The sequence below is a fragment of the Bacteroides sp. 2_2_4 genome, from assembly GCF_000157055.1.
Taxonomy (GTDB): Bacteria; Bacteroidota; Bacteroidia; order Bacteroidales; family Bacteroidaceae; genus Bacteroides; species Bacteroides ovatus.
On the sequence record NZ_EQ973366.1, the window covers coordinates 1 to 93,257 of the forward strand.

Genomic DNA, 93,257 nt, shown 5'->3' on the forward strand with positions numbered 1-93,257 from the left:
ATCCAAATATATTAAACTCTTTTTTCGAAGTTTTTTTGAAAGAATCTGCTAAAGTGCTGAAGGATAATGATGTTGTAGAACATATTTTTTTTATCATGAGTGGATTGGGGGCGGAAACGGTACACATGAGACACATTATTATATCACACGCGGGCGCGTAGGCGCACGCAAAAGAGAAAAAGATGCAGAAGAAAGAAATAACAAAATTACAGTCGAATTACAGCTGAGAAAAAGACAACAGGAAGAAAGAGACAAGAAGATGATATAGAAAGAAAGCAAGAAAAAGAACGAAATGTAAAAAGAATACTAGGGATATACCACAAAGGGACATTACAAAAGGAGATTATTAAAGGGGATTATTAAAGGGGATGGATTAATTGGAATGGTTAATTGGGCATGACCAGCAGAATACAGGATATTCAGCGACGCAGCGCCACTAGAAATGATTTGGTTCTTAATCAAATTCCGTGCTACTTATTTATGTTCAATTACCTTATTCATGGCTATTCTGGAGTACTTTAAGATGCATATAGTTTGGATAATTTATTTGTTATTTCTAATATGCCGATATCCCTTTATCCATCGGCCTTTCAATGAGCTTTACTAGCACGGAATTTGATTAAGAACCAAATCGTTTGCAGAAGAAAAGAACAAGAGGAATCATTCACCAGGCAGGGAGATGTGTAAATTAAACTATGTATGCTTTATTCTCATTCAATCTCATCGGTCGGTGAACGGCCAGCGCCAAGGAGCAGGACTACCCGTCCCAACGGACGTAAAATTGCAACATTTTAAACCTATCTACAAATTTTATCGCCAGTTGTCGTGCACTAGCTCCCCAGTTAGCCAGTATGACATGGTCCATTTCTTACATATATTGCGATAAGCGAGGTAAAACAGTTTTTTAAGGGCGGTGTTGTTAGGGAACACGCCCTTGTTTTTTTGTCACTTTCCGTATCTGATGATGACAGTCCTCAACTGTATTTATGGTATAAATCATACGATGTATATCCGATGTGAACTGAAAGTATTCAGTAAGTTTTCCCTACGTTCATAATCCTCACATATGACATTCAGTTCTTTCAAAAGCAGAGAAATATTATTCATATTTTCTTTACCTCAAAAATTCATTTTTCGATTAAGACTACAAATAAGTTTTTCACAGTAAAATCAAACGAGAAACACTCCAGCAAAAGATCCTAAAAACAGACTTATCTCTATTATTATTGATATCCCATTTCTTGAATATTTATATTCAAATATCGGCCCAATTTGAGCCGATATTCTTAATTTAAAGGTATACGCAATATCCAACAACCTATCATTCCCAAGATAACTTTAATTGGAATTATATTCTAACCACTTCTTTATAGTTTTTTTGGTTGTTTGTTGTAATCCTTCAAGTTGGTGTGGATCATCGTTCGCATATCGTATTATCAGATTAGGATTATCTTGTAGATCTTCATACAATCTTATTGCAAAGAAATTATCCTCTTCTGTTACCATCTTCTCAATCAATAATGGAATGATTTCTTTTCCCATAGCCTTTAAATCGGCATATTGAGGTAAATTTCTTGTAGTAGCAGTGTTATTACTAAGCGAGTAATGCCATGCTTCCTTCCATTCATTAAACAGAGATTCAAACCTTGAACTATCTCTACATGTTTTTACTTTTCTAGCAATCATCATCAACTCATCCGGTGAGAAGATTATATTTTCGTGAATATCCTCACTTATTTCTTTCATTGCATTAGCATCTATTTCACTTAGACTACGGGTAGGAGAAACTGCCCCATAGGTTTCCACAGGAACTCCATACATTCCATTAGAAAACACACTTACAAGGTGCCACAATAGCCACATACGCCCCATCTTAGAATAAGGTGCCTCGCAATGGGGACTACCTCCAAGAGATGCATGCAGAGGGGTATTTCCCCAACCCCAAACTACAGGATAGTATCTTGATATTGAGGTTGCCCCTTTCATGTAATCATAAGCGGCATGATACACGGAACTCGCATTTTCATATCCATATCTTACTTGATCCCAAGTACTAAACTCTATCCACTTATTATTAAACCCCAACGAATAGGCAAAACAATTATATCCAGATGACGGATAATTCATAACAACTGTATTGGAATATTCAACTAAAGGAAACGATTTCCTTAAAGCATTCCTTTCAGCAGAAAAGAGAGGTCGTGGGAAAGAGTTCCTGATCAATTCGCGCTGTTCATCTGTTAATTGAGAATCCCAATTATCAGGAAGAATATACCCTCCCCCTGGTAGATTTGATCGTGTCTTAGCCATCGGTCCAATAATGCTATAAATATAATCCATAATTTCAAGGCTATCAAGCAAATTAACAGTTTGTATAGCCACTTCATTAGCCGGCTTTACAGATTCCTCAACGGTACTTACAATATCTTCGCTACTACAAGCAAAAATACACAACAGAGCGAATACTACAGTTAATTGCTTCATATCACAAGTATTTAAGGTGAATATTATACGAATGTATATATTTTTTTCGAGCATTCCTAACACTTTTCTGTTTTCTTACTCAATAATATTCCATTCTTTTGTTATTAAATGATATAGATGCTAGTGACTTTAAAAACCTTTTGAATATTTTAAAATAGCAGCAGCCAGAGGAGATGCAATCGCATGGTTAAATCTTGGAAATATGTATATGACTGGACAGGAGCATCCTTAAAATAGATGACTTCACCTTATCATTTTCAATAATAAGGTGAAATCAGCATACGATTCAGACTGAAATTATTCAGGTAAAATCTGTTCGATCTCTTTCAACTCATCTGCCGAGAACTCCAAATGATCCAACGCTTTTAAATTGTCGGCTAACTGGTTGACAGAGCTTGCGCCCACAATCACCGAAGTCATCCGTTCGTCTTTCAATACCCATGCCAGTGCCATTTCAGCAAGTGTTTGTCCACGTCGGAGGGCTATTTCATTCAACTGGCGGGCGGCTTCTACCTTTTCAGGCGTCACTTGCGAAAGCTGGAGAAAACCCGAAGAACGTGCGGCACGAGAGCCTTCCGGAATACCATTCAAGTATTTATCTGTCAACAGTCCTTGCGCCAAAGGAGAAAAAGCGATGAAACCGGAACCATATTCTGCTGCCAGCGGAAGTGTTTCGGCCTCCACCTCACGGTCGAACATACTATACCGATACTGGCTGATGAGACAGGGAACACCGGCTTTTGTCATCATTTCGTAGGCCATACGTGCTTGTTCGGGAGGATATTTGGAGATTCCGATATACAGCGCTTTCCCTTGTTTCACGATATCAATCAATGTCTGAATGGTTTCTTCGACCGGAGTAACTCCATCATAACGATGGCTATAAAAGATATCGAAATACTCCAACCCTGTCCGACGGAGACTTTGGTCAATGCTCGCCATCAGATTTTTACGAGAGCTATTTCCGCCATAAGGGCCAGCCCACATGTCATGTCCGGCTTTGGAAGAGATGATCATTTCATCCCGATAACCCTGGAAGTTCTCTCGCAAGATTCGTCCGAAATTGGTTTCAGCACTTCCGGGAACAGGACCGTAATTGTTTGCCAGGTCGAAATGGGTGACACCATGATCGAACGCATACTTAATCATGTCGGTTGCTACATCGAAATTGTCCACACTACCGAAGTTGTGCCACAACCCCAAAGAGATTAAAGGTAACTGCAAGCCGCTCTTGCCACAATATTTATAGGGCATCCGTTCGTAGCGTCCGGCTGCCGGCTGATAACTAAAAGAGTTTTCCATAAAACAGAATGTTTATATTTTCCTTTCACAAAGTAAGGAAAAATATTCCAATTACAGCTTTAGTCGAATATTAAAAAGAATACTCTAATTAAAAGCAGGATGCCACATTAACCATACAACCAATCAGAACTGGAAATAAATAAACGGTTGAATTTCCGAACTCTTCATCTGAATAACCAGATAAATCAAAGCGACCATCAATACTGCTTTTCCTAGGAACGGCAAACGGATCACTCCTCGACAAGCTACATTTTCCCAACTATCAGGAGCAAAATGAAGCAGGAAGCCAAGCAACATCAACGCAAATACTTTCCAATATCCTTCTAGTAATTGCGGGAACAGTTGCGGACGGAAAGTAGTGAATATCTGTCCCAGCATATCCATTGAATTCTGAAAATCGGCATTACGGAAGAAAATCCAGCAGAAGCAGACGAAATGGAAAGTGATAATCACTCCAAACACACGCCGCCAACCGTGACTTTCCTCTCCTTTCTTACGCCCGGTGATAGACATCCACATTTTATGTAATGCCAGAGCTACTCCATGAAAAGTTCCCCAAAGAACGAAGTTCCAGGAGGCACCATGCCACAGACCGCCCAAGAACATGGTAATTATCAAGTTGAGATATTGCCGGAATTTACCTTTTCGGTTTCCTCCCAAAGAAATGTATAAATAATCTTTTAACCAACTGGATAAAGATATGTGCCAACGACGCCAAAATTCCGTAATAGAGGCAGACTTATAAGGTGAATTAAAGTTGAGATTGAAATGGAAACCTAACAATAAGGCGATACCGATAGCCATGTCGCTATATCCAGAAAAGTCACAGTAAATCTGCAAAGCATAACCATAGACTCCCATCAGATTCTCAACACCGGAATAAAGAGTAGGGTTATCAAAAATACGTTCCACAAAGTTGATGCTGATATAATCGGATATGATAGCTTTCTTGAAAAGACCGGAAACGATCAGAAAAATTCCGCGCCCGAACATTTCCTGCGAGACGAATAAGGGTTTCCGGATTTGCGGAATAAAGTCGCGGGCACGCACGATAGGTCCTGCCACCAACTGGGGGAAGAAAGATACGTAAAAGGCATAGTCCAAAAGATTGGTCAATGGTTTTATGTCTCTTCGGTAAACATCAATGGTGTAGCTTAGCGACTGGAAAGTGAAGAAGGAGATACCAACCGGCAGGAATATATCGAGAGCGGTAAATTCTCCTCCCATCAATGATGCAATCACTCCACCCAGAAAATTGGTATATTTGAAATAGGCAAGAAGTCCTAAGTTAACTCCCAAACTCAAAGCGACCAATCCTTTACGTTTCCAATAGCCCTCTGCACGGTCCATTAGTTGCGCAAGGAAAAAGTCGGCAACGGTGACTATGGCAAGCAGGAAAAAATAGGTGCCGCTACTCTTATAGTAAAAATAATAGGAGAAGAGAGTAACAAACATGATACGGGCGGTGTATTTGCGTTGTAACAACACATACACCACCATGAAAGCAACGAACAACCAAAGGAAGATACCGCTGCTGAATATCATTGGCGCTTGCGGATCGTAGGTAAGTACCTCTTTCAGTCTACTGAAATCTATATCAATGGGAAACATAGTCATTATATGCTTTGATAAGTGCTTGGTATAATAAATTTCCTTGCAGGATGTATCCTTCGGGTAAATAATGTACATGATCGGGGCGCATCAGTTTTGCGTCTGTCCAGTTCGTGCAGGCACGACGCTTCCCTCCGACTACCTCATACATATCCCACACGAGCAGACGATGGTCTTTTGCATAACGACGAATGGTTTCCGCTGCTGTTGCTGTACGTGGATTGATGGCATACGTGCGTCTACGCCTTCGTTGCCGGAAACTTTCATAAGAACCGGGAGGGGTAGTCAGAAGAATAGGTACGTTAGGAAGACTGTCGTGCAACAGTTTCACCAGTTCATCCATCTGATTGTAGTGCACATTTATATTATAACGCCGGTTATGGCTTTCATTGGTTCCGAAAGAGAGAATCAACAATTCGGGCTTCAGGGCGGCAATTTCGGCAATACGATCCGGATGGGTAAAGGTAAGGCAAGTAGCTCCGTTGACGCCTTTATCTATATAAGAAACAGCACCGAAAGTTTCTGTCAAACGGGCACCGATGGTTTGAGGGTAGATATGTCCACGTACATGGCTGTCGCCAATATGAACGATACGGACTGTATCTTCGGAGAGTCCGGCACGCACCTGGCGAAGATGTTCGAAGACGGGAGCTAGCAGAGCGATACTGTCAATAATCTCATTCCGACCGGTTTCGCGGAAAGCTGAAGGGAAGGATATTTGTACAGTGATCGTATCATTCGCCCAGTTCATTTCCCGTAAAGGCTTTATAAGTTTTGCGGTCTTTCCCAGTGGAGGACATACAGGGATACGGTCTTGCGCGATTGCTTCTGCAAGGAAACAAGGAACACTCAACATACCGGCGAGAATAAGAATAAAGACAGACTGCAGATTATTCTTGCTCATAAGCACGCCTCCTGTCGTATTGTTCCTTACCATAGATCATCGTTTCATAAAGTAGTCCCGCCAAATGCTTGCCGCCACGGAAGTTTATATGCGTATAATCGTAATTTGCCATAGAAGGTTTGGCATGCACCAGTTTTGCCATGCTGCCTTCTCCGCCCATTGCTTCAAACATATTCCAAAAGGCGATGCCGCTTTCGGCTGCAATGTTCTGCTGATAACGAATCAGATTCTTCACACCGGGCATGGTACGAAGTTCACCGTTCTCGTTTTTAGAATCACGGTCGCCGACGCTCAACAACAGGATTCCTGCTTGTGGGAAACATTCTTTCAAATGCTCGATAGCTGTGAGCAGTCCTTTTTGATAGTTATCATAATTGCGTCCCCGTTCGGTAGCTACATTCAAACCATATTCGAGGATAATGAGGTCGTAAGGACGTTGGCGGTTAAACTGTTTCAACATCTGTGAAGGAATGCCCCGCAGAGAAAGACCGGAACTGCCACGCAACGAGAAGTTGTCGAGAATGATTCCTTTCTTTCCATCCATTGCCAAACCATAGAACAATGTAGAGTCTGCACGGTCTACTGTCCAACGGATAGAGCCGATGCGTCCGTCTACCTGAATTTGCTGCAATCCGTCGGAAGGGCCTAATGAATAATTCTTGTTTTCTCCTTTGTTCACACGAGCAGAAAGGAGAACGGAGTCTCTGTTATGGAAGAAGATGGAGGCACGCTGGCAAGTATCGAGCAGGGAGGCATATTTATTTTGCCCGCGCAGTTCTACATAAGCTCCGTTGCGGGGAACGAAATAATGACCGGATATGCCTTGTTTCTTCTTATCGAAATAGACGCTGTCTGTTACCGCATGACTGGACCATCCGCCAAACGTATGTCGCACCGTAGGACGGTAACCGCTTGTCATGGAAGTGATGGTAACAAAACCTACACCACAACCGCCGAATTGTTTCTGAAGCATTTCGCGTAAGTCAGCCGTAAAGATATCCGCTTCGATAAAGGAATCTCCGAATACGGCAATACGCACCTGTTTGTCATCGGAGTCATCGGAAGAGACACGGTCAAGTGCTTTATAAAAAGGAGTCATCCCCCGGAGAGTGGAATCACTGTAATCTTCAATGCAAGTCATACCTGTACGACAGGTATCTACAAAGGCAGGTTTTACAACAGGAGGCAAAGGGATGCTGTCCGAATCAGCTGCGGCAGTCTCTGATTCCGGATAACGAAGGTCGCTCAAAAGGTCTACACGCCTCATCGTGTGCCCGTCAATAGTCAGCGCCGGAAGCCAATGAAGCCCGAGTAAGACTGCAAACACAATCAGTACGAACCACAACGAATATTTCAAATAATTCTTTATTATCTCCATCTTTACAAGTAGATATAGGCACTATTTTAGTTCTTGTTTTTACCCGGTGCCGAGCTACCTCTTCCTCGGTGCCGAACCATCTCCTCATCGGTGCCGGAGGAGGCCTTCATCGGTGCCGGACATTTTCAGGCTGCAAAGATAGAGAAAAGCAATAAAAAAGAAGGGAGAATCTACATTATTTATGAGATTCTCCCTTTTTACTTATTTACATGCCGGACATCGGTCAGATCGTCCGTTCAATGTTCCACACAAATGCACGCAAACCTAATTGTTCGGTTTCCAAGTCCATTATATGCAAGGTGTCGAGCAACGGATCGACTTTGCTGTCGTCTACTACCGTCAAGATAGCCGAGCACATACTTGGCCAAGCATGGCTTCCGAAATGCGGATCGCCTGTTTTCGAACCACGTCCCTGCACTTTCTCAAGGTATGTAAAGCCACGACAACCCAAACGGTCGAGTAATGCCATGATTCGTTCGTAATAAGCCTGATCGAATGTTATCAATACTGATTTCATATTTCTTTTCTTTATTATTTCTTAATAATACTGTCTTTATTCGCCTGGAAGTAAACATCCAATTCACGTTGACGACGGAGCTTACGACGACGGTTCTTAATACCTGTTCCTGCAAATACACAATATAAAGTAGGGATCAAAATCAATGTCAAAACAGTAGAGATCGTCAAACCACCGATTACGGCAATCGCCATCGGACTCCACATTTCAGAACCCTGACCGCCACCGATAGCCATCGGAATCATACCAAGAACGGTAGTGGCAGTGGTCATCAATACGGGACGGAGACGGCTCTTACCAGCGGTTACTACAGAGTTCAACACTGCCAGTCCACGTTCGCGACAAAGGGTAATGTAGTCGATAAGCACGATACCATTCTTCACCACAATACCAATCAACATGATACCTCCCAACAAACTCATGACACTCAATGTACTGTTCGTAAAAAATAGTGCCATCAAGACACCGCTAAAAGCAAACGGCAAGGAGAACATAATAATGAACGGATAGGTCAGTGACTCGAACTGTGCTGCCATCACGATAAATACAAGCACAACAATCAGGATGGCAAGCGTTCCCAAATCGCGGAACGAATCCTGCTGGTCTTCGTATGAACCGGAAATCTGAATGGTGACATCTCCCGGAAGATCCATTTTATCTATCACCTTATTACCGGCAGCTACTACGTCGCCCAACGGAGCACCGGAGATTACTGCGGAAACGGTCACGATACGTTCGCGGTCTTTACGTTCGATGGTAGGAGGCGCGAAACGTTCGACTACCTTTCCGACGTCTTTCACACGAACGGATTGTCCTTGCGCATTGTAAATGAGAATATTTTCGAGACTCTCCAGACTTGTACGGAATTCGGGCGCATAACGCACTTTGATATCATACTCATCTCCGTCTTCACGATATTTAGATGCTACCGCACCATTGACACGATTACGCAGATAGTTACCGGCTGTTGAAAGATTCAAGCCATGCATCGCCAGTTTTTCACGGTCGAAGTCTACCTGATATTCCGGCTGGTAATCACTACGACTGATATTTACCTCGGTCACACCTTTTACTTTCAGCAATTCACGTTTCAGACGAGCGGCTACGCTATCGGTCATTGTCATGTCGTATCCGTAAACCTCAAAGTCGGCACTTGCCTGTGCGGACATACCCGTGTTACTACCACCGAGAATTACCTGTGCTTTACTGAATTCCGGATAGGCTTTCAAATCTTCACGCATCTCATCACAGACTGCTTCCAAAGTGATATCACGATCGCCCGGATCAACCAAACTGATGTTGAACGAGATAATATGCGAACCGTTGTCCTGCATAGATGCCCAAGTATTATCGGAGTCAGCCTGCCCGACGGTGTAGTTGCAGACTTTCATGATGTCTTTATATTTCGTCAGCCATTGGTTGGTTAATTTCTCCGAAAGTTCCTGTGCTATCTCTTTTCGTGTACCAATCGGAAGCTCCAACTGTACAGCAATACGAGCATTATCCTGTGCCGGGAAGAACTCCGTACCGATGCCCTTTGCACACAGCAAACTGACAATGAAGAAAGCAATACATCCCACAATAACAATCGGACGATGACGTACAGCCCAGTTCAGCATCTTCGCATACCAGGTATCGAGCCCGTCGAGCGCTTTCTCTATCGGAGTAAAGAAGAGCTTGAACATCTTCGACGGTTTCTTCTGCAAGCGAAGCAACTGGGAACAAAGCATCGGAGTTAAAGATAGTGCAGCGACCGTAGAAATAAACATGATGGCACACATCATCCAACCCAACTGTTTGAAAAGTACACCGGACATACCGCTTACCATTGTCAACGGGAAGAACACGGCAATCATAGTCAGCGTAGAAGCGATTACAGAAATTGCCACCTCATTGGTTCCGTGCACGGCTGCCTGTTTCGGATCGGAGCCACGCTCGATATGGGTCGTTACGTTTTCAAGTACCACAATCGCATCATCCACCACCATACCGATAGCGATAGAAAGCGACGAAAGCGAGATGATATTAATCGTATTTCCACTAACAGCCAGGTAAATGAACGAGGCAATCAACGAAAGCGGAATGGTGATACAGATAATCAATGTTGCACGCCAACGTCCCAGGAAAAGGAACACGACGATGACAACGAAGAGCAAGGCATAAACAACGGTTTCCGTCAAACTGTCGATGGTGTTCAAAATGTTGTCGGAGGTATCGACAATGACACCAATCTTCACGTCACTCGGCAGGTTCTTCTGAAGCCTCGGCAATGCGTCGGCCACTTTCTTGGAGATTTCTACCGAATTGGCTCCCGACTGCTTCTGAACAACAATCATAGCACCTTGCACACCATTGTTATAGGTTTCCTGTGCACGTTCTTCCACGGTATCGACAATTCGGGCTACATCACGCAAAAAGACATTTGCCCCATTATGCGTACCTACCACTACATCTGCCAACTGTCGGGAATCATCGAACTCACCTTCTACACGCAACGCGTATGTTTCGCTACCAATATCGAAGTTACCACCGGGAATGTTCTTGTTCTCGGCGCCGATAATGGAACTGATTGTTTCGATAGTCAGGTGATAGGCTTCCAGTTTATTGGGGTCGCAATAGACCTGAATCTCACGTTGCGGCGCACCACTGATAGACACGGTTCCGACTCCCGGAATACGTGCCAGCGGGTTTACCACACGGTCGTCCAATATCTTATAAAGCGCTGACTGACTTTCATTGGCCTGTACGGAAAGCAGCACGATCGGAATCATGTCCGTACTAAATTTGAAGATGATCGGATTCTCGACATCATCGGGAAGCTGCGAACTTACCATGTCGAGTTTATCACGCACATCATTGGTCAGAACGTCAATATCGTTACCAAACTCGAACTCCAATGTAATCAATGACATATTCTCGGAAGAACGGGAGGTAATATGTTTCAGGTTGCTCACCGCGTTCAACGTATTTTCGAGCGGGCGAGTCACATTATTTTCTATATCCGAAGCACTTGCTCCGGGATAAGCGGTCATTACCATGATTGTATTCGTGTCAATGTCCGGATACAAGTCGATAGGTAACTTGGACAAAGAGAAAAGACCAAAAATCACCACTGCCAGGAAGCAGAGGGAGGTCATAATCGGTTTCTTAACCGCACCTTCGTATAAACTCATGTTATTTTATTTAAAAGCCTCTCCCCGCTCCTCTCCCCAAAAGAGGGAGCCGGAAGATCGTTTTGAAATCAGGTTAATTAATAAAAGCATCGGGCGAAAGGTACTGAACACCTCTTATTTGGAAGAAGACTGGGAAGAGGCTTCCACCTCTACTTCCATACCGTTCACCAAACGTGACTGTCCGGCAACTACCACCTGTGAGTTATCCGGTACACCGGATTTCAACTCATACTCCGTACCCATGCGTCTACCCAGTTCGACCTTATTATAAGATACTTTACCGTCTTTATAAACGAATACATAACGGTCGCCGGAACCTGCCTGCTTAACGATTGCCAAATCGGGAACAACGACGTTTTCTGCTGTACCGAAGTTCAATGTCGCACGGGCAAACATTCCCGGACGCACACGCTGGTCTTTATTATCCAGTCTGATCTCTACCTGGAATGTACGGGTAGTAGCATCTATGGTAGGGTAAATCAGATTGATGGTTCCTGTAAATACTTCATCGCCATATACATCGAGTTTCACATCGACGGGGGTACCTTTTTTCACTTTCGTGAAGTAGGTTTCGGACACGTTAATCAGGAGTTTCACCGGAGTGATCTGTTCTACTACAAGTACGGGTTCTCCACCGCTGTACATATCGCCATTATCATAGTTGCGTGCAGTGACCACACCGTTGATAGGGCTTTGCAAAGAGGTATTCTCCAGCAGATTCTTATAAGCGGTTTTCTTCACATCGAGTTGCATCTTCGAAGCATCCCACTCTGATTTGGACGCACCGCCCACTTTATATAATTCGTCGATACGGTTGAATTCTATTTCCTGATTATCTAGTTGCAGCTTCGTCTGTTTCAGGTTGGCTGCATCCATCTGCACAAGTTTCTGGCCTTTGGATACGCGGTCGCCCACTTCCACAAAAATCTGGTCAATACGTACGGGAGACGAAGGGGCTATATTATTCTTTACTTCAGCTTCCACCGTCGCTGTGTAATCTTGTATTTGATCTACGGGACGGGCTTTTACGTCTGCCAGCTTCACAATGGGCTTCGCGTCCACATGTTCCGCAGCCGCTTTGTCTTTTCCACCTGTACATGAGCCCATAAACACAGTTAACAGCAGGGCTACCAATTGGATACTTCTTTTCATATTCCTTAATTGTAATTTTTTAGTTGTCTATCTTTATTCTTTTCCCAGAACCTGATCGAGGTCTGCCTTAGCAACCAGGTAATCGTATATGGACTGATTATAGGTGAGTTGCGCCTGTGTCAGCGACACTTGGGAACTGTTCAGTTCGAGCACCGTGCCCTTACCTACATCATAACGTTTTTCGGCAATCACTACCGCTTTCTTTGCCTGCATCACATTTTCCTTGTTGCTGACTACCTGCTCTGTGCTGGCACTCATATTATTGCGACAACTGACAATCTGCATATTCAATTGTCTTTCCGTATCGATACGGTTCCAATCGAGCTGGCGCATCTGTATACGGGCGGATTTCACTTTCGTAAAGTTACTTGCCTTATATAAAGGTATACTAAGATTGAACATCAGGCTGGAACTGTTGCTCCAGTTGTAATTGAAAAAATTGATATTCGGATTATACAGTGATTGATATTGATAGGAGAAACTCATTGAAAGAGTCGGCATAAAGTTTGTCTTTAAAGACTTTACGTTCTTTTCAAGCAACTTCATGTTCAAGTCCAACTGCTTCATGGTGGTATTGTTGTCCAGATTTACATTTTCTTCTCTCAACTGGTTGGCAAACATCGCCGTCTCATAGTTGGTCAGACTATCGTTAATCTTTATCTCCACATCGGCTGTGATGCCCATCAGGACTTTCAACTGCAACTTAGCCAAAGTCACCGCATTAGCTGCCGAAATCAAGTTCGGTTTAATACTGCGCATCTGCACTTCCGCACTGATCTTGTCATATTCGCTCACGGTTCCCTGCTGATATTTGGCATTCACTACATTGTAGTTATCTTCTGCCAGCTTATAACTGCCTTGAAGCACTTCATAGCTGTCCTGCGCAAGCATCAACTGATAATAAGCCTTGCTCACCTGATTCACGAGATCCAGTTTGGAAGCGCGTGACTTCTCTACTGCCAGTTCAATATCCGTCTTTGTCATCGACATGGCACGATAAACGCCCGGCACAAAGAGTGGCAGATTAATACTCAACCCTGCATTCGCGGTGTTCGTACCGTCTTGTCCCATCTTGAACGACATATCGTTCAATTTCATTTCAGCCGCTTTAATGGTATGGTCTACTGAACCGGCAATACTAGCCTCCGGCAACAGACTTTGCCAGGCTTCTTTGCTGGCAACTTTCTTTAATGCAACTTCTTCTTCTGCCACTTTTATTGTCGGATTCTCATCCAATGCAATTTCCAGGGCTTTGTCTAAGGTTAAGGTTAGTATATTCTTCTCCGCCTGTGTGTCCTGCGCCTTTGCAAAACCAAATGCACAGAGTGCCACAGCTACCAGAAGAATCTTCTTACCTGCCAATCTTTTCATCTTGTTCATAAACTGAATTTCTAATTTAATCTTACTTGTTTGTCAATAAAACCTCACTCTTGCTCTAATCTGCGATGCGGTTCTTACGATATTCTTGTATAAAGTCTTCCAGTACCTTTGCTCCTTTTTCGGTGGAGATGCCGCGTATATAAGTAAACATGATGGATTCGTACACTTCAATGAAAGGATATTCATTGCAGATATCCGTATTCAGAAGTACGTCAAACTGCTCTCGTACCAGCAAATTAACGATAGCGAAGTTCACATCCGGACGAAAGATACCCTGCTCTACTCCCGTCTTGAAGAAGGACATCGTTTTCTGCGAATCGCTGTCCTGCCGATTCTTCATCATCTCATATACTTTGGGATATTTCTTAATGTCTTCAAAAAAGCGTTTGTTCGTCTGATGAAACATCTCAATGCTTTTCTGAAAGACTGCAAGTATCACTTCCAACACATTGTGCGACTGTTCAAAGACTTTCTGCAAATACTTGTCTCTGTCTGCCTGTGCCTTCAGTATGCATTCTTTCAACAACGATTCTTTATCCGAAAAGACTTCGTAGAGCGTACGTTTGGAAATTCCTAATGCTGCTGCAATGTCATCCATTGTAATACTCTTGATGCCTTTTGAAGTAAAAGCTTCTGTTGCCGCCGTTATGATCCGTTCTCTTAACTCTACCCGTTGGGAAGCGTCCTTTCCATGCTCTGTCATCATCCGTTTTTCTATTTTATTAAAATGCAGTTTTCGTTTTCTCTTCATTTCCAAAGGAAAAACGGAACAAAGATATATAGAAAACTCAATTAACAAATTAAGTTTCCAGCTATTTATAGTCCATTTGGGATTTATTATCATTCAATAGAGTGAAATGAAAACAAGTGTTAATAGGAAATTTGGAACAAACACAAAGGAAAGGTAAAAGGAGGGAATATAGGAAGTAAAGTTTTATCGCTAATAGAAGAGATGGGAGCCAATAAATGCCGGATAAATATCGATAAGAATCGACACTTACCCGGCAATAACAGTCACCATTATTAACGAAAAGCAAAAAAGGGTCAATTTATTGTCAGTATTCAATCTGTGTCCTCTTCAGGAAGGCGACTGTTTTATGTATTTCCTTGTACATCACAATGTCATCTTTTACAAAAGGCACTTCTTTCCGATAGGCATGGAGGAAACGCTCAAGAACGGGAGAGGTTTTCTGCGGGCGGCGGAAGTCGATGCCTTGTGCGGCGTTCATCAGTTCGATGGCAAGGATATGTTCCAGGTTGTCCATCACTTTATAGAGTTTGGTGGCGGCATTGGCACCCATGCTTACATGGTCTTCCTGTCCGTTGGAGGAGACTATGGAATCGCTAGAAGCTGCATAGCAGTACATTTTATTCTGGCTGACCATGGAGGCGGCGGCATACTGGGGAATCATGAAGCCGGAGTTCAGACCGGGGTTGGCTACGAGAAATTCAGGTAGTCCACGGAGTCCCATAATCAGTTGGGAGACACGGCGTTCGGAGATATTTCCCAATTCGGCCAGGGCGATGGCGAGGAAGTCATAAGAGATGGCAAGCGGTTGCCCGTGAAAGTTTCCACCGGAGATGATCCGGTCTTCATCGGGGAAGATGGTGGGGTTGTCCGTGACGGAATTGATTTCGGTCAGCAGTACGGAGGCAACGTAGCGGATGGCATCTTTGGTGGCGCCATGTACTTGTGGGATGCAGCGGAAGGAATAGGGATCTTGCACATGTTCCTTGTGGCGTTCGATTAGTTCGCTGCCTGCCAGTAGTTTGCGGAAGGCTTCGCCTGTCTCAATCTGTCCCTGATGGGGACGGATTTGCTGGATGCAGTCCATAAACGGGTCGATACGGCCGTCAAAGGCTTCGAGGGAAAGGGCGGCTATCAGGTCGGCCTTTTTCGAGAGGCGAAAGGCTTTGAGCATAGCAAACACACCGTTGGCACTCATAAATTGGGTGCCGTTCAGCAGGGCTAGTCCTTCTTTGCTCATTAGTTTGACCGGTTCCCAGCCAAACTCGTCGAGTACGCTGATGGCTTCGCACTTTTTTCCTTTATAGTAAACATCACCGACACCTATCAGAGGAAGGAAAAGATTGGCGAGCGGTGCCAGGTCGCCGGAGGCTCCAAGGGAACCGCGGTCGTAGACAATTGGCATGACGTCATTATTGAAAAAATCGAGGATGCGTTGCACGGTGATAACTTGTACGCCGCTATGTCCCAATGAGAGGGCGTGGGCTTTGAGAAGCATCATCAGTTTGATGATGACGGGGCGGATTTCTTCGCCTACGCTGCAAGCATGGCTTTTTATCAAGTTCTCCTGGAGGGTTCCCAGTTCATCGGGAGATATATTTTTAGTGCATAGAGAGCCGAAACCTGTTGTTATGCCGTATAATGGTTCTTCGGAAGAAGCTATTTTTTGGTCGAGGTAGTCACGGCATTTCTGGATGCGTAACTTGGCTTCGGGGGCTAGTTCCAGTTTCAGGTTTTCGTTTATAATTCGTTCGATGATTTCGAAGGTCAGTGCTCCGGAACCGATATGGTATACATTCTTACTCATACGCGCAGGTCTTGATTTACGGCATCCAACAATTCTTTTTCTCTCTGACAGGCGGTTTGCTCGATGGCATCGGCTTCGGTTTGCAGCTGGAGGACAAAATCTCTGTCTTTGAGCGAACCGAGGTTAATACGAACATTCAGCAAGGCTCCCAATACGGCGGAACGGGCAGACATCATGGCTACACAGGCGTCTGTGACGGCATTACGGTTACCCAAACGGGCAACATCTGCTATGACGGACATCATATCCAGTGCTTTGCGGGCTACTTCTAACGGGACGAGGGCAGCTTGTTTGGTTGCTTCCTGAATGGCGGCACTTCGGACAGCTTTCTCTTCGTCGGTTGTTTTAGGAAGTTTGAAGCAGGCAAAGACTTCGTTGTAGGCAGCGGAATCTTTATCAATAAGTGCAATAAATTCGTCCAGTAAGCGGAGTGTGATTGTTTGTGCGTGTTGCATTACTTCTTCACTGGCTTCGTATCCTTTTTTTCCTACGGTGAGCCGTGCCACCATCGTGGAAAGCGCGGAAGCCAGTGCTCCATTCAAAGCGGCAATACTGCCACCACCGGGCACAGGGTCACTGCAAGCTACTTTATCTAAGAAATCTTTTACGGTTAAATCTGCTAACATGGTATTCAGTTTTAAGTGATTAATGAATGAGTGGGGTAACTATTAAGCGACGGGATATAACATGCCGCCTTTAATAGTCATGATTACACAGTTCATGCCTATATAATAAGGTAGAATATGATAGTTGTCGGAATTGAGAATGATGAAATCGCCTTGTTTGCCAACTTCGATACTTCCAATACGGTCGGCTCGTTGAAGGGCGGCGGCTCCGTTCAGGGTCAGGGCGGTGATGGTTTCTTCGATGCTCATTTGCATATAGATGCAGGCCAAAGCAATGGTCAGCGGGATGGAACCGGAGAAACAACTGCCGGGATTCAGGTCGGTAGCGAGTGCCACAGCACAACCGGCGTCAATCATTTCACGACCTCGTGCGTAGGGTTCTTTCAGGGCAAAAGCTGTCAAAGGCAACAGGGTAGCCACAACTCCGGCATCAGCCATTGCACGGATGCCGGCATCGGAAGCATGCAGGAGGTGGTCAGCAGATAGTGCTCCCAGTTCGGCTGCCAGTTCGGCCCCACCGAGGGAAACGATTTCATCAGCATGGAGTTTCAATATGAAACCGTGCTCCTTGGCTGCCTGAAGCAGGCGACGGGATTGTTCGATAGAAAAAACACCTTGTTCGCAAAAGACATCACAACATTCTGCCCACTTACCGGAATGGATAAGGGGAAGCATTTCACGAATCAGGAAGTCGATGTATTCGTCGCTTCTCCCTGCATATTCTTCGGGAAGGGCATGGGCGCCGAGGAAAGTGGAGACTATATCGACGCGTTTATGCTCAGCGTTATTCAGGCTGCGCATTACTTTTAGTTGTAGTAATTCTGTGTCCCGGTCCAGGCCATAGCCACTTTTACCTTCTACGGTGGTTACTCCCATAGTACTCATCTTCTTCAGGAAGCTTTCGGCGGCTGAACGAAGTTTAAGGTAGTTCATTTGCCGGGTGGCTTTTACGGTACTTGCAATTCCCCCTCCCCGCTCCATGATTGACATATAGCTTTCGCCTTTCAGACGCCAGGAGAATTCTTCGGAACGTTCTCCACCAAATACAAAATGGGTATGGGAATCGACGAAACCGGGTAAAAGGCAATGTCCGCGAGCGTTATAATGCCAATAGTGCTGGTAGTAACCATCCCGGTCTTCACCACGGTTTTCACCAACGTAAGTAATGATTCCTTTGGTCACTTCCACGGTTCCGTTTTCTATGATTTGCAGTTGAGACATTTCCTCTCCTTTACGGGCGGAAAAGCCGATGGGGGTTACGATACGGGCGTTAAATATGATTAGGTTTTCACTCATAAATAGTTCATCATAATTAGTTCATATAATAAATGGAGATATGAATAGCACGTTTTTTAGAATGATGTTTGCCATAAAGCAATTGTGATTCATTTTATTTTCTTATTGACTATTCCATGATACGAGCTTCGAGAACTTGCTGCATGGTAAAGTTTTCGAGTCCGAGATAGTAGGAAGCGGTATCAATCAAAGCTTCCATCGGTACAAGGCCGATTATTTCGCTACCTACAATCGTAACACCGTAACGACGGGCTTCGATACGTACTAATTCGAAGGCACGGTAAAGTGCGGTACGGGTATAGTCGGTCATGTTAATGGATACTTGGGTAATGTTTCGCTCTTTCAGTTCCACCCCCATTGCTTTTACATAACGAAGTCCTCCATTGATATGGCGGATACTTTTCGCAATCTTAGTGGCTATCTCCAGATTATCTGTACTTAGATTAATATTGTAGGCTACGAGTGGCATACGGGCTCCGATTGCTACGGTACCTGCGGTCGGATGTCGTTCAGCAGGTCCGAAGTCAGGTTGCCATTCGGGTAGTTTGATCTTTTCGGCCATTCCTTCAAATTCACCTTTACGAACGGAGGCGAGATTTTCCCGATGTGGCGCAGTAGCGGACTTTTCATACAGGAAGACGGGAAGATTATATAGCTCCGCAACTTTCGCTGCTACTTTTTTAGAGAGTTCGATGGCTTCTTCCATACTGGTATTCTTAATCGGGATGAAAGGGATCACATCTACCGCTCCCATACGAGGATGTTGCCCGGTGTGCTGATTCAGGTCGATCAAACAGACAGCTGCACCGACGGCTTCAACTATTGCTTCATACAGTGCTTCCGGTTCTCCCACAAGTGTGACGACCAGACGATTATGGTCTTCATCATTACTATAATCAAGCAGTTTTACTCCGGCTTTAGCACGGAAAGGGGCTACTATCTGATCTATTTTCTCCAAATCACGTCCCTCGCTAAAATTGGGGACGCATTCAATAATCTTATTCCAACTCATACCAAATATCTATTATTATAGAGGTTATACTTTACTGAATAACTATATGTTTTACATCAAATAGCCACATGGTTTATTCAAAATAACCGCATGTTTAAACTGTTCCATATATTGTGGGAATTTACTCCCTCATATTATGGGAATGTTTTCTCTTATATTGTGAGACTACTTTCCCACAATAGATGTAACCATCTTCTTTATTAATTCTTCGTCCGCCACATACGGCATTGTTATCTGATAATCTCCAGCATGGGACTCATTAAATGCCTCACTCGTTTCCATCGCATGCGGATTACGCGCCCACGAACGGCGGGCTACTCCTCCCATTACGTCCCAAAGCATTGCCGAACGAAGTATTTCATCTACCCGTTCGCTACCGTCGCATACCATACCAAAACCGCCATTGATTGCTTTACCAATGCCGACGCCACCTCCATTGTGTAAGGCTACCAGACTCATTCCACGGGCACAATTTCCGGCAAAACATTGCACAGCCATATCTGCCATCACATTACTTCCGTCTTTGATATTCGACGTCTCCCGGAAAGGAGAATCCGTACCGCTTACGTCGTGATGGTCTCGTCCCAGCATAATAGGGCCTACTTCACCCCGGCGAACCATCTCATTGAAACGGAGGGCAATGTTCATTCTCCCAACTGCATCCTGATACAGAATACGTGCCTGTGTACCCACCACGAGCTGATTCTTTTCTGCATTATGTATCCAATTGTAGTTGTCAAGATCCTGTCCGCGCCGGTTGACGTCGATACATTCCATAGCCGCATGGTCTGTTTTTATCAGATCTTCGTGTTTGCCACTCAAGCAAACCCATCTGAACGGACCGTAGCCGTAGTCAAAGAGTTGGGGTCCCATAATATCCTCGACATAACTTGGCCAGATAAATCCGTCTTTTTCATCAACACCATTATAGGAGATTTCTTTTACTCCGGCATCGTATATGGCTTTCATAAAAGAATTTCCATAATCAAAGAAATAAGTTCCGCGGGCTACCAATTTCTTGATGACTTCGAAATGACGGCGCAGAGATATGTCTACCAAGTGACGGAATTGCTCCGGCGATTCGTGAAGAAGGCGTGTGCGTTCCTCGAAAGTCAGTCCGGCTGGGCAGTATCCGCCTTCGTAAACGGCGTGACAGGAGGTTTGATCGGATAATAGTTCGATCAAAATCTTTTCGCGCTCGGCATATTCGAGCAGGTCTACTATATTTCCATGATAGGCAATGGAACAAGGTTCACGACGTCGCATTGCTTCAGTTGCCATCCGGTATGCTTCTATGATATCTGCAGTCACATGCCCTACCCATCCCTGGCGGTAGCGTGTTTCAATGCGTGAACGATCTACTTCGGCTATGATGGAGACTGCTCCTGCTATTTCGGCTGCTTTAGGTTGTGCACCACTCATTCCTCCCAAACCGGAAGAAATAAATAAGTGTCCCCGCAAATCTTGGTCTTGTGGAATTCCGAGTTTCAATCGTCCGGCATTCAGGAGGGTGTTGAAAGTGCCATGCACAATGCCTTGAGGACCGATATACATCCAACCACCAGCTGTCATCTGTCCGTAATTGGCAACTCCCATCTGGGCGGCAATATGCCAATCATGTTGATTGTCGAATTGTCCGATCATCATCGAATTGGTAATTATAACGCGGGGAGCATCGGGACGGGAGCGGAAAAGCCCCAATGGATGTCCGGATTCAATAACCAGTGTCTGTTCCTGGGTAAGTTCTTCCAGATATTGCTTAATCAGTCGATATTGCATCCAATTTTGGCAAACTTGCCCGGTTTCACCATAAGTAACAAGTTCGTAGGGATATAAGGCTATATCGAAGCAAAGGTTATTGTCAATCATTACCTGAAAGGCTTTGCCTTCAATACATTGCCCCTGATATTCATCAATCGGCTTTGCTTTCAAGTCTCCGGCAGGACGGAAACGGTATCCGTAAATCCGCCCGCGAGTGCGTAGTTCTTCCATAAATTCAGGAGCCAGTTGTTCGTGCCACTCGGAGGGAATATAACGCAAAGCGTTTTTTAAAGCTGTGATGGTCTGCGCCGGGGTAAGTGTATAACCACGGTCGGGAGCTCTCCGGATACCTTCTACAAAATCCGGATAAGGAGGTAGCGTGTTGCCAAGAGTTATTCTCATAATAAACAGAATTAAGGATTACAAACTGTAAGCAATACAGTCTTATAACTCTTCGCAATATAGAAAAAAAGAAGATAAAAGACAAGAGAAATAACAGATTTATTATCAGAAAGGCATTATTACATTTACTGCTTAATAGAATGGTAAGATACAGGCAATGTCAGGAGTCTCTTATGCTTTTATACAGATACAAATGCAGGTCTTTTATCCAAACGGACTAATAGGGCTTTTATTAAAATGGATAGCGGATTTTTCCATTAAATCAAAGCCATGAGTTCTGTGTTATTTGCATAATCCGCACCCTAATCATATCACTATGACCATGATTGTATTATGAACATACTCTTTCTCTGCTATACCAACAGAGATCGACAAAATTACTTTTTTTGTTTATTCCGCAACTCCAACAAATATTTAAAGGTATGCTTCGCCTCCTGACTATCATCTTTCAAATATGCCTGTTTCAGTTCCGGATAATTCTCCAATAATTGAAGCATTTTATCTTTTCCTAGAAAATCGACTTTTCCTGTTTCACCATTTAGCTCATAACAGACGCGTTTCGTAACCAAACTTGAAGCGGCAAGAGCATCGCCAATATTCCCTCCCAGTTTTACGTCATCCTCTTCTACAAAGTTTCCTCCGATAACCGAGCCTAGAGGCATGGCACAAAAATAGATATTTTTACCCAATTGAACGGCAGGGGCATACCATGCTCCAAAGCGTAACTTTTTATAGCGCAACTTACGACAATTCAAATATAAATCTCCTTTTTCGTCACGCACGGCAAAACAACGCTTCTTCAAGCGTCGACACATCAACTCGTCATCACCGGCCGTTATCCGGTAATCAGCCCCTCCTGTCAATACAATCTGATTTCTGGAACGTTTTTCTACACGCAACACGGCTGTGGTATCACCATGTTGAGCCAGCAACTCTTTCAGGTTGGAATAAATAATATTCTGCGCAATTAACGGAAGGCTAATCACGCTTATCAGCAAACATAAGATACATCCTTTCTTCATAAGCATCCTCCTTTCCTGTCTAACGCCTTTTCGAGTGGAAAGTTATAAATTTTAGCGGATAAATGCAAGAATGAGAAAAGAAATATTGAAAAAAAGCTGCTATCAGGAAATGCCCCCTACTCTTATTAAACGGAAACAGAACTTATATACCCCATTCCTTACAGCTAATAAAGGCATTATCCAAACAAGTCATAATATGAGCTTGTTATTCCTTTCTATCTTCCGTTAATAAACAGTAAATCTGCTCTCGACAAAAACAAGCTCTTATCCCGACCGTCATGAATTATATTACCTTTGTGGAAAAGAATTAAATTTGTCATGGAAAAACAAGAACAGATCATTACTACATATCAGCAAATCATTCAGAAAACAGAACTGGAGTTACAGAATGCACGGAAACGTATCTATTATATCAGTCTTCTCCGCCTGATCTTATTCGTAGGAGCTGTAGCAAATGCTATTATCTTTTGGTCTGATGGGTGGCTATGTCTCTCTGCTTTCGCTATCTTACCTTTTATCTTATTCATCTGGCTGGTAAAACGCCATAATTTCTGGTTCTACCGAAAAGACTTTCTGAAAAAGAAAATAGAAATCAATGAGCAGGAGCTACGCGCCATGCAATATGACTTTTCTGATTTTGATGATGGAAAAGAATTTGTTAATCCATCTCATCTCTACACTCTTGATTTAGACGTATTTGGCGAACATTCTCTTTTCCAATACATCAACCGCACTGCAACGCCTATTGGCAAACAGCATCTTGCAAGCTGGTTCAATGCACATCTGGAAAACAAAGAAGCTATTGAACATCGCCAGGAAGCTATACATGAATTGTCCACAGACCTAGAATATCGCCAACAAATCCGCTTGCTCGGCTTACTCTATAAAGGAAAACCTGCCGATACCACCGAAATCAAAGAATGGGCAAACAGTCCAAGTTATTATCGGAAGCGTACGCTTCTACGCATCCTCCCGACAGCGGTAACGATCATTAATTTCTTATGTATAGGTCTAGCCATTTTAGGTATTATCTCGGCCAGTATTGCAGGAGGAGTGTTTGTTGGCTTTGTATTATTCAGCACTATTTTTTCTAAAGGAATCACTAAACTACAAACGACCTACGGAGAAAAGCTACAAATTCTTTCGACATACGCTGACCAGATTCTTCTCACTGAACAGAAAGAAATGCAAAGTCATATACTGCAAAAGTTAAAAACGGAACTTACAAGTCAGAATCAAACCGCTTCTCAAGCAGTACGCCAGCTTTCAAAACTGATGAACGCGCTCGATCAACGAAGCAATCTGCTAATAAGCACGATACTCAATGGACTGATATTCTGGGAGCTGCGCCAAGTGATACGAATCGAGAAGTGGAAAGAAATCCACGCATCTGACCTTCCCCGCTGGATAGAAACCATCGGAGAAATTGACGCTTATTGTTCTCTGGCAACATTCGCATATAATCATCCGGATTACATCTATCCTACCATTGCTGCTCAATCTTTCCATCTGCAGGCTGAAGCTTTGGGGCATCCTTTAATGGATCGCAACAAATGTGTACGCAACGGAATAGACATTGAAAGACGTCCTTTCTTTATTATTATCACAGGAGCCAATATGGCAGGAAAAAGCACGTATTTACGTACTGTAGGAGTGAATTATCTACTAGCATGTATAGGGGCTCCCGTTTGGGCAAAGCGGATGGAAATATATCCGGCTCGCCTCGTCACCAGCCTTCGAACCAGTGACTCCTTAGCCGACAACGAATCTTATTTCTTTGCCGAACTCAAGCGACTTAAATTAATCATAGACAAGCTTGAAGCAGGAGAAGAACTTTTCATCATCCTTGATGAAATATTGAAAGGTACAAACTCTATGGATAAACAGAAAGGTTCTTTCGCCCTCATCAAACAATTCATGCACATGAACACCAATGGCATCATCGCCACTCATGACTTGTTGCTAGGAACTTTAGTGGACTCTTTCCCACAAAATATCCGGAATTACTGTTTCGAAGCTGACATCACGAACAACGAACTCACCTTCTCTTACCAAATGAGAAACGGAGTTGCGCAAAATATGAATGCCTGCTTTTTAATGAAGAAAATGGGGATCGCCGTCATTAACGACTAATCCCCATCCTTGTATGAAAATCAAAGTTTTCTATTGCAGTAACATCCAAAACCTGCTTTATTTAGTAGCAGCAAACTGAATATAAAATTTCAAGCTACCTGTTTTAATGTGTCGGAAAAAACAAAGTTAAACAGGTTTTGTAGATATACTTTTACTGCATTTTACTTTTTGCCAGAAATGCTATTACCGCTGAAGCTTGTTCATCAGTGAAATACTGCACTGATGTTATTGGCTGATATGTATAAGGTATAAACTGGAATAACTGTACAGCTGCAAACTTTTTATCAGCAGAAAGTATCACATCCATACGTATATTACCACTAGCCTCACTCTTTATATTCGAACCTGCAGAGAATGAACCCGAATTCACAAGATTCCTCAAAGCATCCATGTGTTTCAAATCAAAGAATATACTATGCTCTTTAGCCACACTTTTGGTTGGCAAATAAATAACTTCTTTTGATTTCCAGAAGAGACGGAAAATCCCCATAAGGAATAAACCTGTTCCCAGAACCATCAAAGCCATACTAACCGTAGAAGACTTATCTTCCAATTCGAAAGTAGAAGCAAAAGCTAAAATACCGACCAATAACATTACAGAAGAAATTAAAACTCCTGAAACACTTGTACGTTTTGCGATATCGGGGTGTGAAGATGCGAAGATAGTAGCATCAATCGTTTGAGTAGTTGCCATAATATTTAAAGTTTAAATTATTAGTAAAAATATAAAGATAAAAAGGATATAGTCACCGGTATTACAGAAGATACCAGTAACCACAAAATAAACAATACCAATAAATATACTACTAAATAATTATACGCCTCAAAGTATATACATAGTATTCACTTGATGGCTGGCAATAATAGGAAGTTGTTGTACCATAAATCCGCCCCCAGTGTTGTGAAAGTGAATTATCACGATCAGCACAACATTGTAGCGCATTTTTTAAAGAAAAGAAATATTCTCCAAGTTGTACACGTTGAATACGTGTTACAGATATCTGATGGCTTTGCAAGTTGTTCAGTTCAGCCACTGGCTTACCAGGAAGATCCGGTGCGCTGATTTCCCCATGCTGTCTCATTGCATATGTAATAGCACGCTCCTGTTCATCCACCACTTTCGCAGTAGAAACATTGCCTGCTATGCTATGAAAAGCAACAGTCAGCAACAGAAACAATATTACCTTTACAAATTTTGCCATATTCACCTGCAAATATAACAGATTCTCTCTATGAAAAGTTCTATTAAGATATATTTTAATGTATCTTAGTATTAGTAAACGGCAGACAAACAAAAAAGGCTACCTGTGAGGGTAGCCTTTTTTATATCTATAAGAATAACTGTAAAATTATTCAGCTGATTCAGCTTTTGGTTCTTCAGCCTTAGGAGCTTCAGTTGCAGGAGCTTCAACAGCAGCAGGAGTAGCTTCAGCAGCTTTCTTCGAACGACGAGTACGAGTAGCTTTCTTAGCAACTTTTTCCTTAGCCATGTTTTCATTGTAGTCAACCAACTCGATGAAGCACATTTCTGCATTGTCACCCAAACGGTTACCAGTCTTGATAATACGAGTATAACCACCCGGACGATCAGCAATCTTAACAGAGATTTCTTTGAACAGCTCTGTTACTGCAATCTTATCTTGCAAGTTGCTAAATACAACACGACGAGAGTTCGTAGTATCTTCTTTAGACTTAGTAATCAAAGGCTCAACAAACTTTTTCAAAGCTTTCGCCTTTGCAACAGTCGTAGTGATTCTTTTGTGCTTGATCAAAGAGCAAGCCATGTTAGATAACATAGCGCTTCTATGAGAAGCAGTACGACCTAAATGATTGAATTTTTTATTATGTCTCATTTTTTATTCTTTATCTAATTTATATTTAGAAATGTCGGTTCCAAACGACAGATTCAGACTTTCCAGCAAATCATCAAGCTCGGTAAGCGATTTCTTTCCGAAGTTTCTGAATTTTAGCAGGTCAGTTTTGTTGAATTGTACCAAGTCGCCGAGAGTTTCTACGTCAGCAGCCTTCAAGCAATTGAGGGCACGAACTGACAAGTCCATATCAACGAGTTTAGTTTTCAACAGCTGACGCATGTGCAATACTTCTTCATCAAACTCTTCATTGCCATCAGTATCATTACTTTCAAGCGTGATCTTCTCGTCAGAGAACAACATGAAGTGATAAATCAGAATTTTTGCAGCTTCTTTCAGCGCTTCTTTCGGATGTATAGAACCGTCGGTACTAATTTCAAGTACTAGCTTTTCGTAGTCAGTCTTCTGTTCTACACGGAAGTTTTCTACAGCATACTTGACATTACGTATCGGTGTATAAATAGAGTCGATTGGAATTACATTAACATCCGTGCAATACTCGCGATTCTCATCAGCAGGTACATAACCACGGCCTTTGTTAATTGTAATATCAATCTGCATAGTTGACTTAGAATCTAAATGACAAATAACTAATTCCGGATTTAACACTTCAAATCCAGTCAAATACTTACCTATGTCACCTGCTTTAAATTCACTGGAATTCTCGACAGTGATGCTCACTTTTTCGCTCTCGAACTCTTCAACTACTTGCTTGAATCTCACTTGTTTCAGATTCAAGATAATGTTGGTAACATCCTCTTTTACTCCAGGTACACTAGAAAATTCATGCTCCACACCATCGATTCTGATAGTAGTGATAGCAAAACCCTCTAATGAAGAAAGAAGGATTCGGCGTAATGCATTACCTACAGTAATACCAAAACCCGGTTCCAACGGACGGAATTCGAATTTACCGAATCTGGAGTCCGCCTCCAACATTAATACTTTATCAGGTTTTTGAAATGCTAATATCGCCATGAAATTAATTATTATTTAGAATACAATTCAACGATCAAATGTTCTTTAATGTTCTCAGGAATGTCTGCTCTTTCAGGTATGTGCAACATTTTACCAACCTTAGAAGCTTCGTCCCATTCCAACCAAGCATACTTGCTATGATTGAAACCTGCAAGAGAATTAGCAATTACTTCCAAAGATTTAGATCTTTCACGAACACCAATCAATTGTCCTGGTTTTACTGCAAATGAAGGGATGTTTACCACTTCACCATCTACAGTAATGTGCTTGTGACTAACCAACTGACGAGCAGCAGCACGTGTAGGAGCAATTCCCAAACGGAATACTACGTTGTCAAGACGGCCTTCCAGCAATTGAAGGAGTACCTCACCGGTAATACCTTTAGCAGTAGCTGCTTTTTCAAACAAATTGCGGAATTGTTTTTCTAAAACTCCATAGGTGTATTTAGCTTTCTGCTTTTCACGAAGTTGCACACCATATTCAGAAGTTTTTCTTTTTCTTGAATTACCATGTTGTCCGGGAGGATAGTTCTTCTTTGACAAAACTTTGTCAGCTCCAAAGATTCCTTCACCGAATTTACGGGCGATTCTCGATTTTGGTCCAGTATATCTAGCCATTTCTTTTAAATATTTAATTGTTTATTCATGAACTTAATTTGTTGCAGCCGCGATTACAGAGAGAAATTAAATGTAATCCAAAAACAAAATCAAGATCATTGTGTAAGTTAAAGGTAAATTAAACTCTACGTCTTTTCGGAGGACGACAACCATTATGTGGAAGCGGAGTCACGTCAATGATTTCAGTAACTTCGATACCAGCACCGTGGATAGTTCTAATAGCAGACTCACGTCCGTTACCTGGACCCTTCACATATGCTTTTACCTTTCTCAGGCCAAGATCGAATGCAATCTTTGCACAATCCTGGGCAGCCATCTGCGCTGCATAAGGAGTATTCTTTTTAGAACCTCTAAATCCCATTTTACCAGCAGATGACCAAGAGATAATCTGCCCTTCACTGTTTGCAAGAGAAACAATAATATTGTTGAAAGATGAATGAACATGCAACTGTCCATTAGCGTCTACTTTCACATTTCTCTTTTTAGCTGCAACTGTTTTTTTTGCCATATCAACAATTATTATTTAGTAGCTTTTTTCTTATTAGCAACGGTTTTCTTTCTACCTTTACGAGTACGTGCATTGTTCTTAGTGCTCTGACCTCTAACAGGCAGACCAATACGGTGACGTACACCACGATAGCAACCAATATCCATTAATCGCTTAATGTTCAATTGGATTTCAGAACGAAGATCACCTTCCACTTTATACTCTGCACCGATAATCTCACGAATCTTAGCAGCTTGATCATCTGTCCAGTCTTTAACCTTCAGATCTTTATCTACACCAGCTTTATCTAAAATTTTTGCTGAACTACTGCGACCTATTCCATATACATAGGTCAACGCAATTTCACCTCTTTTGTTCTGAGGTAAATCTACACCAACTATTCTTATAGCCATATACTTAATTATTTTTTTTGCAAAAATAACAAATTATCCTTGACGTTGTTTATACTTAGGATTTTTCTTGTTAATAACATACAAACGGCCATTACGTCTAACGATCTTACATTCTGGCGTGCGTTTCTTTAATGATGCTCTTACTTTCATATCTTATTTTATTTATATCTAAACACAATTCTTCCTTTCGATAAGTCGTAAGGAGACATTTCGACTCTCACTTTATCTCCCGGCAAAATCTTGATGTAATGCATCCGCATCTTACCTGAAATATGTGCAGTAATCTCATGTCCGTTTTCTAATTCAACACGAAACATTGCATTTGACAATGCTTCAACTATAACTCCATCTTGTTCTATTGCAGATTGCTTTGCCATATTATATTGCTTTATCTCCTAAAACTTCTTCTATGAATTTGAATGAAGACAAAATATCAGCTTCACCAGCTCCAACAGCTATCGTATGTTCAAAATGTGCAGCACATTTACGATCTCTGGTCCTCACAGTCCATCCATCACGTTCCATAATCACTTGTCGATCTCCCAATGTTATCATCGGCTCTATCGCTATGCAAAGGCCTCTTTTCATCAAAGGTCCATATCCTCTTTTACCATAATTAGGCACTTGAGGATCTTCGTGCATCTCTTTACCAATGCCATGACCAACAAACTCACGCACTACACCATAAGAGTGAGACTCACAATATTGCTGAATAGCATACCCGATGTCTCCGATTCTTTTGCCTTGCACTGCGTTCTGAATGCCAATATATAACGCTTCTTTAGTTACCTTCAACAAGTTACGAATTTCTTCGTCCACCTCTCCTACACAAAAAGTATAAGCAGAATCACCACAAAAACCATTCATGTAAGTTCCGCAATCCACTGATACGATATCGCCATCTTTCAGTACAATATCCCCTGGGATTCCATGTACAACCTGCTCATTAACAGAAGTACAAAGAGATGCGGGAAATGGTTCTCCATATTGATTCGGAAATCCTTTGAAAGTTGGAGTTGCCCCATGATCTCTAATGAACTCTTCAGCAACCTTATCCAACTCACGTGTAGTTACACCAGGCTTCACCAGTTTGGCAACCTCTGCAAGAGTTTTACCAACAAGCAGGTTACTCTGACGGAGCAATTCTATTTCATCTTCTGTTTTAAGAAATATCATTTCTAATCTAAAGAATTAATATGCCGCTACACCAGCGCGTCCTTTAATACGACCAGACTTCAACAGACCATCATAGTGTCTCATCAACAAATGACTTTCAACCTGTTGCAGTGTATCAAGAACAACACCTACAAGAATTAACAAAGATGTACCGCCGAAAAATTGAGCAAATCCTGCTTGCACTCCGAATATACCGGCAAAAGCAGGCATAATAGCAACTAAAGCCAAGAAGAAAGAACCCGGCAAAGTAATACGAGACATTATATCATCAATATACTCTGCTGTTTTCTTTCCCGGTTTAATACCAGGGATGAAACCATTATTTCTCTTCATATCCTCAGCCATCTGAGTCGGATTAATTGTAATTGCAGTATAGAAATATGTAAATAATATAATCATTACCGCAAAAACAAAATTATACCAGAAACTTGTATGATCTGTAAACGCATGCAAGAAACCGCCCGCATCATTTACATTTGAAAAACCGATAAACGTAATTGGAATAAACATGATTGCCTGAGCAAAAATGATAGGCATAACACCAGCAGCATTCACTTTCAAAGGAATGTATTGTCTAGCACCACCATATTGCTTGTTACCAACAATTCTTTTTGCATACTGTACAGGAATCTTTCTTGTACCTTGTACCAAAAGAATAGCAGCACCAATCACTAATAACAAGAATACGATTTCAATTATAAACATGATCAAACCACCACTCTTATTTGCTACTCTGGATACAACTTCTTGCAACAAAGCATCAGGGAAACGAGCGATAATACCAATCAAGATGATAAATGAAATACCGTTACCAATACCTTTATCAGTAATTCTTTCACCAAGCCACAAAATAAACATACTACCTGCTGCCAAAATAATGGTAGAGGTAACCATAAACAGAGTCCAATCTAATGAAGCATTTAAGGAAGGGCCAGCCTGCATTTTAAGATTGAGCAAATAAGAAGGGGCCTGAACTAACAATATAGCAATCGTCAAATAACGAGTATATTGATTCATTTTTCTTCTGCCGCTCTCACCTTCGCGTTGCAGCTTCTGGAAATACGGCACAGCGATTCCCAACAACTGGATTACGATAGATGCAGAGATATAAGGCATGATTCCTAATGCAAAAATAGAGGCATTAGAAAATGCTCCTCCAGAGAACATATTTAACAAGGCTAAAAGGCCTTCACTTGTTTGTTCGTGCAATTTTGCCAGCATTGCCGGATTGATACCTGGTAATACGACATATGATCCGAAACGGTAAATTGCCACAAACAATATGGTGATGAGGATCCGCTGTCTCAGATCCTCAATCTTCCATATATTCTTTAATGTTTCAATAGCTTTTCTCATTGAATCAGAGTTTTACTACAGTTCCACCAGCAGCTTCAATAGCAGCAGTTGCAGTCTTAGAGAATGCATGAGCTTCTACTTCCAGCTTGTTAGTCAGAGTTCCGTTACCCAATACTTTTACCAACTGATTTGAAGATATAAATCCTGCTTCGATAAAGTCGTTTACACCAATTTTTGCCAAGCTCTTAGCTTCAGCAAGTTTCTGGATAGTATCCAGATTGATGGCTTTATATTCTACACGATTGATATTCTTGAAACCAAATTTAGGAACTCGACGTTGAAGAGGCATCTGACCACCTTCAAAACCGATCTTCTTAGAGTATCCAGATCTTGATTTAGCTCCCTTATGACCTCTTGTAGAAGTACCGCCTAAGCCAGAACCAGTTCCACGTCCAATTCTTTTTCTTGTCTTAGTAGATCCCTCTGCAGGTTTTAAATTACTTAAGTTCATATTGTAATTTCGTTTTATTATTCAACAAATAATTACTTAACAATGGCAACCAAGTGTTTTACTTTATCTACCATCCCAAGAATTGAAGGAGTACTTTCGTGTTCAACCACACGGTTCAGTTTACGAAGTCCCAGTGCATCGAGAGTTCTTTTCTGATCAGCTGGAGCACCAATTCTACTTTTAACTTGTTTAATCTTTATAGTTGACATATCTCCTCCTTATCCTCTAAATACTTTTTCAACACTAATACCTCTGTTCTGAGCAACCATTCTTGCATCACGCATTTCACTTAAAGCTTCGATTGTAGCTTTAACAAGGTTGTGCGGATTTGAAGAACCTTTAGATTTAGCCAAAACGTCAGTAACACCAACACTTTCCAATACAGCACGCATAGCACCACCAGCTACAACACCAGTTCCGTGAGATGCAGGTTTGATGAATACTTCAGCACCACCAAATCTAGCTGATTGTTCATGAGGAACAGTACCTTTCAAAATAGGCACTTTCACCAGGTTCTTTTTAGCTGATTCAACACCTTTAGCGATAGCAGCTGTTACTTCACCTGCTTTACCAAGTCCCCAACCAATGATACCTTCTTCGTTACCTACAACAACGATTGCAGAGAAACTAAAAGTTCTACCACCTTTGGTAACTTTAGTAACACGATTAATAGCAACTAATCTATCTTTCAGTTCTATATCGTTAGTAATCTTAACTCTATTATTAACTCCTGCCATAATGATTAAAATTTAAGTCCACCGTTACGAGCAGCATCAGCTACTTCTTTTACTCTCCCATGATACAAGTAACCATTACGGTCGAAAACAACAGTAGTTATACCTGCTTCCTGTGCCTTTTTAGCAATCATTTCACCCACTTTAGCAGCTTGTTCTTTTTTAGCAACTTTATCAGTCAAACCTAAAGAAGAAGCGGCAGCCAGTGTCTTACCAGAAAGATCATCGATAATCTGGACATAAATTTGCTTGTTACTTCTAAATACACTCATACGCGGACATTCAGTAGTACCTGAAATTTTGTTGCGTACTCTATATTTGATCTTAACTCGTCTTTCTATTTTTGTTGTCATAATAATCTAATTTTATATGAATTACTTAGCGCCGGCTGATTTACCAGACTTTCTACGAATTACTTCGCCAACAAACTTAATACCTTTACCCTTGTATGGTTCAGGCTTACGGAAAGAACGTATTTTAGAGCAAACTTGACCAAGCAATTGTTTGTCACACGATTCCAATATAATAAGAGGATTCTTATTTCTTTCAGACTTAGTTTCAACTTTTACCTCAGCAGGTAATTGAATGAAAATATTGTGTGTATAACCTAAAGCAAGCTCAATGATGTTACCTTGGTTAGAAGCACGATAACCTACACCAACAAGTTCCAGTTCCTTCTTGTATCCTTCAGATACGCCCACAACCATGTTGTGAACCAAAGAACGATACAAACCGTGGAAAGCATGTTTTTGCTTTGGGTTATCAAGCATTTCTTTATCGTTTTCTGTTAAAGTTACGTGTCCGTCTTCAATGGCAACATTGATAGCAGGATTCACATATTGGCTCATTTCGCCTTTGGGTCCCTTTACGGTAACCACATTATCCTTCAGAGTGACTGTCACTCCAGCAGGGATACTAATGGGTAATTTTCCTATTCTTGACATTCTAATTCCTCCTAATTAATATACATAACACAAGACTTCACCACCGATCTTCAGTTCTGCAGCCTCTTTGTTAGTCATTACACCTTTGGAAGTAGATATTATAGCAATACCCAACCCATTAATAACACGCGGCATATCTTTGTAACCAGTATACTTACGCATACCCGGAGAAGATATTCTTTCTAACTTTTTGATTGCGTTAACTTTGTTAACAGAATCATACTTCAAGGCAACCTTAATAGTTCCTTGAGGACCATCTTCTACAAACTTATAATTAAGAATGTAGCCTTTTTCAAAAAGAATCTTAGTGATTTCTTTTTTCAAATTCGAAGCGGGAACTTCAACAACTCTGTGCTTTGCACCAATCGCGTTCCGCAACCTCGTTAAATAATCTGCTATTGGATCAGTCATATAAAAATAAATTAAATTAATCAGGACTACCCTGACAATATTTAAACAATAATTACCAGCTTGCTTTTTTTACGCCTGGGATCAGTCCGTTAGATGCCATCTCACGGAATTGAATTCTCGAAATTCCGAATTGACGAATATAACCTTTAGGACGTCCAGTCAGTTTGCAACGGTTGTGCATACGAATCGGATTAGAATTCTTTGGCAACTCTTGCAACTTCTGTGCAGCTTCAAAAGCATCAGCAGGATCACCTGTTCTTACGATTTGCTTCAAAGCAGCTCTTCTTTCGGCGTATTTGGCTACTAATTTAGCACGTTTTACTTCACGTGCTTTCATTGATTCCTTTGCCATATCTATTAGTCTTTTTTAGCGTTTTTAAAAGGTAAACCGAATTCCTTCAGCAAAGCATAACCTTCTTCATCTGTTTCCGCAGAGGTTACAAAGGTAATATTCATTCCGAGAATTCTTGTAATACTATCGATATTTATTTCAGGGAAAATGATTTGTTCCTGAATACCAAGGGTATAGTTACCTTTACCATCAAACTTACTTTCGATACCTTTGAAGTCACGAATACGAGGAAGAGCTACACGAACCAATTTTTCAAGGAATTCGTACATTCTTTCACGACGTAAAGTTACCATAACACCAATCGGCATTTTTTTACGCAACTTAAAGTTTGCGATATCTTTACGAGAAATGGTAGCTACAGCTTTCTGACCTGTGATAGCTGTCATTTCATTGATTGCAACTTCGATAATCTTCTTATCAGCAACAGCCATACCTAACCCTTGATTGATAACAATCTTCTTAAGTACGGGTACCTGCATTGTAGAAGAATACTGGAACTGTGATTTCAATGCAGGTGCTATACGCTCTGCATATTCTTTCTTAAGACTAGCAGTATTACTCATTACTTAATCTCCTCTCCTGATTTTTTAGAATAACGCACTAAAGTTCCTTCCGAACTCTTTTTTCTCCCAATACGCGTTGCTTTACCAGTTTTTGGATCAACCGGGTTCAAGTTTGAAATGTGGATAGAAGCTTCCTGCTTCACGATACCACCTTGCGGATTCTTAGCATTCGGTTTTGTGCTTTTAGATACCATATTGATACCTTCTACAAATGCACGTCCTTCTTTAACAAGAACCTTCAATACACGACCAGTTTTGCCCTTATCTTCGCCAGCATTTACGTAAACTGTATCGCCTTTTTTAATATGTAATTTACTCATTACTTAAATCTTTTACAAATTAAAGTACCTCAGGCGCAAGTGACACAACTTTCATGTTTGTAGCACGAAGTTCTCTTGCTACAGGACCGAAAATACGACTACCTCTAATTTCACCTGCATTATTCAACAACACGCAAGCATTATCATCAAAACGTATATAAGAACCATCAGGACGACGGATTTCTTTCTTTGTACGTACAATCAAAGCCTTTGATACTGCACCTTTTTTAACATCACTAGAAGGGATAACACTCTTCACTGAAACTACAATGACATCCCCCACTGAAGCATAACGACGACCTGTACCACCCAAAACGCGGATACACAACGCCTCTTTCGCTCCACTGTTATCACATACTGTAAGTCTGGATTCTACTTGTATCATAATTACTTAGCTCTTTCAATTATTTCTACTAATCTCCATCTTTTAGTCTTGCTCAAAGGACGAGTTTCCATGATGCTTACAGTATCACCGATATTGCATTCATTCTTTTCATCGTGAGCATGGTACTTCTTCGTTTTACTAACGAACTTACCATATATAGGGTGTTTTTCCTTAAATTTGGCAGCAACTGTGATGGTCTTATCCATCTTATTGCTCAACACAACCCCTGTTCTTTCTTTTCTTAAATTTCTTGCTTCCATCAAGCTGATCATTTATTGTTAAGTTCTCTTTCGCGCAATTCTGTTTTCATACGCGCAATAGTCCTGCGTAATTGTTTGATTTGAGCAGGATTTTCCAAAGGAGAAATAGAATGATTAATAACCATTTGGTTATAATTAGCTGTTTCCGCCTCTACTCTTTCTACTAAATCATTAGTAGTCATTTCTTTTATTTCTGCAATTTTCATAACACTTACGCATTTTGATTTTGAATATCATAATCACGTCTTACGACAAACTTCGTTGTAATAGGAAGCTTTTGAGCAGCTAAGCGCAATGCTTCTTTCGCGATTTCGTAAGATACTCCTTCAGCTTCAATAATGATTCTACCTGGAGTCACAGGAGCTACAAATCCCTCTGGAGCACCTTTACCTTTACCCATACGTACATCGGCAGGTTTTCTAGTGATCGGTTTATCCGGGAATATACGGATCCAGATCTGTCCTTGACGTTGCATATATCTTGTTACTGCAATACGAGCAGCTTCGATCTGACGGCCTGTAATCCACTTAGTCTCCAAAGCCTTTATGCCAAAAGAACCAAAGGCCAGCTGGTTGCCTCTCTGGGCATTACCTTTCTGACGGCCTTTTTGTTGTCTTCTGAATTTTGTCTTTTTCGGTTGTAACATAGTTTCCTAAAATTCAAATTCGTTTAGCGATTATTTTTCTTTCTTTTGAAGTTCTTTCCGCCGTTGTTTCCACTATTGTTTCCACGACCACTTTCTTTGCTTTGTGTAAAGTTCGGAGCCAATTCTTTCTTACCAAACACTTCACCTCTACAAATCCAAACTTTGATACCTAAAAGACCTACTTTAGTCAATGCTTCTGCATGACAGTAGTCGATATCAGCTCTGAAAGTGTGCAACGGAGTTCTTCCTTCTTTATACATTTCAGAACGGGCCATTTCAGCTCCATTCAAACGTCCTGAAATCTGAATTTTGATACCTTCAGCACCCATACGCATTGTGTTTGCGATAGCCATTTTGATGGCACGGCGATAGGCAATTTTACCTTCAACCTGACGAGCGATGTTGTTAGCAACAATCACAGCATCCAGTTCCGGTCTCTTCACTTCAAAGATATTGATTTGAATATCTTTGTCGGTAACCTTCTTCAACTCCTCTTTTAACTTATCAACTTCTTGGCCACCTTTACCGATAATAATACCCGGGCGAGCAGTGCAAACAGTAATAGTAACGAGCTTCAGCGTACGTTCAATTACGATTCTTGATACACTTGCTTTTGCAAGTCTTGCATTAAGATATTTACGGATTTTGCTATCTTCCAGCAAAGAATCACCGTAATCATTTCCACCATACCAGTTAGAATCCCATCCTCTGATAATTCCTAAACGGTTGCTTATTGGATTAACTTTTTGTCCCATCTACCTTAATTTTGATCTTCGTTATTACTTTTAGCACCAACGAACAATGTTACGTGATTTGAACGTTTGCGAATTCTATAACCTCTACCCTGTGGTGCCGGTCTCATTCTTTTGAGTGTAGCTCCACCATCAACAAAAATCTGTGTTACGAACAACTCGCCACTTTCCGCTTTACGTTCGTTTTTCTGTTCCCAGTTAGCAATTGCAGAGCGAAGCAATTTTTCCACTCTTGCAGCAGCTTCTTTTGAAGAAAATTTCAAAACACCAAGTGCTCTGTTCACTTCCATACCACGGATCATGTCTGCAACCAGACGCATCTTACGCGGAGAAGTAGGAACATTTTGCAATTTTGCAAAATACATGGTCTTAAGGGCTTCTTTTCTCTTTTCAGCCGATATTTTTTTTCTTGCTCCCATTATTATTTATTACTTTATTATTTCAAATAAATCCTGTTATCTTTTCTTGTTACCAGCGTGTCCTCTGAATGTACGAGTTGGAGCAAATTCGCCCAACTTGTGTCCTACCATATTCTCGGTAACATAAACAGGAATAAATTTATTTCCATTGTGAACTGCAACTGTATGGCCTACAAAATCAGGCGAAATCATTGAAGCTCTGGCCCAAGTCTTTACTACGACTTTCTTACCTGATTCATTCATGGCAAGAATTCTCTTTTCAAGCTTAACGTTAATATATGGACCTTTTTTTAATGAACGACTCATAGTTTACTCAATTAATCAGATTACTTTTTTCTTCTCTCAATAATGTACTTAGACGACTGTTTCTTAGGAGCTCTAGTCTTAAGTCCCTTAGCGTACAATCCCTTACGTGATCTTGGGTGACCTCCAGAAGCACGTCCTTCACCACCACCCATCGGGTGATCAACCGGGTTCATTACAACACCACGGTTACGAGGACGACGTCCTTGCCAACGAGAACGTCCAGCTTTACCTGAACTTTCCAATCCATGATCAGAGTTACCTACACTACCGATAGTAGCTTTACAAGTGCTAAGAATCTGTCTAACTTCACCTGAAGGCAACTTAATTACACAATACTTACCCTCACGAGAAGTCAACTGTGCAAAGTTACCAGCTGAACGAACCAGAGCAGCACCCTGTCCCGGACGTAATTCGATATTGTGAATCACAGTACCCACCGGAATGTTTTGAAGAGGAAGAGCATTACCAATCTCTGGCGCTGCTGTTTCACCTGACATCAGAGTCGCACCAACTTGCAATCCATTGGGAGCAATAATATATCTTTTTTCTCCATCAGCGTAAAATAACAGAGCGATACGAGCCGAACGATTCGGATCGTATTCAATTGTTTTAACTACTGCTGGAACACCGTCCTTATTTCTCTTGAAATCAACAATTCTAATCACCTTTCTATGACCGCCACCAATGTAGCGCATAGTCATCTTACCTTCGCTGTTACGACCTCCAGATGATTTCTTACCATATACAAGAGACTTTTCTGGTACTGATGCAGTAATTTCTTCGAAAGTACCAATAATTTTATGTCTTTGCCCCGGTGTTGTGGGCTTAAATTTACGTACTGCCATTTTTATTAAATATTGCTATAAAAATCAATAGTATCTCCTTCTTTCAATGTCACGATTGCTTTTTTGAAAGCATTCGTACGACCATTGATGATACCTGCTTTGGTATAACGGCTCTTATTTTTGCCAGCATACTTCACAGTATTCACATCAACTACTGTAACATTATAAAGAGCTTCAATTTCCTTCTTAATTTCCAGTTTGTTAGCTTCAGGACGTACAACAAAGCCGAAACGATTCAGCTTATCTGTGATTGCAGTCATTTTCTCTGTTACCAACGGTTTAATAATAATTCCCATTATTTAAGCCTCCTTTTTAAATTAAGATATTGTCAATAGCCTTCAGAGAGTTTTCAGTAAGCACAACAACCCCAGCATTCAATACTCTGTAAGTATTTAATCCCGAGATAGTCTGCACATTAGCACCCTCAATGTTACGAGCTGACAAATATACGTTTTTATTTGCTTCCGGTAAAATTACAAGTAGCTTTTTATCGGAAACTTTAAGATTTTTTGTCATTGCAACGAAATCTTTTGTCTTAGGAGCTTCAAATGTGAAATCCTCAACGACAACGATTGCATCGTTTTGAGCTTTATAAGACAAAGCTGACTTACGAGCCAATGTCTTAACTTTTTTATTCAACTTGAAGAAGTAGTCTCTTGGTTTCGGACCGAAAACGCGGGCACCACCTACAAGAACCGGTGAGTTCATATCACCACGACGAGCTCCGCCACCACCTTTCTGGCGACCGATCTTACGAGTTGAACCACTGATTTCACTTCTTTCTTTTGACTTATGAGTACCCTGACGCTGATTAGCCATAAACTGTTTTACGTCCAAATAGATAGCGTGGTCGTTGGGCTCAATTCCGAAGATAGATTCGTTTAACGTAACCTTTCTCCCAGTGTCTTCACCTTTAATGTTATATACGTTAACTTCCATTATTTCTCAATTAATACGATTGAACCTTTGCAACCCGGGATAGAACCTTTAATCAAAAGAAGGTTATGATCCGCGATTACTTTTAATACCTGCAAGTTTTGTACAGTGACTCTGTCACCACCAAGTTGTCCACCCATGCGCATTCCCTTGAATACTTTTGCAGGGTAAGAACAAGCACCAATAGAACCCGGTTTACGAGCGCGGTTGTGCTGTCCGTGAGTAGCCTGCCCCACACCACCAAAACCATGTCTTTTTACTACACCCTGGAAACCTTTACCTTTAGAAGTTCCAACAACGTCAACAAAGTTAGCATCGTTAAACATCTCTACGGTAATAGTATCACCCAGATTCAATTCTGTTCCAAATTCTTTGAACTCAGCCAAGTGTCTCTTCGGTGTTACTCCTGCTCTTTTAAAATGTCCCATCAACGGTTTAGTTGTATGTTTTTCCTTTTTGTCCTGGAAACCCAACTGAACAGCTGCATAGCCATCTTTTTCTACAGTTTTAACTTGAGTAACAACACAAGGACCTGCTTCGATAACAGTGCATGGTACATTTTTACCATCGGCACTGAAAACGGATGTCATTCCGATTTTTTTTTCCTAATAATCCTGGCATTTCACTAATTTTTAATTATCAAACTTTAATTTCTACTTCCACACCACTTGGCAATTCCAACTTCATCAGAGCGTCTACTGTCTTAGCAGTTGAGCTATAGATGTCGATCAATCTCTTATAAGAAGAGAGTTCAAATTGCTCACGAGACTTTTTGTTTACGAAAGTCGAACGGTTCACAGTAAAGATACGCTTGTGCGTAGGCAGAGGTATCGGACCGCTAACAATAGCACCTGTAGCTTTTACAGTTCTTACAATTTTCTCAGCTGACTTGTCAACCAAGTTGTGGTCGTAAGATTTCAATTTAATTCTAATTTTCTGACTCATTATTTTTTTTAATTAATACATTTATAATAAGATAAAGCGGCAGGCTAAGAGTCATTCGCTAGCCTGCTGCTTTAGATATTTTAGAGTAAATCAGCACGTCCTTTTACTTCTTCCAATACAGCCTTGGCAATAGAAGAAGAAACCTGAGCGTGATGAGAGTAAGTCATTGATGAAGTTGCACGACCAGAAGTGATAGTACGTAAAGCTGTTACATAACCAAACATTTCTGCCAGCGGAACCATCGCTTTCACGATACGGGCACCAGAACGACTAGATTCCATACCTTCAACCTGTCCACGACGTTTGTTCAAGTCACCGATAACATCACCCATATTCTCTTCCGGAGTTACAACTTCCAGCTTCATGATAGGTTCCATCAAAACAGGACCTGCCTTAGCACATGCATTTTTATAAGCCTGCATTGCACAGATTTCGAATGACAACTGATCAGAGTCAACCGGATGGAATGAACCATCAACCAAAGTAACTTTCAATGAATCCAGCGGATAACCTGCCAAAACACCACTCTTCATAGCATTCGTAAAGCCTTTCTGAACAGCAGGAATAAATTCCTTAGGAATGTTACCACCTTTCACTTCGTCAACAAACTGCAAACCACCCAAAGTGAAATCTGCATCAGCCGGACCAATATTCACGATGATATCAGCAAACTTACCACGCCCACCAGATTGCTTCTTATATACTTCACGCAAATTAACTGTCTTCGTGATAGCTTCTTTGTAGTTAACCTGCGGCTTACCCTGGTTACATTCTACCTTGAACTCACGTTTCAAACGATCAATAATGATATCCAAGTGAAGCTCACCCATACCAGAAATAACCGTCTGACCTGTCTGTTCGTCTGTCTTCACAGTAAACGTCGGATCTTCTTCAGCCAATTTAGCCAAACCGTTAGACAGCTTATCCATATCCTTCTGCGTCTTAGGTTCTACAGCGATACCGATAACTGGTTCCGGGAAGTCCATAGATTCAAGTACGATCGGAGCGTTTTCATCACACAAAGTATCACCAGTGTGAATATCCTTAAAACCTACACCTGCGCCGATATCACCAGCACCGATTACTTCAACCGGATTCTGTTTGTTAGAGTGCATCTGGAACAGACGAGAAACGCGTTCTTTCTTACCAGAGCGAGAGTTGTAGATATAAGAACCTGCTTCAATTTTACCTGAATAAACACGGAAGAAAGTCAAACGACCTACATATGGGTCAGTTGCGATCTTAAATGCTAAAGCTGATGTTTTTTCATCATCACTTGGTTTACGATCTTCTTCAGCTCCAGTATTAGGATTTGTACCTATTACATTCTCTGTATCAAGCGGAGAAGGCAAAAAAGCACAAACATAGTCAAGCAATGTCTGAACACCTTTGTTCTTGAAAGAAGACCCACAAAGCATGGGGACTACGGCCATCTGAACTGTTGCATTGCGAAGAGCTCTCAACACTTCTTCTTCAGTAATAGTAGAAGGATCATCGAAATATTTCTCCATCAAAGCATCATCAAATTCAGCTACTTTTTCAAGCATCTTGTCTCTCCACTCGTTAGCTTCATCGACAAGTTCTGCCGGAATTTCCTCAACACTGTAGTCAGCACCCATTGTTTCATCGTGCCAATAAATAGCTTTCATTTTGATAAGATCAACAAGACCTTTAAAAGATTCTTCAGCACCAATAGGAACAACAATCGGACACGGATTAGCTCCAAGCACATCCTTCATCTGGCGAACTACTTCAAAGAAGTCTGCACCAGAACGGTCCATCTTATTAACATAAGCAATACGAGGAACGTTATATTTATCAGCTTGACGCCATACAGTTTCTGATTGGGGCTCAACACCACCAACAGCACAATAAGCAGCCACAGCTCCATCAAGGATACGCAATGAACGTTCTACCTCTGCAGTAAAATCAACGTGCCCCGGAGTGTCAATCAAGTTAATTTTATAAGTATCACCAGCATATTTCCATCTTGTTGTTGTAGCAGCAGATGTAATAGTGATACCACGTTCTTGCTCCTGTTCCATCCAGTCCATAGTAGCAGCACCATCATGAACTTCACCTATTTTGTGAGTCAATCCAGTGTAGAACAGGATACGTTCAGAAGTAGTTGTTTTTCCGGCATCGATGTGAGCCATGATACCGATATTACGAGTTAAATGTAAATCATGTTTAGCCATCTTCTAATTCCTTTACTTTAAGTTTATATTTGGTTTCTTACAGTATTAGAATCTAAAATGAGCAAATGCACGGTTAGCTTCTGCCATTCTGTGCATATCTTCTTTACGCTTGTATGCACCGCCTTGTTCATTGAAGGCATCCATAATTTCAGCAGCCAACTTGTCAGCCATTGATTTACCACCTCTTTTGCGAGCAAACAGAATCAGATTCTTCATAGAGATTGATTCTTTACGATCCGGACGGATTTCAGTAGGAACTTGGAAAGTTGCACCACCTACACGGCGAGACTTTACTTCCACTTGCGGAGTTACATTATCCAAAGCCTTTTTCCAGATTTCGAGAGCTGATTTTTCTTCGTTAGGAAGTTTTGCTTTCACTGTTTCCAAAGCGGCATAAAAGATTTCATAAGATGTATTTTTCTTTCCATCATACATCAAGTGGTTCACGAACTTGGAAACCTTTTGGTCATTAAACACGGGATCCGGAAGAATCAGGCGTTTTTTTGGTTTTGCTTTTCTCATTTGTTTGAAAAATAATGTTTTTGTTCTTGGTTGTCTACTTCTTGACTTCTTCAACTCTCCCTCCGGAGAATTTACTCAACCTTTAGCATTTCCAACAAACTAAAACGTAAGTTATTACTTTAATTTTAATTAGGTCTTAATCCTTATTTTTTCTTACCCTTAGCAGGAGCAGCAGCTTGTCCTGGTTTCGGACGCTTAGCACCATACTTTGAACGTCTTTGAGTACGACCAGCAACACCTGCTGTATCAAGTGTACCACGTACAATGTGATAACGCACACCCGGAAGGTCTTTTACACGACCACCACGTACCAAAACGATTGAGTGTTCCTGCAAGTTGTGTCCTTCTCCCGGAATGTATGAGTTCACCTCTTTTTGGTTAGTCAAACGTACACGAGCTACTTTACGCATTGCAGAGTTCGGCTTCTTCGGAGTAGTAGTGTATACTCTCACGCAAACGCCACGTCTTTGAGGACATGAATCCAAGGCTGGAGATTTACTTTTCTCCACCAGCACTTCGCGTCCTTTTCTTACTAATTGCTGAATTGTAGGCATTTTAATTGTTTTTTGATTTATATTATTGTTATATTAATTTCGTAACTATACATTTTGGGCTGCAAAAATACGAATAATATTTGAATATTCAATGCGCTACAACTTTTTTTTCTTTTTTAATGTTTTTATATCATCTTCATGCTTCGCCTTTTACACCCGCCAAGGGAGGAAGAGAAGGTTCATCTGAAGTACGAATCGGGCCGAATACCCGTTCATACTTTGCTATATTGTCTTCCAATGCCCGCAGCAAGCGTTTTGCGTGTTCCGGAGCCACAATAATGCGAGATTGCACGCCAGCCTTCGGTATGCCCGGCATTATGCGCACGAAGTCAAGGATGAATTCAGAACTAGAATGAGTAATAATAGCTAGATTTGCATAAGTTCCCTGCGCTATCTCTTCTCTCAATTCAATCTGTAATTGTCCATTGTTATTTTGTTCTTCCATATTTTATATGATTAAAAAGTTATCCTGCAAAATAACACATTTTTCCTGAGACTAATGGTAATACACACAAGTAAAAAAGAAATAAAAAAAGGAGCAATTACCCAATCTGGCAATCGCTCCTTCTCATATAGTCAATTGAATTGTATTTATTCTACTTCATTGTAGTCAAGTACTGTTTTCTTGTTAGCCAAGATACGATCGTACTCTTCTTTTGATCCAACGATGAGTTTTTCAAATTCGCGCTGACCGGTACCTGCAGGAATCAAGTGACCACAGATCACATTTTCCTTCATACCTTCCAACTTATCGATCTTACCGTTGATAGCAGCCTCATTCAAGACTTTCGTTGTTTCCTGGAAGGAAGCAGCCGACATAAAGCTTGAAGTCTGCAAAGCAGCACGTGTAATACCCTGAAGGATCTGAGTAGAGGTAGCAGCAACAGCATCACGAACCTCAACCGGTTTCAAGTCACGACGTTTCAACATACTGTTCTCATCACGCAACTTGCGGGCAGTTACAATCTGACCAGCTTGCATATTTTGAGAATCACCAGCATCCACTACGACTTTCTTACCCCAGATACGATCATTTTCTTCCATGAATTCCAGTTTGTCTACGACTTGCTGTTCGAGGAAACGAGTATCTCCCGGTTCATCAATCTGAACCTTACGCATCATCTGACGAACGATAATCTCGAAGTGCTTATCATTGATCTTCACACCCTGCAAGCGGTATACATCCTGAACTTCATTCACGATATATTCTTGTACAGCTGTAGGACCTTTAATTGCCAAGATATCTGCTGGAGTAGTAGCACCGTCAGACAACGGAGTACCTGCACGTACATAGTCATTTTCCTGTACCAGAATCTGCTTAGACAGTGCAACCAGATATTTTTTAACCTCACCAGTCTTGGAAGTTACAATGATCTCACGGTTACCACGCTTGATCTTACCCATTGTTACCTCACCGTCGATTTCAGAAACGACAGCCGGATTTGACGGGTTACGAGCTTCAAACAATTCAGTAACACGAGGAAGACCACCCGTGATATCACCCGCTTTACCTACGGCACGCGGAATCTTCACGATTACTTCACCAGCTTTTACCTTCTGACCATTCTCGATGATTACGTGACCACCTACCGGTAAGTTATAAGTACGGATCAAATCACCGTCCTCTGTCAAAATATGAGCTGTAGGAACTTTGGTTTTATCCTTGGATTCAATAATAATAATTTCACGAAGACCTGTTGCTTCATCCGATTCAACCTTATAAGTAACGTTTTCAATTACGCCCTCAAATTCGATCTTACCGGTTGCTTCTGTAATAATAACAGCATTGAACGGGTCCCACTTAGCGATCAGTTTGCCTTTTTCTACCAAGTCGCCATCACTTACATACAGTGTTGAACCATAAGGTACGTTATGAGTAGAAAGAACAATACCGGTATTTACATCCACAAAACGTACTTCGGCCAAACGACCTACTACCACTTTTGCAGATTCACCCATCTCGTCAACGATATCTACTGTACGCAACTCTTCAAATTCAAGACGTGCATTATTTTTAGCAACGATACTGGCGTTAGCTGCAATATTTGCAGCAGTACCACCGGCGTGGAATGTACGCAATGTCAACTGTGTACCCGGCTCACCAATAGACTGAGCAGCGATTACACCGACAGCTTCACCCTTCTGAACCATGCGGCTCGTTGCCAGGTTACGTCCGTAACATTTAGCACAAACACCCTTCTTAGCTTCACAAGTCAATACCGAACGGATTTCAACACTCTCGATCGGAGACTCCTGAATTTTCTTGGCAACTTCTTCTGTGATTTCTTCACCACCGGCAACAAGCAATTCACCTGTAGTAGGATGAATAATATCATGTACGGAAACACGTCCTAAGATACGTTCGTACAGAGTAGCAATAACCTCATCGTTATTCTTAAGGTCCGTACAAACCAATCCGCGGAGTGTACCGCAGTCTTCTTCTGTAATAATCACATCATGTGATACGTCCACCAGACGACGGGTCAGATAACCGGCATCGGCAGTCTTCAAAGCGGTATCCGCCAAACCTTTACGAGCACCGTGGGTAGAGATAAAGTACTCCAACACCGAAAGTCCTTCTTTAAAGTTTGACAAAATCGGGTTCTCGATGATCTGACCACCTTCAGCACCTGCTTTCTGCGGTTTTGCCATCAAACCACGCATACCTGACAACTGACGAATCTGTTCTTTAGAACCACGAGCACCAGAGTCAAGCATCATATATACAGAGTTGAATCCCTGATCATCCGAAGAAATTGTCTTCATCAGGATATTAGACAACTCAGAGTTTACATGTGTCCAGATATCGATCACCTGGTTGTAACGTTCGTTGTTGGTAATGAAACCCATGTTATAGTTATTTACGACTTGTTCTACTTCGTCGTAACCTTTCTGTACCAACGTTTCTTTTTCCTTCGGAATGATAATATCACCCAAGTTGAATGACAAACCACCCTTGAACGCCATCTGATAACCTAAGTTCTTGATTCCGTCCAGGAAGTCGGCAGCCTTAGCCACACCACATACCTTAATTACATCACTAATAATATCACGAAGAGATTTCTTAGAGATAATTGTATTGATATAACCAGCTTCAGGCGGAACGATTTCATTAACAATCACACGTCCTACCGAAGTTTCGCGCATTACGTCTACAATGTTACCATTTTCATCAACGTCTTTCACGATAACTTTCACCGGAGCATGAATATCTACCTTACCTTCATTGTAAGCGATCAACGCCTCTTCCGGTCCGTAGAATGTCAGACCTTCACCTTTCGCACCAGCACGCAACTTAGTAATATAGTACAAACCAAGAACCATATCCTGTGCAGGCACAGTAATAGGCGCACCGTTTGCCGGATTCAAGATATTATGTGATTGAAGCATCAACATTTGTGCTTCCAGAATTGCTTCATTACTCAAAGGCAAGTGAACAGCCATCTGGTCACCGTCAAAGTCGGCATTGAATGCCGTACATGCCAACGGGTGCAACTGAATAGCTTTACCTTCGATCATCTTAGGCTGGAAAGCCTGAATACCCAGACGGTGCAATGTCGGAGCACGGTTCAACAGTACCGGATGTCCTTTCATTACATGTTCCAGAATATCCCAGATCACCGGTTCCTTGCGGTCAACGATCTTCTTGGCAGACTTAACAGTCTTAACGATACCACGTTCGATGAGCTTACGAATAATAAACGGCTTGTACAATTCGGCAGCCATCAATTTAGGAATACCGCATTCACCCATTCTCAATTCCGGACCTACGACGATTACCGAACGAGCAGAGTAGTCAACACGTTTACCCAGCAAGTTCTGACGGAAACGTCCTTGTTTACCCTTCAAGCTGTCAGACAATGACTTCAACGGGCGGTTGGCATCTGTCTTCACAGCACTTGACTTACGTGAGTTATCAAACAAAGAATCGACAGATTCCTGAAGCATACGTTTTTCATTACGCAAAATCACTTCCGGAGCCTTGATTTCAATCAGTCGTTTCAGACGGTTATTACGGATAATCACACGACGATAAAGGTCGTTCAAGTCAGATGTAGCAAAACGACCACCATCCAACGGAACCAACGGACGAAGTTCGGGTGGGATAACCGGTACGATACGTACAATCATCCATTCCGGTTTGTTGCGTCCACGTGATGCACGGAACGATTCTACTACCTGAAGACGTTTCAAAGCCTCATTCTTACGTTGCTGTGAAGCATCGTTACCTGCACGGTGACGCAATTCGTAAGACAAAGCATCCAGATCCAGACGAGCCAGCAAATCATAGATAGCTTCAGCACCCATCTTTGCAACAAACTTGTTCGGATCATTATCTTCAAGATATTGATTATCTTTTGGAAGCGTATCCAGGATATCCAGATATTCTTCTTCCGAAAGCAAATCATATTCAGCTACACCGTCTTCAGCTTTTACACCCGGCTGAATAACAACATAACGTTCGTAGTATATAATCGAATCCAGTTTCTTCGTCGGCAGTCCGAGCAAATAACCGATTTTATTAGGGAGCGAACGGAAATACCAGATGTGAGCCACCGGCACAACCAGCTGGATATGTCCCATACGTTCACGGCGTACTTTCTTTTCAGTAACTTCCACACCACAACGGTCGCAGACGATACCTTTATAACGGATACGCTTGTATTTACCGCAATGACATTCATAATCCTTGATAGGACCAAAAATGCGCTCGCAGAACAAACCATCACGTTCGGGTTTGTACGTACGGTAATTAATGGTTTCAGGCTTCAAAACTTCACCACTCGAATTCTCAAGGATTTCTTCCGGAGAAGCCAGACCAATTGAGATCTTCGAGAAATTACTTTTCGTCTTATTTTCTTTTCTAAAAGCCATACTCTATATAATTGAGATTTGATAATTGAATCATTGGAAATTGAAAAGACACGGATGTCAACAGACCGTCATCGGCTTGTTGACACCACGTATTCTTTATTATTTTATTCTAGGTTGATACTCAAACCTAATCCTCTCAACTCGTGCAACAATACGTTCAAGGATTCCGGAATACCAGGTTGCGGCATCGGTTCACCTTTCACAATTGCTTCATAAGCTTTCGAACGTCCTACCACGTCATCAGACTTGATAGTAAGGATTTCCTGCAGGATATGAGCAGCACCAAAACCTTCGAGTGCCCAAACCTCCATTTCTCCGAAACGCTGACCACCGAACTGTGCTTTACCACCAAGAGGTTGCTGAGTAATCAATGAGTACGGACCGATAGAACGAGCATGCATCTTGTCTTCAACCATGTGACCCAACTTCAACATGTAAGTCACACCCACAGTAGCTGCCTGGTCAAATTGCTCACCTGTACCACCATCACAAAGATAAGTTTTACAATAGCGAGGCAATCCTGCCTTGTCTGTCCACTGATCCAGATCTTCCATTGTAGCACCGTCGAAAATAGGAGTTGCAAATTTCACACCCAATGTTTTTCCGGCACGTCCTAATACAGCTTCAAAAATCTGACCAATGTTCATACGAGAAGGCACACCCAACGGATTCAATACGATGTCAACCGGAGTACCATCCGACAAGAACGGCATATCTTCCTGACGAACAACGCGGGATACAATACCCTTGTTACCGTGGCGACCTGCCATCTTATCACCCACACCAATCTTACGCTTCTTAGCAATATATACTTTTGCCATCTGGATAATACCAGCTGGAAGTTCATCACCAATTGTAATAGCAAACTTCTTACGTTTCAATTCAGCATCCAGCTCTTTGTATTTCTTAATGAAATTCATCACCAGATCACGAATCATACCATTAATATGGTCATCACTAGTCCAGTTGCTTAACTGAATAGAAGTAAAGTCGAGTGAATCAAAATCAGAAGCACTGAACTTAGAACCTTTCGCAATTACTTCCGCACCCAGATAATCCTTCACACCTTGAGAAACCTTACCTTCAGTCAAAGTCATCAGTTTCTTAACCAGGATACGTTTCAGATCAGCTACCTTAGATTCAAATTCATCATCGATCTTAGGCAACAATGCTTTATCGGCCAGTTTTGAGCTACGATTCTTAATCACACGTGAGAAAAGTTTCTTATCGATCACAACACCTTTCAAAGAAGGAGAAGCTTTCAATGAAGCATCTTTCACATCACCTGCCTTATCACCAAAGATGGCACGAAGCAATTTTTCTTCCGGAGAAGGATCAGATTCACCCTTCGGTGTAATCTTACCAATCATGATATCACCCGGCTCGATACGAGCACCGATTCTTACGATACCATTTTCATCCAGGTCTTTAGTAGCTTCTTCACTTACATTCGGGATATCAGAAGTCAACTCTTCCATACCACGTTTTGTTTCACGAACTTCCAGAGAATATTCCTCTACGTGAACCGAAGTCAACAAGTCTTCGCGTACCACACGTTCGTTCAATACGATAGCATCCTCATAGTTGTAACCTTTCCAAGGCATGTAAGCAACCAACAGGTTCTTACCCAATGCCAATTCACCCTTTTCAGTAGAATAACCTTCAGTCAAGATGTCACCTTTCTTCACACGCTGGCCTCTGTCGCAAATCGGACGCAAGTCAATCGTCATGTTCTGGTTAGTCTTACGGAACTTAGGTATTCTATATTCTTTCAAAGCAGGTTCAAAACTTACGAACTCTTCGTCTTCTGTACGGTCATACAAAATACGGATAGTAGTAGCATCAACGTAGTCAACAACACCATCTCCTTCCGCAGTAATCTGCGTACGAGAGTCTCTTACCAACTGACGTTCGATACCTGTACCTACGATCGGCGCTTCACTCCTCAACAAAGGAACCGCCTGGCGCATCATGTTTGATCCCATCAATGCACGGTTAGCATCATCATGTTCCAGGAACGGAATCAATGAAGCCGCGATTGATGCAATCTGCTGAGGAGAAACGTCCATCAAATCAACCTCTGTCGGTTCAACAACCGGGAAGTCAGCATCCTGACGAGATTTAACTTTGTTACGCACAAATGTACCGTCATCATTCAACGGAGCATTTCCCTGTGCAATAACCTTTTCTTCCTCTTCTTCAGCAGTCAGATAAATCAGACCGTTATCAGAAAGATCCACTTTTCCGTTTTCCACCTTACGGTACGGAGTTTCGATGAATCCCAGATCATTAATCTTAGCAAATACACACAATGAAGAAATCAAACCGATGTTCGGACCTTCAGGAGTCTCAATCGGACAAAGACGACCATAGTGTGTGTAGTGAACGTCACGAACCTCAAATCCGGCACGTTCACGGGAAAGACCACCAGGACCAAGGGCAGACATACGACGCTTGTGCGTGATTTCAGCCAAGGGGTTTGTCTGGTCCATGAACTGCGACAATGCGTTCGTTCCGAAGAATGAGTTGATTACAGAAGAGATTGTCTTCGCGTTAATCAAATCAATCGGAGTAAACACTTCATTGTCACGAACGTTCATACGTTCGCGAATCGTACGAGACATACGAGCCAGACCAACAGCAAACTGATTAGAAAGCTGCTCACCTACTGTACGTACACGACGGTTACTCAAGTGGTCAATATCATCCACATCTGCTTTTGAGTTAATCAGCTCAATCAGATATTTGATGATTTCAATGATATCTTCCTTCGTGAGGACACGCACGTCCATATCAGTCGTCAGATTCAACTTTTTATTGATTCTGTAACGACCTACATCACCAAGGTCATATCGTTTTTCAGAGAAGAACAAGTTGTTGATAACCTCCCTTGCACTTGCGTCATCAGCCGGATCGGCGTTACGCAACTGACGGTAGATATACAACACAGCTTCTTTTTCCGAGTTACTCGGGTCCTTCTGCAACGTATTATATATGATAGAGAAATCGGACTGGTTCGGTTCATCTTTATGTAAAAGGATGTTTTGAACTCCCGACTCCAAAATTTCATCAATATGCACCTCTTCCAGTACGGTTTCACGATCGATAATAACTTCGTTACGCTCGATAGAAACCACTTCACCGGTATCTTCATCAACGAAATCTTCAATCCATGTTTTCAAGACACGTGCAGCCAATTTACGACCTAGCACTTTCTTCAGATTTGTCTTGTTCACCTTTACATCTTCTGCAAGGTTGAAAATCTCAAGAATATCTTTGTCATTCTCGAAGCCAATTGCACGCAACAAAGTCGTTACCGGCAATTTCTTCTTACGGTCGATGTATGCGTACATCACATTATTGATGTCAGTAGCAAACTCAATCCACGAACCCTTAAACGGAATAATACGAGCCGAATAAAGTTTCGTACCATTGGCATGTACACTCTGACCGAAGAACACACCCGGAGAACGGTGAAGCTGTGACACAACTACGCGTTCGGCACCGTTAATGACGAAAGTAGCCTTATCAGTCATATAAGGAATCGGGCCGAGGAATACGTCCTGAATCACTGTATCAAAATCCTCATGATCGGGGTCCGTACAGTAAAGCTTAAGTTTCGCTTTTAAGGGAACACTATAAGTAAGCCCACGCTCTATACAATCATCGATGGTATAACGCGGCGGATCAATATAATAGTCCAGAAACTCAAGAACAAAATTGTTTCTTGTATCGGCAATAGGGAAGTTTTCAGCAAATACTTTATACAATCCCTCATTCTTGCGCTTTTCAGGTGGGGTATCTAATTGTAGAAAGTCTTGGAATGACTTCAATTGTACTTCCAGGAAATCCGGGTATTCGAGCGGATTCTTAGTCGAAGCAAAATTAACTCTTTGATTTACAGTATTTGAAGACATCTGTCAATGAATTTGGAGAACTTAATTTGAAATATATACACAAAAAGGTTAAGAATCCTCTTGTGAAGGATTCCTAACCGAATTACCTGATTACCAGGCCAATGTTATTTAAGTTCAACTTCAGCTCCAGCTTCTTCCAATGTTTTCTTCAATGATTCTGCTTCGTCTTTAGCCAAACCTTCTTTTACTGTGCTAGGAGCACCGTCTACCAAGTCTTTAGCTTCTTTCAAACCAAGACCACAAGCTTCCTTAACAGCCTTAACTACCTGAAGTTTAGCTGCACCAGCGCTCTTCAATACTACGTCGAAAGAAGTTTTTTCTTCTGCGGCAGCAGCACCAGCTGCAGGACCAGCAGCAACAGCTACAGCTGCAGCAGCAGGTTCAATACCGTATTCTTCTTTAAGGATAGTTGCAAGTTCATTAACTTCTTTTACTGTCAAGTTAACTAATTGTTCTGCAAAAGCTTTCAAATCTGCCATTTTTTGTATGATTTTAATGTTTAAATACTTGTTGATTTTTGAAAATTATTCGGGATGTTATTCCCAAGGCTGTGACGCCTTTTTCCATTTTTACGCTTCGGTACGTTCACCAAGAGTCTTGAGAACTCCGTGAAGGGTGTTACCACCTGATTGAAGAGCAGAAATAACATTCTTGGCCGGAGATTGCAACAGTGCAACGATATCGGCGATAACTTCATTCTTACTCTTGATTGCAACGAGAGCATCCAATTGGTCTGCACCAACATAGAAGCTTTCTTCTGCATACGCAGCTTTCAGTCCGGGAATACCGTCTTTCGCTTTGTCTTTGATTAACTTAGCAGGTACGTTTGCAGTGTTAGTAAACATAACAGCAGTAGTACCTTTCAAAGAACCGTAAAGAGGTGAGAAGTCTTCTTCCAGGCTTTCAAGTGCTTTGTGAAGCAGAGTGTTTTTAACCACCATCAATTTGATGTCTGATTTAAAGCAATCTCTTCTCAATGCGCTGGTAGCAGCAGCGTTCATCGCTGTAACGTCTACCAAGTAGAAGTGACCATATTCCTTTACTGTAGCAGCAATTTGCTCTATAATCGTACTTTTATCTTCCTTTCTCATTATTTCTCTGTTTTATTAGATTTCATCCACTGATTTCGGGTCGATTTTAATACCCGCACTCATTGTACTAGAAAGATAAATACTCTTAATATATGTACCCTTTGCTGCGGTCGGTTTCAGCTTGTTCAGAGTAGAGATGAACTCTTTCGCGTTGTCGCGAATCTGATCAGGACTGAATGATACCTTACCGATAGAAGTGTGAACGATACCGCTCTTATCAACTTTAAAGTCAATCTTACCTTGTTTTACTTCTTTTACAGCCTTAGCAACATCCATAGTTACAGTACCACTCTTAGGGTTCGGCATCAATCCACGAGGACCGAGTACACGACCGAGTGCACCAATTTTACCCATGATAGATGGCATAGTGATGATTACATCAATATCAGTCCATCCACCTTTGATCTTTTCAATATATTCGTCAAGACCAACATAGTCAGCACCAGCTTCTTTTGCAGCAGCTTCAGCATCCGGTGTACAAAGTACCAACACACGCACTTCTTTACCAGTACCATGAGGAAGTGAGACAACACCTCTCACCATCTGGTTAGCTTTACGCGGGTCAACCCCTAAACGTACATCAATATCCAGTGAAGCATCGAATTTGGAAAAAGTGATTTCTTTTACCAAAGATGCAGCTTCTTTCAGTGAGTATGCTTTCCCTGCTTCAATTTTTTCTGCAGCTAACTTTTGATTTTTTGTCAGTTTACCCATTACAATTGAAGTTTATTAGTTATTAACCGGGAACTCCCCTTTTACAGCGATACCCATACTTCTAGCTGTACCTGCAACCATTCTCATGGCAGCTTCCACAGTAAAACAGTTCAAGTCAACCATTTTGTCCTGAGCGATCGTACGAACTTGTTCCCAAGTAAGCTCGGCAACTTTCTTACGGTTAGGCTCAGCAGAACCACTCTTTACCTTAGCTACTTCAAGTAATTGAATAGCAACGGGAGGAGTCTTGATTACAAAATCGAAAGACTTATCTGCGTAGTAAGTAATGATAACAGGTAAAATTTTACCTGCTTTGTCTTGGGTTCTGGCATTGAATTGCTTGCAAAATTCCATGATATTGATACCCTTAGAACCCAAAGCAGGTCCAACGGGAGGTGATGGATTTGCAGCGCCTCCTTTAATCTGTAACTTGATTAGTCCAGCAACTTCTTTAGCCATTTTTTTATTGATTTATATATAAACATTAAACGAAGAACAACAACAGCGTAACAATTCCGTGTTATTCCTTTTCCACTTGCATAAAGCCCAATTCAAGCGGCGTTTTGCGCCCGAATATCTTTACCATGACCTTTAGTTTCTTTTTTTCGCTATTCACTTCTTCAATGATACCACTGAATCCGCTAAAAGGTCCAAAAGTAACTTTTACAGTTTCACCCACCACGTACGGAATATTGAGTTCTTCACCCGTTTCCTGCAGTTCGTCCACTGTACCAAGTATACGATTCACTTCTGATTGTCTGAGAGGCACCGGTTTTTCGGAGCCACCTAAAAAGCCTATCACATTCGGAGTGTTGCGCAAGTGATGAGCGACCTCACCAACCAAAGCAGCCTCCACCAAAACGTAACCAGGAAGATAACTTCTTTCCTTCACAATTTTTTTACCATTGCGAACCTGGTAAACTTTTTCAGTAGGAATCAATACCTGAGATACATATTCACCAAGGTCACTGTTCTTAAGATCAGCTTCAAGATATTCCTTTACCTTAGCTTCTTTTCCACTAATAGCACGCAGAACGTACCATTTCTTTTCAATCTCAGCCATTTTCAATTCCTAATTTTTAATGTGGATAAACGATTTTTTCCATGAAGTTCTGGAAACAGACATCCATACCCCATACTACCAATGCAATAAGCAGGGAAGCATATAAAACAACTACTGCACTGTTAGCAAGTTCAGAATACGTAGGCCACGATACTTTATGTACAAGTTCGTCGTAAGATTCTTTAATATAAGCTATTACCTTTTTCATTTCAATAATATTAGCACGGGAGGAGAGGCTCGAACTCCCGACACCCGGTTTTGGAGACCGGTGCTCTACCAACTGAGCTACTCCCGTGTGTACATAATCAGTTCCCGATGAAAACCGGGAACTGATTAATTATTGTGTATTAGTCGATAATTTCAGTAATCTGACCAGCACCTACCGTGCGTCCACCTTCGCGGATAGCGAAACGAAGGCCCGGGTTCAATGCTACTGGGTAAATCAACTCAACTGTAATAGTTACGTTATCACCCGGCATTACCATTTCTGTTCCTTCCGGCAAAGTGATTTCACCTGTACAGTCCATAGTACGCAAGTAGAACTGAGGACGGTATTTGTTGTGGAACGGAGTGTGACGACCACCTTCTTCTTTCTTCAAGATATAAACCTCAGCTTTGAATTTAGAGTGCGGTTTAATCTGACCTGGTTTACAAAGAACCATACCACGTTTGATTTCGTTCTTGTCAATACCACGAAGCAAAAGACCTACGTTGTCACCAGCTTCACCTTGATCCAACAGTTTACGGAACATTTCAACACCAGTTACAACTGATTTCTTATCTTCACCTAAACCAAGAATTTCGACTTCATCACCAACGTGGATGACACCTGTTTCGATACGACCTGTTGCTACAGTACCACGACCTGTGATAGAGAACACGTCTTCAACCGGCATCAAGAATGGTTTATCAACATCGCGCGGAGGCAGTGGAATCCAGTTATCAACTGCATCCATCAGTTCCATAACTTTGTCTTCCCATTTTTCAACACCGTTCAATGCGCCAAGAGCAGAACCACGGATGATAGGAGTATTGTCACCATCGAAATCATAGAATGAAAGGAGTTCTCTCATTTCCATTTCAACGAGTTCCAACATTTCTTCGTCGTCTACCATATCGCATTTGTTCAAGAATACAACCAGACGAGGAACGTTTACCTGACGAGCCAACAGAATGTGTTCGCGAGTTTGAGGCATCGGACCATCAGTTGCAGCACAAACGATGATAGCACCGTCCATCTGAGCAGCACCAGTAACCATGTTCTTTACGTAGTCGGCGTGACCCGGGCAGTCTACGTGTGCATAGTGACGGTTAGCTGTTTGATATTCAACGTGAGAAGTATTGATAGTAATACCTCTTTCTTTTTCTTCAGGAGCGTTGTCGATAGAATCGAAAGAACGCAATTCTGAAAGACCTTTTTTTGCCAACACTGTAGTGATAGCAGCTGTCAACGTTGTCTTACCGTGGTCTACGTGACCGATTGTACCAATGTTTACATGCGGTTTGGTACGTTCAAATTTCTCTTTAGCCATAGCTTTACTTGTTATTTATTTGATTAATAATCAGCATTTACATCCTTTATGAGCTGTTACCGGGACTTGAACCCGGGACCTCTTCCTTACCAAGGAAGTGCTCTACCACTGAGCTATAACAGCAAGAAAAGAGAGCGGAAGACGGGGCTCAAACCCGCGACCCTCAGCTTGGAAGGCTAATGCTCTATCAACTGAGCTACTTCCGCATTCTTGCCAAAGTTGTCACTCTGATTGTGGGCAAAGATGGATTCGAACCACCGAAGGCGTAAGCCAGCAGATTTACAGTCTGCCCCATTTGGCCACTCTGGTATTTGCCCTTTTCAAAATCAAGAAATAAAAGAACTATTTTCAAACAATATGATAAAGACAGATGTTCTATCTTTGTTCTTCGGTTTCTTTTTGAGCCTCTTGTCGGATTCGAACCAACGACCCCGAGATTACAAATCACGTGCTCTGGCCAACTGAGCTAAAGAGGCAAACTTACTAAAAAATGCAACCGTCACGTTCTAACGCGAGCGAAACGGCTGCAAATTTAGTTATTTATTTCTTTCCCGCAAAATATTTGGGATTTTTTTATTTGCTACGTTGCTTTTCCTTGTATTTAACCAGTTGTTTTACGAGCGCTTCCACATCTAAATCAATTGCCTCTTCAAATGTATCACACACTTTGCTTGCATAAAACTCCCCATTGGGGATTAATATTTTAATGCCTGCTTCTTTATTTTCAGCAACTTCTGGTTTTACTACCTTTAATGACACCTCTACTTTCTTTATATCTTCGTAATATTTTTCCAACTTGGACACTTTCTTCTGAATAAATGCCTGCAATTGCTCTGACGCATCAAAGTGAATTGATTGAATTCTAACATCCATACTTACCTCCTTTTTTTTAAGCTCTTGGATGAGCTTGTTTATACACTTTTTTAAGTTCTTCAAATGTGGCATGCGTATAGATCTCGGTAGTCGTAATGCTCTCGTGACCCAAAAGTTCTTTTACCGCGCCCAACTCTGCTTCATTATTCAGCATTGTGGTAGCAAAAGTATGCCTCAACACGTGAGGACTCCTTTTCTTCAGCGTTGCCACCTTTGACAGGTTCCGTTTCACTAAATTATAGACCAGATTCTTATAAAGTCGTTCGCCATTCTCTCTAATAAAGAAAGCCTCCGACCTTTCCGGAATCGTTTCGTTTCTTACATTGATATACTCAAGCATCAACTCCCGCAGTTCATCACCGAACGGTATCAGTCGTTGCTTATTTCTTTTCCCGGTCACTTTCAGAAGAGAAGCCGAAAAATCCACATCCTTATCATCCAAACCTATTAATTCCGAAAGTCTCATGCCAGTAGCATAAAACACTTCAATCACCAACCGGTCCCGACAACCTTTAAATCCTTCGCCAAAATCCGTATCATCCAATAACCGATTCATTTCGTTCTCTTTTAAGAACACAGGCAACGGCTTTTTGTTTTTAGGTCCTTTTATTTTACGCAAAGGATCTATAGTCGTCTTCCCCTGTCTTATGAGATACTTGTAAAACGTTCGGAGCGAACTTAGCTTACGATTTACAGAAGTTGAGGTATACCCTTTATCCATCAATGAAACAATCCATTCACGAATCAGTTCCGCCTCGACCTCTAACGGATTAAACTTTCCATACTCTTCCTGAGCAAACTCCTGCAGTTGCTTTATATCTTCACCGTACGCAAGAACGGTTTTTTCAGAATAGTTCCGCTCATACTGGAGATAATCAAGAAAAGATTCTATCAACATAATATCGCTACATCTAAAATCGTGCAACGAATGTATGAAAAGAATTCAATAATTCAAAGGAAATTACGAATTATTAATCTTCTACTTGCTGAAGTTGTTGTACGTAAACTGCGCGTTCTTTCTTAAGTCTTTTAGTTACAGACGGTTTATCAAACTGCTGTCTGCTTCTCAATTCTTTTACGATGCCAGTTTTCTCAAATTTTCTTTTGAACTTCTTCAGCGCTTTTTCAATGTTTTCGCCTTCTTTTACAGGTACTACAATCATTTTGTTATTATTAATATGTTATGATTAAAAAAATTCCGCAGTCAAATTGCGCCGCAAAATTACACATACTTTCTTTATTCACAAAACTTTCGGCAAATATTTCTCAAAAACTATTCATAAACAAGTCATTAAATGCGGAAAGTTAGTACCTTTGAAACACTTACATGTCTATAATAATATAATAAGGTATGAAACAGAACATAAAAGAACGAGTACATGCTTTGCGCATGACATTCCATCCCAATTACATCAAAGCATTCATTATCCCCAGCACCGACCCCCATCTTAGTGAGTATGTGGCTCCCCACTGGATGTCACGTGAATGGATTTCCGGTTTTACGGGTTCTGCAGGAACAGCGGTCATCCTGATGGACAAAGTGGGATTATGGACCGACTCACGTTACTTCCTTCAGGCAGCGAAAGAACTGGAAGGGAGTGGCATCACACTCTACAAAGAGATGCTGCCGGAAACTCCAAGCATAACAGAGTTTCTCTGCCAGCACTTAAAACCCGGAGAATCTGTAAGCATTGACGGGAAAATGTTCTCCGTGCAACAGGTAGAACAAATGAAAGAAGAACTAGCGGCACATCAGTTACAGGTAGATATATTTGGAGATCCATTAAAAAACATCTGGAAAGACCGTCCCTCCATACCTGACTCTCCAGCCTTTATTTATGATATCAAATATGCAGGAAAAAGCTGCGAAGAAAAAATATCCGCTATCCGTGCGGAGTTGAAGAAGAAAGGCGTCTATGCTTTATTCATATCTGCACTGGACGAAATAGCATGGACTCTCAATCTACGAGGAAACGATGTACATTGCAATCCAGTCATAGTGAGCTACCTGTTAATTACGCAGGACGAGGTGACTTACTTCATTTCACCGGAAAAAGTGACGTCGGAGGTCGAGACTTATCTGAAGAAACAACAAATAGGAATACAGAAATATGATGAGGTAGAGACATTCCTGAATTCTTTCCCCGGAGAAAATATTCTTATTGATCCACGGAAAACGAATTATGCGATTTACTCGGCCATTAATCCGAAATGTTCCATTATTCGTGGCGAGTCTCCCGTCACATTATTGAAAGCCATTCGCAATAAACAGGAAATAGCCGGCATCCATGCTGCCATGCAACGGGATGGAGTGGCACTTGTCAGATTCCTCAAGTGGCTGGAAGAATCTGTATCCACCGGAAAAGAAACTGAATTAAGTATAGATAAAAAGCTGCATGAATTCAGAGCAGCACAGCCCCTCTACATGGGAGAAAGTTTCGACACCATTGCAGGATATAAAGAGCACGGAGCAATCGTGCATTATTCGGCAACGCCAGAAAGCGATGTAACTCTTCAGCCTAAAGGATTCCTACTCTTAGATTCAGGGGCACAATACTTGGACGGAACCACTGACATCACTCGTACCATCGCATTAGGCGAACTGACGGAAGAGGAAAAGACGGATTATACCTTAATATTAAAGGGACACATAGCATTGGCTATGGCCAAATTCCCAGCCGGAACCCGTGGTGCGCAACTCGATGTACTGGCGCGTATACCTATCTGGAATCACAGAATGAACTTTCTCCATGGCACAGGGCACGGCGTCGGGCATTTCTTGAGTGTACACGAAGGTCCACAAAGCATTCGTATGAATGAAAACCCTGCAATTCTCCAGCCCGGTATGGTTACATCCAACGAACCTGGTGTTTATAAGACAGGCAGTCACGGGATACGTACGGAGAACCTGACGTTAGTTTGCAAAGATGGAGAGGGAATGTTTGGAGAATATCTTAAGTTTGAGACTATCACTTTATGCCCCATCTGCAAAAAAGGGATCATCAAGGAGATGCTGACAAATGAAGAAATTGAATGGTTAAACAATTACCATCAGACTGTCTACGAGAAACTATCACCGGATCTTAACGAAGAAGAAAAAGTTTGGTTACAAGAGGCGACTGCTTCCCTTTAAAAAGAACTTGCCTGACACCCGGGTGTCGTACAACATAGAACTGCATTAAATAAAAAACTTTATTAGAAACAAATATTATATGGCTTTAATTAAATCAGTACGGGGTTTTACTCCCGAGATCGGAGAAAACTGCTTCCTCGCAGATAATGCAACTATTATAGGAGATGTAAAAATAGGAAATGATTGTAGCATTTGGTTTAATACGGTATTAAGAGGTGACGTCAACTCCATACGAATCGGCAACGGTGTCAATATTCAAGATGGAAGTGTCTTGCATACATTATACCAGAAATCGACTATTGAAATTGGCGATCACGTATCCGTAGGACATAATGTCACCATTCATGGGGCGACCATCAAAGATTACGCATTGGTCGGGATGGGGTCAACCGTACTGGATCACGTTGTAGTCGGTGAAGGAGCAATCGTTGCCGCCGGCTCTCTGGTATTAAGCAATACCATCATTGAACCGGGAAGCATTTGGGGAGGAGTACCCGCGAAATTCATTAAAAAGGTAGATCCTGAACAAGCCAAAGAACTGAATCAAAAAATTGCTCACAACTATCTGATGTACTCACAATGGTATAAAGAATAGCTTTAAATAAAACCTAAAACAAAACTTCGTTCCTCCTTACTCTTATATTTTTAAGAAAAGGGGGAACGTTTTTTTTCAGAACACCATTGACACTTCAATAGCCACATAAATAAGCCATTTACAAACACATACCATAAAATCCACACTACTAAAACTAATCATCATTGATTTCCAAAGTCCATATTTATATTATTTAACCCTCTGAATATATTCTTATTACGAATTATTCGTAGATTTGTAAGACATTAAATCTGAGCAATGAACCAACAAGCACTTATTCATTATGAAAATAAAACTACTACTTACAATTCTCTTATTGGCAGAAATAATAACCGCCAATGCACAAAACGCAGAAAAAGAATATTTAAAGAAAGTACTTACCAATTTAGAAAAGATTGAATCTGCAACCTACTATGTCACTAACGAAAGCTGGCAACCTGGTGATTCAACCGCATTATCTACCTTGCATGGCTTCGTTAAAGAGTACGATAATCCAATGGACTCAACCATAGGTGCAAGCTATGTTTCACTAGATGCCAATGATACAACAAAACTAGAATTTTGTTATGACGGCAACATAAGAGTATTACCTTATCACGAAAATAAGAAATTAGCAATTGATGATTTCACATTCAGACCACTTCCTTTCAGACTAGTAAGTCCTCCATTCTTCAATCACGCAAAGAATATCATCAGATATGCACTTACCACTAAGGATCATATTGTAACAGAGTTGAAAGATGAGGGTGATAATTATTATTTTAAATTAGTCATTGATGAGAATCAACAGGTTGAGTTCTTTGGAAAAGCTTATCACATGCCACTTCCTCCATTCAATATCGGCAGTACAGCTTCTATTTATGAGTTATGGATCAACAAATCGAATGACCTACCTTATAAAAAACGGAGAGAGATGTCGCATGATATTTCCGTTTCAACCTGTTCGAATCTTGAAATCAATAAACTAACAATTAACGACTTTAACGCGTCTGATTATTTCCCCAAAGATTATGAGATAGTAAAATACAGCGACCTCTACAAGAAAAAAGCAGAACCAACAGCATCCAGTCTTATAGGGAAAAAAGCTCCCGGCTGGATATTAGAAAATATAGAAGCACAGCCGGTATCATTAGCCGACTGTAAAAGCAAAATCATACTAATCAACTTCACAGGCATTGGTTGTGGTGCCTGTCAGGCAGCTGTTCCTTTTCTGAAACAGTTAAAAGAATTATTCACCAGTGAAGAGTTTGAGTTGATTGCAATAGAATCCTGGAGTCGTAAAGTATCTGCCATCCGGAATTATGCAAACCGAAAGGAATTGAATTATACCATTCTAAATGCAACAAATGAGGTTATAAAACAATATCAGACCGGTGGTGCCGCACCCTACTTTTTCATAGTAGACCAAGAACGAATCATACGAAAAGTAATCAGAGGTTATAGTAATGAGAATACAGATAAAGAAATAATAAATGCAATAAAAGAACTACTATGAACATGAACAGACTATTTACTTGTCTTTGTTTGTCCTTGTTATTCAACCTGGCACAAGCACAATTACCCATCCCCGAATATCAGAAGGGAAAGGCCATTTTAAGTGGTACAATCGCCAATTACCATCCGAATGATAATCTGATATTCAAGATCGGAGCTCCCAATATCGTGATGGGAACAGCCGAAACTCTTTATCCGACTGTTGAGTCAGACGGAAACTTTACTATTAATATTCCTCTCTACCATCATACACAAGTACGGATGATGATAGGAAATGCTGATTTAGTCATTCTGCTAAGTCCCGAAAAAGAAACAAATGTAGCTATCAATCTAAGTAATCCACCAGGAAAACAGTTTGTATTTAGCGGTCAATATGCTACCATTAACAATGAATGGTGCCAGCCGGAACTGATAACAAAGATACCACCTGTTTATAGTGATGGCGACCTATTGGATTCCATTGTAGGCATTAGTGCCAATGAATTCAAAAAACGATGTATCAACCAATACAAACGATATGTAACGCACAACAACGCACAGTTACAATTCAGCGAAGACACTCGCACACTCGCCAATCTCTCATGCGCATTTGATTGCCTGGAAAATCTACAGGCCACCCACTATTGCCTGCAAACTGCTTATCAAAAGAAGGAAAACATTACGCGGGAACAAGCTTTTGCTGCTTTTCTTGATGTATATTTGCCTGATGATTTCCACAATTATTTGAAGGATTTCCCAGTCAATCACCCTTTAGCACTCTATTGTTATAATTACCGCAATGTAGTCATGGATTTATATGATACCCACAAAGACCCACTCGCTTACGAAAAAAATCTATTGAAAAATGCACCACTCACTAAAGAGGAACAGACACTTATCCATCAATATGAAACGGCTTTCAAAGCAGGTATCTCCTTTCAGCAAGAAAGCGAGCTAATGGCACTTAGTGCAAAATACTTCAAAGAAAATGACCTATTCAGATGGGAGTCATTCTCCAAAGCAAAAGAACGTCTTAGTAATATCATACAAGACAGCACAAGTTTAATAGTTGACTACATACGAGCAATCTATATGCGTTCCAGTTTTTACAATTTACAACCTCTGACACCCCGACAAGAGCTCATGGCTTCGGAAATTACCAATCCTATTTTCTTAGGTATCATTCAAGACATGAACCGCCAGATGCAACCCCGACAGAAAACGATAACAAAGAAATTCACTATTTGCGAAGCACCACAAGTTCCGGAAAAGGAACTGTTGACTGCTCTCATTGCCCGCCACAAAGGGAAGGTACAGTTTATCGACTTTTGGGCTACCTGGTGCGGTGGCTGCCGGCAAATCATCAAGGAATATGAACCACTAAAGAAAGAAATAGGTGAAGACAAAGTTGCTTTCATTTACCTCACAGGCCCCAGTTCTATAAAAAAGACTTGGGATATACTAATACAAGACATTGCCGGAGAACATTACTGGCTGAACAAAGAACAGTGGGGTTATCTTTGGAATCATTTTCAGATGACGGGATTACCGATGTACCTGATAATAGATAAAAAAGGAAATATCGCAAAACAATTCACCCACGTAACAGCCAAAGAGTTGAAAGAGTTGCTAGAGTTAGAAGTCAACAAATAAAATGCCTGGTTACAAATGCAGGAAACAGGTTCTTCGTCAAATCTGGTGGAAAGTTGCCCTCTATTCATTTATCTAATTCAGTAGGTGCCTGTTTTTCTAAAGGATTTACCACCCAATTTGACAAAGAGCCGAAAGCAATGAGAAGTGTGCCAAAACTCCTTAATAAACGAAGAATCACCTTTACCACAGATAATTGTAATAAAGGTGATTCTTCGTTTATTAAGGTTTTGTATTGCCCTCTTATATCGAATTCACATTGATCTACACTATATATTTAGAAATTAATCATGTGCATAATCTTCTCCGTCGCCCCGGCATTACTAGTCACATAATAACCGGCATTTGTTCCTGTTTCACGCAAGAACAATTCATCCGTCAGGAAACGATCCAGCAAAGTTTTCAGTTCATCATAGTCTTTGATAGAATAGGCACCTTTTGCTTCCAGCAATTGAACAGCCTCCATGAATTTCTGATACTTCGGTCCGAAAATCACCGGAATACCATATACAGCCGCTTCCAAGGTGTTGTGGATTCCTACCCCGAAACCACCGCCGATATAAGCTATTTCACCATAGCGGTAAATAGAGGATAACAGACCGAAACAGTCTATTATAAGGCAATCCGCTTTCAATACATTTCTTTCGTCAGCACGGGTATAGCGCACATACGGACGCTTCAGTTTACCGATGATCTCAACCAGGTGATTCTCATCGATCACATGCGGAGCAATAATCAATTTCATTTCCGGATGATTATTGAAATATTCGAGGAATAAATCCTCATCAGGTCCCCATGAACTTCCGGCAACAAAAGTAAAAGAATTGTTTCCTTTAAACTTCTCCACCAACGGGAGCTCTTTAGCCTCTTCGCGGATTTGCAGTACACGGTCAAAACGGGTATCCCCCACCACTGTCACACGACTGATGCCGATTTTCGACAAATAACGTTTGGATGCCTCATTCTGAACAAACAGATGATCGAAATCTTTCAAGACATTGCGATAAGTGCCACCGTACCATTTAAAGAATATTTGTTCGCGACGGAAGATAGACGACACACTATATACCGGAATACGGCGCTTGTGAAGCTCATCCAGATAATTCTTCCAAAACTCATATTTGATAAAGAACGCCATGCAAGGATTTGCAATATCCAGGAACTTCTTCACATTCCTCGGCTTATCAAACGGCAGATAGCAGACAATATCCGCCCCCCGGTAATGCTTGCGCACTTCATAACCGGAAGGAGAGAAAAATGTCAGCAATATCTTATAGTTAGGATATTTCTCACGAATCATTTCTATCAGAGGGCGTCCTTGTTCAAACTCCCCCAGTGAAGCAGCGTGAAACCAAATATACTGTTCCCCTTTTTCCACTTGTTGGCGTAAGAGTTCATACACCACCCAATGCCCCTTCATCATCTTCCGGGGCTTGCGGCTAAACGGAGCAGCCAAATGGACGATAAAGTCATAAATGACTATTGCCAGGTCGTAAAGCATAGTACTGTGTCGATTACTTCAAAACCTCTACCGCTCGTTTCATACGAGCTATCGTCTCCTCTTTGCCCAATACCCAGGAAATATCGAACATGTGCGGGCCTTTTCCTTCACCCACCAATGTCAGACGGAAAGCATTCATGATATTACCGGTATGGTAACCTTTCTCTGCAATCCAGTCCATAACGACTTTTTCCTGTCCTTCAATGCTAAAATCTTCAATACTGGCAATCACTTCTGCCAATTCGGTCATACATTTTGCAGAATCTTCTTTCCAGCGTTTCTTCACCGTCTTTTCATCATATTCGGTAGGAGCCACAAAGAAGAAGCTACATACATCCCACAGTTCTTTAATGAAACTTACCCGGTCTTTCATCATGCCAACCACAGTCACTACCTTTTCGAAAGGAGCCTCTACGCCTTGTTCTTTCAAGAAAGGCAAAAACAGTTCCGCAATTTCTTCGTTAGGTTTCTGCTGTATATATTGATGATTGAACCATATTCCTTTTTTATAGTCGAACTTAGCTCCCGACTTGCTGCAACGGTGAAGATCAAACAATTTAATCAATTCGTCCATCGACATCACTTCCTGATCATTGCCCGGATTCCATCCCAATAAAGCCAGGAAATTAATCACAGCTTCGGGTAAATAACCGGATTCGCGATAACCAGAAGAGATTTCTCCGGATTTCGGATCGTGCCATTCCAATGGAAATACAGGGAATCCGAGACGGTCACCGTCACGCTTGCTTAATTTTCCATTACCTTCCGGTTTCAATAACAAAGGCAGGTGAGCAAATTCCGGCATCGTATCTTCCCAACCGAAAGCACGGTACAACAACACATGCAAAGGAGCGGAAGGCAACCATTCTTCACCACGAATCACGTGGGAAACTTCCATCAAATGGTCATCCACGATATTTGCCAAATGGTAAGTAGGCAGTTCGTCAGCCGATTTATAAAGCACTTTGTCATCCAAAATAGATGAGTTGATTACTACTTCGCCACGAATCAGGTCATTTACATGTATATCTTCATTCGGTTCGATTTTGAAACGAACAACATATTGTTTGCCTTCAGCAATCAGTGCATCCACTTCTTCTTTCGGCATAGTTAATGAATTGCGCATCATACCACGGGTAGATGCATCATATTGGAAGTTAGCAATTTCAGCACGCTTAGCGTCCAGCTCCTCCGGAGTATCAAAAGCGATGTAAGCTTTTCCATTTTCCAGCAAAATCTGCACATATTTCTTGTAGATTTCGCGGCGCTCCGACTGACGGTATGGACCCTGTTCACCACCGAAGCTCACTCCCTCGTCAAAGTGGATACCTAACCACTTAAAAGATTCGAGTATATACTCTTCCGCTCCCGGAACGAACCGGTTAGAGTCAGTGTCTTCAATACGAAATATCAAGTCTCCGCCGTGTTGACGTGCAAATAGATAATTATACAAAGCTGTACGCACACCACCGATGTGCAATGCTCCCGTAGGACTTGGAGCAAAACGAACTCTTACTTTTCTTTCTGCCATAATTTGGGTTAGTATAGGTAAATCGTGGCAAAATTAAACCTTTTTTTCCACACTATTGTTTTTTTTTGTACTTTTCGCAAAAATTTCAGTGGATATGGAACATTTGAAGAAGAAAAAAAGATTTTCATGGAGAGATTTACTATATAAATCACTGCTGTTTGTAGGCACTGTGGCGCTGATTGTTTATTTCCTGCCACGTGACGGAAAATTCAATTACCAGTTCGACATCAACAAGCCCTGGAAATACGGACAGTTGATCGCTACTTTCGACTTTCCTATTTATAAAGAGGATGCAGTGGTAAAAAGGGAACAAGATAGCCTGATGGCTTTCTTCCAACCTTATTATCAACTGGATAAAAATATAGAAAAAGACGCAATCGCCAAGCTGAAAGAGAATTACCATACGAATCTGAAAGGTATTCTCCCTTCCATCGATTATTTGCGGTACATTGAGCGCACTTTAAAAGAAATCTATCAGGCAGGCATCGTTTCGACAGAGAATATACAGCTGCTTCACAAAGACAGCACTTCATCTGTCATGGTGATTGATGACAAACTGGCTAATCCACAGGCTACCGAGAATCTTTACACGGTAAAAAAAGCCTATGAGCACTTGCTGTCAGCAGACTCTACTCATTTCAACCGGGAAATTTTAAGGCAATGCTCCCTGAACGAATACATCACCCCCAACCTTACCTTTGACGAGGAACGTACCCAGGCTGCCAAAGAAGAAATCCTGAACAACTATTCCTGGGCAAACGGATTAGTAGTCAGCGGGCAAAAGATTATCGACCGGGGGGAAATCGTCAGCCCGCATACCTATAATATCCTGGAGTCATTACGCAAAGAATCCATCAAACGGAATGAGTCCATGGGACAGAACCGTCTGATTCTCGGCGGACAGATTCTGTTTGTAGGAATGCTGATGCTTTGTTTTATGCTTTATCTCGACCTGTTCCGAAAAGACTACTATCAACGAAAAGGCAGTCTGTCATTGCTATTCACGTTGATTGTATTTTACAGTGTCATAACCGCTTTTATGGTAACACATAATCTATTTAATGTGTATATCATCCCGTACGCGATGCTACCCATTATCATCCGTGTTTTTCTTGATTCGAGGACTGCTTTCCTGACGCATGTCATCACTATATTGATATGCTCCATATCCCTACGCTTTCCGCATGAATTCATTCTGACACAGTTGGCAGCAGGATTGGTGGCGATATTCAGTCTAAGAGAGCTATCGCAAAGGTCCCAACTTTTCCGGACGGCTTTATTGGTTATACTGACTTATGCAGCCATTTACTTCGCCTTCGAATTGATGACAGAGAACGGTCTTTCCACCGACTTCTCGAAGTTGAACATACGAATGTACACTTACTTCATCATCAATGGAATTCTGTTATTATTCACCTATCCTTTACTCTTTTTATTGGAAAAGACTTTCGGATTTACTTCCAATGTAACGTTGGTAGAACTTTCGAATATCAATAATGACCTTTTGCGGCAAATGTCCGAGACGGTTCCGGGCACCTTCCAACATTCCATGCAAGTGGCCAATCTTGCTGCAGAAGCAGCCATCCGTATTGGAGCTAAAAGCCAGTTAGTACGTACAGGAGCTTTGTATCATGATATTGGTAAGATGGAAAACCCTGCTTTTTTCACAGAAAATCAGTCAGGAGGAGTTAACCCGCATAAGAACCTGAATTACGAACAAAGTGCGCAGGTCGTCATCAGTCATGTGACGGATGGATTGAAGTTAGCCGATAAACACAATCTGCCTAAAGCCATCAAGGACTTTATCAGCACGCATCATGGACGGGGGAAAACAAAATATTTCTATATTTCCTGGAAGAACGAGCATCCGGACGAAGAGCCGAATGAAGAACTGTTCACCTATCCCGGCCCGAATCCGTTCACCAAAGAACAGGCTATCCTGATGATGGCGGATGCCGTAGAAGCTGCCTCACGCAGTCTTCCGGAATATACAGAAGAAACAATCAGCAACCTGGTCGATAAGATTATCGATTCCCAGGTCACTGAAGGTTACTTTAAAGAATGTCCTATCACTTTCAAGGATATAGCAACAGTGAAAGCTGTGTTCAAAGAAAAACTAAAGATTGCTTATCACACCCGGATCAGTTATCCTGAGTTAAAGAAGTAAGCAAACCTGCGCAAGCATCTTCAAGAACATCAAGTACATATTCAAACCCCTCGGCCCCTCCATAATAGGGGTCGGGTACATGATCTGCAGGAATACGGGTGCAATACTCCGTCATGCGATGAATCTTCTTCCATTCTTCGGGAGAAGGAGCTTTGTCTTTCAAGTCATCTATGTTCCGGTCGTCCATACCGATAATCAGATCAAAATTATAAAAATCTTCCGTACGGACGGGGCGAGAACGATGCACCAATTGATAACCGCGACGGGCTGCATGAGCACGCATCCGGCTATCCGGCAATTCCCCCTGATGATAAGACAGGATTCCGGCAGAATCTATCACAAATTCTTTTTCCAGTCCCGCTTCTTCTATTAAATGAAGCATTACGCCTTCAGCCGTAGAGCTACGGCAGATATTTCCTAAACAGACAAATAATATTTTCTTCATATATACATGATTGTTTCTCAAAAAGAGTTCAGTATCTGATTGGCCCGGTTCACGGTTATTGCGGCCGGGATTTCCGGCATACTACCCAAATTGAACGGAGCAAGCATTTTTTCTATCTTCTTTAATCCGGCCTTATTTCCTTTTTTCTCAAATTCCTGACGAAGGATATTGATCTTCTCATGCGCCTGTATTCCTTCAATCAAACGCTCGAAACGAATACAGCTACGAGCTCCCGGATATACAAGGTAAGTATCTCCGCCTGCCCAACTACGGAAACGGGAATCGAGCAGTGGTTCCAATGGCCAGCTGTTATATGCCCAACGCAGATAACCATCCAGATGTTTCTTAGATGAATAATAACTCATCCAGGCTGCTTCTGCAGGATCAGAGAAAGTAAACGTGTTGGGATGGGCTTCCGTACAGCAGGTATAATAATTAGTACGCTTGTTCTCGGCAACACGACGCAGACGCACTTCTTCCGGGAAGTTCTGTCCGATAACAATACAATAATCATATAGATCGGGCTCAATTTCTTCATGATAGTTCCCGGCCAACGATACTTTAAAATCCGGATCAGCTTTACGAATCACTTTCAACGTCTTCTGCATCACTTCCATCGGACGTTCGTCCATTGCAATAGCACAAATATCAAACCATCCTTTTTCTTTCAGATGCTTGGAGAAAGAGGCAAGCATCGCTCCCCACATTTCTTCATAAGCCGCATCACCCGGTGCAGTTTTCACGAATTGCAGAGAGTTGGTTGCCTGATCGTAGTATTGGAATGACAATTCCCATGGAACCATTGAGTAACAATTAATCTGTTTATCAATGCCTACACTCATCATAAATTCCACCCAACGGTCGAAGATAGTATAATCAAAAGCCCATGTTCCATCTGCCCGTTTCATCCAGGTGACCATTGTATCAAAATAATCTTCTGTCTGACCATTCCAGGGTTTATGTGTCAAAGTAGCCGTGATAATCTTCTGTCCGGCATCTGCCAACATTTTCATCAAAGGACGCATAGCGTCAAAATGCTCCTGGCTCCATAAAGGAACCTGATAATAACGTGCCACTGCATAAGGACTTTGCCATAAATCCAAGTGATAAGCCCATTCCGAAGGTTGAGGAAGTTCACGGGAAGAAACGGTAATTTCGAGATTCAGGCGTTGCAATAAACGCGAGCCGTCATTGATTAACAACTCCCCTTGATAAGTTCCGGGAGTAGCCGATTGAGGAATCCAGCACTGCACCCAAACCGGTTGAACAGTGTGAGCGGGCAAAGCCATCGTTTTCAGGTTGGTATCAATAGGATCGGCCACCAATAATGAATCATAATCTATGGACTTCCGGTGTCCGCAGGCACCTCTCCCATCCTTATTCAATTCATCCGTCATCACATAACGGACAAAACCACCTGTAAATGCATCTTTGGGAAGAACATTTCCCTTTTTGTCTTTAAAATCACCAAAGCTGAAATTCAGGTCTTTCAGTTCTACGCCTGTCCACACAACAGCTTGCGCGTTCACACGTTCGCCACGCCAGCCTTTCAGGGAAACAGTCTGTTGTTTCTTCAACTGCGGGAGTTGATGTTTCGCATACCGGGTATCTGTTGTACCCCAAGAGACTTGAGTGGAAGTCACCGCTGCCCACTCTTTATCAGAAGGTGCAGTAGGATCAGGCAACTCCTGATAAGTCAGTAAAGGGAACTTCGGTTGTCCTGTCGGAACACCACATTGAGTTACTCCCTGCTGGGCAAAAACTGCACCCACGCTAAAGAGACAAGTCAGAGAAAAAATAGTAAGTCGTTTCATGGTTAGTTAATTAAATGATTAAAGGTTATTATATGGGGGAAAATTATTAAATCACATAGGGTCTACATCATAATACACAATCAAAGATTTATAGCGTTCGTCCGCCAACATCTCGCGCTGGATACGTAACAACAATTCCCGTGCACGTCCCATCGGGGCATTCTGCTCAATCTTGACGACGATCTTTTTGATAAACAAAGTCTGGATACGGGCAACAGGAGGTTTATCCGGACCTAATACCCGATTGCCAAATACAGCCCGCAACTTATTCGCCATCACTGCCGCCATCTGATCCAGCAACGCTTCATTATGATTTTTCAGATAAACATATACCAGCCGGTAATAGGGAGGATAATGGAACATCTGACGTTCCACCAATTGTCCGCCTACCATATCTTCATAATCATTGGCAATGACCTGATGAATGATAGGATGATCGATACTCTTGGTTTGCAATACCACCCGTCCGCGTTTGTTCTTACGTCCGGCACGTCCCGCTACTTGTGCCATCAACTGAAAAGCACGTTCATAGGAACGGAAATCAGGATAATTCAACATGGTATCAGCATTCAATATACCTACTATACTGACATGATCGAAATCCAACCCTTTTGATACCATTTGCGTACCAATCAATATGTCCGTCTTTCCCTGCTCAAAGTCTGCAATAATCTTCTCATAAGCCGAGCGGGTACGTGTAGTATCCAAGTCCATCCGGGCTACGGCAGCTTCCGGGAAAAGGATTTTGATGTCATCTTCAATCTTTTCCGTACCGAAACCACGGTTCACCAGTTCTGTTCCCTCGCAGGCAGGACAGGATTTCGGCAGTTGATACGTATAACCGCAGTAGTGACAGGTTAATTGATTAATTCCTTTATGATAGGTAAGGCTTACATCGCAATTCTTACACTTAGGCACCCAACCACAGGTACGACACTCCACCATCGGAGCAAACCCACGACGGTTCTGAAAAAGAATCACTTGTTCTTTCTGTTCCAAAGCCTCTTTCATATGTTGTATCAGAAGTGGCGAGAATTGTCCGACCATCCGCTTTTTGCGATGCAGTTCCTTGATATCCACCGGAATAATCTCCGGCAACTGGATTTCTTTATATCGTTCTTTCAGTTGTACGAAACCATATTTTCCCTCTCTTGCATTCTGCCATGACTCGATAGAGGGAGTGGCCGTACCCAACAGGGTTTTAGCTCCGTACATGGCGGCCAGTACAATAGCCGCGCTACGCGCATGATAGCGGGGAGCGGGATCTTGTTGCTTATACGTATTTTCGTGCTCTTCGTCCACAATCACCAATCCCAGATTTCGGAAAGGCAGGAAAATAGAAGAACGAACACCCAGAATAATATCATACCCGTTCTCTCCCAGTTGCTTCCGCCATATTTCAACCCGTTCGGCATCAGGGAACTTAGAATGATAGATACCCAGACGAGCACCGAAGACCCGTTGCAAACGCTCCGTGATTTGAGTGGTCAATGCAATTTCCGGCAACAAATATAACACCTGCTTTCCCTGACGAATCGCTTCTTCTATCAGATGGATATAAATTTCAGTCTTACCACTGGACGTTACCCCATGAAGCAGACAGACATTTTTCTCCTGAAAAGACTGCACGACTTCATCAAATGCACGCTGTTGAAACTCATTCAAAGGATTTAATTCGACAATCTCCTTCTCCTGCTTATCCAACCGCCCGATTTCATGGTAGTAGATTTCAAAAATCTTCTTATCCACCAATCCATTCAATACAGAAGGAGCCACATTAGTCCGCTGCAACAGTTCTTTCTTGGAGACTTCTTTCGGAGTTCCCGCTCCTAAAACGCCGGAACACTCCACATACTTCATGAGTAATGCCAACTGCTTCGGAGCACGAGACAGAATATCAAACAGGATATGAAGCCGCTTTTCATCCGCTGTACCCGCAAGCCGAACCCGTGCCTCTGTTTTAGGTTTATAAGTACGCCTCAACTCCTCCTTTACGAAAATCGCTTCTTTATCGAGCAAAGACTTGATGACCGTAAGAATATTTTTGATACCACTGTCCTTCTCCAGTTTAGTGACGCACTGTTGCGAATCTACGGCAAGTAAATCCAAAATACGTTGCTCACGTTCCGGCAATGGCGCATCCGCTTCAAAATCAGGATTATATTCAACGATCGTTTCACTCTCCAGTTTCAGGCCGGAGGGAAGTGCCGCTTTATAGACATCGCCTTGTGTACAGAGATAATAATCAGCTATCCACTCCCAAAATTTGAATTGAGCGGGTAACAGAATGGGAGAAGCATCCAGCAATGCAGATATATCTTTCACTTCGTACTCCGTTGGAGCACAATAATGAACGTTAAGGACGATAGCCGTATAAAACTTCTTCCGCCCGAAAGGAACTACCACACGGCAGCCTATCTTCACATCTTCCGCACATTCATCCGGCAAAGAGTAAGTAAAACTCTTCGGAAGCGGAAGCGGTAATATGACATCTACATACTTTTTCATTGCAGCTACAAAAATACAATAAAAAAATGGGGATTTAAAAGAAGGGAGAGAGAACACTTAAAAAGAAAACTCTACTTCATACGAGAATTGGAAGAAATATATTCGAGAGCGCAACAGGACAATCCCAAACAAAAAAGAGTTTCCGGTTATCGGAAACTCTTTTTCATATACTATGTAAAGTGATAGACTACTTAAAAAATATAGGCCACAGATACTTGCCAAGTCTTAGTCTTATAAGAAGCATTTGTTCCTTCAATATCAGCAGTATTACCCAATGGGATATTGTAATTAGCACCCACCTGCAAATGGTTCAGCAACTTCAAACCGGCACCCACATTGATACCTACTTCAGCTTTCTTCTTATCAATTCCCGATTTCTTTTCAAAATCGAAATAAAAGTCAGGACCTGCAGCCAGATAAATACCCGCCAGACTTCCCAAGCCAATGGTATATTTCAGGTTTACAGGAATATCAATACCGTTTTGTTTAACAGTAATATCATCATTCCCTTCTGAAACTTTGATACCCCGTTGAGCAAAAAGCAAAGATGCATCTACTCCCAACCCTACGATTGGAATATTAAACTCGGCCATCGGACCGATAAAGAAACCTGTGAAATTATCCTTTTTAAAGTTTTCGCTCACATTAGAGAAACTCGCCTTTGACAAGTTCAAACCTCCCTTTACACCAAAGTGTATCTGCGCCTGAGCAGGCATTGCCATAGCTATACATATAGCAATCATTAAAGCACCAAAAATCTTTTTCATAAATTTACGTGTTTATAATTCGGGACAAAGATATATATTTAGATTAAATAAACACAAATTATTGGTTGTTTGTTCATTTAAAGACGTCGTTGTCCCTCCTGACGAACTAATAAGAATTTCTTATAAGTTCGATTTTATCTAATTGGTACGGTTATGAAGCAATTGATATTTTAGCAAATAAGTATTGAATTAATCCGATTTTACTTCCTGATTTTCATACAGATTCTTTTCAGCCAACAGGTACAGCAAGTAGTCTGCCCCAAGACGAGTTCTTTTTCCAACTTCCGCAACCGGTCACATTGTTTCAGCCATTTGATTTGTAAGGTATCATAGAGGATTCCGGCTGCTTTATATCTTGTGATTTCTTTGTCCTGTTTTCCTAAAAGTGATAGGTATATTGAACAAAGTTTTGATTTATCTATGCAATATCGTTCCAGTTTTTCGATATACATCAAGGTAGCCCCTTTTTCATTTCGACTCATAAACTCCTGAACACTGTCATCACTGATGATGTCGATGCCCGACCTTTCGTAGTCCACAGTGATTTCTCGCATCTCTATCAAGACCCAGATATATTCTGTCTCGAATCCGTACTTTGCGGCTGCCTCTTCTATACTAATCCATTGTGCCATAGCGTTTGTTTTTTCATGTGTGATACAAATAAGGGATGAATAATATTTTATTCATGTATATTAGCACAACGGGCATCCACGCTTTTTTGCAGTCTGCCGGGTGGGGATTGGCTAGGTTAAATTGGGGCAATTTATTACCGGCCGAATACAAGAAAGACGCAGATGCTGCTGTACCATTATCCGATCTTAAGGCTAGCTACACCCGCACAAAAGATAATGATAACAGCAGACACCCACGTCAATCGTTTATATATAACACATCTCTTACGAATATGTTGATATACATCCGTTCACGTGGAGTATCTACCGTATCATCTCTCTTTGTTTGGATTGGCTATTTCTAAGATCGAGAGATAATACGCTTTTACTCCATAATGGAAATAAAAACCGCCTTCTGCCTATTCCATCACGCTGATGGGCTGAAAGCGTACGGCAAAGATATATGTTTTTTTTGAAACGCAGTCGAAATATGGAAATAAATACTGGAAGTTATGTATTAAAATGAATCTGACAAAAGACGGCTCTACTTCTCGTTCTTGATTATGGAAATATTTCTCACAAATAAAAGTTATAGCAGTTTTTACCCTCACACCCTCACCCATTGGTTCAATCCCTTTATTCATCGGCATTACAGGTGTGAGGGTAAAAAAATGATGGCAGGGTGAGGGTAACTTTTACCCTCACCCTGCCATCACGTAAGCGCTTCCACTAATCTGCACCTACAACAAACTGTTATCATCTGATATACTGAACATTAATTATTTCCGCAAGAAGTATTAACAGCTATCACCTCAAGTATTAACACTGTAGACTTCAGCCATTAATAGTTGAAAAATCAGGTATTAACACATGGGAAATGGAGTGATAATACCTGATCAATGGTTTAATATCATCTGAAACAACAGGTGAAACGAGCGTATAGATACAGATGAAAGCATCATACCATAATAAGATTGCAAATGGCTTATCCATTAGGAAAGTTCCAGTTTCCAATAGGACGAATGACAGTTTCATATAATGATACTAACAGTTTCCCGGTGAGAGACTATAGTTTCCCCGTAAGGAAACCATTGTTCCCCCATAGGGGAAACTTTAGTTTCAAGCCTGCGAACAGATTGTTTCAAGCCTCTAAACAAATTATTTGAAGCTATAAAACAAATTTAAGCTGCTGACCGGAAATTAGCCAACCAGTAATCACGAGGAAAACACAACTTACCCGACAACTGAAATCAGGATGATCCACACACAGCGTATGCGACTAGAAAGACGTATTCTTACTACTCTATGAGAACAAATCATTCAACGCTTCGCTCATGCTGGGATGAGTAAAGATGAAATCACGCAGGAAAGTATAATCCTGACCTGTTTTCATTGCCATGGCAACTATATTGATGACTTCGCCGGCATCAGGCGCAAACAGCATACAACCTACTATTTTTCCCGTATTCTTATCAATGACAGCTTTCAACAGACCGTCCGTCTCTCCCAATGTCTTTGCTCTCGGTATCGCCATAACAGGCAATTTCTTGATAATCACATCCAAATCCTGCTTACGAGCCTCATCCTCATTCAATCCGATACGCGCCATTGGAGGATCAATAAATACGGAGTAAGCAACCGGATTACGGTCACTTGTTTTCCGCTCCTTATCTCCAAACAAATCTTCACAGATAATCCGATAATCATCCAATGAAATATAAGTGAACTGCAAACCACCTTTCACATCACCCACGGCACGTATATTCGGATTAGTTGTTTTCAGATATTCATCCACAATGATCGCTCCACGTGCGTCCGTCTCCACTCCGGCAACTTCCAGATTAAGATCTTTCGTATTGGGTTTGCGCCCCGTAGCCAACAAGACAGCATCAGCTTCAAGTCCGAACGCTTCACCTGTTTGTGAGTCAGAAAAAACAACGACAGCCCTATTTTCAACATGCCGCACAGATTGTACCTTCACGTTCATCCGAAAAACAATACCTTTTTTCTCCAATGTTTCCTTTACACTTGCAGCAATGTCACGATCTTCACGAGCAATTAGTTCCGGATAACTCTCAAGCACCGTCACCTGCGAACCGAACGAAGCATACATAGACGCAAACTCTAAACCAATATAACCGCCGCCAACAATAACCAGCCGACGGGGAAGATCGGTTAATTCCATGATTGAAGTACTGGTATAAACCAAAGAATTGTCCGCAATTCCTTCAATAGGCGGAATAATTGTTTCCGCTCCGGTGTTGATAATTATTTGCTTTGATGTTAACCATATTTCTTCAGTAGATGTACGGACGGAAACCACATCGGCAGATACAAAAGAACCTACACCTGTATAAACTGTTACATTAGGATGATCTGCCAGATTATGGTAATTCTTATCTCTCAACGCACTTGTCACAGACTCCTTCACAGCAATAGCATTGCGATAAAACTCTCTTCTTTCTTCAAACGTCGAATTCTTCATGCCGGAAGCAATTTTAGCCTGATGAACTAGCGTCTTTGTCGGAATACATCCGATATTGATACACGTCCCTCCATACATTTTATCAGAACGTTCAACAATGGCAACTTTCCGCCCACGTTTTGCAAACTCTGCCGCAAGGGTCTTTCCTCCCTTACCGAAACCGATAATAATAACATCAAATGCATTCATATCTATATAACTTTTAATGGGTTCAAGACTTGCTTATTAGGTTAACAACGAATGATATTGCAAAGTTCGTCGCTTTCGAAGTAATAAACAATAACCATTTCGCCGGATGAATTAGCAATTATTCCCGTATAAGGTCAAAGTAATAAATAATCAAAAATCGCCGGAACAGATCAATGATTTGCCCGGCGATATCTCATCTTAAACCAATCTCCACTTACTATATATCAATCAACGATTCGGGTGAATGTCCAACTTCACCGGTTTAATCATATTTTCCGGTTTTAAGATAGTATCCAGGTCTTCCTTGGAAAGAATGTTATGTTCCAAAACAAGTTCATAAACTCCCTTCCCTGTTTCCAATGCTTCTTTGGCTATTTTAGTAGAGTTCTTATATCCGATCACCGGATTCAGGGCTGTCACTACTCCAATGCTGTTATGCACATCTCTCCGGCATTTTTCTTCATTAGCCGTAATGCCGTCGATGCATAAGGTGCGCAAAGTGTCAAAACCATTCATCAACAAATCGGCAGACTCGAAACAGCATTGTGCCATCACCGGCTCCATTGCATTCAGTTCCATTTGAGCTGCTTCACCGCTCATGGCCACACAAAGGTCATTTCCTATTACCTTGTAGGCCACCTGGTTCATCACTTCAGGAATCACCGGATTCACTTTTCCGGGCATGATGGATGAGCCCGGCTGCATTGCCGGCAGATTGATTTCTCCCAATCCACAACGCGGACCGGAAGCCAGCAACCGCAAGTCGTTACATATCTTATTCATTTTAACAGCAATACGCCTCATCACTCCCGAATAACCTACCATGCAGGAAGTGTCCGAAGTAGCTCCCACCAAATCGTCTGCTAGTTTGATATCCAATCCCGTAATCTTGCGCAAAGCGGCAATGCACTTCTCCGCATATTCCGGTTCGGCAGTGATTCCTGTTCCAATGGCTGTTGCTCCCATATTGACTGCCAGAAAATCCTGTGCAGCAAAATCAAGGTTCTTTATTTCATGTGACAAAATACTTGCAAAGCCATTAAAAGTTTGCCCAAGAGTCATCGGTACGGCATCTTCCAATTGGGTACGCCCCATTTTGATGACATGTGCAAACTCATTCGCTTTCTTCCGGAAAGACTCGATCAGAACCTCCAAATGCTTAACCAATTTCAAATGAGTATAATACAGTCCAATGTGAATGGCTGTAGGATAAGCATCGTTGGTAGATTGTGAACGGTTGACGTGATCGTTAGGCGAACAGAATTGATATTCTCCCCGCTGATGCCCCATCAGTTCCAATGCCCGGTTGGCAATCACTTCATTGGCATTCATGTTGGTGGTCGTACCGGCTCCTCCCTGAATCATATCTACGGGGAACTGCTCGTGATGCTTTCCTTCGAGTATTTCTTTACAGGCTCTCAAGATAGCATCCGCTTGTTCTTCAGTCAATAAGTCCAGTTCACGGTTGGCAACGGTGGCTCCCATCTTCGTAATAGCCAATGCCTGAATGAACAAAGGATATTCATTCAAATGAAACTTGCTGATGCGAAAGTTTTCAATGCCACGGAGTGTCTGTACTCCATAAAGTGCACTTTCCGGCACTTCACGACTACCTATCAGGTCACTCTCTGTACGAGTTTTTTTTGATAAATTTTGTTCCATATCGGTTGTTTTATAGTAATAACGTTTTCGTTAGTTCTTATAATAACCAACCAACGATGTTATTGTTTTAATAAATATGCAAAAACTATTCAAAGACTTTTTTGTTGTAAATAGAAGAAAAAGAAAATACAAAGAGAAGAATCGCTTATCTTTGTTTTTGAATTTAAAACAGCAATCTATGATATTACAATTAGCATTTGTTCTGACAGCCATTATTATTGGCGCACGCCTGGGAGGTATCGGACTTGGCGTAATGGGAGGCGTAGGGTTGGCAATACTCACGTTCGTTTTTGGTTTACAACCCACTGCGCCTCCCATCGACGTTATGTTAATGATTGCCGCCGTAATCTCTGCCGCTTCCTGTATGCAGGCGGCCGGAGGTTTGGACTATATGGTGAAACTGGCAGAACATTTGCTTCGTAAAAATCCTTCACACGTCACTCTGCTTAGTCCGCTGGTGACTTACCTCTTTACTTTTGTAGCCGGAACCGGACACGTGGCTTATTCCGTACTGCCGGTAATTGCAGAGGTTGCCACCGAAACAAAAATCCGTCCGGAACGTCCGTTAGGTATTGCCGTCATCGCTTCCCAGCAGGCCATTACGGCAAGTCCGATCTCTGCCGCTACCGTGGCACTTCTCGGACTTTTAGCCGGATTCGACATTACCCTGTTCGACATTCTCAAAATTACGATTCCCGCCACCATCATTGGAGTGTTGGTAGGCGCCTTGTTTTCCATGAGAATCGGTAAGGAACTGGTGGAAGATCCCGAGTATCAGAAAAGATTGAAAGAAGGTTTATTCAACAATAAAAAGGTGGAGATTAAAAGTGCCAAGAACAAACGTTCGGCAATGATTTCTGTTATCATCTTTATATTGGCAACTGCTTTTATCGTGCTTTTCGGTTCTTTTGAAGGAATGCGCCCCAGTTTCCTGATTGATGGGGAAATTGTCACCTTGGGAATGTCTTCTATCATCGAAATCGTGATGTTGTCGGCTGCCGCAATTATCCTGCTAGTAACGAAGACAGACGGGATCAAAGCAACGCAAGGTTCTGTATTTCCGGCAGGTATGCAGGCGGTGATTGCCATCTTCGGTATTGCCTGGATGGGAGATACCTTTCTTCAGGGAAATATGGGACAGCTGACTCTCTCTATCCAGGGAATTGTGCAACAAATGCCGTGGTTGTTCGGTGTCGCCCTGTTTGTGATGTCTATCCTGCTATATAGCCAGGCTGCCACTGTACGGGCACTCGTCCCTCTGGGCATTGCGTTAGGGATTTCTCCTTATATGCTGATCGCTTTATTCCCGGCCGTGAACGGATATTTCTTTATTCCGAATTATCCTACCGTGGTGGCTGCGATTAATTTCGACCGTACCGGGACAACAAAAATCGGCAAATATGTGTTGAATCATTCGTTCATGATGCCCGGTCTGGTATCGACCGTTGTGGCTATTGCACTAGGTTTGCTTTTTATACAAATATTCTAATAGATCATATTATTAACCTAAACATCATTCAGTTATGAAACAATTCAAAAGCTTTGGACTGGTAGTAGTCACACTACTGTTTTCCGTAACTATGGCATTCGCCGCAAAACCGAATATTCATATTCTTGCTACGGGAGGAACCATCGCAGGTACGGGAAGCTCGGCTACCGGAACCAGTTATACGGCAGGACAAGTTGCCATCGGCGCACTGCTCGATGCTGTACCCGAAATTAAAGACATCGCCAACGTAACCGGAGAACAGATTGTCAAAATCGGTTCGCAGGACATGAACGACCAGGTTTGGTTGACGCTTGCCAAGAAAATCAATGAACTACTGAAACGCCCGGACATTGACGGCATCGTGATTACTCACGGAACAGACACCATGGAGGAAACTGCTTACTTCCTGAATCTGACTGTCAAGAGTGACAAACCGGTGGTATTAGTAGGCGCCATGCGTCCGTCTACCGCTCTAAGTGCCGACGGCCCGTTGAACCTTTACAATGCCGTTGTTACCGCAGCCGCAAAAGAATCGAAAGACAAAGGGGTATTGGTTGCCATGAACGGCCTGATCCTCGGAGCGCAGAGCACGGTTAAAATGAATACGGTCGATGTACAAACTTTCCAGGCTCCCAACTCCGGCGCACTGGGTTATGTACTGAACGGAAAAGTGTTCTACAACCAAGTAACGCTAAAGAAACATACTACCCAGTCCGTTTTTGATGTCACTCATCTGAACGCGCTTCCTAAAGTAGGTATCGTGTACAGCTATTCCAACATTGAGGCCGATATGGTAACTCCGATGCTTAGCAACGGGTACAAAGGCATCATCCACGCAGGAGTAGGAAACGGAAATATTCACCAGAACATCTTCCCGGTACTGACGGATGCCCGCCAAAAAGGTATTCTTGTCGTTCGTTCTTCCCGTGTCCCGACCGGACCCACCACACTGGATGCAGAGGTGGACGACGCCAAATATCAGTTTGTGGCTTCGCAGGAACTGAACCCGCAGAAATCTCGTGTTTTGTTAATGCTTGCACTAACAAAAACTACAGACTGGAAACAGATTCAGCAATATTTCAACGAATACTAAAAACCTGACTTACTTATGAAAAAATGGATATTCATGCTGCTCCTCGCGGGTAGCATACAGGGAATATATGCTCAAAAAACAGAGAAAAAGGAGAAATTCAATCCGAACACTCCCCTGTTTGAAGAGCTGACAGACGTGAAAAAGAAAACAGATAAATTCAATCTTTATCTGAATATGCAAGGGAGCTTTGACGCTCATTTCCAGAATGGTTTTCAGGAGGGTGACTTTAATATGCACCAGCTTCGTATCGAAGCCAAAGGAAATATCAACAACTGGCTGTCTTACCGCTATCGTCAGCGCCTCAACCGCTCGAACGATGCAAACGGCATGATTGATAACCTCCCGACTTCTATCGACTATGCCGGAATCGGTATCAAGCTGAATGACCAGTTTAGTCTTTTTGCAGGAAAGCAATGTGCCGCATACGGTGGTATCGAGTTCGACCTGAATCCGATTGACATCTATCAATACAGTGATATGATTGATTACATGAGTAATTTCATGACCGGATTGAATGTGGGTTATAACATTACTCCCGAACAGCAGCTTAACCTGCAGATATTGAACAGCCGTAACAGTTCTTTCGATAATACTTACGGAATCACAGAAGATGCCGAAGGTAATCTCCCCGATCTGAAATCGGGCAAAATGCCACTGGTTTATACATTAAACTGGAACGGTAATTTCAATAATGTATTTAAAACCCGTTGGTCGGCTTCTGTTATGAACGAGGCCAAAAGTCACAATATGTATTATTATGCTTTAGGTAACGAGTTGAATCTTGGAAAATGGAATGCTTTTGTCGATTTCATGTATTCAAAAGAGGATATTGACCGGAAGGGAATCATTACCAGTATCGTAGGTCGTCCGGGCGGTCATAATGCTTTTGATGCGAACTATCTTTCGGTTGTTGCCAAGTGTAATTACCGCTTTCTTCCGAAATGGAATGTTTTTGTGAAGGGTATGTACGAGACGGCTTCCGTAGGCAAGGCGTCCGAAGGTATAGAAAAGGGAAATTACCGTACCTCCTGGGGATATCTGGGCGGTATCGAATATTACCCGATGGAAACCAATCTGCACTTCTTTGTTACCTACGTAGGACGTTCGTATGATTTCACTTCCCGCGCCAAGGTGCTGGGACAGGAGAATTACAGTACTAACCGTATTTCTGTAGGATTTATCTGGCAGATGCCTGTATTCTAATTCTAAAGCAAGAAACCGAGATGACAATAAAAAATACCCGATAGCTTCTTACAACAGTTATCGGGTATTCTTATATGTTCGGTCTTTTTAAATCAATACTCTTCCTCGTTAAAGAAGAAATCCTCCTTACTAGGATAATCCGGCCAAATATCTTCGATACTCTCATAGATTTCGCCCTCATCTTCCATCTCTTGGAGATTCTCAATAACTTCAAGAGGAGCACCCGAACGCATGGCATAATCAATCAATTCGTCCTTGGTTGCCGGCCAGGGAGCATCTTCAAGTTTTGATGCTAGTTCCAATGTCCAATACATAATCTTGAGTATTTAAAATGAATACTAAATTTGTCTCGTTTTCTATTTTTCGGCAAAAGTATAATAAAATCTATCATTTCCAACTATTATCCCAAAATATTTCATTATTTTGCTCATCAAAATTAATTTTTCGGGATAATACAAACAAATAATCTGATAATCTGTTGACAAATGCTAATACTTCGGGAGAAATTGTACAAGTTTCGGATAAAGCCAGAATACGTCTCTCGGCTCTCCTGCAAATAGTACGGCAAACATGACAAACGGCTGCTCCACGACTCCCGCCGGGAATGATGAAAGCGCAAAGTTCGGGCAGTTGTTCGTCCAGCTTATCAATCTCCCGCTCAATATTCTCCACGTTTTCGGGAGTTATGATGCTGGCAGCCTTCAGTTGCGTTTTTTCCTGGTCGGTGGCCAGATGTGAACCGATGGCAAATAGCTTATGCTGAATACTCAAAATGAAATCACGGTCTGATTCATCTTGCAGATAGGTATTCAACCATCCTAGATGAGAATTTAGTTCATCCACAGTTCCGTAAGCTTCCAGACGGATATGGGTCTTTGGAACGCGACTTCCGCCGACAAGACTGGTAGTTCCTTTATCTCCGGTCTTTGTATATACAAGGCTCTTTTTCATAATCTTCTTTTTTACTTATTATAAGGTAAACGTACAAAGGTTCTTAGAAGTTGACAATATACTGCTGTTTTATCTTCGTTTTATCAAAAAATAGTAAACCGACGTCGTAGAGGTCAAAGGTGATGCCTACTCTTTCATCAGCCTGCAGCTTTTTCCAAAGTGCTTTCATCTCTTTGGAATAGCAGATGCCATGGACTACAAATACACTTTTAGGAGTGGCACGATGTGCACAAACCCGGAAGACTTCTTCCAGTAAGTCGGGATTCCGGTAGTCATTCAGATACAAAAAGTCGACTGAAGTGTCTGCATCCAGAAACAGTTCCGACAAGTCGGAAGCAAAAAGGTAGGAAGCCGATGGTTTAGCAGACTGTAAGTAGAGGGTTGTGGAGGAAGGACGCCCAACTTCTATAATCGTATCAGGCTGTACTCTGTTCACCAACCGGAACAGGAAACGGTTTACCTTTTGAGAACCTTTAGTCCACCCACGCTCTCTTATCATCTTTTTCTGTTCTTTTTTCAAAGAAGAATAGGCATAGTAAGGCATCTTCTCATAAATCACATCGGTAATCAGACTAAAAGCAAAAGGGGAATGTACGCCATATCCGCAACGATAACGAAAGCGGGAAAGCCAGATAAAAGGTCTTTTTATACAGAGTAGAAGATTCATAAAACAATCATTCGTATTTTTATTCTCCCGACAAAGATATATTTTTTTATTGAAAAAGGGTCGGTTCCCATAAAGAACCGACCCTCATACTCATTTATTCCAAGTTACTACTGTAGTCTGAATGATACCGGTACAGTAAATTTCACTCGTACTTTCTTACCATTTTGCACTCCGGGAGTCCATTTCGGCATAGAACTTATCACGCGGATAGCTTCTTTATCCAAATAAGGATCAACCCCTCGCACAACTTCAGGATTGGAAATCGTTCCGTCTTTGTCTACAACAAACTGAACAATGACTTTTCCTTGTGAACCAGTTTCCTGCGAAATCGTTGGATATTTGATATTACTACTTAAATATTTCATTAAAGCAGCTGTACCTCCAATAAACTCCGGCATGACTTCAACACTTACGTGAATAACGTCTTCAACTACCGTTTCTGTTTCTACCACTGGGGGTATCCAAATAACATCATGAACTGCATTCATATCCTCTGACACTGTAGAAACGTTATCCGTCACCTCCATATTGTTTTCCACTATTTCGAACAATTCTGTTACCTTAGTTTCGGGAGGAGGAGGCGGTTCCAGTTTCTCTTCAGGGAATGTGATTGGAACTAGCTCTGTTACAAAGATGGATTCATCATCTGGTGATAGTGCTGCAACTCTGACATCATGTTGTGTCCATTCGAACGAAACGAACATGAAGGCTAGCGCAACAACCAAACCCATCAACAACCAAGAACCCCGTTGATTCTCAATTGCAGCCTTTTTTGATTTCTTGGCTTCCATAAAAAATGTGTTTAAGTAATTAATAATAGAAAATATATAGTATATATACTACTTTTCGTTTTTCCTCTTAAGCATTACTTAAAGTGCTCTCTCGCTGCAATAAATATAATCGTTTTATGGATAGGTTGTTACGACGTCTCTTGTTTATTTTATTCTTTTCTCTTCTTTTGGATAAAATTTATGAATAATTCGGCTTTAGTGAGTTTAGTATGAGTAAACGTTTCTATACCACTATTTTTCATATCTCAATATTGAACATAAATTGTACTAAGACCAGTATGACCGGACGCCTGCAATGAATCTCCAGAATAGGTCAGATGCATAGAGATTCCGTTATAATCAATTTTCACCGGATAAGACACCTGCTGCCGGTCTATTGGAATGAGTACATCGAGTATACCTTCATCGTTCGTTTTCACTTTCAGAAAGCCAAAGTCGAATGTTACACCTATAAGTTGCTTTTCCGTTTCATTATCTACAATACAGTATTGAATATGCCCAAACGTTTCAGGATTCCGTTGAATAGGCAATGCCATCTTTGAAGTAATAGATACGATTGTGTCCAACACATAGCAACCATAAGCCTTTGCAACAATTCTCATATTCTGTCCTTTATACTTTCCCGGAATGTTGGGAAACAAAACAGCATTATCCAAATCTTTTAGAACCACTGTGCGTAGATCATTTTCACCTAGAAACAGATACAGACTGTCTGTTTCATCGGCACTAAGTGGGAGAGCCTTGCAAGGTGTTTGTGATAATTGCACTGCTAAATCGAAAGGACGTGAATGAATTGCGTTCACTGCCAGTCCGATGATAATGGAAAGAACAACAATCATCAAAGCGACCAGCTTAACGAGAAAATGCTTTCGACGGTTCCATAATACGCCAAAGTCCACATCAAGCATTCTTGCCACAAGACGGATAAATGCTTGATGGAAACGTATCGCATGGAATCTTGAATTTTCCGCCTGCACATCAATCCCCAAAAGTTCCAATCCGCCTAACGTCAGTTGAGCATGAAAACATTCCCGATCTTTGGAATGAGGAATACCGTCAATGATAAAAGGTATAATCTCTCTTTCGCGTCCCTTCGAGCGGAAGTAGGCAATCTCCTCCCCTACATATTTCGATTGTGCCGAATTCGGCGAACAAATGACAATCAGATATTTCGATTCATCCAATTTATGATGCAGTTCGTCACTAAGTACACCACTCGTCAGTTCATCAGCATCACGAAAGACTTTAAACCGTTTAGGTGCCTCCGGCTTCATTTTCTGAATCATTGTCGGCAAATTGTACGATTCTAATAAAAACTGTAATCGCTTCGCCGCCTTAATGTCCGTATGACGATAGCTAATAAAAGCAAAAAAAATGTGTGCCATTTCGTCTGATTTCTATTTAAAATTAACCACATTTGATAACATTCCACTATTTTTTCTTTTTCCTACACATTCATGGGATATATCTGCAATTGCATGCCTATCATATTATTGTTCAAATCAAAAACATTAATATATTTGTTTCTATCCTCCATCAGCACACTCAAGAACAATATAGTTTTCTGACATTCCTCGCTCAAAAGCGAAAGATCTTTTCGGTGATGGTTCCTAATATAATATGAGTTTTCATAAATTATTTTGTTGTTTCAGGAGATTGTAATACCTTACTATTAGCAACATTAATCAAATCCATAATTTCCTTTGTCAAAGGATGATTTTCACCATAAACAGACAAACGGATTTTCAAGGACTTCTCATAATAGTTCAGAGCTTTGGATTTGTCACCTTGAATTATATACAAACTCCCTATACTATAATAACTCAAAGCTACCTCAGGATGGTTCTCACCAAAAAGAGACAAACGGATTTTCAAAGACTCTTCAAAATAATATAAGGCTTTAGAATAATCTTTTTGAGCAAAATATACTTCTCCTATATGATCATAAATAGAAGATACTTGAGAATGATTTTCACCATAAACTGACAAAACTATTTTCAAAGACTTTTTAAAATAATCCAAAGCTTTGAAATCATCTCCTTGAACGGAATATATTTCTCCTATATCATTGTAAACAGAAGCTACTCGGGAATGATTTTCACCATAAACTGACAAACGAATCTTTAAAACCTCCTCAAAATATTCCAAAGCCTTAGAGTAATCCCCTTGAGCAAAATACACATACCCAATATTATAATATCCGGAAGCTACAGAAGGATGGTTCTCACCAAAAAACGACAAATCCAATTTCAAAGACTTTTTAAAATAATCCAAAGCTTTAGAATAGTCATTTTGAGCAAAATATATCTGTCCTATATAACTGTAACTTGTAGCTACAGCAGGGTGGTTATCTCCATTAAGCAACAAAAATATTTTCAAGGCCCCTTCAAAACAGACCAAGGCTTTGGAGTAATCTCCTTGATTTGAATATACACGTCCCATACCAATAGATACATTGGCTATTCCCCATGAAGCGTTCTCACCGTAAATCATCAAATAGATATTCAAAGACTTTTCATAATATTCCAAAGCTTTAGAACAGTCATCTTGAGCGAAATATATCTGTCCCATACGTTCATAATCATTAGCCACAATTTCATCATTTTCGCCATAAACAGATAGCCGAATCTTCAAAGACTTTTCATAACATTCCAAAGCTTTAGAATAGTCATCTAGCTTCTCATATATTCCCCCTATTATAATGTAACTAGTTGCTTTGTATGTATCATTGTCTGTTGTATTCAATGCAGACAACTGATAATTCATAGCCCGATTGTAATCAGCCATATAATCTTCTTCAAACCTTCCCGCTGCAATCAAATAATCCCAATTTGTTGGAGCAGCTTTCGTGAGAATCTCATAATAATGCGAAACCGAATCATTCAAATGCTGCATCTTGAATGATTCGATAGCAGTCTCCATTTTCCCAAACCATTGACTGCGTTGTTGTATCAACCGTTGTTGTTCTGACAGTCCTCTAGCTAATTCAAGCTTGGCTTGTTCTACTTTTGCGTCCGCATTCCGTTGCTGTTGTTCAATCACCTTCCAGGCCTCCTCGGCTCCGCCGGGCATAGACTCGCGTATCAAGTCATTAAGCGCCTTCCATTCTCCGTTTTTTTTCAGTTTATAGATTCTCAGTTCCAAAGAGTCCAAGCTCTGATAATCGGTCAGTGCCAGCTCTCCAGCTAGTTCCTTGATAACCTCATCTATCTTATCCTCATTGTTGATGTAGTCAAGATAAAGTTTGCGGATGCTATCACACTCCGCTTTCAGACGTGCATAATGTACATCCGACTCGCTCAATTCTCCAAGATGCTTATTCAGTTCATTGCGTAGTTTACGTAAAGATAACGACTGCTCTTCATACTTTTCTTTCAGTAACTCATACCGCTTCTTATACTCCATCTCCTTTTCTTCTGGTGTTATCAACGAGACTTCCAAGTCATTGGCAGATATAAATAGTCGTTTACCTTTCGATGGCGAAGCCAACATATACTTGGAACCTTGTGGCACACGCACGGCTGTCAGTGTATAACTACCTGCCTTATCCGTGACCTTCACCTTCAACGAAAATCGTCCGTCCTTATCGCTTGCTTTATTAGCTTCCCCCGACACAATAACTTGTACACCCTGCACCGGAATGAAAGGATCGGAAGCCGAACGGGTAACCTTGCGGACTATCCCCTTCTGGGTATGAACCTGTGCTGTAACTCCCAATACCATGAAGATGGCAAAAAGGAATGCTGTTATCAAACGTAATTTACTCATGTCATTTTCATTATAACTATAGAATTATCTAGAATCTTACCTTTATTATTCTTATAGTCCTTGCTACTTGCCTTTACTATTTTATTCATTAAAAGCGATGGTTTAATAAAACCATCGCTTTTAACTCCTTACAATGCCTGTCCACATTCCGAACAAAATTTTGCACCTTTGATATTCCGATATCCGCAGTTCGTACAGAATACCATACCGTTAATATCCAAATTCAGAGTTGTAAAAGAATCCCGATTTTTTAGCACCTCTTCAGCTATTTCGAGCGCCTTATCATCAAGTTTGGACTGTTGTACTATCCCCCAAATTTGCGTGATAAGTACCGGCCAGAAGAATAGCATAGAAATGATAGTAGGAATAGCTTGTTGCCCAAAGATCCCTATCCCAGCCTCAAACGCTATTGCATTATCTTTAGGTATCAAGCTGACTTTCAATGCAGACTTCAAACCAAGTACAGCTTTAAATAAACCGCCCTTTGATATAGAAATATCAACACCACCACTTAATAAATTATCTATTTGTACCTCAAACTGCTCGGCCGCAAATTCTGTTTTTATTTGTTCAGCAATAACAGGAATCAAAGAAGGATTGCCCTGAAGTATCTTTTTTGTTGCAAATGTTCCCATAATTCTATTTTTAAAAGTGTAATGACTGTAATGCATGATATTGGCTCGTTGTAAATAACACACCGGCTTCAACAAGCAATTCTTTAATTTCACGCTGTTGCTCTTCCGTATAGTTCTTTTCCATAGACTTCAATATAGAAACAATTCTTTCAGACTGTTCCTTGATCTCCTGTTCAGTAACTATACCATCTTCCATAATCTTCTTGAATGTGGGCTGGTTCATGACCGCCTCGTCTAAATTCAACATTCCTTGTTCATTAAAAAACATAAGCTATTATATTTAAAGTTTATTTCCACAATGTTTGCAATAGGTCCAGCCATCCACTATCGGTTGTTTGCAATTCGAGCATACCTTGCCTGATTTTTCTGCCGAAAGATGATCTACTATAGTCTTATATTGAGAACTTTTTCCCCATTTCAAGATTTCCTTAACCCGCACAGCCGAGAACGGATGATTCTGATTCATTATTGCCGCTACCTGCAATGTCTTATTCCATAATCCGTCATTACGGATAGCCTCATATTGGTCTGCCTGTTTAGCCCACTCCTCCATATCGATATTCTTTGTTATAGAAGTCGGACCTCCGGATAGACGAGCCATCGTGCTTGCCACTATGGCCGGAGTAGTCACAATACTGGCAGCTCTGTCACAGGACAACTCACTTTTACGTTCCCAATACAAAATCGCATATTGAAGAGGAGCTCCCAAACTCCCCAAAACGCCCAGCGAATCCAGACCATCCATCACATAATGAGCTATAGAATGATACAAGACATGATGACAAAGGATATGCCCGCATTCATGGGCAATCACTGCATCCAACTCCTCTTCGGTCATCATATCAACCAAACCGGAAGTGATCGTTATAAAAATCTTTGTATCGCCAAAGGTCCATGCGTTAGGATTAGGATCCATAGAGAGATAGAACTCCGGTTGCTCAATACCCAACTTTTTACAAATCGGTGGCAGACGATTATACAGTTTCGGCAATTGACTCGGTGATAAACGAATTGCAGACGCCATATTAACGCCATATTGCAGTTGTTCCAATCCCATTGACATTAACTTTTTCACTAGGGTCGGGAATCCGGGAATACTTTCCAACTGCCTCAATGCAGCTGCATCCTCAGGATGAATAAAATCTGTTGCTTTAATCATGGTTATCAATATTAATATCTATTGTTTTTATGACCTTCATTACAAAACATATCAAGTTCAGTCTTTTCATATCACTGGTATACGCAACAAACTCCTCGTAAGCACCACAGGTTAAAATCCTGATATACAATAAACCGGAAACATAAAAAGAATTATGCGAATAAATTCTTCATTTATCTGATAAAATAAGAAAGCAGCACGATAATCAGTATTAGCTTTTAACAGATACAAATATCATGCTGCTAAAATGTTGTCCTTGTGCAGTCCTTTCATTGGCGATTTCAGAGACCTGGACAAACATATTCTCCATATTCTAGTTCACCGCATCATCATTACAAGTCTCAAATATAACGAATAATATAGCAAGAAAAAATTACAAAAGCCCCAATCATGTCTAAACAGACCAAAAACAGAACTATTGATGCGAAAAACATGTCTATCATGACATTTTTTATTTTGCAAATCACAACAACAAAAAGATAGCATTCATTATAAATATATTATTTATATCTTTCATCTTTCACCGAAAGTCACAAATCCTTTTGTTCATCGTACTTTCAAACCATTGACAGTTCTTTTTCAATCTATCACCCAATCTTTCATCTTTCACCACTTATCACATTCAAAGGAACAGCTATTTCTTTCCTGAACTATTAATAGATAAGTTCCTTTTCATTAATAGAAAACTTATTCCTCACCTGATTCAAACTATAAATGCAAGTTCCGTTTTTATAAATGAAAGTTTCATTTATAAAA

At 41.5% G+C, this 93,257-nt stretch carries 90 protein-coding genes, 5 tRNA genes and 2 pseudogenes; 9 read left to right on the plus strand and 88 right to left on the minus strand.

Going from position 1 to position 93,257, the window contains the following annotated elements:
* Window positions 1-757 precede the first annotated feature (757 nt).
* The 17 genes and pseudogenes from BSCG_RS30585 to BSCG_RS06365 form a co-directional block, all read right to left on the minus strand.
* Window positions 758-1,042 (minus strand): annotated as a pseudogene (locus BSCG_RS30585) (transposase); the annotation flags it as partial.
* A gap of 296 nt (window positions 1,043-1,338) precedes the next feature.
* Window positions 1,339-2,538, minus strand: a complete 1,200-nt coding sequence (locus BSCG_RS06440; RefSeq protein ID WP_008016308.1) for a hypothetical protein — start codon at window positions 2,536-2,538, stop codon at window positions 1,339-1,341.
* 243 nt (window positions 2,539-2,781) lie between these two features.
* Window positions 2,782-3,786, minus strand: a complete 1,005-nt coding sequence (locus tag BSCG_RS06435; protein WP_004315332.1) for an aldo/keto reductase — start codon at window positions 3,784-3,786, stop codon at window positions 2,782-2,784.
* Window positions 3,787-3,909: 123 nt separating this feature from the next.
* A complete protein-coding gene (locus BSCG_RS06430) occupies window positions 3,910-5,397 on the minus strand; it encodes an MBOAT family O-acyltransferase (protein ID WP_008776900.1) in 1,488 nt (495 codons plus the stop codon).
* Window positions 5,384-6,301: an SGNH/GDSL hydrolase family protein gene (locus BSCG_RS06425; RefSeq protein ID WP_008776901.1), complete on the minus strand. Its 918-nt coding sequence runs from the start codon at window positions 6,299-6,301 to the stop codon at window positions 5,384-5,386. The genes BSCG_RS06430 and BSCG_RS06425 overlap by 14 nt, the downstream gene beginning before the upstream one ends.
* On the minus strand, window positions 6,288-7,679 hold the full coding sequence (locus tag BSCG_RS06420) for an SGNH/GDSL hydrolase family protein (RefSeq protein WP_008776902.1): 1,392 nt from the start codon (window positions 7,677-7,679) through the stop codon (window positions 6,288-6,290). The genes BSCG_RS06425 and BSCG_RS06420 overlap by 14 nt, the downstream gene beginning before the upstream one ends.
* A gap of 223 nt (window positions 7,680-7,902) precedes the next feature.
* A complete protein-coding gene (locus tag BSCG_RS06415) occupies window positions 7,903-8,196 on the minus strand; it encodes a PG0541 family transporter-associated protein (protein ID WP_004313472.1) in 294 nt (97 codons plus the stop codon).
* Window positions 8,197-8,210: 14 nt separating this feature from the next.
* Window positions 8,211-11,369, minus strand: coding sequence for an efflux RND transporter permease subunit (locus tag BSCG_RS06410; RefSeq protein WP_008776903.1), 3,159 nt, complete (start codon window positions 11,367-11,369; stop codon window positions 8,211-8,213).
* 114 nt (window positions 11,370-11,483) lie between these two features.
* Complete coding sequence (locus BSCG_RS06405) at window positions 11,484-12,521, minus strand: efflux RND transporter periplasmic adaptor subunit (protein WP_008645763.1); 1,038 nt, start codon at window positions 12,519-12,521, stop codon at window positions 11,484-11,486.
* Between the two features lie 33 nt (window positions 12,522-12,554).
* Window positions 12,555-13,901 carry a TolC family protein gene (locus tag BSCG_RS06400; protein ID WP_008776905.1) on the minus strand — a complete coding sequence of 449 codons (1,347 nt, stop codon included), beginning with the start codon at window positions 13,899-13,901 and terminating at the stop codon, window positions 12,555-12,557.
* Window positions 13,902-13,956: 55 nt separating this feature from the next.
* Window positions 13,957-14,607 carry a TetR/AcrR family transcriptional regulator gene (locus BSCG_RS06395; protein WP_022199293.1) on the minus strand — a complete coding sequence of 217 codons (651 nt, stop codon included), beginning with the start codon at window positions 14,605-14,607 and terminating at the stop codon, window positions 13,957-13,959.
* A gap of 349 nt (window positions 14,608-14,956) precedes the next feature.
* Window positions 14,957-16,456, minus strand: a complete 1,500-nt coding sequence (gene hutH / locus BSCG_RS06390; RefSeq protein WP_004296315.1) for a histidine ammonia-lyase — start codon at window positions 16,454-16,456, stop codon at window positions 14,957-14,959.
* Complete coding sequence (locus BSCG_RS06385; protein WP_004310872.1) at window positions 16,453-17,082, minus strand: cyclodeaminase/cyclohydrolase family protein; 630 nt, start codon at window positions 17,080-17,082, stop codon at window positions 16,453-16,455. The genes hutH and BSCG_RS06385 overlap by 4 nt, the downstream gene beginning before the upstream one ends.
* A 42-nt stretch (window positions 17,083-17,124) precedes the next feature.
* Complete coding sequence (gene hutI, locus BSCG_RS06380) at window positions 17,125-18,378, minus strand: imidazolonepropionase (protein ID WP_004310874.1); 1,254 nt, start codon at window positions 18,376-18,378, stop codon at window positions 17,125-17,127.
* 109 nt (window positions 18,379-18,487) lie between these two features.
* Window positions 18,488-19,390 (minus strand): glutamate formimidoyltransferase, encoded by a 903-nt coding sequence (gene ftcD, locus BSCG_RS06375; protein ID WP_004323668.1) that lies wholly within the window; start codon window positions 19,388-19,390, stop codon window positions 18,488-18,490.
* A gap of 165 nt (window positions 19,391-19,555) precedes the next feature.
* Complete coding sequence (locus BSCG_RS06370; RefSeq protein WP_004310876.1) at window positions 19,556-21,553, minus strand: urocanate hydratase; 1,998 nt, start codon at window positions 21,551-21,553, stop codon at window positions 19,556-19,558.
* 377 nt (window positions 21,554-21,930) lie between these two features.
* Window positions 21,931-22,575 (minus strand): DUF6563 family protein, encoded by a 645-nt coding sequence (locus BSCG_RS06365; RefSeq protein ID WP_004310877.1) that lies wholly within the window; start codon window positions 22,573-22,575, stop codon window positions 21,931-21,933.
* A 318-nt stretch (window positions 22,576-22,893) separates the two neighbouring features.
* Between BSCG_RS06365 and BSCG_RS06360 the strand changes: the two genes are divergently transcribed.
* Window positions 22,894-24,708, plus strand: coding sequence for a MutS family DNA mismatch repair protein (locus tag BSCG_RS06360; protein ID WP_008776909.1), 1,815 nt, complete (start codon window positions 22,894-22,896; stop codon window positions 24,706-24,708).
* A gap of 151 nt (window positions 24,709-24,859) precedes the next feature.
* On the opposite strand, the gene BSCG_RS06355 is transcribed toward BSCG_RS06360, so the two are convergent.
* From BSCG_RS06355 to rpsU, 53 genes and pseudogenes are all read right to left on the minus strand, one after another.
* Entirely contained in the window at window positions 24,860-25,402 is a 543-nt protein-coding gene (locus BSCG_RS06355; protein WP_004310879.1) for a hypothetical protein, read from the minus strand.
* Between the two features lie 112 nt (window positions 25,403-25,514).
* Window positions 25,515-25,910, minus strand: coding sequence for a hypothetical protein (locus tag BSCG_RS06350; protein WP_004296323.1), 396 nt, complete (start codon window positions 25,908-25,910; stop codon window positions 25,515-25,517).
* Between the two features lie 147 nt (window positions 25,911-26,057).
* Complete coding sequence (rplQ, locus tag BSCG_RS06345) at window positions 26,058-26,561, minus strand: 50S ribosomal protein L17 (protein WP_004296324.1); 504 nt, start codon at window positions 26,559-26,561, stop codon at window positions 26,058-26,060.
* 3 nt (window positions 26,562-26,564) lie between these two features.
* A complete protein-coding gene (locus tag BSCG_RS06340) occupies window positions 26,565-27,557 on the minus strand; it encodes a DNA-directed RNA polymerase subunit alpha (RefSeq protein WP_004296325.1) in 993 nt (330 codons plus the stop codon).
* 11 nt (window positions 27,558-27,568) lie between these two features.
* Entirely contained in the window at window positions 27,569-28,174 is a 606-nt protein-coding gene (gene rpsD / locus BSCG_RS06335) for a 30S ribosomal protein S4 (RefSeq protein WP_004296326.1), read from the minus strand.
* Between the two features lie 118 nt (window positions 28,175-28,292).
* Window positions 28,293-28,682, minus strand: a complete 390-nt coding sequence (gene rpsK / locus BSCG_RS06330; protein WP_004296327.1) for a 30S ribosomal protein S11 — start codon at window positions 28,680-28,682, stop codon at window positions 28,293-28,295.
* Window positions 28,683-28,693: 11 nt separating this feature from the next.
* On the minus strand, window positions 28,694-29,074 hold the full coding sequence (gene rpsM, locus BSCG_RS06325; protein WP_004296328.1) for a 30S ribosomal protein S13: 381 nt from the start codon (window positions 29,072-29,074) through the stop codon (window positions 28,694-28,696).
* A gap of 33 nt (window positions 29,075-29,107) precedes the next feature.
* Window positions 29,108-29,224, minus strand: coding sequence for a type B 50S ribosomal protein L36 (gene ykgO / locus BSCG_RS29005; RefSeq protein ID WP_002558051.1), 117 nt, complete (start codon window positions 29,222-29,224; stop codon window positions 29,108-29,110).
* An 8-nt stretch (window positions 29,225-29,232) separates the two neighbouring features.
* A complete protein-coding gene (infA, locus tag BSCG_RS06320; protein ID WP_002558052.1) occupies window positions 29,233-29,451 on the minus strand; it encodes a translation initiation factor IF-1 in 219 nt (72 codons plus the stop codon).
* A gap of 1 nt (window position 29,452) precedes the next feature.
* The gene (map, locus tag BSCG_RS06315; RefSeq protein ID WP_004296329.1) at window positions 29,453-30,250 is read right to left on the minus strand and encodes a type I methionyl aminopeptidase; all 798 of its coding nucleotides are present in this window, start codon (window positions 30,248-30,250) and stop codon (window positions 29,453-29,455) included.
* Between the two features lie 15 nt (window positions 30,251-30,265).
* A complete protein-coding gene (gene secY, locus BSCG_RS06310; RefSeq protein ID WP_004296330.1) occupies window positions 30,266-31,606 on the minus strand; it encodes a preprotein translocase subunit SecY in 1,341 nt (446 codons plus the stop codon).
* Window positions 31,607-31,610: 4 nt separating this feature from the next.
* Window positions 31,611-32,057 carry a 50S ribosomal protein L15 gene (gene rplO, locus BSCG_RS06305; protein WP_004296331.1) on the minus strand — a complete coding sequence of 149 codons (447 nt, stop codon included), beginning with the start codon at window positions 32,055-32,057 and terminating at the stop codon, window positions 31,611-31,613.
* A 32-nt stretch (window positions 32,058-32,089) separates the two neighbouring features.
* Window positions 32,090-32,266, minus strand: coding sequence for a 50S ribosomal protein L30 (rpmD, locus tag BSCG_RS06300; RefSeq protein ID WP_004296332.1), 177 nt, complete (start codon window positions 32,264-32,266; stop codon window positions 32,090-32,092).
* Window positions 32,267-32,275: 9 nt separating this feature from the next.
* Entirely contained in the window at window positions 32,276-32,794 is a 519-nt protein-coding gene (gene rpsE / locus BSCG_RS06295; protein WP_004296333.1) for a 30S ribosomal protein S5, read from the minus strand.
* A gap of 5 nt (window positions 32,795-32,799) precedes the next feature.
* Window positions 32,800-33,144, minus strand: coding sequence for a 50S ribosomal protein L18 (rplR, locus tag BSCG_RS06290; protein WP_004296334.1), 345 nt, complete (start codon window positions 33,142-33,144; stop codon window positions 32,800-32,802).
* A gap of 21 nt (window positions 33,145-33,165) precedes the next feature.
* Window positions 33,166-33,735 carry a 50S ribosomal protein L6 gene (gene rplF / locus BSCG_RS06285; protein WP_004296335.1) on the minus strand — a complete coding sequence of 190 codons (570 nt, stop codon included), beginning with the start codon at window positions 33,733-33,735 and terminating at the stop codon, window positions 33,166-33,168.
* Window positions 33,736-33,750: 15 nt separating this feature from the next.
* Window positions 33,751-34,146, minus strand: a complete 396-nt coding sequence (rpsH, locus tag BSCG_RS06280) for a 30S ribosomal protein S8 (RefSeq protein ID WP_004296336.1) — start codon at window positions 34,144-34,146, stop codon at window positions 33,751-33,753.
* 52 nt (window positions 34,147-34,198) lie between these two features.
* On the minus strand, window positions 34,199-34,498 hold the full coding sequence (gene rpsN / locus BSCG_RS06275; RefSeq protein WP_004296337.1) for a 30S ribosomal protein S14: 300 nt from the start codon (window positions 34,496-34,498) through the stop codon (window positions 34,199-34,201).
* A 5-nt stretch (window positions 34,499-34,503) separates the two neighbouring features.
* Window positions 34,504-35,061: a 50S ribosomal protein L5 gene (rplE, locus tag BSCG_RS06270; protein WP_004296338.1), complete on the minus strand. Its 558-nt coding sequence runs from the start codon at window positions 35,059-35,061 to the stop codon at window positions 34,504-34,506.
* On the minus strand, window positions 35,061-35,381 hold the full coding sequence (rplX, locus tag BSCG_RS06265) for a 50S ribosomal protein L24 (RefSeq protein ID WP_004296339.1): 321 nt from the start codon (window positions 35,379-35,381) through the stop codon (window positions 35,061-35,063). Before rplX ends, rplE begins: the two co-directional genes overlap by 1 nt.
* A gap of 19 nt (window positions 35,382-35,400) precedes the next feature.
* On the minus strand, window positions 35,401-35,766 hold the full coding sequence (gene rplN / locus BSCG_RS06260; protein ID WP_004296340.1) for a 50S ribosomal protein L14: 366 nt from the start codon (window positions 35,764-35,766) through the stop codon (window positions 35,401-35,403).
* 2 nt (window positions 35,767-35,768) lie between these two features.
* Window positions 35,769-36,038, minus strand: a complete 270-nt coding sequence (rpsQ, locus tag BSCG_RS06255; protein WP_004296341.1) for a 30S ribosomal protein S17 — start codon at window positions 36,036-36,038, stop codon at window positions 35,769-35,771.
* A complete protein-coding gene (rpmC, locus tag BSCG_RS06250; protein ID WP_004296342.1) occupies window positions 36,035-36,232 on the minus strand; it encodes a 50S ribosomal protein L29 in 198 nt (65 codons plus the stop codon). The genes rpsQ and rpmC overlap by 4 nt, the downstream gene beginning before the upstream one ends.
* A 5-nt stretch (window positions 36,233-36,237) precedes the next feature.
* Window positions 36,238-36,672: a 50S ribosomal protein L16 gene (gene rplP / locus BSCG_RS06245; protein ID WP_004291234.1), complete on the minus strand. Its 435-nt coding sequence runs from the start codon at window positions 36,670-36,672 to the stop codon at window positions 36,238-36,240.
* Between the two features lie 23 nt (window positions 36,673-36,695).
* Window positions 36,696-37,427 (minus strand): 30S ribosomal protein S3, encoded by a 732-nt coding sequence (gene rpsC / locus BSCG_RS06240; protein ID WP_004296343.1) that lies wholly within the window; start codon window positions 37,425-37,427, stop codon window positions 36,696-36,698.
* A gap of 5 nt (window positions 37,428-37,432) precedes the next feature.
* Window positions 37,433-37,843 (minus strand): 50S ribosomal protein L22, encoded by a 411-nt coding sequence (gene rplV, locus BSCG_RS06235; RefSeq protein ID WP_004296344.1) that lies wholly within the window; start codon window positions 37,841-37,843, stop codon window positions 37,433-37,435.
* 36 nt (window positions 37,844-37,879) lie between these two features.
* Window positions 37,880-38,149, minus strand: a complete 270-nt coding sequence (gene rpsS, locus BSCG_RS06230; RefSeq protein WP_004296345.1) for a 30S ribosomal protein S19 — start codon at window positions 38,147-38,149, stop codon at window positions 37,880-37,882.
* A 20-nt stretch (window positions 38,150-38,169) separates the two neighbouring features.
* Complete coding sequence (gene rplB / locus BSCG_RS06225; RefSeq protein WP_004296346.1) at window positions 38,170-38,994, minus strand: 50S ribosomal protein L2; 825 nt, start codon at window positions 38,992-38,994, stop codon at window positions 38,170-38,172.
* 5 nt (window positions 38,995-38,999) lie between these two features.
* On the minus strand, window positions 39,000-39,290 hold the full coding sequence (gene rplW, locus BSCG_RS06220; protein WP_004296347.1) for a 50S ribosomal protein L23: 291 nt from the start codon (window positions 39,288-39,290) through the stop codon (window positions 39,000-39,002).
* Window positions 39,291-39,306: 16 nt separating this feature from the next.
* Window positions 39,307-39,933: a 50S ribosomal protein L4 gene (gene rplD / locus BSCG_RS06215; protein WP_004296348.1), complete on the minus strand. Its 627-nt coding sequence runs from the start codon at window positions 39,931-39,933 to the stop codon at window positions 39,307-39,309.
* Window positions 39,933-40,551 (minus strand): annotated as a pseudogene (gene rplC, locus BSCG_RS06210) (50S ribosomal protein L3). Before rplC ends, rplD begins: the two are co-directional and overlap by 1 nt.
* 18 nt (window positions 40,552-40,569) lie before the next feature.
* Window positions 40,570-40,875, minus strand: a complete 306-nt coding sequence (gene rpsJ, locus BSCG_RS06205; RefSeq protein WP_002558075.1) for a 30S ribosomal protein S10 — start codon at window positions 40,873-40,875, stop codon at window positions 40,570-40,572.
* Window positions 40,876-40,955: 80 nt separating this feature from the next.
* On the minus strand, window positions 40,956-43,073 hold the full coding sequence (gene fusA, locus BSCG_RS06200; protein ID WP_008646328.1) for an elongation factor G: 2,118 nt from the start codon (window positions 43,071-43,073) through the stop codon (window positions 40,956-40,958).
* 45 nt (window positions 43,074-43,118) lie between these two features.
* The gene (gene rpsG, locus BSCG_RS06195; protein ID WP_004296352.1) at window positions 43,119-43,595 is read right to left on the minus strand and encodes a 30S ribosomal protein S7; all 477 of its coding nucleotides are present in this window, start codon (window positions 43,593-43,595) and stop codon (window positions 43,119-43,121) included.
* A 143-nt stretch (window positions 43,596-43,738) separates the two neighbouring features.
* Window positions 43,739-44,149 (minus strand): 30S ribosomal protein S12, encoded by a 411-nt coding sequence (gene rpsL, locus BSCG_RS06190; protein ID WP_002558078.1) that lies wholly within the window; start codon window positions 44,147-44,149, stop codon window positions 43,739-43,741.
* 136 nt (window positions 44,150-44,285) lie between these two features.
* Window positions 44,286-44,594 carry a DUF3467 domain-containing protein gene (locus tag BSCG_RS06185; RefSeq protein ID WP_008646329.1) on the minus strand — a complete coding sequence of 103 codons (309 nt, stop codon included), beginning with the start codon at window positions 44,592-44,594 and terminating at the stop codon, window positions 44,286-44,288.
* A 146-nt stretch (window positions 44,595-44,740) separates the two neighbouring features.
* Entirely contained in the window at window positions 44,741-49,024 is a 4,284-nt protein-coding gene (gene rpoC, locus BSCG_RS06180) for a DNA-directed RNA polymerase subunit beta' (protein ID WP_004296356.1), read from the minus strand.
* Between the two features lie 104 nt (window positions 49,025-49,128).
* A complete protein-coding gene (gene rpoB / locus BSCG_RS06175; RefSeq protein WP_004307544.1) occupies window positions 49,129-52,941 on the minus strand; it encodes a DNA-directed RNA polymerase subunit beta in 3,813 nt (1,270 codons plus the stop codon).
* A 104-nt stretch (window positions 52,942-53,045) separates the two neighbouring features.
* Window positions 53,046-53,420, minus strand: coding sequence for a 50S ribosomal protein L7/L12 (gene rplL / locus BSCG_RS06170; RefSeq protein WP_004296358.1), 375 nt, complete (start codon window positions 53,418-53,420; stop codon window positions 53,046-53,048).
* Between the two features lie 90 nt (window positions 53,421-53,510).
* On the minus strand, window positions 53,511-54,032 hold the full coding sequence (gene rplJ / locus BSCG_RS06165; protein ID WP_004296359.1) for a 50S ribosomal protein L10: 522 nt from the start codon (window positions 54,030-54,032) through the stop codon (window positions 53,511-53,513).
* Between the two features lie 15 nt (window positions 54,033-54,047).
* A complete protein-coding gene (gene rplA, locus BSCG_RS06160) occupies window positions 54,048-54,746 on the minus strand; it encodes a 50S ribosomal protein L1 (RefSeq protein WP_004296360.1) in 699 nt (232 codons plus the stop codon).
* A 15-nt stretch (window positions 54,747-54,761) separates the two neighbouring features.
* Window positions 54,762-55,205, minus strand: a complete 444-nt coding sequence (gene rplK, locus BSCG_RS06155; protein ID WP_004296361.1) for a 50S ribosomal protein L11 — start codon at window positions 55,203-55,205, stop codon at window positions 54,762-54,764.
* Window positions 55,206-55,266: 61 nt separating this feature from the next.
* Window positions 55,267-55,809 (minus strand): transcription termination/antitermination protein NusG, encoded by a 543-nt coding sequence (gene nusG, locus BSCG_RS06150; protein WP_004296362.1) that lies wholly within the window; start codon window positions 55,807-55,809, stop codon window positions 55,267-55,269.
* Window positions 55,810-55,825: 16 nt separating this feature from the next.
* Window positions 55,826-56,017 carry a preprotein translocase subunit SecE gene (gene secE / locus BSCG_RS06145; RefSeq protein WP_004296363.1) on the minus strand — a complete coding sequence of 64 codons (192 nt, stop codon included), beginning with the start codon at window positions 56,015-56,017 and terminating at the stop codon, window positions 55,826-55,828.
* Between the two features lie 14 nt (window positions 56,018-56,031).
* Window positions 56,032-56,104: transfer RNA gene (locus BSCG_RS06140), tRNA-Trp, on the minus strand.
* Window positions 56,105-56,156: 52 nt separating this feature from the next.
* A complete protein-coding gene (gene tuf / locus BSCG_RS06135; protein WP_004296364.1) occupies window positions 56,157-57,341 on the minus strand; it encodes an elongation factor Tu in 1,185 nt (394 codons plus the stop codon).
* A 51-nt stretch (window positions 57,342-57,392) separates the two neighbouring features.
* A tRNA-Thr gene (locus tag BSCG_RS06130) sits at window positions 57,393-57,464 on the minus strand.
* Window positions 57,465-57,474: 10 nt separating this feature from the next.
* Window positions 57,475-57,547: transfer RNA gene (locus tag BSCG_RS06125), tRNA-Gly, on the minus strand.
* A gap of 28 nt (window positions 57,548-57,575) precedes the next feature.
* Window positions 57,576-57,658 (minus strand) — tRNA-Tyr (locus tag BSCG_RS06120).
* Between the two features lie 85 nt (window positions 57,659-57,743).
* Window positions 57,744-57,817 (minus strand) — tRNA-Thr (locus BSCG_RS06115).
* Between the two features lie 97 nt (window positions 57,818-57,914).
* Complete coding sequence (gene hpf, locus BSCG_RS06110; RefSeq protein ID WP_004296365.1) at window positions 57,915-58,214, minus strand: ribosome hibernation-promoting factor, HPF/YfiA family; 300 nt, start codon at window positions 58,212-58,214, stop codon at window positions 57,915-57,917.
* 16 nt (window positions 58,215-58,230) lie between these two features.
* Window positions 58,231-59,112 (minus strand): tyrosine recombinase XerC, encoded by an 882-nt coding sequence (gene xerC / locus BSCG_RS06105; RefSeq protein ID WP_004307555.1) that lies wholly within the window; start codon window positions 59,110-59,112, stop codon window positions 58,231-58,233.
* A gap of 73 nt (window positions 59,113-59,185) precedes the next feature.
* Entirely contained in the window at window positions 59,186-59,377 is a 192-nt protein-coding gene (rpsU, locus tag BSCG_RS06100) for a 30S ribosomal protein S21 (protein ID WP_002558090.1), read from the minus strand.
* Window positions 59,378-59,565: 188 nt separating this feature from the next.
* Here rpsU and BSCG_RS06095 point away from each other — a divergent pair, with 188 nt between their 5' ends.
* The 4 genes from BSCG_RS06095 (at window position 59,566) to BSCG_RS06080 (ending at window position 65,068) form a co-directional block, all read left to right on the plus strand.
* Window positions 59,566-61,347 carry an aminopeptidase P family protein gene (locus BSCG_RS06095; RefSeq protein ID WP_008776912.1) on the plus strand — a complete coding sequence of 594 codons (1,782 nt, stop codon included), beginning with the start codon at window positions 59,566-59,568 and terminating at the stop codon, window positions 61,345-61,347.
* A gap of 79 nt (window positions 61,348-61,426) precedes the next feature.
* A complete protein-coding gene (locus tag BSCG_RS06090; RefSeq protein WP_004307560.1) occupies window positions 61,427-61,942 on the plus strand; it encodes a gamma carbonic anhydrase family protein in 516 nt (171 codons plus the stop codon).
* A 283-nt stretch (window positions 61,943-62,225) separates the two neighbouring features.
* Window positions 62,226-63,437 carry a peroxiredoxin family protein gene (locus tag BSCG_RS06085; RefSeq protein WP_008776913.1) on the plus strand — a complete coding sequence of 404 codons (1,212 nt, stop codon included), beginning with the start codon at window positions 62,226-62,228 and terminating at the stop codon, window positions 63,435-63,437.
* Complete coding sequence (locus BSCG_RS06080) at window positions 63,434-65,068, plus strand: TlpA family protein disulfide reductase (protein ID WP_032849699.1); 1,635 nt, start codon at window positions 63,434-63,436, stop codon at window positions 65,066-65,068. The genes BSCG_RS06085 and BSCG_RS06080 overlap by 4 nt, the downstream gene beginning before the upstream one ends.
* 274 nt (window positions 65,069-65,342) lie before the next feature.
* Here BSCG_RS06080 and BSCG_RS06075 read toward each other — a convergent pair whose 3' ends face one another.
* Window positions 65,343-66,566: a 3-deoxy-D-manno-octulosonic acid transferase gene (locus tag BSCG_RS06075; RefSeq protein ID WP_008776916.1), complete on the minus strand. Its 1,224-nt coding sequence runs from the start codon at window positions 66,564-66,566 to the stop codon at window positions 65,343-65,345.
* Between the two features lie 13 nt (window positions 66,567-66,579).
* Window positions 66,580-68,097, minus strand: coding sequence for a glutamate--tRNA ligase (gene gltX / locus BSCG_RS06070; RefSeq protein WP_008776917.1), 1,518 nt, complete (start codon window positions 68,095-68,097; stop codon window positions 66,580-66,582).
* 94 nt (window positions 68,098-68,191) lie between these two features.
* On the opposite strand from gltX, the gene BSCG_RS06065 reads away from it, so the two are divergent.
* On the plus strand, window positions 68,192-70,264 hold the full coding sequence (locus BSCG_RS06065; RefSeq protein ID WP_004296374.1) for an HD family phosphohydrolase: 2,073 nt from the start codon (window positions 68,192-68,194) through the stop codon (window positions 70,262-70,264).
* On the opposite strand, the gene BSCG_RS06060 is transcribed toward BSCG_RS06065, so the two are convergent.
* From BSCG_RS06060 to BSCG_RS06025, 7 genes are all read right to left on the minus strand, one after another.
* Entirely contained in the window at window positions 70,239-70,709 is a 471-nt protein-coding gene (locus BSCG_RS06060) for a low molecular weight protein-tyrosine-phosphatase (protein WP_004296375.1), read from the minus strand. The two genes, BSCG_RS06065 and BSCG_RS06060, sit on opposite strands and share 26 nt — an antisense overlap.
* A gap of 17 nt (window positions 70,710-70,726) precedes the next feature.
* Window positions 70,727-72,523, minus strand: a complete 1,797-nt coding sequence (locus tag BSCG_RS06055) for a DUF4091 domain-containing protein (RefSeq protein ID WP_004310902.1) — start codon at window positions 72,521-72,523, stop codon at window positions 70,727-70,729.
* 51 nt (window positions 72,524-72,574) lie between these two features.
* Window positions 72,575-75,031 carry a primosomal protein N' gene (gene priA, locus BSCG_RS06050; protein WP_004310903.1) on the minus strand — a complete coding sequence of 819 codons (2,457 nt, stop codon included), beginning with the start codon at window positions 75,029-75,031 and terminating at the stop codon, window positions 72,575-72,577.
* 191 nt (window positions 75,032-75,222) lie between these two features.
* A complete protein-coding gene (locus BSCG_RS06045; protein ID WP_004296378.1) occupies window positions 75,223-75,798 on the minus strand; it encodes a porin family protein in 576 nt (191 codons plus the stop codon).
* Window positions 75,799-75,998: 200 nt separating this feature from the next.
* On the minus strand, window positions 75,999-76,430 hold the full coding sequence (locus BSCG_RS06040) for a hypothetical protein (RefSeq protein ID WP_004310904.1): 432 nt from the start codon (window positions 76,428-76,430) through the stop codon (window positions 75,999-76,001).
* A 1,282-nt stretch (window positions 76,431-77,712) separates the two neighbouring features.
* A complete protein-coding gene (locus BSCG_RS06030) occupies window positions 77,713-79,083 on the minus strand; it encodes an FAD-dependent oxidoreductase (protein WP_004310905.1) in 1,371 nt (456 codons plus the stop codon).
* Between the two features lie 228 nt (window positions 79,084-79,311).
* Window positions 79,312-80,745, minus strand: coding sequence for an aspartate ammonia-lyase (locus BSCG_RS06025; RefSeq protein WP_008776919.1), 1,434 nt, complete (start codon window positions 80,743-80,745; stop codon window positions 79,312-79,314).
* A 178-nt stretch (window positions 80,746-80,923) separates the two neighbouring features.
* Here BSCG_RS06025 and BSCG_RS06020 point away from each other — a divergent pair, with 178 nt between their 5' ends.
* From BSCG_RS06020 to BSCG_RS06010, 3 genes are read left to right on the plus strand one after another with little or no spacing between them, the layout of a single operon-like run.
* Entirely contained in the window at window positions 80,924-82,234 is a 1,311-nt protein-coding gene (locus BSCG_RS06020) for an anaerobic C4-dicarboxylate transporter family protein (RefSeq protein WP_008776920.1), read from the plus strand.
* A 34-nt stretch (window positions 82,235-82,268) separates the two neighbouring features.
* Window positions 82,269-83,327: an L-asparaginase 2 gene (ansB, locus tag BSCG_RS06015; RefSeq protein WP_004296386.1), complete on the plus strand. Its 1,059-nt coding sequence runs from the start codon at window positions 82,269-82,271 to the stop codon at window positions 83,325-83,327.
* Window positions 83,328-83,342: 15 nt separating this feature from the next.
* Window positions 83,343-84,530, plus strand: a complete 1,188-nt coding sequence (locus BSCG_RS06010; protein WP_004296387.1) for a porin — start codon at window positions 83,343-83,345, stop codon at window positions 84,528-84,530.
* Between the two features lie 92 nt (window positions 84,531-84,622).
* On the opposite strand, the gene BSCG_RS06005 is transcribed toward BSCG_RS06010, so the two are convergent.
* From BSCG_RS06005 to BSCG_RS05965, 9 genes are all read right to left on the minus strand, one after another.
* Window positions 84,623-84,844, minus strand: coding sequence for a DUF2795 domain-containing protein (locus BSCG_RS06005; protein WP_002558131.1), 222 nt, complete (start codon window positions 84,842-84,844; stop codon window positions 84,623-84,625).
* A 73-nt stretch (window positions 84,845-84,917) separates the two neighbouring features.
* Window positions 84,918-85,481: a cob(I)yrinic acid a,c-diamide adenosyltransferase gene (locus BSCG_RS06000; RefSeq protein ID WP_004302366.1), complete on the minus strand. Its 564-nt coding sequence runs from the start codon at window positions 85,479-85,481 to the stop codon at window positions 84,918-84,920.
* A gap of 43 nt (window positions 85,482-85,524) precedes the next feature.
* Window positions 85,525-86,148, minus strand: a complete 624-nt coding sequence (locus BSCG_RS05995) for a hypothetical protein (protein ID WP_004302367.1) — start codon at window positions 86,146-86,148, stop codon at window positions 85,525-85,527.
* A gap of 107 nt (window positions 86,149-86,255) precedes the next feature.
* Complete coding sequence (locus BSCG_RS05990; protein ID WP_004302368.1) at window positions 86,256-86,939, minus strand: energy transducer TonB; 684 nt, start codon at window positions 86,937-86,939, stop codon at window positions 86,256-86,258.
* Window positions 86,940-87,184: 245 nt separating this feature from the next.
* Window positions 87,185-88,324, minus strand: a complete 1,140-nt coding sequence (locus BSCG_RS05985) for a toll/interleukin-1 receptor domain-containing protein (protein ID WP_008776921.1) — start codon at window positions 88,322-88,324, stop codon at window positions 87,185-87,187.
* A 250-nt stretch (window positions 88,325-88,574) separates the two neighbouring features.
* On the minus strand, window positions 88,575-90,707 hold the full coding sequence (locus BSCG_RS05980; protein ID WP_008776922.1) for a tetratricopeptide repeat protein: 2,133 nt from the start codon (window positions 90,705-90,707) through the stop codon (window positions 88,575-88,577).
* A gap of 128 nt (window positions 90,708-90,835) precedes the next feature.
* Window positions 90,836-91,342 (minus strand): zinc ribbon domain-containing protein, encoded by a 507-nt coding sequence (locus BSCG_RS05975; RefSeq protein WP_004302377.1) that lies wholly within the window; start codon window positions 91,340-91,342, stop codon window positions 90,836-90,838.
* Window positions 91,343-91,352: 10 nt separating this feature from the next.
* Complete coding sequence (locus BSCG_RS05970) at window positions 91,353-91,610, minus strand: hypothetical protein (protein WP_004302378.1); 258 nt, start codon at window positions 91,608-91,610, stop codon at window positions 91,353-91,355.
* Window positions 91,611-91,622: 12 nt separating this feature from the next.
* Complete coding sequence (locus BSCG_RS05965; protein ID WP_004302379.1) at window positions 91,623-92,501, minus strand: M48 family metallopeptidase; 879 nt, start codon at window positions 92,499-92,501, stop codon at window positions 91,623-91,625.
* Window positions 92,502-93,257: the final 756 nt, after the last annotated feature.

Excerpts from the sequence above, each read along its gene's own strand:
- BSCG_RS06440 (WP_008016308.1), bottom strand. The coding sequence starts at position 2,538 with ATGCTCGAAAAAAATATATACATTCGTATAATATTCACCTTAAATACT.
- BSCG_RS06435 (WP_004315332.1), bottom strand. The coding sequence starts at position 3,786 with ATGGAAAACTCTTTTAGTTATCAGCCGGCAGCCGGACGCTACGAACGG.
- BSCG_RS06430 (WP_008776900.1), bottom strand. The coding sequence starts at position 5,397 with ATGTTTCCCATTGATATAGATTTCAGTAGACTGAAAGAGGTACTTACC.
- BSCG_RS06425 (WP_008776901.1), bottom strand. The coding sequence starts at position 6,301 with ATGAGCAAGAATAATCTGCAGTCTGTCTTTATTCTTATTCTCGCCGGT.
- BSCG_RS06420 (WP_008776902.1), bottom strand. The coding sequence starts at position 7,679 with ATGGAGATAATAAAGAATTATTTGAAATATTCGTTGTGGTTCGTACTG.
- BSCG_RS06415 (WP_004313472.1), bottom strand. The coding sequence starts at position 8,196 with ATGAAATCAGTATTGATAACATTCGATCAGGCTTATTACGAACGAATC.
- BSCG_RS06410 (WP_008776903.1), bottom strand. The coding sequence starts at position 11,369 with ATGAGTTTATACGAAGGTGCGGTTAAGAAACCGATTATGACCTCCCTC.
- BSCG_RS06405 (WP_008645763.1), bottom strand. The coding sequence starts at position 12,521 with ATGAAAAGAAGTATCCAATTGGTAGCCCTGCTGTTAACTGTGTTTATG.
- BSCG_RS06400 (WP_008776905.1), bottom strand. The coding sequence starts at position 13,901 with ATGAACAAGATGAAAAGATTGGCAGGTAAGAAGATTCTTCTGGTAGCT.
- BSCG_RS06395 (WP_022199293.1), bottom strand. The coding sequence starts at position 14,607 with ATGATGACAGAGCATGGAAAGGACGCTTCCCAACGGGTAGAGTTAAGA.
- hutH (WP_004296315.1), bottom strand. The coding sequence starts at position 16,456 with ATGAGTAAGAATGTATACCATATCGGTTCCGGAGCACTGACCTTCGAA.
- BSCG_RS06385 (WP_004310872.1), bottom strand. The coding sequence starts at position 17,082 with ATGTTAGCAGATTTAACCGTAAAAGATTTCTTAGATAAAGTAGCTTGC.
- hutI (WP_004310874.1), bottom strand. The coding sequence starts at position 18,378 with ATGAGTGAAAACCTAATCATATTTAACGCCCGTATCGTAACCCCCATC.
- ftcD (WP_004323668.1), bottom strand. The coding sequence starts at position 19,390 with ATGAGTTGGAATAAGATTATTGAATGCGTCCCCAATTTTAGCGAGGGA.
- BSCG_RS06370 (WP_004310876.1), bottom strand. The coding sequence starts at position 21,553 with ATGAGAATAACTCTTGGCAACACGCTACCTCCTTATCCGGATTTTGTA.
- BSCG_RS06365 (WP_004310877.1), bottom strand. The coding sequence starts at position 22,575 with ATGAAGAAAGGATGTATCTTATGTTTGCTGATAAGCGTGATTAGCCTT.
- BSCG_RS06360 (WP_008776909.1), top strand. The coding sequence starts at position 22,894 with ATGGAAAAACAAGAACAGATCATTACTACATATCAGCAAATCATTCAG.
- BSCG_RS06355 (WP_004310879.1), bottom strand. The coding sequence starts at position 25,402 with ATGGCAACTACTCAAACGATTGATGCTACTATCTTCGCATCTTCACAC.
- BSCG_RS06350 (WP_004296323.1), bottom strand. The coding sequence starts at position 25,910 with ATGGCAAAATTTGTAAAGGTAATATTGTTTCTGTTGCTGACTGTTGCT.
- rplQ (WP_004296324.1), bottom strand. The coding sequence starts at position 26,561 with ATGAGACATAATAAAAAATTCAATCATTTAGGTCGTACTGCTTCTCAT.
- BSCG_RS06340 (WP_004296325.1), bottom strand. The coding sequence starts at position 27,557 with ATGGCGATATTAGCATTTCAAAAACCTGATAAAGTATTAATGTTGGAG.
- rpsD (WP_004296326.1), bottom strand. The coding sequence starts at position 28,174 with ATGGCTAGATATACTGGACCAAAATCGAGAATCGCCCGTAAATTCGGT.
- rpsK (WP_004296327.1), bottom strand. The coding sequence starts at position 28,682 with ATGGCAAAAAAAACAGTTGCAGCTAAAAAGAGAAATGTGAAAGTAGAC.
- rpsM (WP_004296328.1), bottom strand. The coding sequence starts at position 29,074 with ATGGCTATAAGAATAGTTGGTGTAGATTTACCTCAGAACAAAAGAGGT.
- ykgO (WP_002558051.1), bottom strand. The coding sequence starts at position 29,224 with ATGAAAGTAAGAGCATCATTAAAGAAACGCACGCCAGAATGTAAGATC.
- infA (WP_002558052.1), bottom strand. The coding sequence starts at position 29,451 with ATGGCAAAGCAATCTGCAATAGAACAAGATGGAGTTATAGTTGAAGCA.
- map (WP_004296329.1), bottom strand. The coding sequence starts at position 30,250 with ATGATATTTCTTAAAACAGAAGATGAAATAGAATTGCTCCGTCAGAGT.
- secY (WP_004296330.1), bottom strand. The coding sequence starts at position 31,606 with ATGAGAAAAGCTATTGAAACATTAAAGAATATATGGAAGATTGAGGAT.
- rplO (WP_004296331.1), bottom strand. The coding sequence starts at position 32,057 with ATGAACTTAAGTAATTTAAAACCTGCAGAGGGATCTACTAAGACAAGA.
- rpmD (WP_004296332.1), bottom strand. The coding sequence starts at position 32,266 with ATGTCAACTATAAAGATTAAACAAGTTAAAAGTAGAATTGGTGCTCCA.
- rpsE (WP_004296333.1), bottom strand. The coding sequence starts at position 32,794 with ATGGCAGGAGTTAATAATAGAGTTAAGATTACTAACGATATAGAACTG.
- rplR (WP_004296334.1), bottom strand. The coding sequence starts at position 33,144 with ATGACAACAAAAATAGAAAGACGAGTTAAGATCAAATATAGAGTACGC.
- rplF (WP_004296335.1), bottom strand. The coding sequence starts at position 33,735 with ATGTCAAGAATAGGAAAATTACCCATTAGTATCCCTGCTGGAGTGACA.
- rpsH (WP_004296336.1), bottom strand. The coding sequence starts at position 34,146 with ATGACTGATCCAATAGCAGATTATTTAACGAGGTTGCGGAACGCGATT.
- rpsN (WP_004296337.1), bottom strand. The coding sequence starts at position 34,498 with ATGGCAAAGGAATCAATGAAAGCACGTGAAGTAAAACGTGCTAAATTA.
- rplE (WP_004296338.1), bottom strand. The coding sequence starts at position 35,061 with ATGAGTAATACTGCTAGTCTTAAGAAAGAATATGCAGAGCGTATAGCA.
- rplX (WP_004296339.1), bottom strand. The coding sequence starts at position 35,381 with ATGAGTAAATTACATATTAAAAAAGGCGATACAGTTTACGTAAATGCT.
- rplN (WP_004296340.1), bottom strand. The coding sequence starts at position 35,766 with ATGATACAAGTAGAATCCAGACTTACAGTATGTGATAACAGTGGAGCG.
- rpsQ (WP_004296341.1), bottom strand. The coding sequence starts at position 36,038 with ATGATCAGCTTGATGGAAGCAAGAAATTTAAGAAAAGAAAGAACAGGG.
- rpmC (WP_004296342.1), bottom strand. The coding sequence starts at position 36,232 with ATGAAAATTGCAGAAATAAAAGAAATGACTACTAATGATTTAGTAGAA.
- rplP (WP_004291234.1), bottom strand. The coding sequence starts at position 36,672 with ATGTTACAACCGAAAAAGACAAAATTCAGAAGACAACAAAAAGGCCGT.
- rpsC (WP_004296343.1), bottom strand. The coding sequence starts at position 37,427 with ATGGGACAAAAAGTTAATCCAATAAGCAACCGTTTAGGAATTATCAGA.
- rplV (WP_004296344.1), bottom strand. The coding sequence starts at position 37,843 with ATGGGAGCAAGAAAAAAAATATCGGCTGAAAAGAGAAAAGAAGCCCTT.
- rpsS (WP_004296345.1), bottom strand. The coding sequence starts at position 38,149 with ATGAGTCGTTCATTAAAAAAAGGTCCATATATTAACGTTAAGCTTGAA.
- rplB (WP_004296346.1), bottom strand. The coding sequence starts at position 38,994 with ATGGCAGTACGTAAATTTAAGCCCACAACACCGGGGCAAAGACATAAA.
- rplW (WP_004296347.1), bottom strand. The coding sequence starts at position 39,290 with ATGGGAATTATTATTAAACCGTTGGTAACAGAGAAAATGACTGCAATC.
- rplD (WP_004296348.1), bottom strand. The coding sequence starts at position 39,933 with ATGGAAGTTAACGTATATAACATTAAAGGTGAAGACACTGGGAGAAAG.
- rpsJ (WP_002558075.1), bottom strand. The coding sequence starts at position 40,875 with ATGAGTCAGAAAATTAGAATTAAATTGAAATCTTACGACCACAACTTG.
- fusA (WP_008646328.1), bottom strand. The coding sequence starts at position 43,073 with ATGGCTAAACATGATTTACATTTAACTCGTAATATCGGTATCATGGCT.
- rpsG (WP_004296352.1), bottom strand. The coding sequence starts at position 43,595 with ATGAGAAAAGCAAAACCAAAAAAACGCCTGATTCTTCCGGATCCCGTG.
- rpsL (WP_002558078.1), bottom strand. The coding sequence starts at position 44,149 with ATGCCTACAATTCAGCAATTAGTAAGAAAAGGACGCGAAGTGCTGGTG.
- BSCG_RS06185 (WP_008646329.1), bottom strand. The coding sequence starts at position 44,594 with ATGGAAGAACAAAATAACAATGGACAATTACAGATTGAATTGAGAGAA.
- rpoC (WP_004296356.1), bottom strand. The coding sequence starts at position 49,024 with ATGGCTTTTAGAAAAGAAAATAAGACGAAAAGTAATTTCTCGAAGATC.
- rpoB (WP_004307544.1), bottom strand. The coding sequence starts at position 52,941 with ATGTCTTCAAATACTGTAAATCAAAGAGTTAATTTTGCTTCGACTAAG.
- rplL (WP_004296358.1), bottom strand. The coding sequence starts at position 53,420 with ATGGCAGATTTGAAAGCTTTTGCAGAACAATTAGTTAACTTGACAGTA.
- rplJ (WP_004296359.1), bottom strand. The coding sequence starts at position 54,032 with ATGAGAAAGGAAGATAAAAGTACGATTATAGAGCAAATTGCTGCTACA.
- rplA (WP_004296360.1), bottom strand. The coding sequence starts at position 54,746 with ATGGGTAAACTGACAAAAAATCAAAAGTTAGCTGCAGAAAAAATTGAA.
- rplK (WP_004296361.1), bottom strand. The coding sequence starts at position 55,205 with ATGGCTAAAGAAGTTGCTGGACTAATCAAGTTACAGATTAAAGGAGGC.
- nusG (WP_004296362.1), bottom strand. The coding sequence starts at position 55,809 with ATGGCTGAGATTGAAAAGAAATGGTACGTTCTGCGTGCTATTAGTGGA.
- secE (WP_004296363.1), bottom strand. The coding sequence starts at position 56,017 with ATGAAAAAGGTAATAGCTTATATTAAAGAATCTTACGACGAACTTGTA.
- tuf (WP_004296364.1), bottom strand. The coding sequence starts at position 57,341 with ATGGCTAAAGAGAAATTTGAACGTACCAAACCGCATGTAAACATTGGT.
- hpf (WP_004296365.1), bottom strand. The coding sequence starts at position 58,214 with ATGGATGTTAGAATTCAATCAATTCACTTTGATGCGTCAGAGCAATTG.
- xerC (WP_004307555.1), bottom strand. The coding sequence starts at position 59,112 with ATGTTGATAGAATCTTTTCTTGATTATCTCCAGTATGAGCGGAACTAT.
- rpsU (WP_002558090.1), bottom strand. The coding sequence starts at position 59,377 with ATGATTGTAGTACCTGTAAAAGAAGGCGAAAACATTGAAAAAGCGCTG.
- BSCG_RS06095 (WP_008776912.1), top strand. The coding sequence starts at position 59,566 with ATGAAACAGAACATAAAAGAACGAGTACATGCTTTGCGCATGACATTC.
- BSCG_RS06090 (WP_004307560.1), top strand. The coding sequence starts at position 61,427 with ATGGCTTTAATTAAATCAGTACGGGGTTTTACTCCCGAGATCGGAGAA.
- BSCG_RS06085 (WP_008776913.1), top strand. The coding sequence starts at position 62,226 with ATGAAAATAAAACTACTACTTACAATTCTCTTATTGGCAGAAATAATA.
- BSCG_RS06080 (WP_032849699.1), top strand. The coding sequence starts at position 63,434 with ATGAACATGAACAGACTATTTACTTGTCTTTGTTTGTCCTTGTTATTC.
- BSCG_RS06075 (WP_008776916.1), bottom strand. The coding sequence starts at position 66,566 with ATGCTTTACGACCTGGCAATAGTCATTTATGACTTTATCGTCCATTTG.
- gltX (WP_008776917.1), bottom strand. The coding sequence starts at position 68,097 with ATGGCAGAAAGAAAAGTAAGAGTTCGTTTTGCTCCAAGTCCTACGGGA.
- BSCG_RS06065 (WP_004296374.1), top strand. The coding sequence starts at position 68,192 with ATGGAACATTTGAAGAAGAAAAAAAGATTTTCATGGAGAGATTTACTA.
- BSCG_RS06060 (WP_004296375.1), bottom strand. The coding sequence starts at position 70,709 with ATGAAGAAAATATTATTTGTCTGTTTAGGAAATATCTGCCGTAGCTCT.
- BSCG_RS06055 (WP_004310902.1), bottom strand. The coding sequence starts at position 72,523 with ATGAAACGACTTACTATTTTTTCTCTGACTTGTCTCTTTAGCGTGGGT.
- priA (WP_004310903.1), bottom strand. The coding sequence starts at position 75,031 with ATGAAAAAGTATGTAGATGTCATATTACCGCTTCCGCTTCCGAAGAGT.
- BSCG_RS06045 (WP_004296378.1), bottom strand. The coding sequence starts at position 75,798 with ATGAAAAAGATTTTTGGTGCTTTAATGATTGCTATATGTATAGCTATG.
- BSCG_RS06040 (WP_004310904.1), bottom strand. The coding sequence starts at position 76,430 with ATGGCACAATGGATTAGTATAGAAGAGGCAGCCGCAAAGTACGGATTC.
- BSCG_RS06030 (WP_004310905.1), bottom strand. The coding sequence starts at position 79,083 with ATGAATGCATTTGATGTTATTATTATCGGTTTCGGTAAGGGAGGAAAG.
- BSCG_RS06025 (WP_008776919.1), bottom strand. The coding sequence starts at position 80,745 with ATGGAACAAAATTTATCAAAAAAAACTCGTACAGAGAGTGACCTGATA.
- BSCG_RS06020 (WP_008776920.1), top strand. The coding sequence starts at position 80,924 with ATGATATTACAATTAGCATTTGTTCTGACAGCCATTATTATTGGCGCA.
- ansB (WP_004296386.1), top strand. The coding sequence starts at position 82,269 with ATGAAACAATTCAAAAGCTTTGGACTGGTAGTAGTCACACTACTGTTT.
- BSCG_RS06010 (WP_004296387.1), top strand. The coding sequence starts at position 83,343 with ATGAAAAAATGGATATTCATGCTGCTCCTCGCGGGTAGCATACAGGGA.
- BSCG_RS06005 (WP_002558131.1), bottom strand. The coding sequence starts at position 84,844 with ATGTATTGGACATTGGAACTAGCATCAAAACTTGAAGATGCTCCCTGG.
- BSCG_RS06000 (WP_004302366.1), bottom strand. The coding sequence starts at position 85,481 with ATGAAAAAGAGCCTTGTATATACAAAGACCGGAGATAAAGGAACTACC.
- BSCG_RS05995 (WP_004302367.1), bottom strand. The coding sequence starts at position 86,148 with ATGAATCTTCTACTCTGTATAAAAAGACCTTTTATCTGGCTTTCCCGC.
- BSCG_RS05990 (WP_004302368.1), bottom strand. The coding sequence starts at position 86,939 with ATGGAAGCCAAGAAATCAAAAAAGGCTGCAATTGAGAATCAACGGGGT.
- BSCG_RS05985 (WP_008776921.1), bottom strand. The coding sequence starts at position 88,324 with ATGGCACACATTTTTTTTGCTTTTATTAGCTATCGTCATACGGACATT.
- BSCG_RS05980 (WP_008776922.1), bottom strand. The coding sequence starts at position 90,707 with ATGAGTAAATTACGTTTGATAACAGCATTCCTTTTTGCCATCTTCATG.
- BSCG_RS05975 (WP_004302377.1), bottom strand. The coding sequence starts at position 91,342 with ATGGGAACATTTGCAACAAAAAAGATACTTCAGGGCAATCCTTCTTTG.
- BSCG_RS05970 (WP_004302378.1), bottom strand. The coding sequence starts at position 91,610 with ATGTTTTTTAATGAACAAGGAATGTTGAATTTAGACGAGGCGGTCATG.
- BSCG_RS05965 (WP_004302379.1), bottom strand. The coding sequence starts at position 92,501 with ATGATTAAAGCAACAGATTTTATTCATCCTGAGGATGCAGCTGCATTG.